The sequence below is a fragment of the Enterobacter sp. SORGH_AS_0287 genome, from assembly GCF_031453695.1.
Taxonomy (GTDB): Bacteria; Pseudomonadota; Gammaproteobacteria; order Enterobacterales; family Enterobacteriaceae; genus Enterobacter; species Enterobacter ludwigii.
Window position 1 is genome coordinate 749,730 of record NZ_JAVIZW010000001.1, and the last position, 115,343, is coordinate 865,072.

105 protein-coding genes and 18 pseudogenes (2 of these 123 cut by a window edge) are annotated in these 115,343 nt (G+C 51.4%); 99 read left to right on the forward strand and 24 right to left on the reverse strand.

Features of this window, described 5'->3' with window-relative positions:
• From QE396_RS03490 to QE396_RS03500, 3 genes are all read left to right on the forward strand, one after another.
• Positions 1-101: the final stretch of a YcgL domain-containing protein gene (locus QE396_RS03490; protein ID WP_020883434.1), read on the forward strand. Its footprint begins 175 nt before the window's first position; the window shows 101 of its 276 coding nt (coding positions 176-276); its start codon lies off the left edge, out of view; it ends in the stop codon at positions 99-101.
• Positions 102-148: 47 nt separating this feature from the next.
• A complete protein-coding gene (locus QE396_RS03495) occupies positions 149-808 on the forward strand; it encodes a fumarylacetoacetate hydrolase family protein (RefSeq protein WP_020883435.1) in 660 nt (219 codons plus the stop codon).
• Positions 809-901: 93 nt separating this feature from the next.
• A complete protein-coding gene (locus QE396_RS03500) occupies positions 902-1,345 on the forward strand; it encodes a YcgN family cysteine cluster protein (RefSeq protein WP_020883436.1) in 444 nt (147 codons plus the stop codon).
• A 27-nt stretch (positions 1,346-1,372) separates the two neighbouring features.
• On the opposite strand, the gene dsbB is transcribed toward QE396_RS03500, so the two are convergent.
• Together dsbB and nhaB are read right to left on the reverse strand one after the other, a co-directional pair.
• Complete coding sequence (gene dsbB / locus QE396_RS03505; protein WP_020883437.1) at positions 1,373-1,903, reverse strand: disulfide bond formation protein DsbB; 531 nt, start codon at positions 1,901-1,903, stop codon at positions 1,373-1,375.
• Between the two features lie 143 nt (positions 1,904-2,046).
• Positions 2,047-3,585, reverse strand: a complete 1,539-nt coding sequence (gene nhaB / locus QE396_RS03510; RefSeq protein ID WP_309949947.1) for a Na(+)/H(+) antiporter NhaB — start codon at positions 3,583-3,585, stop codon at positions 2,047-2,049.
• A gap of 201 nt (positions 3,586-3,786) precedes the next feature.
• Between nhaB and fadR the strand changes: the two genes are divergently transcribed.
• Positions 3,787-4,506 carry a fatty acid metabolism transcriptional regulator FadR gene (gene fadR, locus QE396_RS03515; RefSeq protein WP_025203875.1) on the forward strand — a complete coding sequence of 240 codons (720 nt, stop codon included), beginning with the start codon at positions 3,787-3,789 and terminating at the stop codon, positions 4,504-4,506.
• Positions 4,507-4,573: 67 nt separating this feature from the next.
• Here the strand turns inward: fadR and QE396_RS03520 are convergent, their stop codons facing one another.
• A complete protein-coding gene (locus QE396_RS03520; protein WP_020883440.1) occupies positions 4,574-6,106 on the reverse strand; it encodes a SpoVR family protein in 1,533 nt (510 codons plus the stop codon).
• Positions 6,107-6,427: 321 nt separating this feature from the next.
• Between QE396_RS03520 and QE396_RS03525 the strand changes: the two genes are divergently transcribed.
• Both QE396_RS03525 and dadX read left to right on the forward strand, forming a co-directional pair.
• Positions 6,428-7,726 (forward strand): D-amino acid dehydrogenase, encoded by a 1,299-nt coding sequence (locus QE396_RS03525; protein WP_020883441.1) that lies wholly within the window; start codon positions 6,428-6,430, stop codon positions 7,724-7,726.
• 9 nt (positions 7,727-7,735) lie between these two features.
• On the forward strand, positions 7,736-8,806 hold the full coding sequence (dadX, locus tag QE396_RS03530; protein ID WP_309949949.1) for a catabolic alanine racemase DadX: 1,071 nt from the start codon (positions 7,736-7,738) through the stop codon (positions 8,804-8,806).
• Between the two features lie 60 nt (positions 8,807-8,866).
• On the opposite strand, the pseudogene QE396_RS03535 reads toward dadX, so the two are convergent.
• Together QE396_RS03535 and ldcA are read right to left on the reverse strand one after the other, a co-directional pair.
• A pseudogene (locus tag QE396_RS03535) lies at positions 8,867-10,602 on the reverse strand (potassium/proton antiporter).
• Positions 10,603-10,698: 96 nt separating this feature from the next.
• The gene (gene ldcA / locus QE396_RS03540) at positions 10,699-11,613 is read right to left on the reverse strand and encodes a muramoyltetrapeptide carboxypeptidase (RefSeq protein WP_014170572.1); all 915 of its coding nucleotides are present in this window, start codon (positions 11,611-11,613) and stop codon (positions 10,699-10,701) included.
• A gap of 107 nt (positions 11,614-11,720) precedes the next feature.
• Here ldcA and emtA point away from each other — a divergent pair, with 107 nt between their 5' ends.
• Positions 11,721-12,332 carry a membrane-bound lytic murein transglycosylase EmtA gene (gene emtA / locus QE396_RS03545; RefSeq protein ID WP_014170571.1) on the forward strand — a complete coding sequence of 204 codons (612 nt, stop codon included), beginning with the start codon at positions 11,721-11,723 and terminating at the stop codon, positions 12,330-12,332.
• 37 nt (positions 12,333-12,369) lie between these two features.
• On the opposite strand, the gene QE396_RS03550 is transcribed toward emtA, so the two are convergent.
• On the reverse strand, positions 12,370-13,101 hold the full coding sequence (locus QE396_RS03550) for a flagellar brake protein (protein WP_020883443.1): 732 nt from the start codon (positions 13,099-13,101) through the stop codon (positions 12,370-12,372).
• 207 nt (positions 13,102-13,308) lie between these two features.
• Here QE396_RS03550 and QE396_RS03555 point away from each other — a divergent pair, with 207 nt between their 5' ends.
• Together QE396_RS03555 and QE396_RS03560 are read left to right on the forward strand one after the other, a co-directional pair.
• A complete protein-coding gene (locus QE396_RS03555; RefSeq protein WP_010432765.1) occupies positions 13,309-13,563 on the forward strand; it encodes a GlsB/YeaQ/YmgE family stress response membrane protein in 255 nt (84 codons plus the stop codon).
• A gap of 111 nt (positions 13,564-13,674) precedes the next feature.
• On the forward strand, positions 13,675-15,777 hold the full coding sequence (locus QE396_RS03560) for a TonB-dependent siderophore receptor (RefSeq protein WP_309949952.1): 2,103 nt from the start codon (positions 13,675-13,677) through the stop codon (positions 15,775-15,777).
• 72 nt (positions 15,778-15,849) lie between these two features.
• Here QE396_RS03560 and QE396_RS03565 read toward each other — a convergent pair whose 3' ends face one another.
• Positions 15,850-17,535 (reverse strand): alpha,alpha-trehalase, encoded by a 1,686-nt coding sequence (locus tag QE396_RS03565; RefSeq protein WP_020883445.1) that lies wholly within the window; start codon positions 17,533-17,535, stop codon positions 15,850-15,852.
• Positions 17,536-17,897: 362 nt separating this feature from the next.
• Positions 17,898-18,854, reverse strand: a complete 957-nt coding sequence (locus tag QE396_RS03570) for an AraC family transcriptional regulator (protein WP_020883446.1) — start codon at positions 18,852-18,854, stop codon at positions 17,898-17,900.
• Positions 18,855-18,969: 115 nt separating this feature from the next.
• On the opposite strand from QE396_RS03570, the gene QE396_RS03575 reads away from it, so the two are divergent.
• Entirely contained in the window at positions 18,970-20,157 is a 1,188-nt protein-coding gene (locus QE396_RS03575) for an MFS transporter (protein ID WP_020883447.1), read from the forward strand.
• 70 nt (positions 20,158-20,227) lie between these two features.
• On the opposite strand, the gene gap is transcribed toward QE396_RS03575, so the two are convergent.
• Together gap and QE396_RS03585 are read right to left on the reverse strand one after the other, a co-directional pair.
• The gene (gene gap / locus QE396_RS03580) at positions 20,228-21,238 is read right to left on the reverse strand and encodes a type I glyceraldehyde-3-phosphate dehydrogenase (RefSeq protein ID WP_020883448.1); all 1,011 of its coding nucleotides are present in this window, start codon (positions 21,236-21,238) and stop codon (positions 20,228-20,230) included.
• Between the two features lie 78 nt (positions 21,239-21,316).
• The gene (locus QE396_RS03585) at positions 21,317-22,297 is read right to left on the reverse strand and encodes a GlxA family transcriptional regulator (protein WP_020883449.1); all 981 of its coding nucleotides are present in this window, start codon (positions 22,295-22,297) and stop codon (positions 21,317-21,319) included.
• A 165-nt stretch (positions 22,298-22,462) separates the two neighbouring features.
• On the opposite strand from QE396_RS03585, the gene QE396_RS03590 reads away from it, so the two are divergent.
• Both QE396_RS03590 and QE396_RS03595 read left to right on the forward strand, forming a co-directional pair.
• Positions 22,463-23,434 (forward strand): fatty acid desaturase, encoded by a 972-nt coding sequence (locus QE396_RS03590; RefSeq protein WP_020883450.1) that lies wholly within the window; start codon positions 22,463-22,465, stop codon positions 23,432-23,434.
• The gene (locus QE396_RS03595) at positions 23,427-24,179 is read left to right on the forward strand and encodes a phosphate/phosphite/phosphonate ABC transporter substrate-binding protein (RefSeq protein ID WP_020883451.1); all 753 of its coding nucleotides are present in this window, start codon (positions 23,427-23,429) and stop codon (positions 24,177-24,179) included. The genes QE396_RS03590 and QE396_RS03595 overlap by 8 nt, the downstream gene beginning before the upstream one ends.
• A 12-nt stretch (positions 24,180-24,191) precedes the next feature.
• Here the strand turns inward: QE396_RS03595 and QE396_RS03600 are convergent, their stop codons facing one another.
• Positions 24,192-25,094: a LysR family transcriptional regulator gene (locus QE396_RS03600; RefSeq protein WP_020883452.1), complete on the reverse strand. Its 903-nt coding sequence runs from the start codon at positions 25,092-25,094 to the stop codon at positions 24,192-24,194.
• Between the two features lie 23 nt (positions 25,095-25,117).
• Entirely contained in the window at positions 25,118-27,406 is a 2,289-nt protein-coding gene (locus QE396_RS03605) for an FdhF/YdeP family oxidoreductase (protein ID WP_020883453.1), read from the reverse strand.
• A gap of 1,002 nt (positions 27,407-28,408) precedes the next feature.
• Between QE396_RS03605 and QE396_RS03610 the strand changes: the two genes are divergently transcribed.
• From QE396_RS03610 to QE396_RS03890, 58 genes and pseudogenes are all read left to right on the forward strand, one after another.
• Positions 28,409-28,903 (forward strand): hypothetical protein, encoded by a 495-nt coding sequence (locus QE396_RS03610; RefSeq protein WP_014170557.1) that lies wholly within the window; start codon positions 28,409-28,411, stop codon positions 28,901-28,903.
• A 23-nt stretch (positions 28,904-28,926) separates the two neighbouring features.
• Complete coding sequence (tssJ, locus tag QE396_RS03615; protein ID WP_014170556.1) at positions 28,927-29,430, forward strand: type VI secretion system lipoprotein TssJ; 504 nt, start codon at positions 28,927-28,929, stop codon at positions 29,428-29,430.
• A gap of 28 nt (positions 29,431-29,458) precedes the next feature.
• Positions 29,459-30,802 carry a type VI secretion system baseplate subunit TssK gene (tssK, locus tag QE396_RS03620; RefSeq protein WP_020883454.1) on the forward strand — a complete coding sequence of 448 codons (1,344 nt, stop codon included), beginning with the start codon at positions 29,459-29,461 and terminating at the stop codon, positions 30,800-30,802.
• Positions 30,803-30,819: 17 nt separating this feature from the next.
• The gene (locus tag QE396_RS03625; RefSeq protein ID WP_020883455.1) at positions 30,820-32,058 is read left to right on the forward strand and encodes a DotU family type VI secretion system protein; all 1,239 of its coding nucleotides are present in this window, start codon (positions 30,820-30,822) and stop codon (positions 32,056-32,058) included.
• Positions 32,059-32,060: 2 nt separating this feature from the next.
• Positions 32,061-35,681 carry a type VI secretion system membrane subunit TssM gene (gene tssM, locus QE396_RS03630; protein ID WP_020883456.1) on the forward strand — a complete coding sequence of 1,207 codons (3,621 nt, stop codon included), beginning with the start codon at positions 32,061-32,063 and terminating at the stop codon, positions 35,679-35,681.
• Between the two features lie 16 nt (positions 35,682-35,697).
• Positions 35,698-36,414, forward strand: a complete 717-nt coding sequence (gene tagF, locus QE396_RS03635) for a type VI secretion system-associated protein TagF (protein WP_020883457.1) — start codon at positions 35,698-35,700, stop codon at positions 36,412-36,414.
• 11 nt (positions 36,415-36,425) lie between these two features.
• Entirely contained in the window at positions 36,426-37,442 is a 1,017-nt protein-coding gene (tssA, locus tag QE396_RS03640) for a type VI secretion system protein TssA (protein ID WP_020883458.1), read from the forward strand.
• A 75-nt stretch (positions 37,443-37,517) separates the two neighbouring features.
• Positions 37,518-38,042 (forward strand): type VI secretion system contractile sheath small subunit, encoded by a 525-nt coding sequence (gene tssB / locus QE396_RS03645; protein WP_309949961.1) that lies wholly within the window; start codon positions 37,518-37,520, stop codon positions 38,040-38,042.
• Between the two features lie 3 nt (positions 38,043-38,045).
• Positions 38,046-39,545: a type VI secretion system contractile sheath large subunit gene (tssC, locus tag QE396_RS03650; RefSeq protein WP_014170549.1), complete on the forward strand. Its 1,500-nt coding sequence runs from the start codon at positions 38,046-38,048 to the stop codon at positions 39,543-39,545.
• Between the two features lie 65 nt (positions 39,546-39,610).
• Positions 39,611-40,117, forward strand: coding sequence for a type VI secretion system amidase effector protein Tae4 (locus tag QE396_RS03655; protein WP_020883459.1), 507 nt, complete (start codon positions 39,611-39,613; stop codon positions 40,115-40,117).
• Positions 40,114-40,539: a T6SS amidase immunity protein Tai4 family protein gene (locus QE396_RS03660; RefSeq protein WP_020883460.1), complete on the forward strand. Its 426-nt coding sequence runs from the start codon at positions 40,114-40,116 to the stop codon at positions 40,537-40,539. The genes QE396_RS03655 and QE396_RS03660 overlap by 4 nt, the downstream gene beginning before the upstream one ends.
• Before the next feature lie 180 nt (positions 40,540-40,719).
• Complete coding sequence (locus QE396_RS03665; RefSeq protein ID WP_014884229.1) at positions 40,720-41,202, forward strand: type VI secretion system tube protein Hcp; 483 nt, start codon at positions 40,720-40,722, stop codon at positions 41,200-41,202.
• A gap of 59 nt (positions 41,203-41,261) precedes the next feature.
• Positions 41,262-41,753, forward strand: a complete 492-nt coding sequence (locus tag QE396_RS03670; RefSeq protein WP_020883461.1) for a type VI secretion system amidase effector protein Tae4 — start codon at positions 41,262-41,264, stop codon at positions 41,751-41,753.
• On the forward strand, positions 41,750-42,103 hold the full coding sequence (locus QE396_RS03675; protein ID WP_020883462.1) for a T6SS amidase immunity protein Tai4 family protein: 354 nt from the start codon (positions 41,750-41,752) through the stop codon (positions 42,101-42,103). The genes QE396_RS03670 and QE396_RS03675 overlap by 4 nt, the downstream gene beginning before the upstream one ends.
• 477 nt (positions 42,104-42,580) lie before the next feature.
• On the forward strand, positions 42,581-42,973 hold the full coding sequence (locus tag QE396_RS03680; RefSeq protein WP_020883463.1) for a hypothetical protein: 393 nt from the start codon (positions 42,581-42,583) through the stop codon (positions 42,971-42,973).
• A gap of 133 nt (positions 42,974-43,106) precedes the next feature.
• Positions 43,107-44,891, forward strand: coding sequence for a type VI secretion system-associated FHA domain protein TagH (gene tagH, locus QE396_RS03685; protein ID WP_020883464.1), 1,785 nt, complete (start codon positions 43,107-43,109; stop codon positions 44,889-44,891).
• Entirely contained in the window at positions 44,888-45,685 is a 798-nt protein-coding gene (locus tag QE396_RS03690; RefSeq protein WP_014170545.1) for a PP2C family serine/threonine-protein phosphatase, read from the forward strand. Before tagH ends, QE396_RS03690 begins: the two co-directional genes overlap by 4 nt.
• Positions 45,686-45,701: 16 nt before the next feature.
• The gene (locus QE396_RS03695) at positions 45,702-46,688 is read left to right on the forward strand and encodes a hypothetical protein (RefSeq protein ID WP_020883465.1); all 987 of its coding nucleotides are present in this window, start codon (positions 45,702-45,704) and stop codon (positions 46,686-46,688) included.
• A gap of 9 nt (positions 46,689-46,697) precedes the next feature.
• Entirely contained in the window at positions 46,698-47,510 is an 813-nt protein-coding gene (locus tag QE396_RS03700) for a type VI secretion system accessory protein TagJ (protein WP_020883466.1), read from the forward strand.
• A complete protein-coding gene (tssE, locus tag QE396_RS03705) occupies positions 47,503-48,066 on the forward strand; it encodes a type VI secretion system baseplate subunit TssE (RefSeq protein WP_010432861.1) in 564 nt (187 codons plus the stop codon). Before QE396_RS03700 ends, tssE begins: the two co-directional genes overlap by 8 nt.
• A gap of 2 nt (positions 48,067-48,068) precedes the next feature.
• Entirely contained in the window at positions 48,069-49,940 is a 1,872-nt protein-coding gene (gene tssF, locus QE396_RS03710; RefSeq protein WP_020883467.1) for a type VI secretion system baseplate subunit TssF, read from the forward strand.
• Entirely contained in the window at positions 49,937-50,980 is a 1,044-nt protein-coding gene (gene tssG, locus QE396_RS03715; RefSeq protein WP_020883468.1) for a type VI secretion system baseplate subunit TssG, read from the forward strand. Before tssF ends, tssG begins: the two co-directional genes overlap by 4 nt.
• A 34-nt stretch (positions 50,981-51,014) precedes the next feature.
• A complete protein-coding gene (gene tssH / locus QE396_RS03720) occupies positions 51,015-53,630 on the forward strand; it encodes a type VI secretion system ATPase TssH (protein ID WP_020883469.1) in 2,616 nt (871 codons plus the stop codon).
• 24 nt (positions 53,631-53,654) lie between these two features.
• On the forward strand, positions 53,655-55,091 hold the full coding sequence (locus tag QE396_RS03725) for a serine/threonine-protein kinase (RefSeq protein WP_020883470.1): 1,437 nt from the start codon (positions 53,655-53,657) through the stop codon (positions 55,089-55,091).
• A gap of 36 nt (positions 55,092-55,127) precedes the next feature.
• The gene (locus QE396_RS03730) at positions 55,128-56,546 is read left to right on the forward strand and encodes a hypothetical protein (protein ID WP_020883471.1); all 1,419 of its coding nucleotides are present in this window, start codon (positions 55,128-55,130) and stop codon (positions 56,544-56,546) included.
• Between the two features lie 35 nt (positions 56,547-56,581).
• Positions 56,582-57,304: an ankyrin repeat domain-containing protein gene (locus tag QE396_RS03735; protein ID WP_198922454.1), complete on the forward strand. Its 723-nt coding sequence runs from the start codon at positions 56,582-56,584 to the stop codon at positions 57,302-57,304.
• A gap of 14 nt (positions 57,305-57,318) precedes the next feature.
• Positions 57,319-57,765 carry a hypothetical protein gene (locus QE396_RS03740; RefSeq protein ID WP_020883473.1) on the forward strand — a complete coding sequence of 149 codons (447 nt, stop codon included), beginning with the start codon at positions 57,319-57,321 and terminating at the stop codon, positions 57,763-57,765.
• 82 nt (positions 57,766-57,847) lie between these two features.
• Positions 57,848-59,776, forward strand: a complete 1,929-nt coding sequence (locus QE396_RS03745) for a type VI secretion system Vgr family protein (protein ID WP_230075021.1) — start codon at positions 57,848-57,850, stop codon at positions 59,774-59,776.
• Positions 59,777-59,787: 11 nt separating this feature from the next.
• Positions 59,788-60,258: a DcrB-related protein gene (locus QE396_RS03750; protein ID WP_020883475.1), complete on the forward strand. Its 471-nt coding sequence runs from the start codon at positions 59,788-59,790 to the stop codon at positions 60,256-60,258.
• 25 nt (positions 60,259-60,283) lie between these two features.
• Positions 60,284-61,354, forward strand: a complete 1,071-nt coding sequence (tri1, locus tag QE396_RS03755; protein WP_020883476.1) for an ADP-ribosylarginine hydrolase Tri1 — start codon at positions 60,284-60,286, stop codon at positions 61,352-61,354.
• 260 nt (positions 61,355-61,614) lie between these two features.
• Positions 61,615-61,962 carry an immunity protein Tsi6 family protein gene (locus QE396_RS03760; protein WP_020883477.1) on the forward strand — a complete coding sequence of 116 codons (348 nt, stop codon included), beginning with the start codon at positions 61,615-61,617 and terminating at the stop codon, positions 61,960-61,962.
• 16 nt (positions 61,963-61,978) lie between these two features.
• A pseudogene (locus QE396_RS03765) lies at positions 61,979-62,167 on the forward strand (ADP-ribosylglycohydrolase family protein); the annotation flags it as partial.
• Positions 62,168-62,464: 297 nt separating this feature from the next.
• Entirely contained in the window at positions 62,465-62,845 is a 381-nt protein-coding gene (locus QE396_RS03770; protein ID WP_032669863.1) for an immunity protein Tsi6 family protein, read from the forward strand.
• 35 nt (positions 62,846-62,880) lie between these two features.
• Positions 62,881-63,981, forward strand: coding sequence for an ADP-ribosylarginine hydrolase Tri1 (tri1, locus tag QE396_RS03775; RefSeq protein ID WP_032669867.1), 1,101 nt, complete (start codon positions 62,881-62,883; stop codon positions 63,979-63,981).
• A 120-nt stretch (positions 63,982-64,101) separates the two neighbouring features.
• Positions 64,102-64,551 carry a hypothetical protein gene (locus tag QE396_RS03780; RefSeq protein WP_020883479.1) on the forward strand — a complete coding sequence of 150 codons (450 nt, stop codon included), beginning with the start codon at positions 64,102-64,104 and terminating at the stop codon, positions 64,549-64,551.
• Between the two features lie 230 nt (positions 64,552-64,781).
• Entirely contained in the window at positions 64,782-65,228 is a 447-nt protein-coding gene (locus QE396_RS03785) for a hypothetical protein (protein WP_020883480.1), read from the forward strand.
• A gap of 509 nt (positions 65,229-65,737) precedes the next feature.
• Entirely contained in the window at positions 65,738-67,660 is a 1,923-nt protein-coding gene (locus QE396_RS03790) for a type VI secretion system Vgr family protein (protein WP_063934442.1), read from the forward strand.
• Entirely contained in the window at positions 67,653-68,147 is a 495-nt protein-coding gene (locus QE396_RS03795; RefSeq protein ID WP_032669708.1) for a hypothetical protein, read from the forward strand. The genes QE396_RS03790 and QE396_RS03795 overlap by 8 nt, the downstream gene beginning before the upstream one ends.
• Before the next feature lie 75 nt (positions 68,148-68,222).
• Positions 68,223-68,777, forward strand: coding sequence for a hypothetical protein (locus QE396_RS03800; RefSeq protein WP_309949984.1), 555 nt, complete (start codon positions 68,223-68,225; stop codon positions 68,775-68,777).
• Positions 68,778-68,780: 3 nt separating this feature from the next.
• Entirely contained in the window at positions 68,781-69,857 is a 1,077-nt protein-coding gene (locus tag QE396_RS03805) for a hypothetical protein (protein WP_309949986.1), read from the forward strand.
• Positions 69,858-69,933: 76 nt separating this feature from the next.
• Entirely contained in the window at positions 69,934-70,374 is a 441-nt protein-coding gene (locus QE396_RS03810) for a DcrB-related protein (RefSeq protein ID WP_020882307.1), read from the forward strand.
• Positions 70,375-70,377: 3 nt separating this feature from the next.
• Positions 70,378-74,766, forward strand: a complete 4,389-nt coding sequence (locus QE396_RS03815; RefSeq protein WP_309949989.1) for an RHS repeat-associated core domain-containing protein — start codon at positions 70,378-70,380, stop codon at positions 74,764-74,766.
• The gene (locus QE396_RS03820) at positions 74,766-75,110 is read left to right on the forward strand and encodes a hypothetical protein (RefSeq protein ID WP_309949991.1); all 345 of its coding nucleotides are present in this window, start codon (positions 74,766-74,768) and stop codon (positions 75,108-75,110) included. The genes QE396_RS03815 and QE396_RS03820 overlap by 1 nt, the downstream gene beginning before the upstream one ends.
• 71 nt (positions 75,111-75,181) lie before the next feature.
• On the forward strand, positions 75,182-75,766 hold the full coding sequence (locus tag QE396_RS03825; protein ID WP_309949994.1) for a hypothetical protein: 585 nt from the start codon (positions 75,182-75,184) through the stop codon (positions 75,764-75,766).
• Between the two features lie 760 nt (positions 75,767-76,526).
• Entirely contained in the window at positions 76,527-77,009 is a 483-nt protein-coding gene (locus QE396_RS03830; protein ID WP_032669712.1) for a hypothetical protein, read from the forward strand.
• Positions 77,010-77,465: 456 nt separating this feature from the next.
• Positions 77,466-78,413, forward strand: a pseudogene (locus QE396_RS03835) (RHS repeat-associated core domain-containing protein); the annotation flags it as partial.
• Positions 78,376-78,717, forward strand: a complete 342-nt coding sequence (locus tag QE396_RS03840; protein WP_309952688.1) for a hypothetical protein — start codon at positions 78,376-78,378, stop codon at positions 78,715-78,717. The pseudogene QE396_RS03835 and the gene QE396_RS03840, both read left to right, overlap by 38 nt.
• 103 nt (positions 78,718-78,820) lie before the next feature.
• Entirely contained in the window at positions 78,821-79,480 is a 660-nt protein-coding gene (locus tag QE396_RS03845) for an Imm43 family immunity protein (RefSeq protein ID WP_020882312.1), read from the forward strand.
• A gap of 143 nt (positions 79,481-79,623) precedes the next feature.
• Positions 79,624-80,190, forward strand: a complete 567-nt coding sequence (locus QE396_RS03850) for a hypothetical protein (protein WP_254353517.1) — start codon at positions 79,624-79,626, stop codon at positions 80,188-80,190.
• Between the two features lie 125 nt (positions 80,191-80,315).
• On the forward strand, positions 80,316-80,741 hold the full coding sequence (locus QE396_RS03855; protein WP_032669715.1) for a hypothetical protein: 426 nt from the start codon (positions 80,316-80,318) through the stop codon (positions 80,739-80,741).
• 88 nt (positions 80,742-80,829) lie between these two features.
• Positions 80,830-81,312 (forward strand): SMI1/KNR4 family protein, encoded by a 483-nt coding sequence (locus tag QE396_RS03860; protein WP_020882314.1) that lies wholly within the window; start codon positions 80,830-80,832, stop codon positions 81,310-81,312.
• An 841-nt stretch (positions 81,313-82,153) separates the two neighbouring features.
• Complete coding sequence (locus QE396_RS03865; RefSeq protein WP_071605442.1) at positions 82,154-82,519, forward strand: hypothetical protein; 366 nt, start codon at positions 82,154-82,156, stop codon at positions 82,517-82,519.
• Positions 82,520-82,777: 258 nt separating this feature from the next.
• Positions 82,778-83,221: a DUF6386 family protein gene (locus tag QE396_RS03870; RefSeq protein WP_020882315.1), complete on the forward strand. Its 444-nt coding sequence runs from the start codon at positions 82,778-82,780 to the stop codon at positions 83,219-83,221.
• A 159-nt stretch (positions 83,222-83,380) separates the two neighbouring features.
• Positions 83,381-84,164: pseudogene (locus QE396_RS03875) on the forward strand (RHS repeat domain-containing protein); the annotation flags it as partial.
• Positions 84,165-84,188: 24 nt separating this feature from the next.
• Positions 84,189-84,644, forward strand: a complete 456-nt coding sequence (locus tag QE396_RS03880; protein ID WP_071605443.1) for a TNT domain-containing protein — start codon at positions 84,189-84,191, stop codon at positions 84,642-84,644.
• A gap of 5 nt (positions 84,645-84,649) precedes the next feature.
• Entirely contained in the window at positions 84,650-85,027 is a 378-nt protein-coding gene (locus tag QE396_RS03885; RefSeq protein ID WP_020882317.1) for a hypothetical protein, read from the forward strand.
• A 203-nt stretch (positions 85,028-85,230) separates the two neighbouring features.
• Complete coding sequence (locus QE396_RS23470; RefSeq protein WP_324279609.1) at positions 85,231-85,377, forward strand: HNH endonuclease signature motif containing protein; 147 nt, start codon at positions 85,231-85,233, stop codon at positions 85,375-85,377.
• Between the two features lie 8 nt (positions 85,378-85,385).
• Positions 85,386-85,583, forward strand: coding sequence for a bacteriocin immunity protein (locus QE396_RS03890; protein ID WP_020882318.1), 198 nt, complete (start codon positions 85,386-85,388; stop codon positions 85,581-85,583).
• Between the two features lie 70 nt (positions 85,584-85,653).
• Here the strand turns inward: QE396_RS03890 and QE396_RS03895 are convergent.
• Positions 85,654-85,774 (reverse strand): annotated as a pseudogene (locus tag QE396_RS03895) (DUF933 domain-containing protein); the annotation flags it as partial.
• A 3-nt stretch (positions 85,775-85,777) separates the two neighbouring features.
• Here QE396_RS03895 and QE396_RS03900 point away from each other — a divergent pair.
• The 4 genes and pseudogenes from QE396_RS03900 to QE396_RS03915 all read left to right on the forward strand — a co-directional run.
• Positions 85,778-86,557, forward strand: a pseudogene (locus tag QE396_RS03900) (RHS repeat domain-containing protein); the annotation flags it as partial.
• A gap of 139 nt (positions 86,558-86,696) precedes the next feature.
• Complete coding sequence (locus QE396_RS03905) at positions 86,697-87,002, forward strand: hypothetical protein (protein WP_126488231.1); 306 nt, start codon at positions 86,697-86,699, stop codon at positions 87,000-87,002.
• Positions 87,003-87,010: 8 nt separating this feature from the next.
• Entirely contained in the window at positions 87,011-87,529 is a 519-nt protein-coding gene (locus tag QE396_RS03910) for a hypothetical protein (protein ID WP_020882321.1), read from the forward strand.
• Positions 87,530-87,923: 394 nt separating this feature from the next.
• Positions 87,924-88,215: pseudogene (locus tag QE396_RS03915) on the forward strand (YciI family protein).
• A gap of 13 nt (positions 88,216-88,228) precedes the next feature.
• On the opposite strand, the pseudogene QE396_RS23475 reads toward QE396_RS03915, so the two are convergent.
• Positions 88,229-88,328 (reverse strand): annotated as a pseudogene (locus tag QE396_RS23475) (DUF933 domain-containing protein); the annotation flags it as partial.
• On the opposite strand from QE396_RS23475, the pseudogene QE396_RS03920 reads away from it, so the two are divergent.
• Positions 88,325-89,204 (forward strand): annotated as a pseudogene (locus QE396_RS03920) (RHS repeat domain-containing protein); the annotation flags it as partial. The pseudogenes QE396_RS23475 and QE396_RS03920 overlap by 4 nt on opposite strands.
• Before the next feature lie 402 nt (positions 89,205-89,606).
• Positions 89,607-90,353: a macro domain-containing protein gene (locus QE396_RS03925; RefSeq protein ID WP_020882326.1), complete on the forward strand. Its 747-nt coding sequence runs from the start codon at positions 89,607-89,609 to the stop codon at positions 90,351-90,353.
• A 511-nt stretch (positions 90,354-90,864) separates the two neighbouring features.
• Here the strand turns inward: QE396_RS03925 and QE396_RS23480 are convergent.
• A pseudogene (locus QE396_RS23480) lies at positions 90,865-90,969 on the reverse strand (hypothetical protein); the annotation flags it as partial.
• A 111-nt stretch (positions 90,970-91,080) separates the two neighbouring features.
• Here QE396_RS23480 and QE396_RS03930 point away from each other — a divergent pair.
• The 7 genes and pseudogenes from QE396_RS03930 to QE396_RS03960 all read left to right on the forward strand — a co-directional run.
• Positions 91,081-91,523, forward strand: a pseudogene (locus tag QE396_RS03930) (RHS repeat-associated core domain-containing protein); the annotation flags it as partial.
• A 350-nt stretch (positions 91,524-91,873) separates the two neighbouring features.
• A complete protein-coding gene (locus QE396_RS03935) occupies positions 91,874-92,230 on the forward strand; it encodes a hypothetical protein (RefSeq protein WP_020882329.1) in 357 nt (118 codons plus the stop codon).
• A gap of 107 nt (positions 92,231-92,337) precedes the next feature.
• Positions 92,338-93,144: pseudogene (locus tag QE396_RS03940) on the forward strand (RHS repeat domain-containing protein); the annotation flags it as partial.
• 369 nt (positions 93,145-93,513) lie between these two features.
• Positions 93,514-93,984 carry an Imm26 family immunity protein gene (locus QE396_RS03945; RefSeq protein ID WP_020882331.1) on the forward strand — a complete coding sequence of 157 codons (471 nt, stop codon included), beginning with the start codon at positions 93,514-93,516 and terminating at the stop codon, positions 93,982-93,984.
• A 165-nt stretch (positions 93,985-94,149) separates the two neighbouring features.
• A pseudogene (locus tag QE396_RS03950) lies at positions 94,150-94,566 on the forward strand (DUF6386 family protein).
• Positions 94,567-94,852: 286 nt separating this feature from the next.
• Entirely contained in the window at positions 94,853-95,209 is a 357-nt protein-coding gene (locus QE396_RS03955; RefSeq protein ID WP_007949666.1) for a hypothetical protein, read from the forward strand.
• A gap of 222 nt (positions 95,210-95,431) precedes the next feature.
• Positions 95,432-95,725, forward strand: a complete 294-nt coding sequence (locus QE396_RS03960; protein ID WP_020882332.1) for a YciI family protein — start codon at positions 95,432-95,434, stop codon at positions 95,723-95,725.
• Positions 95,726-95,744: 19 nt separating this feature from the next.
• Here the strand turns inward: QE396_RS03960 and QE396_RS03965 are convergent.
• Positions 95,745-95,828 (reverse strand): annotated as a pseudogene (locus QE396_RS03965) (DUF933 domain-containing protein); the annotation flags it as partial.
• Here QE396_RS03965 and QE396_RS03970 point away from each other — a divergent pair.
• The 3 genes and pseudogenes from QE396_RS03970 to comJ all read left to right on the forward strand — a co-directional run.
• Positions 95,824-96,711, forward strand: a pseudogene (locus QE396_RS03970) (RHS repeat-associated core domain-containing protein); the annotation flags it as partial. The pseudogenes QE396_RS03965 and QE396_RS03970 overlap by 5 nt on opposite strands.
• A 50-nt stretch (positions 96,712-96,761) precedes the next feature.
• The gene (locus tag QE396_RS03975) at positions 96,762-97,193 is read left to right on the forward strand and encodes an immunity 26/phosphotriesterase HocA family protein (RefSeq protein WP_020882334.1); all 432 of its coding nucleotides are present in this window, start codon (positions 96,762-96,764) and stop codon (positions 97,191-97,193) included.
• 141 nt (positions 97,194-97,334) lie between these two features.
• A complete protein-coding gene (gene comJ, locus QE396_RS03980) occupies positions 97,335-97,817 on the forward strand; it encodes a competence protein ComJ (RefSeq protein ID WP_020882335.1) in 483 nt (160 codons plus the stop codon).
• A gap of 75 nt (positions 97,818-97,892) precedes the next feature.
• On the opposite strand, the pseudogene QE396_RS03985 reads toward comJ, so the two are convergent.
• Positions 97,893-98,315: pseudogene (locus QE396_RS03985) on the reverse strand (DUF933 domain-containing protein); the annotation flags it as partial.
• Between QE396_RS03985 and QE396_RS03990 the strand changes: the two are divergent.
• The 5 genes and pseudogenes from QE396_RS03990 to QE396_RS04010 form a co-directional block, all read left to right on the forward strand.
• Positions 98,305-99,475: pseudogene (locus QE396_RS03990) on the forward strand (RHS repeat domain-containing protein); the annotation flags it as partial. The pseudogenes QE396_RS03985 and QE396_RS03990 overlap by 11 nt on opposite strands.
• Positions 99,472-99,954, forward strand: coding sequence for a hypothetical protein (locus tag QE396_RS03995; protein ID WP_020882338.1), 483 nt, complete (start codon positions 99,472-99,474; stop codon positions 99,952-99,954). The pseudogene QE396_RS03990 and the gene QE396_RS03995, both read left to right, overlap by 4 nt.
• A gap of 125 nt (positions 99,955-100,079) precedes the next feature.
• The gene (locus tag QE396_RS04000; RefSeq protein ID WP_230391328.1) at positions 100,080-100,436 is read left to right on the forward strand and encodes a hypothetical protein; all 357 of its coding nucleotides are present in this window, start codon (positions 100,080-100,082) and stop codon (positions 100,434-100,436) included.
• A 16-nt stretch (positions 100,437-100,452) separates the two neighbouring features.
• Positions 100,453-100,653 carry a hypothetical protein gene (locus tag QE396_RS04005; protein WP_020882339.1) on the forward strand — a complete coding sequence of 67 codons (201 nt, stop codon included), beginning with the start codon at positions 100,453-100,455 and terminating at the stop codon, positions 100,651-100,653.
• 269 nt (positions 100,654-100,922) lie between these two features.
• A pseudogene (locus tag QE396_RS04010) lies at positions 100,923-101,215 on the forward strand (YciI family protein).
• A gap of 55 nt (positions 101,216-101,270) precedes the next feature.
• On the opposite strand, the gene ychF reads toward QE396_RS04010, so the two are convergent.
• Positions 101,271-102,365, reverse strand: a complete 1,095-nt coding sequence (gene ychF / locus QE396_RS04015) for a redox-regulated ATPase YchF (protein ID WP_023312134.1) — start codon at positions 102,363-102,365, stop codon at positions 101,271-101,273.
• A 126-nt stretch (positions 102,366-102,491) separates the two neighbouring features.
• Positions 102,492-103,076 carry an aminoacyl-tRNA hydrolase gene (gene pth, locus QE396_RS04020; RefSeq protein ID WP_006175913.1) on the reverse strand — a complete coding sequence of 195 codons (585 nt, stop codon included), beginning with the start codon at positions 103,074-103,076 and terminating at the stop codon, positions 102,492-102,494.
• 274 nt (positions 103,077-103,350) lie between these two features.
• Between pth and ychH the strand changes: the two genes are divergently transcribed.
• On the forward strand, positions 103,351-103,626 hold the full coding sequence (ychH, locus tag QE396_RS04025; protein WP_014170506.1) for a stress-induced protein YchH: 276 nt from the start codon (positions 103,351-103,353) through the stop codon (positions 103,624-103,626).
• Positions 103,627-103,749: 123 nt separating this feature from the next.
• A complete protein-coding gene (locus QE396_RS04030; RefSeq protein ID WP_047366384.1) occupies positions 103,750-104,808 on the forward strand; it encodes a MerR family transcriptional regulator in 1,059 nt (352 codons plus the stop codon).
• Here QE396_RS04030 and dauA read toward each other — a convergent pair.
• The 4 genes from dauA to lolB form a co-directional block, all read right to left on the reverse strand.
• Entirely contained in the window at positions 104,794-106,473 is a 1,680-nt protein-coding gene (gene dauA, locus QE396_RS04035; RefSeq protein WP_020882342.1) for a C4-dicarboxylic acid transporter DauA, read from the reverse strand. The two genes, QE396_RS04030 and dauA, sit on opposite strands and share 15 nt — an antisense overlap.
• A gap of 125 nt (positions 106,474-106,598) precedes the next feature.
• Complete coding sequence (prs, locus tag QE396_RS04040; RefSeq protein WP_003856663.1) at positions 106,599-107,546, reverse strand: ribose-phosphate diphosphokinase; 948 nt, start codon at positions 107,544-107,546, stop codon at positions 106,599-106,601.
• Positions 107,547-107,672: 126 nt separating this feature from the next.
• Complete coding sequence (gene ispE, locus QE396_RS04045; protein ID WP_020882343.1) at positions 107,673-108,542, reverse strand: 4-(cytidine 5'-diphospho)-2-C-methyl-D-erythritol kinase; 870 nt, start codon at positions 108,540-108,542, stop codon at positions 107,673-107,675.
• Positions 108,539-109,150 carry a lipoprotein insertase outer membrane protein LolB gene (gene lolB, locus QE396_RS04050; RefSeq protein WP_020882344.1) on the reverse strand — a complete coding sequence of 204 codons (612 nt, stop codon included), beginning with the start codon at positions 109,148-109,150 and terminating at the stop codon, positions 108,539-108,541. Before lolB ends, ispE begins: the two co-directional genes overlap by 4 nt.
• Before the next feature lie 201 nt (positions 109,151-109,351).
• Here lolB and hemA point away from each other — a divergent pair, with 201 nt between their 5' ends.
• Genes hemA through kdsA form a run of 6 tightly spaced genes read left to right on the forward strand, consistent with a single transcriptional unit; the run spans position 109,352 to position 114,655 of the window.
• On the forward strand, positions 109,352-110,608 hold the full coding sequence (gene hemA / locus QE396_RS04055; RefSeq protein WP_020882345.1) for a glutamyl-tRNA reductase: 1,257 nt from the start codon (positions 109,352-109,354) through the stop codon (positions 110,606-110,608).
• Between the two features lie 41 nt (positions 110,609-110,649).
• Complete coding sequence (gene prfA, locus QE396_RS04060) at positions 110,650-111,732, forward strand: peptide chain release factor 1 (protein WP_020882346.1); 1,083 nt, start codon at positions 110,650-110,652, stop codon at positions 111,730-111,732.
• Positions 111,732-112,562, forward strand: a complete 831-nt coding sequence (prmC, locus tag QE396_RS04065) for a peptide chain release factor N(5)-glutamine methyltransferase (RefSeq protein ID WP_020882347.1) — start codon at positions 111,732-111,734, stop codon at positions 112,560-112,562. The genes prfA and prmC overlap by 1 nt, the downstream gene beginning before the upstream one ends.
• Complete coding sequence (gene sirB2, locus QE396_RS04070; RefSeq protein WP_020882348.1) at positions 112,559-112,951, forward strand: invasion regulator SirB2; 393 nt, start codon at positions 112,559-112,561, stop codon at positions 112,949-112,951. The genes prmC and sirB2 overlap by 4 nt, the downstream gene beginning before the upstream one ends.
• Positions 112,952-112,954: 3 nt before the next feature.
• Complete coding sequence (sirB1, locus tag QE396_RS04075) at positions 112,955-113,764, forward strand: invasion regulator SirB1 (protein ID WP_014170496.1); 810 nt, start codon at positions 112,955-112,957, stop codon at positions 113,762-113,764.
• Positions 113,765-113,800: 36 nt separating this feature from the next.
• Positions 113,801-114,655 (forward strand): 3-deoxy-8-phosphooctulonate synthase, encoded by an 855-nt coding sequence (kdsA, locus tag QE396_RS04080; protein ID WP_014170494.1) that lies wholly within the window; start codon positions 113,801-113,803, stop codon positions 114,653-114,655.
• Positions 114,656-114,748: 93 nt separating this feature from the next.
• On the opposite strand, the gene chaA is transcribed toward kdsA, so the two are convergent.
• Positions 114,749-115,343 carry the 3' portion of a sodium-potassium/proton antiporter ChaA gene (gene chaA / locus QE396_RS04085; protein ID WP_020882349.1) on the reverse strand. The gene runs 500 nt beyond the window's last position, so the window shows 595 of its 1,095 coding nt (coding positions 501-1,095); the start codon falls outside the window, past its right edge; its stop codon occupies positions 114,749-114,751.

The following is a 115,343-nucleotide window of genomic DNA, read 5'->3' on the forward strand; positions in this document are numbered from 1 at the left end:
AAGTGAAAACCGCATTAGCGGAGCAAGGCTATTATTTACAGCTCCCGCCACCACCCGAGAATTTATTAAAACAGCATCTTGAGGTGAACGGGAAAAAATAGTCCCGGCTGTTTTCGGGGTTAACACATCAACCGTTTAGGGGTCGTACATGTATCAACATCATAACTGGCAAGGTGCATTACTGGATTATCCCGTCAGCAAAGTGGTCTGCGTAGGCAGTAACTATGCCAAACATATTCAGGAGATGGGCAGCGCGACGCCAGACGAGCCGGTCCTGTTCATCAAGCCAGAAACCGCGCTGTGCGACATTCGCCAGCCGCTGGCGCTGCCGCAGGGGTTGGGGTCGGTGCATCATGAAGTGGAGCTGGCCGTGCTGATTGGCGCGACGCTGCGTCAGGCCTCCGAAGAGCATGTGCAAAAGGCGATTGCCGGATACGGTGTCGCGCTCGACCTGACCCTGCGTGATGTTCAGGGCAAAATGAAGAAAGCGGGGCAGCCGTGGGAAAAGGCCAAAGGGTTTGATAACGCTTGCCCGATCTCCGGTTTTATTCCGGTAAGTGAATTTACCGACGATCCGCAGAACACCCCGCTCAGCCTGAAGGTTAACGGCGAGATCCGCCAGCAGGGCACCACGGCAGATATGATCCATAAAATTGTGCCGCTGATTGCCTACATGAGCCGCTTCTTTACCCTGAAACCGGGCGATGTGATCCTCACCGGTACGCCAGAAGGTGTCGGCCCGCTGCAGGCCGGTGACGAACTGGACGTCAGTTTTAACGGCCTGTCACTGAAAACTCGCGTGCTGTAAAAGCATCTTGCCGCCTGAAGAGGGCGGCAAAACTTGCAACAACGTGCCAGACTCGTTATAAGGTGCGCTCTCTTTTGACGTGTGGACATCCTGATGAACAACATTCCTTTCTGGCAAAGCAAAACTCTCGACCAAATGACAGACGTGGAGTGGGAATCGTTGTGTGACGGTTGCGGGCAGTGCTGCCTGCATAAACTGATGGATGAAGATTCGGACGAAATCTATTTCACCAACGTTGCCTGCAAGCAGCTGAACATCAAAACCTGCCAGTGTCGCAACTATGAGCGTCGCTTCGAGTACGAGCCGGATTGCATCAAGCTTACCCGTGAGAACCTGCCCACCTTCGAATGGCTGCCCCATACCTGCGCCTATCGTCTGCTGGCGGAAGGCAAAGACCTGCCAAAATGGCACCCGCTGCTGACGGGCTCCAAAGCGGCGATGCACGGTGAACGCATCTCTGTGCGTCATATTGCGGTGAAAGAGTCAGAGGTACAGGACTGGGAAGATCACATCATGAATCATCCCAACCGTGGATAAGAAAAAACCCGCCGAAGCGGGTTTTTTTTACCTGCCAAACAGGTCGCGTTTCTTGGGTTTGAACGGTTGTGCGATGAGCACCAGCAGCGCCACAATGAAGTAGGCCACAAAAATCCCCACCAGCCACTGCGGCATCTCAAGGCTCAGGAATTCCCACTGGCGCACTGAGCAGTCACCGGAAGCAACAAACACCTGCGGCAGCCACTTATCAAGCGGCAGCCAGCTCGGGAAGCGGGCGGCGAAATCGCAGGTCATAAAGGGGGACGGATGCAGTTGCATCATGGTGTGCTGCCAGGAGAGCTCAATACCTTTCCAGGCGCTGTACAGCCAAATGGCAATTGCGGCATAGCGTAACGGCGATTTAGGGGCAATCGCGCCCACCAGACCCGCACCCATAATGCCGAACAATGCACAGCGTTCGTAAATACAGAGTACGCAAGGCTGAAGTCCCATCACATGCTGGAACCACAGCGCGACCATTTCCAGCGCAAAGGCGGTCAGGGCCATTAACAACCACGCTCCGCGACCGCGAGAGCACTGGTTTAAAAATCTCAACATAATCATTTCCCTGGAACATGCTTAGAAAGCGCAGTGTAAACGAATTCGTTTTTCGCGCCACCTGTACCTGACGAAATAAAACGTAATTGGATGTTTATCGTGCGAAAAGGTAAACGGGCAGTAAGCTGCCCGATATATCAGGTTTACTGCGTGGCAAGTATACCCGCTTGTATCAACCATTGCGTACAGGGAATAAGGGTAATTTTGACGCAAAGCAATCCTACAAGCGTGAGCACCAGCGTATAGGGAAGCGCCATCCAGACCATTCGCCCATAAGAAAGACGTATGAGTGGAGCCAGCGCAGAGGTCAGCAGGAACAGGAACGCTGCCTGACCGTTGGGCGTCGCCACCGACGGCAGGTTGGTCCCGGTGTTAATTGCCACCGCCAGCAGTTCGAACTGTCCGGCGCTGATGACGCCTTGCTCCATGGCCGTTTTGGCCTCGTTGATATAGACCGTGCCAACAAACACGTTATCCGAGATAGACGACAGTAGCCCGTTAAACAGATAAAACAGCGAAAGCTGAGCATCCGGTGCCGCCTGCAAGACAAAGGTAATGATCGGCGCGAAAAGCTTCTGGTCGATGAGCACCGCGACGACCGCAAAAAAGACGGCCAGCAGGGCGGTAAAGGGCAGGGCTTCCGTAAAGGCTTTGCCAATCGCATGCTCATCCGTCACGCCGGTAAAACTGGTGGCGAGAATAATCACCGACAGGCCAATTAAACCGACTTCGGCAAGATGAAACGCCAGCGCGGCGATAAGCCAGACGCCAATGACGCCCTGTGCAATAAGACGCAGCGTCTCCTGCCGTGTCCGCTGGCTACGGCTTTGTTGGTCGAATTTCTGCAGCTCCTGACGCACGGGCGCCGGAATATGCGCACCATAGCCAAAGAGGCTGAATTTCTCCACCACCACACAGGTCGCCAGACCGCACACCAGAACCGGTATGCTCACCGGTGCCATTCGCAGGAAGAAATCACCGAAATGCCAGCCCGCAGCTTTAGCAATAATCAGATTTTGCGGTTCACCCACCATCGTCATCACGCCGCCCAGGGCGGTCCCGACGCCGGCATGCATCATCAGGCTGCGCAGGAAGGCGCGGAACTGTTCCAGCACCTCGCGGTGGTCATTATCGACCTGGCTGTCATCAAGCAGGTCATCGCCGGGACGTGAAGAGGCCACCCGGTGATAAATACCATAAAACCCGACCGCGACGCTTATCACCACGGCGACCACCGTCAGCGCATCCAGGAAGGCCGAAAGAAATGCTGCAGCCACGCAGAAAGCCAGCGACAAAAGCGTTTTTGAAGGAATGCTCAGCAGCAGGCGGGTAAAAATAAACAGCAGCAGCTGTTTCATAAAGTAGATGCCGGCCACCATAAACATCAGCAGCAGAAGCACTTCAAGGTTTGAGGCCAGTTCTGCTTTTACATGCTCGGCGCTGGTCATCCCAATGACAACCGCTTCAATGGCCAGCAAACCGCCAGGCAGCAGGGGATAGCACTTCAGCGCCATGGCCAGGGTGAAGATAAACTCCGCGACCAGCAGCCACCCGGCAATAAACGGGTGCACAATAAAGATGAGAGGATTAACAACCAGGAACACCAGAAGTATCAGCTTGTACCAGTCGGGAGACTGGCCTAAAAAATTGCGCCATAACGCGCGCCCAAAAGAAATTTCCACGACAGACGTTCTTCCCCGTGAAGTAAAACAAAACATCAGTATACGCAAAAATCACGGCCTGGAGGGGGATTCGGCTGCAATGTAAATTTCATAAAAATGAAACGGCGATCCCTCTTTTCTCTCACTGCTGCGCTATCTGCCTCTGCGAGCCTCTGGTATGATGAGTGCAATTTGCTAAAGCTGTGTAATGGAAATCTCACTATGGTCATTAAGGCGCAGAGCCCGGCGGGTTTCGCGGAAGAGTACATCATTGAAAGCATCTGGAATAATCGTTTCCCTGCAGGGTCCATTCTTCCGGCTGAACGCGAACTCTCTGAACTGATTGGCGTCACTCGCACCACGCTTCGGGAAGTGCTCCAGCGACTGGCGCGTGATGGGTGGTTGACGATTCAGCATGGCAAGCCAACAAAAGTAAACAATTTCTGGGAAACCTCCGGGCTGAATATTCTTGAAACGCTGGCGCGCCTCGATCATGAAAGCGTGCCGCAGCTGATTGATAATCTGCTCTCCGTGCGTACCAATATCGCCACCATCTTTATTCGTACGGCTTTCCGTCAGCACCCGGAAGATGCGCTCCAGGTTCTGGCCAGTGCCAACCAGGTGGAAGATCATGCGGATGCGTTTGCTACCCTCGATTACAACATCTTCCGCGGCCTGGCGTTTGCCTCCGGTAACCCGATTTACGGCCTCATCCTTAACGGCATGAAAGGGCTCTATACCCGTATCGGTCGTCACTACTTTGCCAATCCGGAAGCCCGCAGTCTGGCGCTGGGCTTTTACCACAAGCTGAGCGAGCTCTGCTCCACCGGTCAGCACGATCAGGTGTATGAAACCGTGCGCCGCTACGGCCGCGACTCCGGTGAAATCTGGCACCGGATGCAAAAAACGCTGCCGGGTGATCTGGCCATCCAGACCCGCTAAAAGAAAAAACCTCTCAGCTGAGAGGTTTTTTTTCGCCCTGACGCGGGCGTTTCGGTTCAGGCCGGCACTACAGCGTATTCATCCGCGTCGGGCAGCGCTCCAGCAGCTCCACGCTACCGTCTTCATTCTGCTGCTCCAGCAGCACGTCAAAGCCCCACAGACGATGCACATGCTTCAGCACCTCTTTACGCCCTTTATCCAGCGGGGCACGGTTGTGCGGGATGTAGCGCAGCGTCAGAGAGCGGTCACCGCGCAGATCTACATTCCATACCTGAATATTGGGTTCAAGATTGCTCAGGTTGTACTGGGAAGAGAGGCGAGAGCGGATCTCCCGGTATCCCTCTTCGTTATGAATCGCTGAAATTTCCAGGAAGTTGTTACGGTCATCATCCAGCACGGTGAAGAAGCGGAAATCGCGCATGATCTTCGGCGACATAAACTGGCTAATAAAGCTCTCATCCTTGAAATCGCGCATCGCAAAATGCAGCGTTTCCAGCCAGTCCGAACCGGCAATATCCGGGAACCAGTATTTGTCCTCTTCCGTTGGCGACTGGCAGATACGTTTGATGTCCTGGAACATCGCAAAGCCGAGGGCATACGGGTTAATGCCGCTGTACCACGGGCTGTTGTAAGGCGGCTGGAACACCACGTTGGTATGACTGTGGAGGAATTCCATCATAAACCGTTCGGTGACTTTCCCCTCGTCATACAGATGGTTGAGGATGGTGTAATGCCAGAATGTCGCCCAGCCTTCGTTCATCACCTGCGTCTGTTTTTGCGGATAGAAGTACTGGCTGACCTTACGCACAATGCGCAGGATCTCACGCTGCCATGACTCCAGCAGCGGTGCGTTCTTCTCCATAAAGTAGAGCAGGTTTTCCTGTGGCTCAGACGGGTAGCGGCGCGCCTCAGCGACAGCTTTCTCTTCTTCACGCTTAGGCAAGGTGCGCCACAGCATATTCACCTGGCTTTGCAGATACTCCTCGCGGCTTTTCTGCCGGGCTTTCTCCTCCTGCAGGGAAATTTTCTGCGGCCGTTTGTAGCGGTCTACGCCGTAGTTCATCAGGGCATGGCAGGAGTCGAGCAGTTTCTCCACTTCATCGACGCCGTAGCGCTCTTCGCAGTCGGTAATGTATTTACGGGCGAAGATCAGGTAATCGACGATCGAGCTGGCGTCCGTCCAGCTGCGGAAAAGATAGTTATTCTTGAAGAAAGAGTTGTGCCCGTAGCAGGCATGCGCCATCACCAGCGCCTGCATGGTAATGGTGTTCTCTTCCATCAGGTAAGCGATACACGGGTTGGAGTTGATGACGATTTCATACGCCAGCCCCTGCTGGCCGTGTTTATACAGCCGTTCCGTTTCAATAAATTTTTTACCAAACGACCAGTGCGGATAATTGATCGGCATCCCGACGCTGGAATAGGCATCCATCATCTGTTCGGAGGTTATGACTTCAATCTGGTGAGGATAGGTATCCAGGCGATAGAGTTTTGCTACCCGGTCGATTTCAGCGAGGTAGACATCCAGCAACTCAAAGGTCCAGTCGGGTCCATCGCTGAGACGTGTGTTGTCCTTGTTCAGGGAATCAATAGTAGCCATTAGCGCGCCCTCGTTGTGGGTGCTCTCTCTGTCTGGAGAGCCTCCTTTCAAGCATAGATCAACGTGTTAAAAAGCGTGCTGGAGCAGAAATTTTTTCTTTACGATTTCCCGTTTTCAATACGGTAAAAAAAGCGGTTCACGCAGAGTTTTATGCTGGTTAAAAATAACGCGCAGCAGGAGATCCCAAATAAGTCCTTTCCCCGCCAGTAGGGGAAGATGTGAGATAAGTCACCATAAAAAAGTCGTATGTTGAATAATATTTTCAACTAGGTTATCAATCTGTAATTAGAAGATTGTTCTTTTGCACATTATGGAGTGGCTATGCGTGTTGTCATACTGGGAAGTGGTGTGGTTGGCGTAACCAGCGCCTGGTATTTAAGTCAGGCGGGGCATGACGTTACCGTTATCGATCGTGAGCCAGGCCCTGCGCTGGAAACCAGCGCGGCGAATGCCGGGCAAATCTCTCCGGGCTATGCGGCACCGTGGGCGGCTCCCGGTGTGCCACTGAAGGCGATTAAATGGATGTTCCAGCGCCATGCGCCGCTGGCCATTAGCCTCGACGGCACGCAGTTCCAGCTTAAGTGGATGTGGCAGATGCTGCGCAACTGCGACACCCGCCATTACATGGAAAACAAAGGGCGTATGGTGCGTCTGGCGGAATACAGCCGTGACTGCCTGAAAACCTTGCGCGCCACCACCGGCATTGAGTACGAAGGCCGTCAGGGCGGTACGCTGCAGCTGTTCCGCACGGCGCAACAGTACGAAAACGCCACCCGCGATATCGCCGTGCTGGAAGATGCCGGTGTTCCGTATCAACTCCTCGAGGCCAGTCAGCTGGGACAGGTTGAACCGGCGCTGGCGGAGGTGTCCCACAAACTGACGGGCGGCCTGCGTTTACCCAACGATGAAACCGGCGACTGTCAGCTCTTTACCCAGCGTCTGGCGCAGATGTGCGAGCAGGCAGGGGTAACATTCCGCTTTAACACGCCCGTCGATAAATTGCTGTCGGAAGGCGGTAATATTTACGGCGTGAAGTGCGGCGAAGAGGTGATCAAAGCGGATGCCTACGTCATGGCCTTTGGCTCTTACTCTACCGCCATGCTGAAGGGCATTCTGGACATTCCGGTCTATCCGCTGAAGGGGTACTCCCTGACCATCCCGGTGAAAGAGGACAGCGGTGCACCCGTCTCCACCATTCTGGATGAAACCTATAAAATCGCCATTACCCGTTTTGACAACCGTATCCGCGTAGGCGGCATGGCGGAGATTGTCGGCTTCAACACCGAGCTGCTGCAGCCGCGTCGTGAAACGCTGGAGATGGTCGTGGGCGATCTCTTCCCGCGCGGCGGTTTTGTCGAGCAGGCCACGTTCTGGACCGGTCTGCGTCCAATGACGCCAGACGGCACGCCGATTGTGGGCCGCACCCCGTTCAAAAACCTGTGGACGAATACCGGACACGGCACCCTCGGCTGGACAATGGCCTGTGGCTCAGGTCAGCTGTTGAGCGACTTGATTTCCGGGCGCACCCCGGCAATTCCGTTTGACGATTTAAGTGCCGCGCGCTATCAATCTGGGTTCACCCCCTCGCGTCCACAGCACCTGCACGGCGCGCATAACTAAGGAGTTGTCATGTCCCGTCCTGTTCTGGCTCAGCTGGACTTGCAGGCCCTGAAGGATAACCTGCAGATTGTTCGCCGTGCTGCGCCAGGTTCACGCGTCTGGTCGGTGGTGAAAGCGAACGCCTACGGCCACGGTATTGACCGCATCTGGAGCGCGCTCAGCGCGACCGACGGTTTTGCGTTACTGAATCTGGAAGAGGCCATTTTGCTGCGCGAGCGTGGCTGGAAAGGCCCTATCTTATTGCTGGAAGGGTTCTTCCATGCCGACGATCTGCCGTTGCTGGATAAGTACCGGCTGACCACCAGCATTCACAGCAACTGGCAGGTTAAAGCCCTGCAGGACGCCAGACTGCATGCCCCGCTCGACATTTATCTCAAGGTGAACAGCGGCATGAACCGCCTGGGCTTCCTGCCCGAGCGGGTACATACGGTATGGCAACAGCTGCGCGGCATCAGGAATGTGGGCGAAATGACGCTGATGGCGCACTTTGCCGACGCGGAAAAACCCGATGGCATCGCCGAGGCGATGGTGCGGATTGAGCAGGCGGCTGAAGGTCTGGCGTGTTCGCGCTCGCTCTCTAACTCGGCGGCCACGCTGTGGCACCCGGAGGCGCACTACAGCTGGGTACGTCCGGGGATCATTCTGTACGGCGCGTCACCGTCAGGGCAGTGGCAGGATATTGCTAACAGCGGCCTGAAACCAGTGATGACTCTGCGCAGCGAAATCATCGGCGTACAAACGCTGAAGGCCGGTTCCACGGTGGGCTACGGCAGCCGTTACCGGGCGACAGGCGAACAGCGAATTGGCATTGTGGCGGGAGGCTATGCCGACGGCTATCCGCGTATCGCTCCGACCGGCACGCCGGTGTGGGTGGATGGCGTGCGTACGGGTACCGTGGGGACGGTCTCAATGGATATGCTGGCGGTAGACCTCACACCGTGCCCGCAGGCGGGGATTGGTTCACCGGTTGAGCTGTGGGGAAATGAAATTAAAATTGACGATGTGGCCGCTGCTGCAGGGACCGTTGGCTATGAGCTGATGTGCGCTCTGGCGCCGCGCGTACCGGTTGTGACGGTGTAACTATGCGATGTGCCGGGGGGCGATAACGCCTTCCCCGGCCAGTAAGACATGCCACCTAAACTACTCTGATTCTTCTTCCATCGGTCTTACGCCGACTTTGCGTACCGCGTTATCTTCTTTCTCGGCCACCGTCCAGATCATCCCGGCAAACTCGACCTGGTCACCAACAACGGGTGCTGCGCCAAGCAGTTGCTGGATAATTTCCCCCAGCGTTTGCTGCTTATCGCGATACTCCAGCCCTTCATCCAGACCGTAAATCAAGGCAACATCTGCAAATTTGGCGCTCGCTTCCAGAATAAAATCGCCGAAGAAACGCTGATCCAGCGCCACCGGTGGCGACTGGCTGAACAATTTACCCAGTGCGGGCAGGTCGCGCTCGCGGCCAATCACGCACAAAATATCCCCTTCACGCAGACGAGTGCTGCCGGTAGGGTGAAGCAGAACATTGTCGCGGAACAACGCGGCAATCCGCGTTTCGGCGGGCATATGCAGATCGCGCAGCGACGCGCCCACGCACCATTTGTCTTCGCTAAGCTGATACACAAACTGTTCCCACGGGTTTTCCGGATGAATATCCAGCCCGACGCGGGAGACGGGCCAGCCAACGGGGGGGATCACCACTTTTGCCTTTTTCGCCGCCCAGCCGAGTGACGTGCCCTGGAACAGGAGTGAAATCAAAACAACGAAGAATGCGACGTTGAAGAACAGTCGGGCGTTATCCAGGCCCGCCATCATCGGGAACACGGCAAGGATAATCGGCACCGCGCCGCGCGCAAACCCACCCAACTGATAAAGATACGCTCGCGCAGGTTAAAGCCGCGAAACGGCAGCAGGCCTGCAAACACCGACAGTGGACGGGCGAAGAAGATCATCCACGCCGACAGCATCAGCGCCGGCACGGCGATAGGTAGCAGGTCTGAAGGGGTAACCAGCAGGCCAAGCACCAGGAACATGCCAATCTGCGCCAGCCAGGCCAGTCCGTCGAAGTTCTGCAAAATGGCGTGACGGTTGCGAATAGGGCGGTTACCCATCAGGAAGCCGCAGAGGTAGACGGCAAGAATGCCGCTGCCATCCAGCGCGGTGGTGACGGCAAAAATCAGAATGCCGCCGCTCAGCGCCAGCAGAGGGTAAAGCCCGGCGGGAAGTGAAATCCGGTTGATCATCTGCTGCAGCAGATAGCCGCCGCCGAGGCCAAGAATAATCCCCAGACCAAACTGCTGCAGGATATGCCAGGCAAACATCCAGCTCAGCCCGCTTTCGTGCTGCTGGATCATCTCAATCAGCGTGATGGTGAGAAACACCGCCATGGGATCGTTACTGCCGGATTCAATCTCAAGCGTGGAGCCAACACGTTCGTTAAGCCCTTTACCGCCAAGCAGGGAAAAGACCGCCGCCGCATCGGTTGAACCGACAATAGCGCCAATCAGCAAGCCTTCCATGATATTGAGATGGAACAGCCAGGCGGCCATCATCCCGGTCAGGCCGGATGTGATTAATACGCCTACGGTCGCCAGCGACAGCGCCGGCCCTAAGGCGACGCGGAACGAGCTCGCCTGAGTGCGCATCCCGCCGTCCAGCAGGATCACTGCCAGCGCGAGGTTACTCACCATGTAGGCGAAAGGGTAGTTATCGAAAGGAATACCGCCGATGCCATCGATGCCAGCCAGCATGCCGATAGCAAGGAAAATAACGAGAATAGGTATGCCAAGACGCGATGAAAATGAACTTAATAATATACTACAGGTTACAAGCACAGAACCCAGAATGAAAAGGCTGATTATCGCTGCGGCATCCAATGTTGTCTTACTCCCACCTCAATGTTAACGCTGTTACTAAAACCCTAACATATTAACCACGGCAACAGCGTTTTATTAAGGGGTTTAACGGCTTTTTTATGCCTTTATGACCGGATGACCGCTTATTGTTAACCGACTGCCTGAATCATCATGTATCAGGGACGCATGTGCCCCCAGCGCAAGGGTTACGGTTTGTTGCTCATGGCCAAAATCCAGACCGGTGATAACCGGGATATCAAGACGGGAACGGATGAAATCAACCATCGTTTCAAGGGAGTAACCGGCGTCGTAATCATTGGGTGCCGCACCGCTAAAACTGCCCAGCACGATTGCTGACTGACGTTCAAGGATCCCGGCATGATAAAGCTGCAATAACATGCGCTCGACGCGGAACGGATGTTCGTTAATATCTTCCAGCACCAGAATGCCGTCTTCGATGTCCGGCAGCCACGGCGTACCGATGAGCGAGACCAGCATTGCCAGGTTACCCCCCCAGAGTTGGCCTTCACAGGCCCAGTGCGGCCCCTGGCCTTGCCACGTTATGCTGTAGGTTGGGTTTCGCAGGGCGCGCCAGAAATGCTCAAGGGTAAATGCATCGAGCGCCGGCGCACCAAAATTTCCGGCCAGCATCGGGCCGCTGAAGGTTATGACGTTATGCAGCGCCAGCAGCCCAAGCTGGATCACCGTGAAGTCGCTGTGGCCGCATATCAGCAGCGGGTCCTGCTGTTGACGCTGTGCCAGACCTTGCCAGTCAATGCTCTCCAGTAACCGGCTCGCACCATAGCCCCCCCGCACCGCAAGCACGATCCGATCCTCACCCTTCAGGTTCACCAGGCTGTTGATATCATTCAGTCTCTGGGCCTCGGTTCCGGCAAAACGCTGCTGGCGGCGAGGGATAATCGTCTGATTTTCTACCTGGTGGCCGAAGCCCAGTAAGCGCTGAACGCCCCGTTGTGCCGCGTCCTGATTGATGCAGTAGCCCGACGGTGCGATAAGATGAAACTGAGACATGGCAATTCCTTGCTGAATGAGAAACTAATTGTCTATATCATGCCGCTTATACGCTGCCCGCTTCAAGGGGCGGCGCACTGCGATGACCGGCTATAAGGATAGATGACGTGAAATTGAGATGGTTTGCTTTTTTGATTGTGTTGCTTGCGGGCTGTAGTTCCAGACATGACTATCAAAATCCGCCCTGGAACCCGGAAGTGCCGGTGAAACGGGCCATGCAGTGGATGCCGATCAGCGAGCAAGCCGGGAAGGCATGGGGCGTCAGTCCGCGTCTTATCACCGCGATCATTGCCGTTGAATCCGGCGGTAATCCCACGCTTGTCAGCAAATCAAACGCAGTGGGGCTGATGCAGCTCAAAGCGTCTACCGCAGGTAAAGAGGTCTACCGCTACATGGGCTGGAGCGGTCAGCCGTCGACCAGTGAGCTGAAGAACCCGGAGCGTAATATCTCCATGGGGACAGCCTATCTCAGCATTCTGGAGCATGGCGTACTGAAGGGCATCGACGACCCGGAAGTGATGCAATACGCGCTGGTGGTCTCTTACGTCAACGGGGCCGGGGCGCTGTTGCGAACCTTCTCCTCTGACCGTAAAGAGGCGATAGAAGAGATTAACGGCATGGACAAAGATGAATTCGTTGAACATGTGGCGAAAAATCATCCGGCACCACAGGCTCCGCGTTACATCTGGAAAGTACAGAAAGCGATGGATGCCATGTAATGCCGCAGGCGGGCGGCGGTCACGCTGCCCGTTTTCCTCACAGAACTTTATTCGCACGTTCCCGTGCTTCGCGCTCCAGTGCAAAGATAATGCGCTGCAGTTCGCGCTCTGAACCGGGTCCGACGTTCAGGAAGCGGAAACTCAAACGTGGCGTGGTAATCGTTTCGTTTTTGCTGTCCACCACCTTACGCTCGCTGATGGCAATCAACTGGGCATCAAAATAAAACCGTCCCCAGCCGGCCATATCCAGTTCAATTTGCGAGAATCGCATGCCTTCGACCAGTCCGTCAGGTTTCGGCGTATCCATCAGCGCGCCCATACCGCCCAGCGACAGGTCGAAGAGGCGGAAGCGGAGCTCTTTTTTGTCCGGCATTTTAGCCTTACAAAAATAGGCAGGGTGAAGGGGGGCGCTGATGCGGAAATATTCCCGGCGCTGCACAAACCACAGGTTGGCAGGCAGCGGTGTGACAAACGCGGGAAGACCCTGGTATTCGCTCATTTCGAGGCGCGGGAGCACAAATTCCACTTTTGCACCGTGGGTCTCTGCCATCACCGCGAGTTTCTCTGCTTTCAGTGCGGCGCGGTTTTCATACTCCTGACTGCCCAGATCGATAACCAGTCGCTCCTGCGAGACGTCGAGGATCTTGCTGATGAACTGATTGTTTGACCAGCTGATGCGCAGCGGCACTTCACCTTTTTGCAGGTCACGCAATACCCCTAATACAGCCAGCGGATTTTGCTTGAGGAACTGCTCACTGTAATTACTCACGCCGGATGGCTCCTTGATAGATGACAGACTGTCTTTGCGTTATCGGCACTGCACAATGAAACTTAATACAAACCGATGAGTTTTTTTTCAGATTGCAGAGAAGATAAGTCGGTGAGATGAAATTAGTTTTCCAGGGATGACCTATACTTAAGTTACCTGCGCAGAAGGTTTTCTGCGCATGCATTAAACCTGCAAGAGGGCATCGCTATGGGTATTATCGCCTGGATTATCTTTGGTCTAATTGCTGGAGCTATCGCTAAACTTATCATGCCGGGAAATGATGGCGGCGGCTTCATACTGACGTGTGTGCTCGGTGTCGTGGGGGCGGTTGTAGGCGGCTGGCTGGCGACGATGTTTGGCTTTGGTGGCAGCATCAGCGGTTTTGACCTGCACAGTTTCCTGGTGGCTGTCGTGGGTGCCATTGTGGTGCTGGGCATTTTCAGGTTACTGCGACGGGCATAACTTCACTAAAACGGCTCTCAAGGAGGGCCGTTTTTTTACGTGCATATTGATTTGCTAATCGAAATGATAATAATTGTCGTTCCTGATTACACTTAATCACAAGACGACTTTATGAACCCCTCTCGTTTCACGTTATGCGCGTTGGCAGGAGCCGTGACGCTGGCATTGCAGGTACAGGCGTTTGCCGAAGAATCAACCATCGTAGTCACGGGCTCAGAGCAGGGCAGTGTACTGCCCGACTGGACGAACAGCGCAACCAAATCAGCCGTTGCCGAGAGTAAAACCCCGCAGGTGATCAATACCCTGTCGGCACAGGAAATTGATAAACGTCACGCGAACTCCGTGAATGAGATCCTGCGCTATGCACCGGGTGTGTCGACCGAGGTGCGCGGAAACACCTCCTACATGAGTGAATATAAAATTCGCGGATTTACCGTCGATCAGGAGTTCTACAACGGGCTGCAGTTACCCTATAACGTTACCGGCAATACCAAAGCCCGCATCGATCCGCTGTTGGTTGAAAGCGTTGATATTCTCAAAGGTCCCTCATCGGTACTGTACGGCGGAGCCTCGCCGGGTGGGCTGGTGAATATTCAGAGTAAAAAACCGCAACAAGCCGCCCGGACCGAACTGGGTTTTAACACCGGCAACCGTAACCTGAAAGAGGGGTATCTGGATTCGACCGGGCAAATTGCCGATAGCGACTGGAACTACCGTCTGCTGGGGAAAGCGACGGAGAGTGACGATCAGCCGCACACCTCCCGGTATGAAAACTACCTGGTTGCGCCGTCTGTCACCTGGCAACCGGACAACAAAACGCGCCTCACCCTTGATGCGCTGGCGCAAAACTCCCCAAGCCTGACGCCGTCTAACCCGCTGCCGCTCGCCTGGCTGCGTTCGAAATATGCGGGCAAGCGGGATTATGCTGGCGACGAATGGAGCGGGTTTAAACAGCGCCAGTGGATGCTGGGTTACAGCTTTGAACATGAGTTTGACAGCGGCTGGGGCTTTAACCAGAAGGCACGCTATTTTGACATCGATACCCACCAGCGCAGTATTTATGCAACCGGGCCGGGCAGTGAAGTCAATCAGCTTAACCGCTTTGCCTACACCACAGATGAAGATCTCCGGAGCTTCAACATTGATAATCAGGTGACCAAAACCGTTGCGCTGGGTGAGTGGAAACACCATCTGCTGGCCGGGTTTGACTACCAGAAGCTGAATTCCCACTTCCACTACCGCTATGCCTCGACAACACCGGGGATTGATATGCGCAATCCGGACTATTCACAGGTCCATGAGGATGCGCTGGGGCTGTATACCGCGCAGAAAAACCGTCTGAGCTATCAGCAGAATGGGTATTACCTGCAGGATCAGGTGGAGTTTGGCGGCTTAAATCTGTTGGGCAGCCTGCGCTATGATGATTATCGCTCCGTCACCACCGATTATCTGCATAACGGCGACAAGGCGTGGGTATCGCAGGATCGCGTTACCAAACGACTGGGCGCGCTTTACGCCTTCGACAACGGTCTCTCTCCGTTTATCAGCTATTCAGAAGGGTTTGCCCCGGTCTCGCCGCAGGGAACCCTGACGGCGAAAGAGGTCAAGCCGACCACCAGCAAGCAGGTGGAGGGCGGGGTGAAATATCTGCTGGCAGAGTACGCCACCACCTTTACCGCCTCAGTGTTTACTATTCGCCAGAAGAATGTCGTCACCTCCGATCCCGGCTTCCTGAACTATCGTCAGACCGGCGAAGTGGAGTCTAAAGGGGCGGAGTTGTCTGTGATTGGCCGTCCGACAGACAATCTGAACCTGATTGCCAACTACGCATACACGCACGCCATCAATACGCAGGACGATAAGTATCAGGGCAAACGCCCTACGCAGGTGCCGGAAAATGCATTCAACCTGTGGGGGGATTACACCTTTGAGAATACGCCACTGAAAGGATTGATGCTGGGGGTCGGGGCGCGCTACACCGGGCCGATGGAGATTTCACCGGCGAACGACGCGGGTAAACTCGGTGGCACCACGCAGTACGATCTGGCGGCATCCTATCGGATGGGCGAAATTCTGCCTTCGCTTGAAGGGCTGACCCTGAAAGCGAGCGCGCAGAACATCACCAATAAAGAGACGTTGACCTGTTACGATGCGACCAACTGCTGGATTGGACGTGACCGAACCTATCAGTTAGGCGCGAGCTACAGCTTCTGATGCCCTGTTAAACCCCGTAAGACGGCCCATTCACCCTCTCCTGGCGGGAGAGGGTGAGGGAATGAGGCCGCTTTATTGCGCCGTACTTTTCGCCGGTGCGACATCATCGTTTGCTGCCGGCTGATTCTCCGGCACGCTGTCGCACGGTTTCTCTTTCGGACAGACCAGATCCAGCATTTTCAGCGTCACGCCGTTGCTCCAGCCGAAGCCATCCTGCAGCGGATATTCACCGCCACCGCCCCCTGTACCGGTACTCGAAACGTCATACTTCTCTACCAGCTTCTGTTCGCGGTCATAGGTATGCTGAACATTTTTCAGGAAGCGCCAGGTCACATCCATTGCCACCTTATCCTGCCCGTAATTCTGCAACCCTTCCGTCGCCACCCATTGCAGCGGTGCCCAGCCGTTAGGTGCATCCCACTGCTGGCCGCTGTTGATGGTGGTGGTGGAAATGCCGCCCGGTTTGAGCAGGCGTGACGATGCCGCTGCAGCGACCTTATCAGCGCGATCCTGCGAAGCCGCCTTCACATAGAGCGGATAAAGTGCGGCTGCCGTAAGCTGATTACGCACCTTTTTGCTCTTAAGATCGTAATCCGCGTACCAGCCCTCTTTATCATTCCACAGATGGCTCTCGATCGCTTTCTGACGCGCGGTCGCCAGCGCGTCATACTTGCTGGCAGCGGAGGTATCGCCGGATGCCTGGCTTGCCCTGGCCAGCAGTTTTTCCATCTTAAACATCAGGGCGTTAAGATCGACAGGCACAATGCTGGTGGTGCGGATCGTGCCCAGTTTTTGCGGATCGTCCATCCAGCGGGAGCTAAAGTCCCACCCCGAGGCGGCCGCTGAGCGTAAATCGCGGTAGATCTCCGTGGCCGGTCGGTTAGGATTGCTTTTAGCGGTGGTAATATCATCGAGCCAGGATTCAGGACGCGGCGTATCGCGGTCATCCCAGTAGCGGTTGAGCACTGAGCCATCGTCCAGCTTCACCACACGCTTGTTGGCTTGTCCGGCCTGCAGCGTGTCGGCACCCTCCATCCAGTAGGCGTACTCTTTCTCCATTTGCGGACGGTATTTCTTCAGCGCATCGCTGTCATGGGTCGCCAGCAACTCGACCATCAGCGCGAAGAACGGAGGCTGGGAGCGGCTCAGGTAGTAGCTGCGGTTGCCGTTAGGGATATGTCCCCAGCTGTCCAGCTCGTAAGCGAAGTTGTCCACCATATCGCTGATTTTGTCCCAGTGGCCACTCTCAGCCAGCCCTAACATGGTGAAATAACTGTCCCAGTAGTAGACCTCGCGAAAACGTCCGCCAGGCACGACATAGGGTTTAGGCAGCGGCAGAAGGGAATCCCACTTATTACTCGCTTTATCGGTGGTGCGGGTCAGTACGGGCCAGAGGTCATCAATGTGTGCACGTAAAGTTTGCCCGGCAGGCGGGACGTATTTTTCACCCTCCGCTGGCAGCGTAAAGTTCATTTCCACAAAGTGCTTCAGATCGAAGCCAGACTGAGTGCGCTGCATCCGATAATCCGCCAGAATCATCAGCGGATCGCTTTTCGGCACGGCGTCAGCAAAGGTCTTTTGATCGGGAAACAGTTTGGCACTTTGCACATCATTAAAGAGAGGACCAAGTAAAATATCGGGGGAGCTTGTCTGGGTGGTGAGTTGTTCTTCCGCATAACCCCATGTTGTCACACCGAGTAACGCGCCGCCCAAAGCCAGGTGCAAAAGAGCAGGGCGTAGTGTACGAGGTCTTATCATCGGTTCATCTCCTGTATTCGCTGAGCAGCGTTGCCGCTGTTATCAATCACCTGAAAACCTTAGACGAATATTGGCCGCTTCGCGTGTCGAATATCCCATTTTGCGCATAACCAGACAATTTACCGTCTGGTTATGCGCCGGAAGGGATTGGGAGAATTTGCTATCTTGATGAAAGATAATTCTTTTTTATGATAAATAATTATATTGCTTTTAATTTAATCAATGGGCGCAAATCATGGCGCGATAATAATATGCGCGGAATGCTCTTTTATTCCGTAATAGCGCAAGGTGCTCCCTTAGCACGCCCCATAATTAAATCGCGAGAGGCGACTGGCAAAAAATACGTATCGCTAACGCCTGGCTCAGACCTCTTCCGGGGTCTGGCTGGTCTCGCGCAATGTGCCCGGTGCATGCCCAATAATGCGCTTAAATGCCCGACTGAACGCGGCCAGTGAACCGTACCCCAGACGCAACGCGACGGTTTCAATGGGCTGATTTTCGTGGCGGATGTACTGAATGGCCAGCCGCATCCTCAGTTCGCTGAGATATTTTGCCGGTGTGGTTCCCGTGGCCGCCAGAAAACGTTCAGCAAACACGGAGCGGGAAGTGCCCGCTTCTTTCGCCAGATCCGCCACGCTCCAGTTCAGGCCTGGCTGCTGATGCATGGCGTAAATGGCCCGGCTCAAACGCGGGTCGCGCAATACCTGCACCCAGCCGGTAGCTTTGCCGCAGCCTCCTTCAACCCAGCCACGCACGATCAACGCGGCCACCACGTCGGCAAGTCGCGCGAGGATCCCGGCGAATCCGGCCTGGCGGGTCATTGATTCCCGCTCCATCGCTGCCAGCAGCGGATGAATTTCCGGCCATGTGGACATCAGCCGGCTCACCATCATCACTTCCGGCATCGCCTTGATCAGCGGCTGCATCCCGCCCAGTTCAAAATCCATGCATCCACTGAAGATGATGGTGTTCTCGCTTTCCGGACACGGCTCACAGGTGATCGCACAGACCGAACCGCAGATAGGCTCGCTGGGGAACGCACTGACCGGGGTAATGCTGGCGTGCTCGTCAGAGAGCAGGGCATGGGCGTTGCCGTTCGGGATAAAAAGGGCGTCGCCGCCATTCAGCGTGAAGGTGGCGCCACTCTCCATACGCAAAAGGGCGCTGCCGTGGCTGACAAAATGGAACTGGGCTTTGCCGGGCGCCTGGTGAAACGCCACGCCAAACGGCGCGCTGGCCTCAATCCGACGGTATTTCACGCCCGACAGGCGCATGCCGCGCAAAAGTTCGCTGATCAAATCGGGTGAATGAGCGGTCATGACGCAACTCCGGACGAATAATCAATAAGTGGAGATTATATGTCATAGATCGTCCAGGGTGAACCCTCTATGCTTTTGCGACAGTTGTCACATTTTTATAACGGGAGAACAACAGATGAATTCATGTGTCGTGGCGAGAGAGGCGGTCACGCCTGCAAAACCCGCCTGGCGAGCCGTCTACTCACTGGGGCTCGGCGTATTCGGCCTGATCACAGCAGAATTCCTGCCCGCCAGTTTGCTGACGCCGATGGCCGCGAGTCTGGGGGTGTCCGAGGGGATGGCCGGACAAGCGGTGACGGCCACTGCGCTGGTGGCGCTGGTCACCGGGTTGCTCATCACGCCGGCCACCAAAAATATCGACCGTCGCTGGGTATTGATGTTCTTCTCGGTGCTGCAGATCATCTCCAGCCTGCTGGTGGCCTTTGCGCCCACGCTGCACGTCCTGCTGATGGGCCGGCTGTTGCTGGGTGTGGCGATCGGGGGATTCTGGGCGATGTCGACCGCCACGGCGATGCGCCTGGTGCCCGCCGATAAAGTGCCGAAAGCGCTGGCGGTGATCTTCTCCAGCGTCTCGATTGCGACGGTGGTGGCGGCGCCGCTGGGAAGCTATCTGGGTAGCCTGATTGGCTGGCGTAACGTCTTTATTCTCTGCATTCTGCCGAGCATGCTGGCGCTGCTGTGGCAGCTCTGGGTACTGCCGTCCATGAAGCCGGAAAGCAGCGGTAGCCTGAGTACGCTGTTCCGCGTGCTGCGTCGTCCGGGGATGATTGGCGGCATGCTGGCGACCATTCTTATCTTCAGCGGCCACTTTGCCTTCTTTACCTACCTGCGTCCGTTCCTTGAAACGGTGGGGCAGGCGAGCGTGGAGAGCATCTCGCTGATCCTGCTGGGCTTTGGGATTGCCAACTTCATCGGCACCTCCGTCGCCGGGCATCTGCTGGCGCGTAATCTGCGCCTGACGCTGGCACTGGTACCGTTCGCGATGGGCATGCTTGCTCTCACCATGGTGGCGTTTGGTCATCTGGCGATGCTGGACGGGTTACTGGTCGCGCTGTGGGGCTTTGCGTTTGGTCTGGTACCGGTGGGCTGGTCAACGTGGCTTGCCACCACCGTGCCGGATGAAGCCGAAAGTGCGGGTGGTCTGCTGGTGGCCTCTATCCAGCTGGCGATAAGCGCCGGTGCGGCAGTGGGCGGGGCGGTATTCGATCTCAACGGTGCCAGCGGCGTCTTCGCGGGCAGCGGTTTCCTGCTGGTGACGGCCATGGTAATTGTGTTTATGGGCGTGAAAGTCAAAGCAGAGTGACGAGCGCATGCCCGGTCAGCGAAAGGCTACCGGGCAGCGACACCCACTCAGAGTGGGTGCAGGGGGAAGGTTACAACCCTTTCTTATCCATCAGCACCGCCAGATCCACCAGACGGTTTGAGAATCCCCATTCGTTGTCATACCACGCCAGGATCTTCACCATTTTGCCGCCAATCACGAGGGTGGAGAGCCCGTCGATAATTGACGAGCGCGGGTCGCCCTGATAATCACTGGAAACCAGCGGTTCATCGCTGTAACCCAGAATGCCTTTCAGGGGGCCACTGGCAGCGGCTTTCCGGAAGGCGTCATTCACCTCCTCGGCGGTAACGTTACGGCTCAGGGTTACCGTCAAATCCACAATCGACACCACCGGAACCGGCACGCGCAGGGAATACCCGGTCAGTTTACCGTCAAGTGAGGGGATCACTTTCCCCAGCGCTTTCGCCGCACCGCTGGAGTAAGGCACAATCGACAGCGCTGCCGCACGTGCACCGCGCAGATCCTTCTCTGGCTGATCGTGCAGTGCCTGACTGTTGGTATAAGCGTGCGTGGTGTTCATCAGGCCATGCTCAATACCGAACTGCTGATGCAAAACCTGAGCGGCGGGGGCCAGACCATTGGTCGTACAACTGCCGTTACTCACTACGTAATGCTGAGCCGGATCGTACTGTTCATGGTTGACGCCCATGACCACCGTCAGGTCATCGTTTTTGCCAGGGGCGGAGATGATGACGCGCTTAGCCCCACCGTGCGTGATATGCACGGCTGCTTTTTCCCGCTCCGTAAAGAAGCCAGTGGCTTCAATAACCACGTCAACGCCGGCGTCACGCCACGCGATATTCGCCGGATCGCGTTCGCTAAAGACGACGATCCGCTGGCCATCGACCTGCAGCGCACCGTCCGCGGCTTCAACGGGAGCCGGCAGCGTGCCGAGAAGGGAATCATGTTTGAGCAGATGGGCGAGGGTTTTGCTGTCCGTCAGATCGTTAATTGCCACAATCTGCACATCCGGGTTACCCAGCGCCGCGCGCAGGAAATTACGTCCGATACGGCCGAAACCGTTAATACCGACCTTAACCATAATGCACTCCTTATCTCTGTTGTCTGGCGTCACTGTAGGCGTCAGGCCGGATGGCGTAAACGACAAAAAAGGATCACATTATGCCATTTTGCGACAGTGGAAGCGCTGACGATACTCGCCAGGCGTGAGGTGGAGTTGTTTCTCAAAGACGCGACGCAAATTGATGCTGCTGCCAAACCCGCTCTGCTCAGCAATGCGTTCGAGAGGGTAGCTAGTCTGTTCAAGCAGTTGCCGGGCGGCGGCAAGGCGTGCTTCGGTGACATAACGCGCCGGAGAGGCGCCCGTTTCACGGGTGAACACGCGGGTGAAATTGCGCGGGCTCATCGCCGCTTTTTGCGCCAGATTTTCCACGCACAGGTCAGCGGTCAGGTTCTCCAGGATCCAGGTTTGCAGGTCGCTTATCGGGCCGGAGGTGCCGGGCTGCTGAAGATTATAGCGACTGAACTGCAGCTGCCCGCCGGGGCGGCGCAGATACATCACCATATCCTGCGCCACCTCGCGAGCGAGGGTAAAACCGTAATCGTCTTCCACCAGCGCCAGGGTCAAATCAAACCCGGAGCTAACCCCACCGGAGGTCCAGATGGGACCGTCCTGAATATACAGCGGGCCACCTTCCACATGGATGGCCGGGTACTGGGTTTGCAGGGTCTCCAGCAGCCGCCAGTGGGTGGTCGCCCGGCGTCCATCAAGCAGGCCAGTCTGGGCCAGCAGTATCGCGCCGCCGCAAATGGAGGCTATCCGCCGCGCGTGTGGCGCAGCCAGGTGCAGCCAGTCCACCACCGCCGTGCTCTCCTGCTCGTTCATTCCGCGGCCGGTGATAATAATCGTATCAAGCGGTTCACGCGGATCCAGCTCCGGCAGGCGATAATCCGCCAGCAGATTGAGGCCGGACTGGCCGTGGATCACCTGGTGAGGCTGGGTGGTGGCGATGATAATGCGGTAACAGGGATGGGCTAGGCCTTCCGGATGCAGCCGGTTCGCCTGCATCAGAATGTCTGCGATACCGGCGGCTTCAAACAGCATGCCGCCGTCAGGGACAATAATCAGGATCTTCTTCATGTCCTGAAAAGTACCTTTATTGCAAAATAAGTCAAGCTGCGAACGAGAGGGAGATCTCGCGCTGCCCGCGTTTCTGGCAAAGCAAAGCGATATAAGTTCTTTGTTATTTCAGGCGTTTTCCCCGATCGTCAGGGCATTCTCTCTGGCGAAACGGCGTCTGAAGGCATGGGTAAACAAAGCTCCCTCTATTTACATCCGCAACAACGCGATCAAATTCACCACCTCGCCTCGGGGTTTTTGTGGCGAAGCGAACTGCCCACGTGGATCGTCATCATCACCCTTTACAGTGGCTGGTTTGCCACGCTGGCGTACTGGAAAACGCTGGGATTGCTGCCCGCTACGCTGCTGCTCATCGGATTTACCACCTGGTATATGTCACTCCAGCATGAACTGATCCACGGCCATCCCACGCGCTTTGCCTGGCTTAACGCGCTGTTTGGCACGCTTCCGCTGGCGGTGTGGTATCCGTATGGTCTGTACCGGGACTCTCATCTTGCCCATCATCGCCACGATAGCCTGACGATCCCGGTGGATGACCCGGAGTCGTACTATTTTACCGAGGAGAGCTGGGCACGCTTTTCGCCCTGGCACAAGCGCGTGATCCATGCACGAAATACCTTCTGCGGCCGGCTGTTGCTGGCACCGCTGCTGGATATTCTGCAGACCCTGGCCAGCGCCGTGACGGTGTTTCGCCATCTTCACCTGCGCGCAATGGCAATGTGGCTCGTCCACGCGTCGCTGCTGGCAGCGCTGTTTGCCTGGATGATGCACAACGGTTTCTCGCCCGTCTGGTTTGTGCTGGCGGTAAGTTATCCGGCGCTGGCGCTGACTAAAGTGCGCTCCTTTTATGAACATCGCGCGGCGGATGATCCGCTGGCGCGTTCTGTCATCAACGAAGCAGGGCTGTTCTGGCGGGTGCTGTTTTTAAATCTTAACTACCATTCAGTCCATCACGATTTACCGGGTGTTCCGTGGTATGGGCTAAAAAGCGTCTATCTGCAAAACCGGGCGGCGTACCAGAAGCGTAACCATGGTTTTGTGGTCAGGGGTTATAGTGAATGGATGCGACAGTTTTGGGGGCGGGCGGTCAACGTCACCGCTCACCCAGGGCGTCAACACGAGGGAAGTCATGAGTAACCCGCTGGCGTTTCCGATGTATGCCATCAATCGCGCCGACACCGATGCCCTCTGGCGAGCGATACAGCACCTGCTTGCCGAACGCGGCGTGCCGGTGAGCGAAGGCGTACCCGATGATTCTCTGCTGGCCCACTGGCAGCAGCCCGGGCTTGTCCTCAGCCAGACCTGCGGCTACCCGCTGATGACGCAATTGCCGGACGTACAGGTCGTGGGCTGTTTTCACTACCAGGCGCCGGGCTGCGAAGCGTTTTATTACCGTAGCCTTCTGGTGACGCGCGCCCAGAAGCGCACCCGGACACTGGCTGATTTTCGCGGCCGATGGGCGGTATGCAATTCTGCGGATTCGCAGTCCGGTTATCACGCCCTGCGAAAAAAAGTGGCACCACTTGCACCCGATGGCCATTATTTTGCCCGGACGACCTTTAGCGGCAGCCATCGCCAGTCGCTGATTGATCTAAAAGAGGGTAAGGGCGATATCGCCGCTATCGACTGCGTGACGTACGCGCTACTGCAGCGTCATGAACCGGCGTTGCTCGACGGGCTGGCGGCGATCGACAGTACTCCCCTGACACCCGGGTTACCGCTGATTACCGCGCACAACACATCCCCTGAAACGCTTAACGCTCTCCGTGATGCGCTGAACACGCTGGTGAATGCCCCACAATACCGGGACGTTTGCAAGGCGGTGCTGATCGGCGGGTTCAGTGTGGTGACGCGTCAGTCTTATTCGGTATTGCTCGACTGACGCGTTATCACCTCACTCAATGCCGTTGTTCTCTGCAAGATAAAGCGCCTGCGCGTCGGTGAAACAGCGCAGTGCCAGTGAGGAGACGGGGGCTTGTCGACGCATGATCAGGCCGATAGGGGCTTCGATGTTCGAGTCGGTTATGGGGGTTATCCGGAAGTGGCTGTTCAGGTTCTCTAGCCCGTTGTTCAGCGGCATCACGGCACAGCACACGCCGCTTTGTACCGCCTGAATGATCTGGAACGTGGAATCGCTTTCAAAGACAGACTCGGGATTAATGCCGGCAGATTTAAAGCTCACCTCCATATGCTCGCGATAATGCATCCCCTTGGTCAGAAACCCCAGCGGAAATGCCATCAGTTCCTGCCAGGTCAGCGTCTCCTGATCCAGCTGGAAGTGGCGGATATCGTGCAGCAATCCCATTTCGGTTTTTGGCAGCTGGATAATGTCAAACGGACGGGTGTCGATACTGTTCAGGTAGCAAATCCCCAGTTCAAGCTGATTCCGGCTGACGCCGTCGGCAATTTGTTGCGAGGACATTGAGTAGAGGCTGTAGGTCAGCTCCGGGTATTTTTGCGTCAGCTGGCGGATAAAGATCATCGGATCCACGCTGGCCAGCGGCACCATTCCCAGACGCAATTCACCCACCACTTGCCCTTTGCACAGCGAGGCTTCGGCCTGCAGGCCGTCGTGAGCGGCCAGCACCGCGCGCGCCCATGCCAGAATGCGTTCGCCTTCGGGCGTAAAGCCTTCAAAACGTTGCCCGCGAGTAATCAGCACCAGCCCCAGCTCCTCTTCCAGGCTGCGAATACGCATGGAGAGGGTCGGCTGGGTGATGTTGCACTGCGAGGCTGCTTTACCAAAATGCCGGGTCTGATCGAGTGCGATTAAGTACTTTAGCTGTTTTATATCCATCGTATTTCTCTGCGTTGAAAGCCTTACAGCATGCGGATCTCTTTCGAACGCAGGATGAGGCGGACCGGAACCGATTTATAAGACGGCGTACCGCTGTCCTTATCCAGATAATCAAGCGGAACCAGTACGTTGGCCTCCGGGTAGTAGGCTCCGACGGAACCCGGCGCAATGCTGTAGGCCACAACGGTAATGTCTTCCAGACGCTGAACGCTCCCCGGCAGGGCGGTTTCGATATCCACGCGATCGCCATGCTCCAGGCCTGACTGCGCCATATCGTCTTCATTCATAAACAGCACATCGCGACGGCCAAAGACGCCGCGGTAGCGGTCATCAAGGGCGTAAATGGTGGTGTTGTACTGGTCGTGGCTGCGCAGCGTGATCAGGCGCAGCACATTATCGCCTTCACCACTGGCGTTCTCATTGACGCCGTCGAAAACCGAAAACATCGCTTTGCCCGTCGCCGTTGGCCAGATACGTTCTGTGGGCGGCAGAGGCATGCGAAAACCACCAGGAATGCGGATCCGTTCATTGTAATTCTCGAAGCCCGGAATGGTCTGCTCAATCAGGTTGCGGATACGGTCATAATCCTCAACCAGCGTCATCCAGTCCACGCGGGTCTCCCGCAGGGTGGCTTGCGCCATTCCGGCGACAATGGCCGGCTCAGCCCGCAGGCGCGGAGAGGCGGGTTTCAGCTTACCGGAAGAGGCATGCACCATCGACATAGAGTCCTCCACGGTAATGGACTGGCGTCCGGTGGCCTGGACATCCAGCTCGGTACGACCGAGGCACGGCAAAATAAAGGTCTCTTTCCCCACCAGCAAATGGGTGCGGTTGAGCTTGGTACCGATGTGCACGCTCAAATCCAGCGTATTCATTGCCGGAAAACCGTTCTCGTGATCGGGCATCGCCACCGCAAAATTTCCCCCCAGACAGATCAGCGCTTTTGCACGTCCGTCGATCATGGCCTGCGTTGCCTGCACCGCATCATGGCCGTGGTGGGCAGGAGGCTCAAAACCGAATACCTCCTTCAGGCGGTTGAGAAATGCCGGTGTCGGTTTCTCGCTTATACCCACGGTGCGGTTACCCTGAACGTTCGAGTGGCCGCGCAGGGGGCATATCCCCGCGCCGGGTTTGCCAATGTTACCGCGCAGCAGCAACAGATCAGCGATCAGGCGGACATTCGCGGTGCCTTTATTATGCTGGGTGATGCCCATCCCGTAGGTGATGATGGTGGCATTCGATTTTGCGTAGGCCTCGGCCACGGATTTGAGCGCTGCCCGGCTCAACCCGGACTCACGCTCAATGGCCTCCCAGTCGGTTTGCGCAATGTCCGCAGCAAACGCCTCAACGCCCTGGGTGTGTTCAGCAATAAAGGCGCGATCGAGCACGTTTCCGCGTTCGTTCTCCATCTCCAGCAGGTGTTTTGCGATCCCTTTTAACGCAGCGGCATCGCCCCCGGCTTTCACCTGGAAATAGGTGGAGGCGATATCGGTAGAGCTGTAGGTTGCCATCTCAATAACGCTTTGCGGATCCGCGAAACGTTCCAGCGCGCGCTCGCGCAGGGGATTAAAAACGATAATCGGTACGTTGCGGCGAGCCAGCTCATGCAGCGTGCCCATCATCCGCGGATGGTTGGTCCCAGGGTTATGACCAATGGCGATAACCAGCTCCGTTTTATCGAAGTCATCAAGTGAGACGGTCCCTTTCCCGATACCAATGGAACGGGGTAAACCGACGCTGGTGGCTTCATGGCACATATTCGAGCAGTCGGGGAAGTTATTGGTACCGTACTCGCGGGCGAACAGCTGGAACAGATACGCTGCTTCGTTCGAGGCTCTGCCGGAGGTATAAAATTCGACCTGGTCAGGCTCAAGACCGCGCAGCACCTCACCGATACGCTGGAAAGCGTCGTCCCATTCCACTGGCTGGAAGGTATCACTTGCCCGGTCATAGCGCAGGGGATGGGTGAGACGACCGTAACCTTCCAGCTCAAAATCAGATTTAGCCAGCAGCGAGGACACGCTGTTTTTGGCGAGAAAATCCGTGGTGACGCGTTTATTGGTGGCTTCCCAGGTGACGGCTTTCGCCCCGTTCTCACAGAACTGGAACGTGGATTTGTGTTCTTTATCGGGCCACGCACAGCCAGGGCAGTCAAAACCGTCAGGCTGGTTTGTGCGCAGTAGGGTTGCGGGGGCATCCAGCGTATCCATTTGGGTACGTACCGCAATGGCCGTCGCCTTTAACGCCCCCCAGCCACCGGCTGGGCCGTCATAGTGCCTGATACCGGGAACTGAGCGTCTTTTCTTATTCATACCAACTCCTGACTTGTGCGGTCATGACATCACCTGCGCCTATAAACCACCGGGTTTGCCAATAAGCGAAAACAATGATGGCGTCTGTTACCAGAGGCCAGAGCAAAGTTAAATGCATTGAATTTAATGGCGATATTTTACAGTGGCTTACATGCTAATCGGTGTAAAGTTTTAAAGAAATTATAACGAAATTTTATCATTTTTATAATAAATCTTATCTATCACTTGTTCACTCTGCGCTATGGCGAAAGCGAAGCGATGATGAAGTCAGCGTTAAATTTCAGATGAAGGTGGCTGAAGGGCAGGGCGACGAAGACCCCTGCAGGCAGGAGGAATCGGTGCAAATTAATCGTCGCTTTAACCAGGAATATGTAGCTGTGCTTAATTGTTAATAGCGGAAAATTACCAGATTAAATCCGAAAGGGAGATTAAAAGACAAACTTATTTTGAGGTGTAAAATTAACTTTTCTCAGTTTCCCTGAAACAATTTCATATATTGAGACAGGTCTGGCTGAAATTGAAAGTTATCTCGATAATGCAACAAATAATTCATATTGGATATATTTTCTTCGCCCCGCATAAAGCCAGATTCTACTAATTATGGTAGTAGCAGTAATAGGGTTATTGCGTTAATGAAAGTGATTCTCTTTTGTGGAATTTCATTTTAAATCAGATGGATATGTGATTTTGGCTTGAGGGGAATAGACGATTTTAGCTAAATCGTATTTTTTTCTCAGATTAATCCTATAATGTCTCGAGTGCTTCATTAACCATCAGTTATGAAGCGGTAAATATTGAATTGGTGGCAAGCTCATGTAAACTTGCTTACCGTTTGTCAAAATATGTCAGGAAGACGCTGGGCCTTATTCTGAAGGGCTCGTGCGGTAGCTATGCCCTTAAATAGTAACGCCCCGAAAATATACTGACTATTTTAACAATAGCACCTAAGTCAAACTTCATCCCCTTTATCTCCATCATCGAAATATCGCTACGGAAAAGCATATGAAAATGCGCGTACTGTTTTCACTTCTGTTTGTAATGGCGGTGGCGGGCTGTAAAGCGCCGCAGAAACCTGTGATCAACGACGACACGATCGTGACCAGCCAGGTCAATGGCGTCACGTTAACCCACCGTCATGCTGTTTTACCTCCAGCAGAGTTTACTCAGCTCAATGAGCCGTATCGTGCCATGTATCCGGCCTCGCTGATGAGCCGTCCTGACTTCGGCGGAAAGGTTATCCGTACCCTGGAAACCGGTAAAACGTATGTGGTCCTGGGTCAGGTTGAGCACTACTGGATGGCGCTTGCCGATGAGGGAAATGATCAGCTGATTGGCTACGTCCCGATGCGCGCAGTGATCAAAGCCGATCAGTACGAAGCGACCGTCCGTAAGCAGGCCCAGCGTGCGAAAGTGCGTAAGAAGGCAACCTGTGTTGATGTGGACGGTAACAGCAAAGCCTGCAAAGACAGTGCTAACGGTACCTGGATCCTGAACTAAACCGCGTCCCTGAGCGTATTTTTATGAATAATAAAAATTTTCATTGGTTGTGGTCCGTCTTTTACGCGGCGATTTTCGCCCTTGTCAGTGGTTGTACGTCGTCTTCACACAGCGACCCTTCCCGCTACAATCTGCAGTTTCAGGCTCATCCACAAATCAATGAATCTGCGCCGCTAAAAGTCAGAGTGCTGTTGCTGAAATCCGATGCGGATTTCATGTCCAGCGACTTCTATTCCCTGCAGAACAACGCGTCAGCCACGCTTGGCGCGAATCTGCTGAACAGCGATGTTTTCTTCCTGATGCCGGGTCAGCTCTCGAAAACCCTGAGTGGACAGAGCTCTCCCGACGCCCGCTACATTGGTGTGATGGCGGAATATCAGATGCTGGATGGCAAAAAATGGCGCGTTTCACTCCCTCTGCCTGTGCCAGGCGAAAACCATATCTACCAGTTCTGGAAATGGTCAGCGGATGAACTCCAGGCCAACGTGTTTCTCGACGTGAATGGCATCCGGGTCATCAGCCAGTAACGCGCTTCATAACAGGAATTACATCATCATGACGAAAGCAGAAAAGGTCGTCTGGACCGAAGGCATGTTCCTGCGCCCACACCATTTTCAGCGGACTGAAAGCTATCTGCTCAACCACGTTCGTGAATGGGGTGCGCTGCAGCGTTCATACCTTTGGGGCTTTCTCGACGTTGAGCTGGACGAAGCGATGCTGCGCCAGGGATGCATTGCCCTGAGCTACTGCAGCGGACTGCTGCCTGACGGAACCTTTTTCCAGGTGCGCAACGGCCGCAATGGTCCGGTGCCGCTGAAAATCCCTGACAATCTCACCAATGAAAAGGTGGTGCTCGCACTGCCGGTTCGCCGTGGAGAGAGAGAAGAGGTGATCTTCAGTGAAGAGCCGGCCTCGCTGGCGCGCTTCATCGCCTTTGAGCAAGAGGTGGAAGACGACAACGCCATGTCGGTAGGCGATGCCACCGTACAGTTTGGCCGCCTGCGTCTGACCCTGATGCTGGAAAAAGATGTAACGGCAGAGTGGACCGCTATCGGTGTGGCGTTTGTGACCGAGAAACGCAACGATAACCACGTGCGTCTCGATAGCAGCTACATTCCGCCGATGCTGAACGCCAATAACAGCCCGCAGATCTACAGCATGATTAACGATCTGCACGGCTTACTGGTACAGCGCAGCCAGCAAATTGGCGGTCGTCTGCGCCAGCCTGGTCGTTTTAATACCTCGGAACTGATTGAATTCACGCTGCTCTCACTGGTGAACCGCCATCTGGGCGAGGTTTCGCATTTAAAAACGCTTCCGCTGCTGCATCCGGAAACGCTCTGGCGCAGCTGGCTGCCGTTTGCGACCGAGCTCGCTACCTGGGCGTCTCAGCGTACCGCTGAAAGCGTGCTGCCGATTTACGATCACGACGACCTCGCGGGTTGCTTCAGCAAACTGATGATGCTGCTGCGTCAGGGGCTGTCTCTGGTGATGGAAGACCATGCCATTCAGCTGCCGCTTAACGAGCGTTCCCACGGTCTGAACATCGCGACCGTGCCGGAAACCAGCATGGTGCGTGAGTTCGGCTTCGTGCTGGCGGTCAAAGCCAACGTGCCGGGCGAACACCTGCAAACCCATTTCCCTGCCCAGATGAAAGTGGCACCGGTCTCGAAAATTCGCGATCTGGTTCAGCTGCAACTGCCTGGCATTATGCTGCGCGCCATGCCGGTCGCACCGCCGCAGATTCCCTGGCATGCTGGCTACAGCTACTTCGAGCTGGAGAAGGGGAGCGAGCTGTGGCACGAGATGGATAAGTCCGGCGCTTTCGCCCTGCATCTCGCAGGCGAGTTCCCGGGACTTGATATGGAGTTTTGGGCCATCCGTAGCCCGACTGAATAATAAAGCGAGCGCTTAATATGCAGGAACGACAGGATACCGGCAGTGATGCCGCGTTTACCGGAGCCAGTAGCAACAATCAGCTGGTGGCGGCCGCCAATCCGCTGCTCAATGCGATTCCGCAAATCCGTCATTCGGTATCACATGACGATCAGGTGGCGTTGCGCCAGCGCCTGATCGATGAGATCCGCCGGTTCGAAGTGCGCTGTCAGCAGGCCGGTCTGGCCTATGAGGTGATCGTCGGGGCACGTTACTGCCTGTGTACGGCACTTGATGAGGCCGCCGCGCTTACCCCCTGGGGCAGCAGCGGCGTCTGGTCCAGCAATGGTCTGCTGGTGACGTTTCATAACGAAACCTGGGGCGGCGAAAAGTTCTTCCAGCTGCTGGCGCGTCTGTCGCAAAACCCGCGCGAACATATTCTGCTGCTGGAGATGATCAACTACTGCCTGCTGCTCGGCTTCGAGGGGCGCTATCGGGTGCTGGATAATGGCCGCACCCAGCTTGAAACCATCAAGCAACGGCTGTGGCAGATGATTCGCGGCGTGCGTGGCAGTTACCCGCCACAGCTCTCTCCGCATCCGGAAGATCGTCCGGTACTGCGCAAGCTATGGCGACCCATGGTACCTCTGTGGGCCTGTGTGGCGCTGGCCGGGTTTATCGCCTGCCTGTTCTATATCGTGCTTAACTGGCGGCTTGGCGATAACACCAACCCGGTATTAGCAAAAATTTATCAGTCACAGCTTCCCGAAACGACTATCCAGCAACCTGCCCGCCAGCTGCCTGCGGTGCTGAACCTGCGTGGTTTCCTGAAGCCGGAAATTGAAGCCGGTCTGGTTGCGGTAAAAGATGAAGCGGACCGTAGCGTGGTGATCCTGAAAGGGGACGGCCTGTTTGCTTCCGCCTCAACCGTGGTACGTGACCGTTATGAGCCGGTAATAAACCGTATTGCACAGGCCATGAATAACGTCAGCGGTAAAATTCTGGTGGTGGGCTACAGCGACAACGTGCCAATTCGCAGCGCGCGCTTTGCCTCTAACTATGAACTGTCGCTGGAACGTGCCCGGTCAGTTCAGAAAATGCTGCAGGGAAGCCTCTCTCAACCTGAACGTGTAAAAGCGGAAGGCCGCGGCGAGATTAATCCAGTGGCACCTAACAATACGCCGGAAAACCGTGCCCGTAACCGCCGGGTGGAAATTACTCTGCTGGTGTCGCCTGAAAATACCCAGGCTGAGCTGAACGGATTGCCGCAAGGAAACTAAGGATGCTGACTACTCTTCTTTCCATTTTGACCAATCGCATTCTGTGGAGCTTCCTGGGCGTCACTGCGCTTGCGGCGGTTATCTGGATGATTGGCCCATTGTTGTCCATCGTGGACACCCGACCGCTCGAATCTGAACAGAACCGCATTATCAGTATTGCGGTGGTTTATCTGCTCTGGGCGCAGGGCCACATTCTGCCACGGCTGTACAATGCCTGGCTGAACCGCAAGCTGATGGACAAACTCAATGAGAACACCACCAGCCCGGAAGCAGCGGATCCGCAGAAGCGACTGAACAACGAGGAGCAGATCCTCGCCAGCCGTTTTGACGAAGCCGCACAGATGCTGAAAAAAGCGCACTTCAGCAAAGCGGGACAGGGTGCCCAGTGGACGCAGCGCTTTAGCACGCAATATCTGTATCAACTGCCGTGGTACGTCATCATCGGCGCGCCGGGCAGCGGTAAAACCACGGCGCTGGTCAACTCCGGACTGCAATTCCCGCTGGCCGACCGCTTCGGTAAGACCGCGCTGCGCGGGATCGGCGGCACGCGTAACTGCGACTGGTGGTTCACCAACGAGGCCGTACTGCTGGACACCGCAGGTCGCTATACCACCCAGGAGAGCGAACAGGTTCAGGACGCCGGTGAATGGCTTGAGTTTATGGGGTTACTGCGTAAGTATCGCCGTCGCCAGCCGATCAACGGTGTGATTATTACCATCAGCATTTCTGATCTGCTGACGCTCTCGCCTGAAGCGTCACGCCAGCAGGCGGTCAACCTGCGCCAGCGTCTCTCTGAGCTGCATGAGCAACTGGGTATTCGCTTCCCGGTGTATGTCATGGTGACCAAAGCTGACCTGCTTAAAGGCTTCCGTGCCTGGTTTGCCGATTACGACAAAGCGCAGCGCGACCAGATCTGGGGCTTCACGCTGCCGTGGGAGCAAACCAAACACGCTGATTACGACCTGATGGGTAACTTCCAGCAAGAATTTTCCCTCTTACAGCAGCGCCTGGATGCCGGACTGCCAGAAACCCTGCTGCAGGAGCATGACGCAAAAGCGCGCGCGGAAGCGTATCTCTTCCCGCAGGAGTTTGCCGCACTGCGTCCGCTGCTGGCTGACTACCTGAGCACGGTCTTTGCCCGCTCTAACTTTGAAACCGAATTCTCCCCGCGCGGGATCTATTTCGCCAGTGGTACCCAGGAAGGTATGCCGTTTGACCGGGTGATGGGCGAACTTAACCGTGCGCTCTCCTTGCCGGAAGGTGAAGAGGGAAATCGCTGGGACTCCGTCAGCAAAGAGGCTCCGATTCCGGGGGCGAAAGGGCAGAGCTTCTTCATCAAGAACCTGCTGCAAAACGTCATTTTCCAGGAAGCCGGCATCGCCGGGGAAAACCGCTGGTGGGAACTGCGTAACCGCGCCGTCATTTGGTCCGGCTATGCGGCGCTGCTGGCCCTGCTGGTGATCCTTGGTGGACTGTGGCTGACCAGCTATGCCAGGAACAAGGCTTATCTGGAAGAGGTGGACGCAAAGGTGCCGCTGCTGGATCAGCAGAGCAAGGCGCTGCAGAATCAGCCTCAGCGCGATCTGTTTGACCTTCTGCCCTTGCTGAATGGCCTGGTCGATCTGCCGAAAAGTGACGCGTTTGATGTTAACGATCCGCCTGTTTCACGCCGTATGGGGCTCTATCGTGGGGATGACGTCAGCGATGCATCGCAGTCTCTGTACCAGAAAGCGCTGGACCAGATGCTGCTCCCTGCCGTGGCGATGCACATTACCACCTGGCTGCGCAACGATAACGGCAGCGATGTGGAATACAGCTATGAAGCGCTGAAGGCCTACCAGATGCTCTATCAGCCGAAGCACTACGACGGCAAATTCCTGCACTCCTGGGTAATGCTCAATCTGCAGCGCAACCTGCCACAGAACGTGACTCAGGCGCAGCTTCAGCAGCTTGAATGGCACCTGACACAGCTGCTTGAGCCGAAAATTCAGGCCTCGCCGTACGCGCAGGATGAATCCCTGGTCGCGCGTGAAAGGGCGCTAATCAACCAGCAGCCACTTTCCACCCGGGTGTATGGTCGTCTGAAGCGTCTGCTGGAGCATGATGAAAACCTGAAACCGGTATCGCTCTCCGACCTGGGCGGTCCGCAGAGCGAGCTGGTGTTTTCACGCAAAAGCGGCAAGCCGGTGAGTGAAGGCGTACCGGGTCTTTATACCCCGGACGGTTACTGGAAAAGCTTCAACGGCCAGATTGACAGCGTCACCACTGCCCTGCATGAAGACGATGCGTGGGTGCTGGGGGCGACCTCAGCCCAGGAAGATAAACAGCAGATCGATAACGCCGTGCGCCAGCTCTACATGCGCGACTTTATCGCCAACTGGGATCGCTTCCTCGCCGACATTCAGCTTAATAACAGCGCCGATCTCTCCCAGCGCATCAATACCGCGCGTCTGCTCTCCGGGGCAAACTCGCCGCTGCGCCGTCTGGTGCTGAACCTGAGCCAGGTCCTGACGCTTTCACGTAATGCGCCAGCCCCGGATGATGCCGGTAAAGCGCAAGCGCAAAGCAACCGTGCCACCCGCACGCTCGAAGCGTTATTCAGTAATAATGACAATGCCCCGACGCAGGCCGCGGTGGTCACTCAGGCACCTGAACAGCTGGTAACCGATCACTATGCTCCAGTGATTGAGCTGGCGCAGCCGCTGGAGAAGGGCGGGAAGACCATCGTCTTTGATGATTTTCTCAAGCAGGTCGATGAACTTTACCGCTATCTGACTGCCGTTCAGGACGCGGCCAACAGCGGCATGCCTGCTCCGGGAGGCGAGGCGATTAGCCGTCTGCAGGCCAGTGCCGGTCGTCTGCCGGGCGGTCTGCAAACCATGTTCAGCAATATGGCGGTGGGGGCCAGCAGTGATACCCAGCGTCGCGACCTCGAAAACGTGCGTAAGCGGATTAACGTCGAAGTCGGCGGTTTCTGCCGTCAGGCAATCGCTGGCCGTTACCCGCTGGTGCGCAGCGCCAGTACGGAGGCCACGCCGGACGATCTCGCGCGCATGTTTGCGCCAGGCACCGGGCTGATGGACACCTTCTTTCGTGACAACCTGACCAATAAAGTCGATACCACGCAGGCGAACTGGCGCTTTATGCCGGGCATTGATGGAAAAACGCTGCCGGGAAGTGAAGGTCTCCTGAGACCGTTCCAGCAGGCGCAGTCCATTCGCGATGCTTTCTTTGCTAACGGTGCTACCACGCCTTCTTACAAAGTGACGGTGCGCACCGTCAGAATGGATAACACGATCCTTAACCTGACGCTGGATGTTGACGGTCAACTGCTGCGCTACAGCCACGGTCCACAGGCTGTGCAGATCATGAACTGGCCGGGGCCGGGCGGGACTAACCAGGTGCGTATGCAGCTGGGTCTGGCTAACGGCAGCACGGCTACGCTGGTGACGAACGGTTCCTGGGCGCTGAACCGCTTTTTCGATAAAGCGCGTACCAGCCCGGGGGCGGGAAGTCTGAGTCGCCAGGCGACCTTCAACGTAGACGGACATCAGGTTACGCTGGAATTTGCGCCAAACAGTATTCGTAACCCGTTCCAGCTTCCCCGTTTCTCATGCCCATAACCGCAAGGACAGCCGTATGACGAATACCCCTGCGATGAACCGCTACAGCTGGTATGGCAAACTGCCCAGCGCCGGAGATTTTTTGCAGCGTCGCTTTCCTGACACCCTGCAACGCCAGTGGTCACACTGGTTCCAGGTCGGCCTGCTGGCCTGGCAGCAGGAAGAGCAGCGCAGCGGTGAGCGCCCGTTTAACAAAGCGCCGGTCTGGAATTTTGTCGTACCGCCGATGCTGGGCAGCCAGATGATTCAGATGGGCTGCCTGCTGCCGGGACGTGACAGCGTTGGTCGACAATATCCGGTCTGCATTCAGCTCAGCTTTGCCCCCGCTGACTGGTCGTCACGTCTGCTCAGTCAGGCTGAAAGCTGGTATCAGCAGATTGGCCGTCTGGGCCTGCATGCGGTACGTAACAGTTTTTCTGCCTCACAGCTCGATGACATGCTGATGTCCATTCCGGCGCCGCAGCCCGTCGAGCCGCAAAAGCGCTCAGATATTCTCGACGTGATTGGTTATGACGAAGACGGCCAGAGCACGCTGGGCTGGCCTCAGGCAGCAGAGTGCTTTGACCCGCTTCGCCAGACCAGCTACTGGTGGACCAACCGCTGCGACGGCTACCCGCTCTACACCCATGTTCACAGCGGCAACTTCACCGGGCAGCTCTTTACGCTGCTGTTCGACCCGGCAGGTGGCGCCCGCCCGGGCCGTCACGGTCTCTATCCGCCCATGTTTGAATAAGCAGGGATCTTATGAATATCGAAGAATTTCTCGCGCCAATAAGCCCCGACAAGCCCTGCGGCGAAAACCTGGAGTATGACGCTGATTTCCAGCTCATGAATCAGGCCAGCCAGGGCAAAGCAGAGCAGCAGTTTGGCGACACCATCATTCCGGCAGAACCTGCTGACTGGAATACGGTGGAAAAATTCGCCACCAGCCTGCTGAGCCGCACCAAAGATCTGCGCGTCATGCTGGCGTTAACGCATGCATGGACACGTCGCCGCGGCCTTGCGGGCTACGCCGACGGGTTGTTACTGGTGCAGGAGGCGATCACGCGTTACTGGGAGCCGCTCTATCCGCTGCTGGAAGAGTATGGCGAAACCGACCCGTTTTACCGCATTAACGCCCTGGCCGGGCTGAGTGATAAGTCTGACCTGACCGTCGCCGTGCGTAACGCCTCGCTGCTGCGATCAAATGGCGATGAAATTTCACTTCGCGACGCTCAGGCACTGCTGGATGGCAGTAAAACCGAATGTCCGGATTATCCCGGTGGCCGTCCAAGACTGATTGACGAGCTGGCCCGCGGCGATCAGCCGGGCACGTCGGCGGTGATAGTGATTAACGAACGGCTGCTGGCCATTCGTGAGTTGCTCACCGGCCATCTTGGTGAAAGCGGCGTTCCGGAGATGGAACAGCTGCTGAAAACCGTCGGGCTGGTCGCCAGCGCCTGTCAGGTGACCGACATCAGCAAGCTGCTGCCCAACCGGGAGGCACAGGCTGAGCTCAGCGCTGAACCTCAACCGGCGGTCGCACAACCCGTTCAGCAGGTTACAGACTGGCGCAGCGTGCAGGTCACCAGCCGCGCCGATGCACAGCTGATGCTGGAGAAAGCCAAACAGTATTTTGCGCAGTACGAACCGAGCCACCCCGCACCGTTGATGATTGAACGGGTGCAGCGGCTGTCAGAACTTAACTTTATGGACATTATTCGCGACCTGGCGCCAGACGGCGTTAACCAACTGGAAAACATCTTTGGACGCCGCGAATAACGCGTCCTGGCATTATGACGACAGGCATGGAGCCTGCCGTTTCACCTTCACCGCGCATCTTTGATGGAGAACATCATGGCAATGAGTAACAGTGGGCAGAAATTCATCGCACGTAACCGTGCCCCCCGCGTGCAGATCGAGTACGACGTAGAGATCTACGGTGCAGAACGTAAAATTCAGCTGCCGTTTGTGATGGGCGTCATGGCCGATCTGGTCGGCAAACCGGTGGAAAACCTGCCGGCAGTCGACGAGCGTAAATTCCTCGAAATCGACATTGATAACTTTGACGAGCGCATGAAAGCGCTGAAACCTCGCGTGGCGTTCCAGGTGGATAACACGCTGACCGGCGAAGGTAAGCTCAACGTTGATCTGACCTTCGACAGCATGGACGATTTCCTGCCGGACGCGGTAGCCCGCAAGGTTGGGCCGTTGAACAAGCTGCTGGAAGCACGTACTCAACTTTCCAACCTGCTGACCTATATGGATGGCAAAAACGGCGCGGAAGAGCTGATCGCTAAAATTCTGCAGGATCCGACGCTGCTCAAATCTCTGAGCCAGTTGCCGAAAAATGACGAAAGTGCGAAAGGTAGCGAGGAATAATCGATGAGCAACCAGACTCAACAACACGAGCAGCAGAGTGGTCAGGCGTTCAGCCAGGATGAATTCAGCGCGCTGCTGAACAAAGAGTTCCGCCCGAAAACCGATCAGGCGCGCTCCGCGGTGGAAAGCGCGGTAAAAACGCTGGCGCAGCAGGCGCTGGAAAATACCGTTACCTTCTCCAGTGACACCTACCGCACCATTCAGAACCTGATTGCCGGTATCGACGAGCAGCTGTCTCAGCAGGTGAACCAGATTATTCACCATGAAGAGTTCCAGAAGCTGGAGAGCGCCTGGCGCGGTCTGAGCTACCTGGTGAACAACACTGAAACCGACGAGATGCTGAAGATCCGCTTTATGAGCATCTCCAAGCAGGAGCTGGGTCGTACCCTGAAACGCTTTAAGGGCGTGGGCTGGGACCAGAGCCCAATCTTCAAGAAAATCTACGAGCAGGAGTATGGTCAGTTTGGTGGCGAGCCGTTTGGCTGCATCGTCGGCGACTACTACTTCGACCACAGTCCGCAGGACGTTGAACTGCTGGGCGAGATGGCGCGTATCGGCTCGGCGGCCCACTGTCCGTTTATCACCGGTACCGCACCGGGCGTGATGCAGATGGAGTCCTGGCAGGAACTCGCGAACCCGCGCGACCTGACCAAAATCTTCCAGAACACCGAGTATGCCGCGTGGCGTTCACTGCGTGAATCCGAAGATGCACGCTACCTTGGCCTGGTGATGCCGCGCTTCCTGTCGCGCCTGCCGTACGGTATTCGCACTAACCCGGTCGACAGCTTCGATTTCGAAGAGCAGACCGATGGCGCGAACCACAACAGCTACTCCTGGGCGAACGCCGCGTATGCCATGGCTGCCAACATCAACCGCTCCTTTAAAGAGTATGGCTGGTGCACTTCAATCCGCGGCGTGGAGTCCGGCGGGGCGGTTGAAAACCTGCCATGTCACACCTTCCCGAGCGACGACGGCGGCGTGGACATGAAATGCCCGACCGAGATCGCCATCAGCGATCGTCGTGAAGCCGAGCTGGCGAAGAACGGCTTTATGCCGCTGGTTCACCGCAAAAACTCTGACTTTGCCGCCTTCATCGGCGCGCAGTCTCTGCAGAAACCGGCTGAGTACCACGACCCGGATGCGACCGCTAACGCGCGTCTGGCATCCCGTCTGCCGTACCTGTTCGCCTGCTGCCGCTTTGCCCACTACCTGAAGTGCATCGTGCGCGACAAAATTGGCTCCTTCCGTGAACGTGAAGAGATGGAACGCTGGCTGAACGACTGGGTGATGAACTATGTGGACGGCGACCCGGCTAACTCCTCACAGGAGACCAAGTCCCGTAAACCGCTGGCGGCTGCCGAAGTGCAGGTGCAGGAAATTGAAGATAACCCGGGCTACTACGCCGCGAAATTCTTCCTGCGTCCACACTACCAGCTGGAAGGTCTGACCGTTTCTCTGCGTCTGGTTTCTAAACTTCCGTCACTGAAGACGAAAGACGCGTGATGATGATTGCCGCCGGGAGGCCTTACCCGGCGCTTGCTTTATAGCATGGAAATGTGAGAGGAAATATGACCGCGAGACCTTCGTTTGTTGCTGCCTGGGCGGCGGCAACACGTATTTACGATGCAAATGATTCTATCGGCAAAGTTAAGCAAATTATCGGCGGCAAGGTTAAGCACAACTTCGAAATACCGCAAGATCAGGGTGGGTGGTCAAATAGTTGTGCCGTACGCATGAGTTATGTTCTGAACTATACCGGGCATCCCGTCCCGCGTATTGCAAATCTCACGGTATCCGGTGCTGATAATAAATGGTACTTCTATCGGGTAAAGGATGTTATTGCCTGGTTGACGCGTCAGTGGGGTAAACCTGACATGGTCGTGAGTTATCCTTCCTTACCCGTTCAACAATTAGCCAACAAAAAGGGCGTAATTCTGTTTGAGGTACAGGGCTGGAGTGACGCCGCAGGTCATGCCACATTCTGGAATGGTTTAACCTGTTCGGATCATTGTTATTTCAATGCACCGGAGACGAATTACACGACGACCAAAGCCAATTTTTGGGAGTTGCCATGAAAAAAATAATTGCCAGTCTACTGTTGCTCACCAGTTCCGCCTCTGTTTATGCAACTAACGATCCGGTGATGTTTGTCAAAAAAATGCCTTATAAGCAAGTTGTTAAAGACGTTGTTTTTTCTCGCTGTCTGGCACAAGTTTCAGATGATAAAAGCCAGTTTTCTCTGGATGCAGCCCGTAGCAGTAATGCATTACTGGAATGGGTGCCTTTCGATATTGAAAATGGCAATGACAAAATTAATGCCCTTATTGATAAATATAAAGGCGCAACCAATGCCTTTCATTCTGAGATAAAACCCGATGTCAAAGGCGTAACGTTAAACTGTCTACGTCTTTATCATAGTGACGAACTTAATAAACTTGTACCTCAATTAATTATAGGCAATCCTGACCGTACCTGGCTTCAGGATAATCCGCAGTAGTAAAGACTTCACATTCTTTCCTTTCATTCAGGGGGAATGTCAAGACTGTCAAATGACACGGGTCATTTGATATGAGGCAGAGGTAAAATATGGACGGTTTTATTCAGCCCCATGCTTTCCTGTTTGCCATATAAGTGCTTTTTCGAAAGCAATATTGTTCATCCACGAAGAGTAGATATTATGGCTATTGATATGTTTCTGAAGGTCGAGGGTGTTACGGGCGAATCTAAAGATTCTAACCACACCGGCTGGACTGATATTACCTCCTTCTCCTGGGGCGCTTCCCAGCCAGGTAATATGAGTGTTGGTGGCGGCGGCGGTGCCGGTAAAGTTAACTTTAACGATCTGCACGTTAACGCTCTGATCGACAAATCCACTACAGCAATTCTCAAACACTGCGCAAGCGGTAAGCACCTGACTAAAGTTGAACTGTCCGTGTGCAAAGCGGGTGGTCAGCAAGTTGAATATACCCGCATCACGCTCGAAGATGTGCTGGTAACTTCTGTTCAGTACACCGGTGCAGACAACGGCGACACCGTTGGTGTGACCTATGCATTCCAGGCTGCGAAAGTGAAACAGCAGTACTGGGAGCAGACCACTGCTGGTGGTAAAGGTGCTGAAAGCAGCGCTGGCTGGAACATCAAAGAAAACAAAGAAGCGTAATGATAGTGGGCCCGAAAGGGCTCACTTTTACGTGACCTTCTTAGGATGGAGAAAGAAGAATGTCTGCTATGCGTCCTGCTTTTGGTGCTGCCTGGAACAGATTCAGAGAAGTTAACGTTAATGTGGAACAGGTTGGCAAATTATTGGGTGGAAAAGTTCAGCATAATATCGATGCTGGTATTTTTAAAAATGCCTGTCCCATTCGTATGAGCTATGTTTTGAATTATTGTGGTATACCTATTCCGTCTAATAGCAAATACGCGACAGTGACCGGAAATGACAAAAAACGCTATATGTTCCGCGTTAAAGATATGATTGCATTTCTTCCTACTGTTCTGGGTCATGCAGATATGTCAGTCGCCTCTCCTACACCAGCACAATTTTCAGGCAAGCAAGGCATTATTATCTTTACCGGCCATGGGTGGCGTGACGCAACCGGACATGTAACACTCTGGAATGGAAATATTTGCTCGGATGACTGCCATTTCCTTGGATCACCCGGCAATGGTTCGTTTATTCCTACGAATGCAACATTCTGGAGCCTGAAATGAAACGTTTATTACTGCTCGCATTAGCGTTAAATGCCACCGTTGTTTATGCTCAAACATTGCCTGATGTCAGTGCTTTTACTCAACAACAAATCTTTGAAAACTGGGTGCAAAATCGTTGTATCAGTAAGATTGCGGACAGTAAGAGTTTAAAAGATGATGCAGAGGCCAGCGCTGCCGCATGGCTCGAAGCAAGCAATCTACCTGCAGAGAATTTTGAAAAAGCGGACAACATTATTGTTTCCTTACTTAAAGAGAAGGTAGGCGGTAGCGAACCGGGCCATTATCAGGTATTGAAGTGCAGCTTAATCACCAACAGCGACGCAATTCGAACGCTAAACACCCAAAAATAGAGTCATTTGGTGGTCATGTAGAAGCTGGTGGGCAAATGAATAATTTTAATATTACGTGAAGAATGACGTGAGTTCGAATATGTTCTCCACTTTATAATTTTTTTGTTCTGGTGATGAGTTTTTATATATTGATTGTCTAAACCATTCAAGTGAGGTTCCGTGAGTCTATCAGCCATTAACGCAAACTGGGTTGCTACAAAAGAAGATTCCCATAAGTATAATGGCACTCCGTCTGGTTCTGAAATAGTCTGGCTCTCTTCATATAACGAAAAGATTATTTTCACGGTGGCTTTTTTAATGTTTTAATTTTGAAAGGTATTAATTGATTCTGAGTATTAATTAACTTTGCACCCAAACGTCGCTGCAGGGCGGTTGTGATTTTATGCACCATTGGGCGCGGCACGGATAAAAGCTTCAAAATGAGTAGCTAGATTTGCCGAAGGGATTAGCAAATTGACTTGTTCGGGAGGTAAGTAAATGTCTGAATTAATGCGCTTAATCTTGCTCTCATCAATATTCTTAGGGTTGTTTATTTCTTTGGTGTTGTATATTTATTTTTATCGAAAGTACTCGCAAGAACTTACAAAAGCATTTCACCTTCTAAGTAGTAAACAGTACTTAGATATAAATGATTATCTTTTTTATAACCAGCTTGGTTTGCCTGGCTTTGCTTATCGTGTTTTTTTAATGAGAAGAATAATTGCGTGCAAGCCGATTAAGCCAGATGATAAAAAGCAAATCACCCCAGAAGCCGGAAGATGTATATTATCAGCATATCGATTCTCCTGGATTGAAACGTTTTACAAATTAACGATTTTTGTGGTGATGTTAATGTTATTGTTATTTGTGCTGGTTGCTACTGGGCGATAACTATGCCATTCCAAAGGATGTTTGTTTTTTTATAAATTACTTAAAATGTTCTTTGCCTTAACCCCCAAACGCCGCCGTTCTCGCCCCGAGAGCGGCAGCGTTTGAGCGCTAATCATACCAGCAGGAATACGCCATGCGATTCACGATTATTTCTACAAAACCCGGTCATCAGCCGCCGCAGAGCAGCTGTGATTTTTATGCCCCGGGCGGCACCATTGGGCGCGGTACGGATAACAATCTGGTATTGCCGGACAATGACCGCACCATCTCGCGTTTGCAGGCCATTGTTCACGTTGACGCCCAGGGCGAATGCCGCGTCACTAACCGTGGCAGCGTCACCCGCGTGGTATTGAATGACATTCCGCTTGAGCGCGGGCGCCAGGTTGAGCTGCAGGATGGGGACATTCTCGGTATTGATGATTACCGCATCGAAGTGACCGAACTGATTCATGATACGCAGCCAGTCAGCCGCATGGCGGCGACCATGCAGCAGCAGTCGCGTCCAGCCGCGGCCCCTGCGGCAGCCCCGCAGCCAAAGCCTGCGAGCGCCGCCCCGCGCGGGAAGGCGGAACCGACTGCTGTGCCGTCGGAAATCTGGGATAGCCTGATGCAGGAGTTCTCTATCTCCGACAGCATTTCCAGTTCTCGGGCGAAGCCGCAGCCGGCAGCGTCGCACGATCCGTTCTCCCAGCCTGTCGCACCTGAGCGTAACGCTGAAGATCCGCTGGCGATGTTCAATGACAGCGATCCGAAGCTTGAGCGTAAGAACGTGGATCCGGATACGCTGTTCAGTGACGAAGCGTTGTTCAAAAAAGAGAGCATTTTTGACGACGTCACCCCGTCTACGCTGGTGCCGCCCAATGAAGCTAAACCTGCGCGTCCTCAAGAAGAGCAGACGGATGAACTCGATCCGCTGGCACTGTTTGGCGGTAGTGCCAGCGCACCTGCTGCACGAAATGATGACCCCCTCGGGTTGATGGGCGGGGCACCGTTAACCCATCCGGATGAGATTGTCGGCGATAAGCCAGAGGCCGTCGTTGAGCCAGAACTGACGCCAGAGCCGCAAGCAGAACAGGAAGAGGACGTCCTTGCCGCTTCTCCGCTGTTTGCTCCTGAGCCGCAGGTGCCGCCGCGCGCGGAAGAAGAAGAGCCGGCGCGACCGGATTATGCCGGCTTCACCATGCCAACCCCGCAGGCCGTGGCGCGCAGTAATGCCCAGGCACCTAAAGGGCGTTTGCGTATTGACCCGGTCAAAAACGCGGCGTCGCCAGCAGCCCATAATGGCGAAAAGGGTGAAGTATTGCAGGGCGAATTACTTGAGGCGCTGCTGGAAGGGATGGGGCTCAGCGAAATGCAGCCCGTCCCGCAGTTTGACCGTGAAAATATGCGTCAGCTGGGGCAAATTCTGGGCATGTTCTCTCAGGGCACCGTGGCGCTGCTTTCTTCGCGCTCCATTCTCAAGCGCGGCGTAAAAGCCGATATGACCATGGTACTTGATGATGCCAACAACCCGTTCAAACTGTTGCCGACCGGGAAAACCGTTCTGATCCAGATGTTCGGTACGCCAATGCCGGGCTTTATGCCGCCGACAAAATCCGTGCGTGACGCGCTGATCGATCTGCAGGCGCATCAGCTGGGTATGATCTCCGGTATCCGCGCCATCATTGCCGCCATGCTGCAATCCTTCAACCCGGAACAGCTGGAAGAGCAGGCGAAGCAGAACGGGATGACCTCCCGGCTGGCGCTGCCGGGCAGCCGCAAAGCCGCACTGTGGGACTACTTTGTCCGCAGCTATGGTGAAACGGCAGGCGAGATTGAGGATGACTTCCACACCCTGTTTGGCGAAGCCTTCCTCCATGCTTATGACATGGAGGTAAATCAGTACAAAGACTCACAGAGCGGATCGGAAGAAAAATGAATATCGCAACGGCTTCTCTCTCCCGCCAGGGGACGCGCGCCAGCAACCAGGATCAGACGGGAGAAACCATAGGGGAACGTTCAGCCTGCTTTGTCGTCTGTGATGGTATCGCTGGTCTGCCGGGCGGTGAGGTGGCCGCTGAACTGGCCCGCAACAGTATTATCTCCCGTTTTGATGGCGACAAGCACCTGAACGCGCAGCATATTCGCGACTATGTGCAAACGGCGAATCGCACCATTCTCAGCGAACAGCAGGCGGTTCAGGATTATCGTCGAATGGGCACCACGCTGGTCAGTCTGTTTATCGACAGAGATTACCGGCTGGCCTACTGGGCACATGCCGGGGACAGCCGCCTGTATCTGTTTCGCCGGGGCTGGCTGTGGCATGTCACCACCGATCACAGCCTGGTTCAGCAGATGAAAGATGCAGGGCACGACACCGATAACCTCAACAGCAATCTGCTCTATCTGGCGCTGGGTATTGAAAACGGTGGGCCAGAAGCGAGCTATAGCGATGTGGTGCAGGTCGAAGACGGAGATGCATTTCTACTCTGTACAGACGGTTTCTGGCACGGCGTCAGCGAAGAACAGATGAAACAGTCGCTGCACATGGTTAACACGCCGCAAGAGTGGCTGACCTTAATGAACCAAATCATCCAAAAGAATGGCGAACAGGAGGGGAATGCTCAGGATAACTATACCGCCCTGGCGGTATGGATGGGCAACCCTCAGGACACCACTTTGCTGCATACGCTTTCTGACGCAGCACAATTTCTTCCCTGCGGAACTGATTAGACACACAAGGAACGATATGAAACTTTGGCTATCGGGTTTAGCACTTCTGGCGGTGGCGTCCACCGCGCAGGCTGAGAATTTCCGCATCGTGCAGTCTCCTGCGCAGAAGCTGGATATCTGGATTGATAACATCAAAGACAACACCCCACAGAGCTGGTGTAAGTCAGAGATTGCGCTGCGTATCGTGGCGAACGGCAACAAAGACGTCTCGGTTCTGGAGAACTTTGTCCCGCGTCTGGGCTCGCTGCTGGAACACCAGTGCAGCAAAGTCAGTAAACTGAGCTGGACGCTGAACGATCCGTCCGGGACGACGCTGGCGCAGGGGACAGCAGGCAAAGCGCAGGACTGGGCGCTGGTGGTAAAACAGCAGCAGACTGCGCCAGTGAGTACTCCGGCCAGCGGTGCGTTGCTGCCGCCGGACCAGAACGCGGAAACCCACACGGTTGCTGCCGATCGCACGCCGTGGCAGGAATTTACCCTTCAGGACGGCTGCCATCTGCGTACCTTCTGGGAAGGGGGCTCATCTGCTCCGGCGCTCTTTATTCCGGATTCAGACACCACCCGCTGCGGAAACGGGAGCTGGCTGAGTGGTCACACGGTTATCTCCCAGTCCCGTAATGGTGGACAAAAAGAGATACCGGTGACCTACATTCACGGCTTCCCGGTCATGGGACTGAATCAAAGTGCCGACCCGGAAAACGCGCTGATCACCTCCGTCAACAAAGAGCGCATGGTTTTCAGCACCTCCAACAGCGACCAGAGCTGGATGATCCTGCCTTACGACAGCAGCCTCAACGGCTGGAAAAGCAACGGCACGGTGGCCGTGGAGATTTCACGTGAGACCGCCAGCGACGATGCAAAACTGCAGGCGCGTATCGCTGCGGTGAAAAAAATCTGGGGCGCCTGGGTTACCCCTGGCACAACGCTCAATATCGTCCTGATTGACACCCTGCGCCCTCAGCTGCGCGATCCGGCAGTCGGCGCCTGGCGCGCGGCAAACTAAGGAATGGCTATGAATACGCTCTATCAACACCTGGCGGGTGAATCGCTGAGTGACGCGCTGGTGCGTCTTGAAGCTGAGATCAAAGCCCGTCCGGCCGATGCCGATCTCCGTGCCGCGTTTGTGCAATTTTTGACCCTCAGTGGTAACTGGACGCGTGCCCTGACTCAGCTGAAAAGCTGGCTGGCACTTACGCCCCAGGCTAAACCAACCGTTACCCTGCTGGAGCAGTCCATCCAGGGCGAGCTGCAGCGCGCGCAGGTGATGGCGGGGCAGGCTCGTCCTGCCATGCCTGAAACGCAGTGGCCGTGGCTTACCACGCTTGCCGCCGCGCTTAATGACGCGGGAGAGCGTGCTCAGGCGCTGCGTCTGGAAGCCCTTGAGCAGGCGCAGGCAACGGCGGGGCAAATCACGCTTGAGAATGACGAGACGCAGGCATTCGCATGGCTGATGGACGGCGATGCTCGTCTGGGGCCCGTGTGTGAAACCATCGTCAACGGCCGTTATTTCTGGCTGCCGTTTAACGCCATCGCCGAGATCCGTTTCCAGGCGCCTGCCAGCGTGACTGACCTGGTGTGGCGTCATGCGCTGGTGCGCCTGACGGACGGTACCGAACAGGTTTGCCAGATCCCGGCGCGCTATCCTTTCGCAGCGGATGCGTCTGACGCGGTTAAGCTCGCGCGCACCACCGAATGGCTGCCGCTCGACAATGACGGCACGCTGTATGAAGGCATGGGGCAGAAAGCCTGGCTTAGCGAGCAAAGCGAAAGCCCATTGCTGTCGTTGAACCTGGTGACGTTTGCTGCGGATGGAGCCCATGAGTAATCCCGCTGGCGAAGGCGATCTGCTGCGCAGCGGCTGGCAAGCCCGCAGCAAGCAGGAGAAGGTGGGGGCGCGCGATAAAATGCAGCCCTCGCTGCTGGATCGCCTCACCGATAACGATCCGGAAAAAAAACGCGAGTCCGCCAACAGTAATCTGATTACCCACGCCGCCCTGCGCCGTAACGTGCTGCGGGATCTGCAGTGGTTGTTTAACACCATCAACCATGACGCATCCGGTGACCTGAGCGCGTTGCCGCATGTGAACCGCTCGGTGGTTAATTTTGGCGTCGCGCCGCTGGCCGGGAAAAGAATGTCAGACATTGAATGGCACGACATTCAGCGCAAGCTTACCGAGGCCATCATTAACTTTGAACCGCGTATTTTGCCGCAGGGACTGCAGGTCCGCTGCGTGTCAGACACCTCGTCACTGGATCTGCACAACGTGTTGTCCATTGAGATAAAAGGGCGTCTGTGGTGTGTGCCGTACCCGCTGGAGTTTCTGTTTCGCACCGATGTCGATCTGGAAAACGGCCATTTTGAACTGAAAGATGCGGGGTGATCATGGAAAGTAAACTGCTCGAATATTACAACCGTGAACTGGCCTATCTGCGTGAAATGGGCGCTGAATTTGCCGAGCGCTATCCCAAAGTTGCGGGTCGACTGGGCATGCGCGGCATCGAAGTGGCGGATCCGTATACAGAACGCCTGATGGAGGGGTTCGCGTTCCTGACCTCCCGCGTGCAAATGAAAATGGATGCGGAGTTCCCGCGCTTCTCCCAGCGTTTGCTGGAAATGATTGCGCCAAACTATCTCGCGCCAACCCCCTCAATGGCGATTGCTGAAATCCAGCCCGACAGCACGCGTGGCGATCTGAGCAACGGTTTTAAGGTGCCGCGCGGCACCATGATGGACAGCCTGGCGCTGAAAAAGACCGGGGTCACCTGCAGCTACACCACGGCGCATGAAGTTAATCTGTTGCCGCTGAAAATCGATAAGGTCGAGCTGGGCGGTGTGCCTGCCGATCTGCCGCTGGCGCAGCTGGGCCTGAGCCAGCGGGGGATCAACAGCGCGTTACGGATCCGCATTGCCTGCGATGGCCCGCAGCATCTTGGGCATCTGGATTTTGATCGTCTGGAGTTTTTCCTTAGCGGCCCGGATATTGAAGCGCTCAAGCTGCTTGAGCTGGTCATGGAGCACCACGCCGGGATTGTCTGCCAGACCGTCAGCAAGCACCCGCAGCGACAGCTGCTCTCTGCGGATGCCTTACGACAGGAAGGGTTTGAGCCGGACCAGGCGCTGCTTCCGGACGACCTGCGCAACTTTGACGGCTATCGTCTGCTGCAGGAATACTTTGCGTTTCCGGCACGGTTCCGCTTTATCAGCCTCAGCGGTCTGGGCAAGCTTATCCAGCACTGTGAAAATGAAAAAGCGTTCGATATTTTCATCCTGCTGGATAAAAGCGATGAGCAGCTGGAGCGGGTGGTTGATGCCAGCCATCTGGCGATGCATTGCACGCCGGTGATCAACCTTTTCCCGAAAGTGGCGGCGCGGCAGAAGCTGAGCGAGAGCCAGCATGAATATCATCTGGTGGTGGATAACATCCGTCCCCTGGATTATGAAATTTATGCGGTAAACAAAATCTTCGGCAGTGCCGACGGCCAGCGTGACGATCAGACATTCCGACCTTTCTGGAGCACCTGGAGCGGTGATGCGGGCAACTATGGCGCCTATTTTTCCCTGCGCCGTGAGCAGCGAGTACTCTCTGAACATGCCCTGCGCTACGGCACCCGAACCGGTTATATCGGCTCCGAAGTCTTTGTTTCGCTGGTGGATGAACAGCATGCACCCTGGCAGGAAAATCTGCGCTATATCTCCGCGGAAGTATTGTGCACCAGCCGCGACCTGCCGCTGATGCTTCAGCAGGAGCTCGGACAGTTCATCATGGCCGATTCCATGCCGGTGAAATCCCTGACCCTGCGAAAAGGCCCAACGCCGCCGCGTCCGGCTCTGGCCGAAGGGTTTAGCACCTGGCGATTGATCAGCCAGCTGCAGATGAACTATCTCAGCCTGATGGACAGCGAAAACGAAGAGGGCGCCGCCGCCCTGCGTCAGCTGTTAGGGCTGTATGCTAACCTGGCGGAGACGCCGGTTGCGCGTCAGGTTGAGGGCGTTCGCCACTGCGTGCTGGAGCCGGTTCACCGTCGCGTCCCGGAGCCGGGTCCGGTGGTCTTTGCGCGCGGGATCGGCATTACTCTGACGGTGGATGAGCGTGCGTTTTCCGGCGCCAGCCCCTGGCTTTTCGGCAGCGTGCTGGAACGCCTGTTTGCCCGTCTGGTGTCCATCAACAGCTTTACTGAATTCACGCTGAAGAGTCAGCAGCGCGGTGAGATTGGCTACTGGGCACCGCGCATGGGGAAAAGGGCACTACTATGAGCGAAGTCGCCTCCGCGCCGCTGCGTGTCCATCGCCTGACGCCGTTGCCGGACGCTTTCTGGCGCGGCGTTCGTGAGACGCCGTGGCGCTACGATCTGTTCCAGCTATTAAGACGCATTGATGCCCAGGGCGGTGAACGTTATCCGCTGGGGCGCGCGCCGCTGCCGAAATTTGAGCCATTACGTATCGGTCAGCAGCCATCGATGAGCTTTGCGCCGTCAACCCTCGCGCAGGTGCGCCAGCGTGAAGAGAACGGGCTGCACGAGGTGTCTATCCTCAGCTTTGGTCTGTTTGGTCCAAATGGCCCGCTGCCCGTCCATATGACAGAGTACGCCCGGGAGCGTATTCATCATCATCAGGACACCAGCCTGAGCGCGTTTGCCGATCTGTTCCATCATCGCCTGACGCTGTTGTTTTACCGCGCCTGGGCTGATGCGCAGCCCGCCGTCTCTCTTGACCGCGCGGACAACAAACGCTTTGAGGGGTATCTGGCATCCTTGATCGGGATGGGCCAGCCGGGGCAGATGACCAAAGGCAGCCTGAGCGCACATGCCCGTTTTACTCATGCCGGACACCTGACTCGTCACGCCCGGGATCCGGAAGGGCTGGAGAAGATCCTGCGCAACTATTTTAACGCCCCGGTAAAACTGGTCACGAACGTGGCGCAGTGGATGCCGCTTTCGCCGCGGGAACAGGCGCAGTTGGGTGAAGGGCGTCGACTGCCGCGGATGGGAGAATCCGCTTTTCTCGGCGTTGCGGTGCGCGACGTGCAGCACAAGTTTCGTATCGAAATCGGCCCACTGAGCGCGGAAGAGTACAACCGCTTTCTGCCAGGCGAAGCGTGGGTCACTGAACTGCGCGACTGGGTACGCCAGTACGCAGGGGTAGAATTTGAATGGGAAACTCGGGTTATTCTGCGCGCCGACGCGGTGCAGGGTGCCTCGCTCGGTAGCGCCGGGCGGTTAGGTTACAACACCTGGCTGGGCCTTCAGCCTCAGCCTGTCCCACGTGGCGATCTGGTGTATCGCGCAGAGCGATAATTTTTCTAACGCATTGTTATCAACGGAACCGAACATGTCAGAAATCAGCCGTGCCGTGCTTTTCGGCAAACTGGATACGCTGTTATTTACCTCACTGGAAAGCGCCACCGCGTTCTGCAAGCTGCGCGGCAACCCCTATGTTGAACTGGTGCACTGGCTGCATCAACTGATGCAGCAGCAGGATGGCGATCTGCAACAGGTGATTCGTCATTTTGCCCTCGATGAACAGCAGCTGACGCGCGATATCGTGGCCGCACTGGATGCGCTGCCACGTGGCGCGAGTTCTGTTTCCGATCTGTCAGAACATATCGACAGCGCCGTGGAGCGCGCGTGGGTGTTTGGCTCGCTGAAGTATGGCGTCAGCCGTATTCGCGGCGGGCATTTGCTGATTGGCATCCTGAAAACCTGGAATCTGGCCAACGTGCTGAAAAGCATCTCGGCGCAGTTCAGCCGCCTTAACGTCGACGTGCTGATCGAGCAGTTTGATGCGATTTGCGCTCAGAGCAAAGAGACGCAGCAGGCGGCCGCTGCCGCGGATTCGCCAGCCGGTACGGTGCCTGCCGCACAGGGGACGCTGGCCCAGTATGGTCAGGACCTGACTGCGCGCGCCCGTGAAGGGAAGATTGACCCGGTTGTCGGGCGCGATGAAGAGATCCGCCAGATGGTCGATATTCTGATGCGCCGTCGCCAGAATAACCCGCTGCTGACCGGGGAAGCTGGCGTTGGCAAAACGGCGGTGGTGGAAGGGCTGGCGCTGCGTATCGCCGAAGGCGACGTGCCGGCACCGTTGCAGAATATTCAGCTTTGGCTGCTGGATATCGGCATGCTGCAGGCCGGCGCAGGCATGAAAGGCGAGTTCGAAGCGCGTCTACAGGCTCTAATTAATGAAGTGCAGTCCAGCGCTACGCCAGTCATTCTGTTTATCGATGAGATCCACACCCTGATTGGCGCAGGCGGCCAGCAGGGTACCGGTGATGCCGCTAACCTGTTAAAGCCGGCCCTGGCGCGCGGGCAACTGCGCACCATCGGTGCCACCACGTGGGCGGAATACAAAAAATACATCGAGAAAGACCCGGCGCTGACCCGTCGTTTCCAGACGGTACAGGTTCACGAGCCGGACGAAGCCAAAGCCATTCTGATGCTGCGCAGCACCGTGTCACCGCTGGAGACGCATCACCAGGTACTGCTTCTCGACGAAGCGGTCAGCGCGGCGGTCAAGCTTTCACATCGTTATATTCCGGCGCGTCAGTTGCCGGATAAAGCCGTTGCGCTGCTTGATACTGCCTGTGCCCGCGTGGCGGTCAGCCAGAGCGCGCCACCGGCACAGCTGGAAGATTGCCTGCGCCATCTCGCGGCCCTGGATGTGGAGATCGAGATTGCCGGACGCGAAGCGCGCGTGGGTGCCGGCGATCCGGAGCGCGTCGCAGCCTTGACCGCCGAGCGCGATACATACGAAACAAAGCGCGAAGCCCTGACCCAGCGCTGGGAAGAGGAACGTGCTCTTGTGACTGAAATCATCCGCCTGCGTGCCGCGCTGTTTGCCGCGGGTGATGACGAGACCGGCGAACTGCGCAGCACGCTTAACGCACAGCAGCAGGCGCTCAACGCTTTACAGGGCGACGAGCCGCTGCTGTTTGCGGCCGTGGATGAAAACGTGGTGGCGGCGGTGGTCTCTGACTGGACCGGTATCCCGCTGGGCCGGATGGTGAAAAACGAGATTGATGCGGTGCTCAACCTGGCTGATACCCTCAACCAGCGCGTCATCGGCCAGCGTCACGGCCTGGATCTGATTGCCCGCCGCGTGAAAACCTCGCGGGCGAAACTCGACGATCCGAACAAACCTGTTGGCGTATTTATGCTCTGTGGCCCGTCCGGCGTGGGGAAAACGGAAACCGCACTGGCGTTAGCGGAGTCGCTTTATGGTGGTGAGCAGAACGTTATCACCATCAACATGAGTGAATTCCAGGAAGCCCACACCGTTTCCACCTTAAAAGGTGCGCCTCCGGGATACGTGGGTTATGGTGAAGGCGGGGTGTTAACCGAGGCCGTTCGCCGTCGCCCGTACAGCGTGGTCTTGCTGGACGAAATTGAAAAAGCGCACCCGGATGTACATGAAATCTTCTTCCAGGTCTTCGATAAAGGCTGGATGGAAGATGGTGAGGGCCGCCATATTGATTTCCGTAACACCATCATTATTTTGACGTCCAACGTCGGCACCGATCTGATCAGCGCCATGTGTGCCGACCCGGAACTGATGCCTGAGCCTGAGGCGTTAAGCGGCGCGTTGCGTCAGCCGCTGCTGGAGGTCTTCCCGCCGGCGCTGCTGGGCCGTCTGCTGGTGGTGCCGTATTATCCACTGAGCGACGAGATGCTGGGGCAGATTGTCCGCCTGCAGCTCAAACGCATTCAGCGTCGTCTGCAAGAGAATCACAATATTATTTCCGAGTTTGATGACAGCGTGGTGGAACAAATTGTTCAGCGCTGTACCGAGGTGGAGTCTGGCGGCCGCATGGTGGACGCTATTCTGACAAACACCTTGCTGCCTCAGATGAGCCAGATATTACTTACCGCCAGCCGCAGCGATGAGCAGTACCGACGTCTGCACGTCACCTGTGAGCAGGGCGAGTTTCACTGTCAGTTTGCCGCGTAATAATCATCAAGAGAACTGTAAAAGATGACGGATAATGATAACAATCGGACTGTCCCAAACGCGCTCCCGGTCGGGTATCGCTTCAACGAGTTTGAAATTAAAGAGGTGATCGGCGGCGGCGGGTTCGGCATCGTCTATCGCGCGTGGGATCATCAGCTCGAACGCACTATCGCTATCAAAGAATTCATGCCTGCCTCGCTCGCCGTGCGCGGCGACGATATGACGCTGGTACTGCGCAGCGAACGTTTTGGCAAAGCGTTTTCCGCCGGCCTGAACAGCTTCATTCAGGAAGCCCGCCTGCTGGCGCGCTTCAACCACCCGAACCTGCTTCACGTGCTGCGTTTCTGGGTGCAAAACGATACGGCCTATATGGGAACGCTGTTCTATAGCGGTACCACGCTTTCCCGCCTGCGCGAACAAAAACCGGAGCTGATTAACGAAGCCTGGATCCGTCGTATGCTGCCCATGCTGTTCGGTGCCATTAAGACAATCCATGACGAAGGCTATCTGCACCGCGACATCTCTCTGGATAACATCCAGATTCAGGACAACGGCCTGCCGGTTCTGCTCGATTTCGGCTCAGCGCGCCGCACCATTGGTAATCTCTCTGACGAGACGGAAACCATGCTGCGCCCGGGCTTTGCGCCGATCGAGCAGTACACTGACGATAACGAAAGCGAGCAGGGCCCGTGGACGGATATTTACGCCCTCGGCGCCGTGCTGCGTACCCTGATTGTCGGCTCACCGCCGCCGGTCAGCGTGGTGCGCTCAATTCAGGACACCTGCAAACCGCTGGTGGAACTGCAGCCACAGGGCTATTCCCTCTCGCTGCTGCAGGCCATCGACCGGGCGTTGGCGTTGCACATGGAAGACCGACCGCAGTCCATCGATGAATTTGCGGCGCTGATTGAGATGCCGGTAGCGGGTATCGACGATGTACTGAGCGCGAAAAAACCGGGCACGATGCTGGTACCGGTAGAGGAAGAAGCACCGGCTTCTGCACTGGACTGGCACCGGTACAAAATCCCGGCAATGGTTGCTGCGGGCGTGCTGGTTGGCGTCGTCGCCGGAGCGATGCTGTTTAGCGGTGGCGAGCATGATGCGCCAGAGCAGGCGGCGCAGGCCCCTGCTGAGACACGCCCCGTTGAAACCGCATCGAACGCGCCGGATGTGAAACCGGAAACGGCGAAAGCCAGTGAACAGACTGCACCGACTGCGACAGCGCAACCGGCCACCCCGCCGGTGGATGCCAGCCCGGTGGCACTGATCTATATCCGTATTCTTGACGGTGAGACCCTGAAAGTGAACGGTGAGCCAAAAACACTGCGTCCGGCAAATAACGGTTATGCATCGCTCAAGCTACCTGCGGGCGAGGCCAGAATTGAACTGCAGGGCAACGGGAAAACGCGTACCCAGACGCTGGATATCGCGAAGCCTGGCACCTGGCTGGTGAATCCGTAAGTAAGGTAAGCAGGGACTGGTAACAGGACGGAGCGAATGTATAACCTCAAGTTTGTCTATCTTTTCAGCGAGAATGTCTCGCCAGCGCTTTTCGCGAAAATTATCCGCCCGTCCGTAGCCGGGCAGTGGATAATGTCAGTTCCCGACAATTCGCTGCGCTCGCTGTTTACGCGTTACGATTTGCTGCATTCCATCACCGGGGCGAATCCCTATCAGTCAGGACGCGATACCCGTAAGCTGATCGTGCAGGATCTCGATATCGGCAGGATCGTTGCCATCGACGAGAGTTTCCGTAACTGGTCATCGGTAACGGAGATATTTTATATCAATGCCGATGGCCGACTGCAGGCGGCCTCGCTTACCGGTCTGGGCTGGTATCCGGTAAGCACAATCGTCGATCGCTACGAAACCATGGTGCGAACCTACGGTGCCCGTCCTGCGCCGACGGTACTGCCGAAGCAGGTGGTGAAATCCAAAGCGGCACAGGTGCCGGATGAGGCCACGCCGGGTAAAGACGGTAAAACCTATGCTTCGCAGCTACAGCAGATGACCAAGGCGGAACGCTGGCAGGCGCGTAAGGATCTGATCGCGAAGGGTAGTAACAGCCTTTACCCGGATGCGCAGATCGCCGCTAAACGACTGGCGGCGAATAATATTGCGGTGGAGAAAGCGAAGCTTGCTGAGAATGTTTATAAGACAGTGAATCCGCTGGAGACAACGCCGGGGGTGCCAGAGGGCTGGAAGGATATAAGCAACGATGCATCGGTGCTAAAGAAGTTAGGTCTTAAAAGTAAAACACTTTATGACAAGAGTGAGGATCCTGATTTTCTGGCACGCGTCTATCAGCCTGACCCTGACGTTTTTGGTGGCGATATGAACCCTACGCTGGTGTTCAGAGGGTCGAGGCAACCAGAGTTTTTCCCCATGAAGAACATGACTGACTGGAAAAATAACGGTGCGCAGGGGCTTGGGTTGGAGTCGGATTATTACCGAAGAGCCGTAAGTATGGGCGAGCAGCTCGCCAAATCAGGTCAAAAAATAGACATTGCGGGGCACTCTCTTGGGGGAGGTTTAGCATCAGCCACCTCTATGGCAAGCGGTATGGCGGGATGGACGTTTAATGCTTCTGGCCTAAATTCCGGTACCGTCGAGAAATATGGCGGAAGCATATTGGGCAGCACGGATAACATTCAGGCTTACCGCGTCGAGGGTGAACTGCTGACCAGGACTCAGGAAGTAAATGTTTGGGAAGATTTTAAAATGGTAAAAGGGCACGTGCCAGCACTTATAGCGAAAGAAGAGATTTCTGCCATTATGCCCAATGCTGCCGGAATAGCTCACGACCTTCCTGGTGGAATGGGGAGTGCATTTGACCGACATGGAATAGATCAAGCGATAAACTGTATTGAACAACAGAAGGATGAGGATATCTCTATTATCAGGAGCCGCGCGTGAAATCACTAATTTTTGGCTGGGTAGCGCTTTGTTTAATGTTTATGGTTCAGGGGTGCAAGCAAAATATGGATTTACAACCAGATAATTACTTTAATGGTGACCAGCTCACATTAGCGCGCGCAATTGAGAATGGTGACGGCGATGAGGTGAAAAAGTTAGCTTCGAAAACTGATTTAAACAAACCTGGTAAAGAGGACATGACCCTGTTGTTTTGGGCGGTGATGAATTCACTTAACGATAAAAAAACGCCTGAACATTTAAAAATTATCACTACTCTGATTAAGGCTGGCGCAGATCCGCTGCAGCCGAGGCCGCAGGGAAAAAGTTCGCCTGCAGAATTAGTATTAAAAGCGGACAGCGACGTGTGGATAAAGGCGATGCTGGACGGCGGATTATCTCCAGATGCAAAAGACAAAACGTTTGGTGAGCCTATAATATTCGAAAGTATCGAAGCGAAAAATACCGAGACACTCAAGGCGATGCTTGACGGCGGAGCGGATATTAATATTACCGACTCACTGGGTAGTACATTGTTAGTAGCCGCGCTGGATTACCACGCTTACGATCACGTGCTCCTTTTGCTGAAACGCGGTACTGACCCTGAAATTAAGACTATCAATGGCTGGACGATGGGTAATCAACTTCAACGTTATCTGAACAGAACAGAAGAAGGCAGTGAAGAATATAAAAAACTAACTGAAATCAAAGAGACGCTTATTCAACATGGTGGTAAATGGCCGCCAGCACCAGTCAAGTAAAGGTTAGGGCGAACATGACCGCGAAAAATAAAATTTTCTATTTCTGGGGTGTTATGGATGTCATCGGGATTGTGTTTTATTCGATTGGTCCATACCATTTACTTGAGTCATGGTGGGTTTCCACCGGAGGAAATCCGGGTGTAATTATCTTTATGCTGATAGCAGGTGGCGTAAACGGAATAGTGACAGGTGCTTTTTATCTTGTTTATCTCCTCATGCCAGTTTCCTTGCTTTTTTCTGTCTGGTTTTTTTTCACGAAACATCGATATGCGGTCGGTTTTGCTCTTATACAAGAAGTGCTGCGCGTTATCATCTTCAGTTGCTCAGTGACACTTTTCCCTATGGCGATCGCTGGTTTAGGATTGAGCGTTATTTCCATTAATATTGCTTTATTTATATTATCGGAAATATTAAAGATTGGCTCTCTCATATATATAATCAAAACAGTTCGCGCTAAATAACCAATCTGACACTGCATAGTATTACCATGACACATTTAGTGCCGTGAGTCTTTGCATCGCATAAGCCATATGGAATAAAGTTATGCTCAACCGAATTACCGTTCAGCTCCCGGTGGAGGGGCTTCTGTTCTGGAAACTCACAGGTCGCGAGGCGATGTCCGAGTCGTTCGCCCTGACGCTGACCCTGCTTGGCACGGATGCGCGCATTGACCGCAGCAAACTGCTGGGTCAGCCGGTCACGGTGACCATCCCGACGCAGAGCCTGCTGACGCCCCGCTATATCAATGGAAAAATCACCCGCGTGGCGGTGAGTGCCGTCGAGCTGACGGGCACCCGCTATGCGGTGTACCAGCTGACGGTGGAGCCGGACCTGTGGCCGATGAAGCGCGACCGTAACCTGCGTATCTTCCAGGGCCAGACGGTACCGCAGATTGTGAAAACCCTGCTGGGTGAACATCAGGTTAACGTGGAGGATAAGCTCACCGGGAGCTACCGGGTGTGGGACTACTGCGTGCAGTATCAGGAGTCGAGCCTGGACTTTATCAGCCGTCTGATGGAGCTGGAGGGGATTGCATACCACTTCAGCCACGACGCCGACAAGCACACCCTGGTGCTCACCGACGCCGCCACGCAGCATCAGCCGTTCAGCGGCTATGAGGTCATTCCTTACCACCAGACGCCGTCAGGCGGCAGTACGGATGAAGAAGGCATCAGCCAGTGGGCGCTGGAGGACAGCGTCACCCCGGGGATTTACAGCCTCGATGACTACGACTTCCGCAAGCCGAACGCGTGGCTGTTCCAGGCGCAGCAGAACCCGGCGTCACCGAAACCGGGCAGTATCGACGTGTACGACTGGCCGGGACGGTTTGTTGAGACCGGGCATGCGGAGTTCTACGCCCGTATCCGTCAGGAGCGCTGGCAGGTGGAGCACCAGCAGATTCAGGCGACGGCCACGGCCGCGGGTATTGCACCGGGACACACCTTCACCCTGACTAACGCCCCGTTCTTCAGTGATAACGGTGACTATCTGGTCACGGCGGCGGGTTACCATTTTGAGGAGAACCGCTACGCGAGCGGCGAGGGGGAAACCCTTCACCGCACTGATTTCGCGGTCATCCCGGCGTCAGTGTCATACCGTCCGGCGCAGAGCACGGCGTGGCCGCGCACCTACGGCCCGCAGACGGCAAAGGTTGTGGGACCAAACGGCGAAAGTATCTGGACGGACAAATATGGCCGCGTGAAGGTGAAATTCCACTGGGACCGTCTGGCGAAGGGGGATGACACCAGCTCCTGTTGGGTGCGCGTGTCGAGCGCCTGGGCGGGTCAGGGGTACGGCGGGGTGCAAATTCCGCGGGTCGGCGATGAGGTGGTGGTGGACTTTATCAACGGTGACCCGGACCGTCCGATTATCACCGGGCGGGTGTATAACGAAGCAAGCATGCCGCCGTGGGCGCTGCCGGCTGCGGCCACGCAGATGGGCTTTATGAGCCGCACGAAGGATGGCTCCGTGGATAATGCCAATGCCCTGCGCTTTGAGGACAAGGCGGGCGCAGAGCAGGTGTGGATCCAGGCTGAGCGGAATCTGGATATTAACGTCAAAAATGACGAGTCTCACTCTACCGAAAAAAATCGTACCCAGTTTGTTGGTGAAGATGAAACCTTACGGGTAGCGAAAAACCAGAAATCAGGGATTAAAGGCGATGTGGTATGCCTGACGGGGAACAGTCGAAACGATAAGGTCGTTAATAATTTTATACTTTCCGCAGGTAATACGCTGAGACTGGAATGTGGTGAAAGCGCCATCGAGCTATCAAAAGACGGTAGCGTTCATATCATTGGTAATAACTTTAACTTTACTGCAAAACAGAATGCTCAAATTAATACGCTTTCCGGGGAGTTGCACTTAAACCCTGATGACGGACGTAATGTCATCGACCCACCAGGTGCATCCCATCAGGGTGAAATCCAGCAGGAAGTGGATGGTTTTTTTGTTTTTAATGCCAATAAATAAGAATAACCAGAATGGCCGAATATATCCTTCAGGAAGCAACACTCGCCTTGCCCGATGTATTTAAAGACAGAACCATGAATTTATTCACCATGAGTGATAACGGAGCTAGCGAGTTTACTTTTGTTGTTTCTTGTGCGACGGCAAAAAACGAAGATAAAGTCCATGATGCGGCTACCCGACTGACGCGTGAACTGGAAATTACGGTGCCCGACTTTCGTCTTGAATCCTCTCAGATGACTTCTGTTAATGGTCATCCGGCGGTAGAGCTTTTTTATCAGTTTAAAAATGATAACTCGGTCATTTTTCAGAAGCAGACGGTGATTTTACTCGCTGACCATCCTGGCGGGCAAAAGATGGTGTTGATGTTTTTTCCGGCCGGAAAATTGACTTCCTTTCAGAATTCAATGCAACAGAGACTGAAGTGCTATTTAAGCCTAATACATCGTTTGAGGTTATCAGCAGGTCAGATGAACTTGGGATAACAAATATAGAATTAAGGGTAATACCATGATCGACCTTCATACTGAAGACTCTGTAATCAATCATTATGCCGATCGCTATCGTACATACATGCCAATTAATGTCCGTAAGGCAATAAAAAATAACGGTATTGATGGTTTGAGTTCTTCACAAGCCTGGGATGAAACATTACCTTTAATTACGACTGAAGATATTTCACGTGATAAAGCACTTGGGGCGCTGGTCGGTTTGGCTGTTGGGGACGCAGTCGGCACTACTCTTGAGTTTAAGAAAAGAGACAGTGAACATGTAGCGGATATGATTGGTGGCGGACCTTTTCATTTAAAACCCGGTGAATGGACGGATGATACGTCCATGGCATTATGTCTGGCGGAAACTTATCTTTCAGAAAACAGAATGCATACCGATATACTTAGAAAATATCTCGTTAAATGGTATCTTAACGGTGATAATAGCAGTAATGGTCGGTGTTTCGATATTGGCAATACGACGCGATTTGCGCTTGAACAGTATCTGCGTATCGGGCCTTCATGGTATGGTAATACCGAGAAACACACTGCTGGTAATGCTGCGGTTATTCGTCAAGCTCCGGTGTCTATCTTTCGTCGAAAATCGCTGCGCGCGATTTACTTCGAATCCCAGGCTCAGAGTCGCGCAACTCATGGCGCGGTAGAGTCAATTAATGCATGCCAATTTCTCGGATTGGTATTACACTATTTAATTAACGGTTATAAAAAAGAAGAAGCTTTTTCCCCTCATGTTTTCCCACTATGCGCGCGTGTAATGATCATAAATGCGGGTGAGTATAAGCAAAAAACTCGCGATCAGATTCGTTCAAGTGGTTATGTAATAGATACGCTTGAGGCCGCGATGTGGTCCGTATGGAATACTGACAATTTCCATGATGCAATTCTACTGGCTGCCAATCTTGCCGATGATGCTGACAGCGTTGCGGCGACGGCAGGACAAATAGCGGGAGCATTATATGGTTATTCTGGTATTCCGTCGGAGTGGAAAAACAAACTTGTACAACACGAGCGTATCGCCAAAATGGCAGGTGAACTGTTCGATAGAGCTCCTGAGGATAATTTTTTATAATTGAATAATTCATATGGCACGGCTATTGTAGCGTGCCATTGAGTTGAAGGGAAAATGTTGGGTTAATGTGAAGTAACATGTGAGGAAAACAACTCACTTTGCCAGCATAGAAAACATACTGAATTATGCAAAAAAAGTAGAGTAGTTCGGTAATATTGCTTCCTGTACCTGGTATTTGGCTAGTTAAAAAAATATCTCTACCAGCCAAAAGGTAGGGGGGTACAGAATTTATTCAGATAAAAATATGTCTAAGAGTGCTCATGAATAAAGAAAATTATAACGAGCTGAATTATATCAATGATGCCATTGATATAATCAATAAACGATTGGAAACAAAACCTGATTTTTCACTGTATGTTATGGTGAAGTGCCAGTTGGATTATATTAAATCTGTTTTGGTTGGCGCTGAAAAAGATAAAAGTAAATTACATTCATTGAATCTTGGAGTACTTGCATCTAAAGAATTTGATACAACAGATGCCGAACTTGCTGAGCATTTATCTAATGCTAATTATATAGCTTCGCAGATGGGGAAAGGATTGAAGATCATTCTTCCTCATGAACAAGATGTGGAATATTTGAAAAGACAAAAAAGATATCGTAAGTGATAGGCAGTTTTTTTGAATTCTGCTGGCCGCCAACCTTGCCTATGACGCTGACATCGTTGCGGCGACGGTGGGGCAAATAGCTGGAGCATTATATGGTGATTCCGGTATTCCCCAGGATTGGAAAAATAAACTCGAACAACACGAACGTATCGCCACAATGGCAGGTGAACTATTCGATAGAGCACTTGAGGATAATTTCTGGTAATTGTATAAATCATATGGCGCGGCTATTATAGCGTGCCATTAAGTTGAATAGAAAATGTTGTGTTGATGCGAAGTTGGATGTGAGACGAAACAACTTACTTTTCCAGTGTTGAAATATGTCGAAATATCAAGTGGACCATATTTGATGATAGTCACTCATTAATAAAGAAAGTGATTTTTTAATTTCCCCTATTAATTCTATTATCTTCCTTTAATAAAATGTGGTGACTGATTTTATCAGACAGAAGTGGTCGGGAATAATAGGCGCGCTCTCACTCTAATAATTTGACTCAATATAATGAATGAAATAACAGCCTTGGATTATGTTGAAAAAACATTAAGTTTATCTCAAAAGAGATATGCTGAAGTTAGAAAAAGTAATCCCCAATCCCCGCTTTTGCAAATGTACGACTCTACAGTACAACAATTATTATTTCTGCGGGACCTAATCGAAGGCAAGGAAAAGGATAAGGCGAAATTATGGAAAATGACGTTCGGTATGTATGCAGCTAAGGAGTTTGATAATTCGGATGAGTTGTTTTTTGAAAGGTTGTCGGATGCCTGGTTTATTGTTGATCAAATCCGCCGAGGATTAAAGGTTAGGCTCCCGCATGAGGTTGATGCCAATTATAGAATAAAACAACAAAATCTTAAAATGAAATATCCTGATGAATTTTAGGGTTGATATTAGATATATTTTATTATGGGTGGATGGTGATTGATTTACATGCTAATTTGAATGTATTGTTAAAATATGTAGATAGATATCGTAAGTACTTACCTGTTAGTAGTCTTTCAGTCCAGCAGAAAATGCAGTATAAATATAATGATAAACTATTAGAATCATCTTTTGATTGCGATGCCCAAAAACAATGGGACTTAACACCATCATGCAACATCTCACTAGTGGAATCGCGAGATCGTGCTGTTGGTGCGCTTATTGGTCTTGCTGTTGGAGATGCCGTAGGCACTACGCTCGAATTTTTACCGCGTGACAGAGCATACGTCAAAGATATGACAGGAGGTGGGCCATTTCGACTTCGCGCAGGCGAATGGACGGATGACACATCCATGGCATTATGTCTTGCGGAAACGCTTCTTGAGAAAGGTGATGCTGATACTATATGCTTCAGGAATAAGCTTCTGGAATGGTATCAGCATGGTTATAACAGTTCAAATGGCATCTGTTTTGATATAGGTAATACAACTCGCTTTGCTTTAGAACAATATTTAACTGTTGGTCCTGGGTGGAGCGGTAATACTTCGCCAGAAACTGCAGGTAATGCTTCTATTATCAGACAAGCCCCTGTCTCAATTTTTTTTAGAAAGTCATTAAGCAAAGCGTTTTATGAAGCTAAAAAACAGAGCATCGCCACGCACGGTGCCGCGGAAGCAATAAATAGCACACAGTATTTAAGTTATTTACTTGTACATATGATTAATGGCAGCAATAAAGATTTTGTTTTTGCTCCACACGTCATGCCGCTTCAGCCACGTGTAATGATTATCAACGCGGGTGAATATAAGCAAAAAACTCGCGATCAGATTCGTTCAAGTGGTTATGTCATCGATACGCTTGAGGCCGCGATGTGGTCCGTATGGAATACGGATAATTTCAGAGATGCTATTCTGTTGGCCGCCAATCTTGCCGATGATGCTGACAGCGTTGCGGCGACGGCGGGGCAAATCGCGGGTGCGCTGTATGGTTATTCCGGTATCCCACAGGAGTGGAAAGACAAATTGGTACAACACGAACGTATCGCCAGAATGGCAGGTGAATTATTCGACAGGGCTCCTGAAGATACTTTCTTGTAATTGTTTTCATATTTGGATAGTGAGGGGTTGAGCTGGCCGTAATTTCCGCTCAGGCAGATGGCGGGATTAATGGTTATTGCTGAGTGTGTTGCCCTTTTGACAAAAGATTAAAGAGGATAAATGGGAAATATTGTAATACATTGGTTTTTCTTTATTTTCTTTATGATTTGGACACTAGCGCTTATCTGGAATGGAAAAGATTTTTTTAACAAGAAAAAGTGGCTCCTGGCGGGGATGATGTTGGTTCTGGTGTTAGTAGCCACAGTTGTCATTGGCTTTACGTTTAAATGGCTTTCTCAGTCGATGTCATTGTTTTCCATCGCAACGGCCAAACAATATTCGATCATTTTTTCTATGTCTTTTCTGTGCGTATGGGGTTTAAAGGTCACAGTTGTGCTGCTCTGTACTGTTTTCTCGGGGATTCTGAGGGGGCACAAAAGCTACAATGTGGAAAATTATGAAAAAATATCGTCTATATCACGCATCGTCGCGCCTGGCTTACTTATCGTTGCTAAAAGCTTAATTTCCCTCGGAAGCTTCCTTATGTTTTCGGGTCTTTGGTTAAAGTAAGCACAATGATTAAGGTTGCATAACGGATACCCTAGTTTCTACTGTTACCGCAACCGCGTCTCCGCTTTGCGTCATGCCCTTGACCCGACCCGATACGGATGCGTGCATCGACCACAGCAGGCAGCTCGGTTAACTGGTTACGGTGATCATCCTCACGCAACCCGCCATGGCGCCAATTGTTAGTGTGTGACTGTCATAGTCGGGCGAGCGAATAAGGAGCAGCGGATTCAATGAAGTTTCTCGGGTTTATTATTTTTTCATTGGTCGCTCTTACCTATATCTGGAATGGCAAAGATAATTTTAACAAAAAAGAATGGGTGGTTTTTTTCGTAAAATTATCTTTTATATTAGTCGGCACTTTTATTCTGGTTTTCGTGTTGATCGGATTGCGGGAAATTTTCCCCTCGATGACAAAAGAAGATGGTGAGTTGGTACTAATCGTTATTCCGCCTTCGTTTGTCACACTATTATTGGCTAAGTTTTTCGTCATTATGCTTTGCACAATATTTGAAACTATAATGCGTTTTCATCAGCGATATAACACGGAGCAAAATTATTCGATTTTGTCATCGCTGGCAAACAGATATGGCCCTGGATTGATTTTGCTGGCGAAATGCCTGGCATCATTTGGATGCATTCTTATATTCTATGGTATCTGGTTAGCCTCCGCGGCCTAAGTGAAGAGACATTATAAACACTTAGAACAACTATCCGTTTCCCATAGCCTCCGCTACCAGTAACGAAGACCTTGAGGCGAACGACTGGAAATGGCTGTACACCTTAACTGACAAGGAAATACTTCATTACCAGGTGATATTTCCCATGCGTGTTAAGCCAGCAGGTCTGACTCCACCACACATTACTGAAGTCGGCTTGACGAATGAGAGGGGGGTATCCATCTCCGGGAATAATACTGTGGACGTACTGGGGAAACTTCATCGCTGCGGAAGAGATGTGTGCTTTATACCAATGCTTTGTTTTTAGCATGGGGAAAGTATGGTGCCATGCGTAGGATGTATTTTTAATTAGTTAATTAAGTGTTCCATATTAAATGATAGGTTCCTCGACGATTTCCCCCCCAGGTGATTTTTCATCTGTCTGGTTACATGTAATAGTAAATGACTTTTTTCATTTATCCGTTTTTTTATTATCTTCTCCAGCATAAAACCATTACGGAATAAAGATTATGCTCAACCGAATTACCGTTCAGCTCCCGGTGGAGGGGCTTCTGTTCTGGAAACTGACGGGCCGCGAGGCGATGTCCGAGTCGTTCGCCCTGACGCTGACCCTGCTTGGCACGGATGCGCGCATTGACCGCAGCAAACTGCTGGGTCAGCCGGTCACGGTGACCATCCCGACGCAGAGCCTGCTGACGCCCCGCTATATCAATGGAAAAATCACCCGCGTGGCGGTGAGTGCCGTCGAGCTGACGGGCACCCGCTATGCGGTGTACCAGCTGACGGTGGAGCCGGACCTGTGGCCGATGAAGCGCGACCGTAACCTGCGTATCTTCCAGGGTCAGACGGTGCCACAGATTGTGAAAACCCTGCTGGGTGAACATCAGGTTAACGTGGAAGATAAGCTCACCGGGAGCTACCGGGTGTGGGACTACTGCGTGCAGTATCAGGAGTCGAGCCTGGACTTTATCAGCCGTCTGATGGAGCTGGAGGGGATTGCGTATCACTTCAGCCACGAGGCGGACAAGCACACGCTGGTGCTCACCGACGCCGCGACGCAGCATCAGCCGTTCAGCGGCTACGAAGTCATTCCTTACCACCAGACGCCGTCAGGCGGCAGTACGGATGAAGAGGGTATCAGCCAGTGGGCGCTGGAGGACAGCGTCACCCCGGGGATTTATAGCCTCGATGACTACGACTTCCGCAAGCCGAACGCGTGGCTGTTCCAGGCGCAGCAGAACCCGGCGTCACCGAAACCGGGCAGTATCGACGTGTACGACTGGCCGGGACGGTTTGTTGAGACCGGGCATGCGGAGTTCTACGCCCGTATCCGTCAGGAGCGCTGGCAGGTGGAGCACCAGCAGATTCAGGCGACGGCCACGGCCGCGGGTATTGCACCGGGACACACCTTCACCCTGACTAACGCCCCGTTCTTCAGTGATAACGGTGACTATCTGGTCACGGCGGCGGGTTACCATTTTGAGGAGAACCGCTACGCGAGCGGCGAGGGGGAAACCCTTCACCGCACTGATTTCGCGGTCATCCCGGCGTCGGTGTCATACCGTCCGGCGCAGAGCACGGCGTGGCCGCGTACTTACGGGCCACAGACCGCAAAAGTCGTGGGTCCAAACGGCGAAAGTATCTGGACGGATAAATATGGCCGCGTGAAGGTGAAATTCCACTGGGACCGTCTGGCGAAGGGCGATGACACCAGCTCCTGCTGGGTGCGTGTGTCGAGCGCCTGGGCGGGTCAGGGGTACGGCGGGGTGCAAATTCCGCGGGTCGGCGATGAGGTGGTGGTGGACTTTATCAACGGCGACCCGGACCGTCCGATTATCACCGGCCGGGTGTACAACGAAGCAAGCATGCCGCCGTGGGCGCTGCCGGCGGCGGCCACGCAGATGGGTTTTATGAGCCGCACGAAGGATGGCTCCGTGGATAATGCCAATGCCCTGCGCTTTGAGGACAAGGCGGGTGCAGAGCAGGTGTGGATCCAGGCTGAGCGCAACATGGACACCAGCATTAAGAACGATGAAACGCACAGCGTCGGTGGCGAGCGCAGCCATTATGTGAAGAAAAATGAGCTGCATCGGGTGGAAGCGAATCAGATCCAGGCGGTGAAAGGCGGAACAGAGATCCTGACGGGTAAAGGCAAGCTGGATGCGGCGGTGGAGCAATATGTCATTGCTTCCGGTACGAAGCTACGGCTGGTCTCTGGTGAAAGCGCAATTGAGCTGAACGCTAACGGCAAGATTAACCTCATCGGCAAAGAGTTTAATTTCTTCGTTGAAGGGGATGGTCATATCACCACCGGCGGTAAGCTGCACCTGAATACGTCTGGCACACAACCGGGCACCACGGCGCCGGGTTCCGGGCATAAAGGGGATATTGATGCGGCAGTTCAGGAGAAATTTACGACTAAAGGTGAGTAAGGTCGTAGCAGTGCTTATTGCATTATTAACGACGGGAATGGCTGAGGGAAATTCAGAGAAAAAGGATCTCTGGGCGTTCATTTCACAAATGAGCGCCTCACTCAAAACGTTATCCGTTACGAGTCTAAATGACATGCCGTTGCATTTTAACTACATGAAAAATAATGCTTATATGAACTTCTACCATGCTGATGATTTCAAGCTTTTGGAGGGTACGAGCATTACTACCATTGATTTACGAGTAAGCAAAGAAAATGATGGCATGGCTCCATTACTGAATTTTTCACCATCAGGCCAGTGCATCACACTTCAAACTGTTAAAAAGCATTACCCACAACTGACGTTAACTGATTATCCCCGAGGCCGCTCGGAGAATGAAGTGACCAGTTATACAGCACCAAAAGATATGAATGGACAAAAAGTGAGTTTCAGTTTCACCGTAAAAAAACCTGACTGTCTGAGCTCTGTTGTTATTAGCGCTGACTAAGAAAACAGCTTCCATGACTCGCGGTTTCCCACATCGGTGAGAAGCGTAATTTAGATTGAGAAAATGACGATTAACGTGAAAAAACAGACTCCGACATATCTTTTTTTTGTTCTGATGCTTACCTGTCTGTGCAGCAGTGCGGTATTGGCTCAAGTTATACCGCCCGTTCTGACAAATCACGATTTTTCTGTGCAGATAAAAAGCCAGCCTGTCGAATTGGGTGAAAGATGGACTCCTGACGTTGCGCGCAGAATTGACGTGCCAGTGGAAGGCAGTTTTACCGGTGAGGTTCCTTTTGACGGAGCTAACTATAAATTCTTCCAGCATCAAAAGTCTGGGTTAGACATTTTCAGTTCCAATCTCTGGTGGGATAAAGCGGAACGAAGCGTTGATGATTATATCGTGTCGCAGATCACGCTGATTGCTACAGATGTCGCAACGCCGCGTGGTGTCCATGTTGGTTCAACGAAAACGGACTTGAACACAGCATACGGTGACGGTCAGGTCGCAAAGGATGCCGGAGAACAATGGATTACCTATGAGTTGGGTAAAAAGGTCCTCTCTTTTGAGATCAAAGACAGTAAAATTGTTAAGATAACAATGAATTACGACAATGGAAATCCAGAGTAATTTATGAAAAGGAAATATCTGGCAGCCGTATTGCTCACCGCTTTCTTGGCAGATGCAACTGAAACTGCAACTGCGCTAGAGTTATCACAATACAATAAGCTCAATACGGTCAGTCGCATCGTTAACGATAGCGAAGTGACAGACCTCCTCAGAAAGGCCCTGGGAAGCGATTACCAGACGTTTATCAACAATTTTGATGTATTTGGTGAACCGCATTCCACGGCTGACGGAGGATTGTTGATTGAAGGCTGGCTAAAAAATCTTTATCTGGAAAACGCCTCTGCTTTGGTTATCGAACCAGATGGCAAAATCTACGCTGCCTGGGTCATACCCGAGTCTGACGTTATTCATTATCAGTCTTCTGAACATCGTCAGGATATTAACGGCGATATTAAAAAATGGGCTGCAAGATTTGGCACACTGCATTTTGAAACGATAAGCCAATCTGGTCCCGCATTTGGCGGAGTATGGTCAGGCGAGTACGCGAACGACTCGACGTTAACTCTGCGGTTAGCTGAATCAGGTGGCCGTATCTCCGGATCTTATTGCTATATTTCTCAAAGAGGAAACCGCATTGATTGCCCGGAAGATGATGAGCGTAATCTTAGCGGTACGATCGCGGGCAATCGTGCCAATGTTGAGTTCAACTCTTTGTTTGGCGGTATAGGCGGACGGGCTGTTCTGGAAATTAAGGGGAGTGAAATGGAATGGCGTTTAGTTACTCCTCCTCAAAAAGGAAATTATTATGCGCCGCAGCGTTATACGTTACATAAAGCTGCTTCGGCTCAGACAGTTGAAACCCGAAAACTCGATACTGAAAAGTTCGCTATTTCTCTGGTCAATAAATGCGGGCGTTTTACTAGTGAATGTGACCAGATGTATTATCTCGGCGTGCGCAAAAGTGATAATAGTACGATCTCCCTTAAGGGGAAAACGTTGCACGATCCTGCAGGTAAAATAATTGGTTCTACCTATAAGAATGGCGAGATCGCTTACACCGTGACTTACTCACCCGTGAAATTGGTCGTGAGCAAAGGCAGCCATGTGCTAGTTGAACAGTCAGGTCAGTGGCTTAAATAATGCATTCGTCAGCCCAAAGGCCAGCATGGATTGGCCCCTTTTATTTCTCACACTATTAATCATCCCGAGTTCACTTATGAAATACACCCTCCAGGAAGGTTCGTTTTCCCTTTTTCCTGCTGCCTGGCAGGACAACAGTATGAATATTATTCGCGATGACGAAAGCGGATTGTCCGTGGTGGTCAGCCGCGGCGGTATCCCGGATGGCAGCGACTATGAGAAAGAGTTTCACCGCCAGTGGGAACTACTACGTCCGCAGATGGGCGAGATTGCCCAAAGCGCATTCCAGGGCGTAAAGGTCGGGCCTGACGGAAAAATTAACGCGCTGGAAGTCGAGACGACCTTTGACAGTAACGGACAGCGCATTTGGCAAAAACAGCTGGCCGTACAAACGCCGGGCAAGCCGGTGTTGATGATTTTTACCCTCTCGGCGCTCAGAGCATTCACCGCAGAGGATGAGGTGCGCTGGAGCGCACTTAAGCAGAGTCTGACGCTAAACGACAACCGGAATGTGTAAGGCATGAGCGATAACAACGCGGCCCGTCAGGGCGATGAGATCATTCACTCCAGCATTTTTGCGGATATCACCAGTATTGTGGCGGAAGGTGCGGCCTATGCCGTTATCGGCGCTGCCGTGGGCGCGGCGGCAACCGTTGCTGCTCCGCTGCTGGGGGCGGGTGCCGCCGCTGCGGGCGTGGCGGCGATTGGATCCAGCTGTCTGTTAAGTGGGATCATTGGCGGCGTACTGGCAAACGTGGCAGGTATAACTGACGATATCAGCAACGCCGCCGAAGGCTTAGGCAACGCGCTGTTCCCGCCGTCGCCAGCGGGCAAAATTACCACCGGGTCTGATAACGTTCTGACGAACGCGATTCCCGCTGCACGAGCGGCCGGGACGCTGACGCCCGCCGACACACCGTCACCTGAACCACAGTCTCCGGGCAGCTTTGCCGATTATGCCGGCATGCTGCTTTCCGCCGCTGGACAGTTTGGCAGCGAGATGTGGCAGCCGAGCGTGGCGTCCGCCGCCGCAGGCACGTCGCCCCTTGAAGAGGATAAAGTGGCGTGCGAAAAGCACTCCGGGCCGCAATACCTCGCTGAGGGCTCTAAGAGCGTCTTCATTAACGGGCAGCCCGCGGTACGTGCAAAAGATCGCACCACCTGTGAAGGCACCGTTTCCGACGATGTTTCCCCGAATGTGATCATCGGCGGGGACACGCTCACGGTACGTGATATCAAGAGCGGTAAAACGCCGGGTCTGGCGCTGGGAATGATTGCGCTCTCCCTGCTGCGCGGACGTCCGGGTAAAATCCTGAAAAATATGCCCTGTGCACTGGCGGCAGCTGGCGGTGGCATGCTGGCCGATATGGCCGTTAATGCTGTGTTTGGCTCCTCGCACCCGGTACATGCTGCAACTGGCGTGAAGGTGCTGAATGATGACGATGAATTCGATTTCTCGTTGCCGGGGCGCTTCCCGCTGCGCTGGCAGCGCAGCTACAACAGCCTGACCACCCGTGAAGGGCTGTTTGGTCTGGGTTGGGCGACAACCTTTGACAGCTATCTGACGCTCGAAGAGAACAACGCGACCTGGTTCGACGAAACCGGCCGTGAGCTGAGCTTTGAGCTGCCGCCCGTCGATCGCGCGTTTTACAGCATCAGCGAAGGCATCATCATCCGCCGCAATGAGAGCGGCGACGTGGCGATTGCCGACGATGACGGCGCGGTATGGCGTCTGTATAAACCGACCCGGGCGAATCCCACCCTCCTGCGTCTGGCCTCCCTCAGCGACGAATACGGTAACGCGCTGCTGACGGAGTGGGATGAACACGGCAGGCTGGTCAATCTTCACGATGAGCCACGGGCGATTGATGTCACCCTGCGCTATGAAGATGAGCGTTTCCCGCAGCGCGCCACCTCTGCCAGCCATTTTGACGGCAACCGTACCTGGCCGCTGATGCAATGGGGTTACGATGCGCGCGGCCAGCTGGCGAGCGTGACGGATGCCTCTGGCGTAGTGACGCGCGAATACCGCTATAACGACCACGGCCTGATGGTCTGGCACCGCCTGCCGGGCGGGCTGGAGAGCGAATACCGCTGGCAAAAATTCGACCACTGGCGCGTGGTAGAAAACCGTACCAGCACCGGCGACGGCTGCCGCTTCACCTACGATTTAGCCGCCGGGCTGACGACCGTCGAGCACTACGATGGCCAGACGCGTAAGCACTACTGGAACGCGCAAAATCTGATTGTCCGCTACGTTGACGAGCGCGGTGAAAACTGGTGCTACGAGTGGGATGAAAACGAACTTCTGACCCGTCGCATCGATCCGCTCGGTAACGCCGTCACCTTCGTCTACGACGAAATGGGCAACCGGGTGCAGGAAATTGACGCCGACGGCAATACCCGCACCACCACCTGGCTGGAGCACCGCGCGCTACCGTCAGCCATCATTGAAGCCGACGGCAGTACGACCCGTTTCTGGTACGACGAACATCACGGGCTGAAGCGTGTGGTGGACCCGATGGGGCAGACAACACTGCTGCGACGGGACGAGTTTGGTCAGGTCGTTGAAGAAGTTGATGCCGCGGGAAACCGTCGCTACCAGGAGTACAACGAGGCCGGGCAGGTCATTCGTGCCACAGACTGTTCAGGACGTATAACCCGCTATACCTATCATCCGCTGGGCTGGTTAACGACTGAGATCGGCGCTGACGGCGAAGAGACGCGCTATCGCTACGATGCCGCAGGGCGTCCGGTGCAACTCGATCGACCGGAAGGCTGGACAGAGTCACTTGCATGGAACGAACGCGGCCTGCCGGTGACGCATGCGGGCGCTGATGGCAAAGAAAGTGAGTTTAAATATGACGAGGCAGGACGATTAACCGCTACGCGTAATACTCAGGGTGAAGAGGTCCGCCGCCGCTGGGACAGCCGCGGGCGACTGATTGCCCTGGAAAATGAAAACGGCGAAGCGTACCAGTTCCGCTGGGGCGCGGACTCGCTGCTGCTGGAAGAGGTGGGGCTCGATGGCGTGGCCTCACAGTATCGCTATGACGCCTGCGGGCGTACGATAGCGCGCACGTTTGCCGCCGGTCATCCGGAAGCCATCACCCATGCCTTCGCCTGGAGCGCCAGTGGCCAGCTGGTTGCCCGCACCACGCCGGAAGGGCAGACCCGTTATCACTACACACCGTCAGGTTTGCTGAGTCGTATTGGACTTCATCCGGCACTTTCCGTTGACGCCTGGAGTGCAGAGGCAGAACAGGAACTTGCCTTTGACTATGACGCCCTGGGGCGTGTCACGCGTGAAGTGGGCGAGCACGGTGAGCTGACATGGGAGTATGATGCTCTCGGCAACCGCACCTCCGTCACGCTGCCCGATGGCCGCGAGCTGAAGCAGTTTTACTACGGCAGCGGGCATCTGCTCAGCATTGCTCTCGATAAGCTGTCGGTCTCCGATTTTACCCGCGATGAACTCCACCGGGAGACCAGCCGCACTCAGGGGCTGCTGACCACCCGTAGCGAATACGATCGTCTTGGGCGACTGCATCGCCGGGACGTCTTTACCGGCAATGCCCAGCGCCCGTCGCCGCGCCGCTGGTCCCGCCGCTGGGATTACGACTACCGCAATAACCTGGTGCGGGAAGAGCGGGACGATAACCCGTTCAGCTGGTACCGCTGGCAGTACGACAGCGCCGGGCGTCTGCTCGTTCAGGACGGCACGCTGCCCGGACAGGAGCAGTGGCGCTGGGACGCTGCCGGTAACCCGCTCGAAGGATCTGCTGAGAAGGTCACGCACAACCGCCTGACGCAGCTGAACGGCATTCGCTGGCGCTATGACATCCACGGCCGCACCGTGGAGAAAGATAACGGCCAGACCCGCTGGCACTACCGCTACGACGGTGAGCACCGTCTGACGGAAGTCATCAGCCAGCCGCGGGACCGCAACAAACCGCAGACGCAGGTCAGCTTCCGCTACGATCCACTCGGGCGACGCATCAGCAAAACGCGACGCCAGATGCTGGGCGGACAGCCAACCGGCAAGCCGGTTACCACCCGGTTTGTCTGGGAAGGGTTCCGCCTGCTGCAGGAGCTGCACGGGGATGTGCCGCTGACCTACGTCTACAGCGATCAGGACAGCTACGACCCGCTGGCGCGTATTGACGGCGTTGATGCCCCGGAGATCTTCTGGTTCCACTGCCAGCCCAACGGTACGCCGGAGCGGATGACGGATATCGAAGGGCAGGTGCGCTGGGAAGGGGTGAACAGCGCCTGGGGCAAGCTGCTGCGGGAAAGCGAGACGCAAGTATCAGGATATTCTCAGAACCTGCGGATGCAGGGGCAATACCTGGACCGTGAGACGGGGCTGCACTACAATCTCTTCCGGTATTACGACCCGGACTGCGGGCGGTTTACGCAGCAGGACCCGATAGGGCTGGCGGGGGGGATAAACCTTTACCAGTATGGTGCAAATAGTTTAACCCGAATAGACCCTCTGGGATTAAAACAAGAGGAAGTTATACGCTATATGAGTAAAGATGAAGCGATTGCATCAGCTTCTGAACGCGATGGTAAAGGCGGATTGGTTCCTAATAATCGTGGTGAAAAAGCCATATGGGTTAATCATGATAGCCGACCAGGGTTTAACCCTGGAAATGAAAAGTATCGTGCCGTTATGACCGTAAATGACTCTGGGGTTGAGCTTCTTAATCAACATAGTGATATATCAAAAGTTGATTACAAAGAAACCGGGCTGAAAGATGGAGTTCTATCAAAGAGAAATGAACCTGGAGCAAGGGGCATCGGTAAAAATATCCTTTCTCGTTTTAATGATAAAATCACTTCATTCCAGATTGAAAAGAAAGATGCTAAAGGTAATTGGAAGAAATGTGGTAAGAGGATTACTTAATGATTTTTGAAATGTACCTACATAAAATTGAACACTTCACTAATGCGAGAGCAGAGATTGAAAGTTTTGGAAATTATGTCTATGTTCAAGATGAACCAGACCTTTTTCCCGTTTATTTTAAAAAAGAAAATGGGAAGTATGCAGAGTTGAGTCGTTGGCAAACTTGCTTTCCTAAGGTTATGTTACAGCGTGCATTAAAGAAGCTAGGCCTAAGTGAAGAAGGGAAATATGCATTTGAAGTTTTTCTTTCTCGATTAGGTTATCTGTTTCAAATAGATAATCGACAGCGTATAGATAAAGATATCGTTATATTATATTTTATATATATCAACTTCTTTCCTTAAAAAACAGCAAAGAAGATTACGCAATAAAAGCAAAAGACTTTTTTTTAAGGTTTTTGTGTTTTGAAATGGGCATGGATGATGACTCTTATAATTTACTATGCATTACTAATGATGGGCTCTGTATAAATACTGTTCAGCATGGCAATGTAACTGTATTATCATTGCTTGAGCAATTTTATGCACAATTTGAAAAAAAGAAAAACTTTGGAGATATTAAGGCTATAAAATACTATCAATCATCGGTATTGAATTTTTTGTTTGTTGCGAATAACGAAGATAATCACCTGTTGTTTAATGATAAAAATTGCTATCTTATCGATCCTGGCAATTTTATTAATGCATATAAAAAATCTAAAAAAATAATATATAAAGCTTTGGAGCAGTGTTTTGATAAGTATCAATCTACAAAAAATTTATTAATATCCAACTTCATTCTAATGAATTACGCTTATTATATTCTTAGAGATAATTTAGCAGATCTTAAAACATTGAGAAGACACGTTTCTTCAGATATATTTGGAAGGATAATTTCCGCTATAGTATACAGAGGTTTCTTTGTAGATGAAGAAAAAATACTGAGGTTAGTTGGTGATGAATATAAATTCGGACCTGAAGGTGAAGATCGGAAATTATTTAATTTAATATATTCGATTTAAAATGTTAATGTTCGACCACAATCGAGGGTGTTAGGATTTGAATAATGAATCCGATGTGGAACCCTCGATTCTAAAAAACCAGGTTATGGACTGTTAATAACTTTACGGTACGCATGTTGTCAATAGAACAATATGTATACCTCTTATAGTGCATTAGTGTACGCTGCTATAAAGATTACAGATTATTTTCTTAACAAAAAGTATCATATAAATTTTATTGATGTTCGGTATTTAAGGTTATGCTAACAAACCACAGACGACTTTGTGGCATTCGCTGGCGCTATGACTCCATAAACTTACCGAATGTGTTGAAAGATAACGTCCAGATTTCCTCTCAACCTCATATTCATGGTAATGAATACTGGAATGTTTATCGCGAAGTTGATGGTGCTAATGTGGTAAGTGGCAAGGACCTCATAATAAAGATTATAAAGGTATTGATAGTTACTCGAACAGAACGCTTAAAAAAGAACGATCCTCTATGCATTGCATTCAAATGGTGATCAGTTACCTGCATATACCATAACTCATACTACAGTTAGGCAATCTAAAGGTGATTCATTAGGATATCATGAGGTGTCACAAGTGACACTTAACTCAGATTTCCCTATAGGAACCAAAGTTAGGGAATATTATGTATTAAGGATATATTTGTTTCTAGGGGTTGTGCAACGGCGAATCCTCAATCCGGAAAGGGGGGGCAGTTTTACATACCTGAAGAAGCAAGAGGTAAATTAATTCCTGGTAAGATTATAGATATATGAAGAAGATGACATTTAATGTTAAAAATGGGAATGTTAAAATTGATGGTTATCCTATTGAACTTAGCTCTTTTGAAACATTCACTTCATCTGAATTTTACAAAACCCATCCGCAATTCACTAAGATAGGTAAATTTTATTTTTCGAAAAATGATATTGAATGGGAAGGGCAGAACTTTATCGTAGAGTTCAGACCAGCAATTTTCTCATTTAACCCATCTCTTTTTCTTACAAGTAAAGACGGAGATTTTTATCAATCACTCAAAGATTGGGATAAGAGGGCATCGTTAAAAAATCTAGAAGAGGAAGAAAGACGATTGACAGAATGGGTTCAAAATAAATTTTCCAGAAACAATATGGGAAAGATAAATAAGCCTCCATATGGAACAAAATGGACTTATGAATGGGGAGAGATAACAGTGCAATCAAATGAAAGATCCTTTAATTGTGGGATATATATTGGATGGGATCTTAATCTCTGATGGTAATAAATCGTACATTACATATATGAGTTATCCATTCATGTAACGGAAGTCATATTGTCCAATAGTGATATTTAAATTTATTATAGATGACTGCCTTATTTGGTATACGAGATAAAAACTCGGATTAATCCCTTTTTTCTAAATGAAATAATAATCTTCTTTGTACATCTTTTAAAAATGAGTCTAAAAAAGAGAAATGTATAATGAAATGCATAAAGAATAGTTAGATAATAATTTTGTAAAAATTGGATTTATGGCGAGATGAATTACTCACTTTCAGGATTCACTATATACACCTTAGTTGATCTTTCAATAAAAAATCAAGATATGGCGTTGGTTATTTGTAAATGCCATAAGGTAAAGAGAGTCTCAAGACACAACTGAAACTATTTAAACTTTACTCAGGAAGTTTAGTATGTCGCCATCTTTAACAGTGCAATTTTTCCATTCTGCACGCAGGGGGCGCTGACCACCCGCAACGAGTACGACTATTTTGGTCGACTGCATCGCCGGGACGTCTTTACCGGCAATGCCCAGCGTCCGGCACCACGATGCGAGTCCCGCCACTGGGATTACGACTACCGCAATAACCTGGTACGGGAAGATCGGGATGATAACCCGTTCAGCTGGTACCGCTGGCAATACGAAAGGGTCGGGCGTTTGCTTGTTCAGGACGGCACGCTACCCGGGCAGGAGCAGTGGCGCTGGGATGCTGCCGGTAAACCGCTTGAAGGTTCTGCTGAGAAGGTTACGCACAACCGCCTGACGCAGCTGAATGGTATTCGCTGGCATAATAATATCCATGCTCGCACCGTAGAGAAGGATAACGGCCAAACCCGAGGAACCGCAACAAACCGCAGACGCAGGTAAGCTTCCGCTACGATCTGCTCGGTCGCCGCATCAGCAAAATGCGACACCAGATGCTGGGCGGGCAGCCAACCGGTAAGCTTGTCACCACCCGGTTTGTCTGCGAAGGGTTCCGCCTGCTGCAGGAAGTGCACGGGGACGTGCCGCTGACCTGTGTCTACTGCGACCAGGACAGCTACGATCCGCTGGCGCGTATTGATGGCGTGGATGCACCGGAGATCTTCTGGTTCCACTGCCAGCCCAACGGTACGCCGGAGCGGATGAAGGATAGCGAAGGGCAGGTGCGCTGGGGAGGGGTGAACAGCGCCTGGGGCAAGCTGTTGCGGGAAAGCGAGACGCAGTTATCAGGATATTCTCAGAACCTGCGTATGCGGGGCAATACCCGGATCGTGAGACAGGTCTGCACTACATTCTATTCCGGTATTACGACCCGGACTGTGGGCGGTTTACGCATCAGGACCCGATAGGGCTGGCGGGGGGATAAACCTTTACCAGTATGCGCCGAATGCGCTGGGATGGGTGGATCCGTGGGGGGGTATTTAATAGCGGTATATTAGTTAAAGATAAGTCTGGCAAAGTTGGAGATCGACTCTCTGCTTACCATGTTATACCCGCTGAGGTGTGGAAAGAGAACCGATCATTCTTCAATAATATTGGCATCGGTAAAGACATGGACTCTGCATTTAATGGTATTTATTTGCCAGGCAGCGCAACAGCAATGAAACAAGATGCAGGAAAGGAATGGATGTTTTCCATAGCAGTAATCATCATAACTATAGTGGTATTGTCCGCCAGCGAATTGCTCGTGTTGAGCAACGATATAATTCTGGGATATTAGATGCTAAAGGGACGAGGATAGCTATAAGGCGGACCCAGATTGATATGAAGAATTAAATTTGGATGGGTCATATTCCCACAACAAAATGCAGGGGAATGAATTAATGTCCTATTATGTGATCATGAATGACGTTGAATCATCACTCATGCCAAGAAATTTACAGGGCACGGTTGATGAAAGATTACAGATCGATGAAAACTGCGAAATAGAAGGCTCTGCATTTTCCTTCCCTTATCGAATAACAGACGATGCATGTCCAGAACGTATTTATTTGTTGTGCAATAAAAATGTTGGGGCTTTGAAATTTGACTATTATAAAAAAGACTTTGGGCACTTGATGGACAAGTCTTTATTTTCAATTTTAGAAAATTATAAGCACAATGTTATTTTTGACCGAGATATAACACCAGTTTCGATTGGGAATGGACAAGTTCTTCGAGATGATTTTAAATATGTATATTTTCCCGGCGTGGATGTTATAGATGAAGAAAAATCTATTCTTGAAGATGATAAATTCGGAGATATCATACCTTTTAAAATTGAATTAAAGAATGATGCGATTGAATATGATATTTTTTCGTTTAGCGGCACATTATTAGGAGGGTTTATCATTATTAAAAAAGAGGTTAAGGAAGTTATTGAAAGTAAAGGCTTCCGGGGTTTGAAGCTTGTTCAACTGGAAAATGCTTTAGACGTTTTCTGTGAAGATTATTTCTACGAAATAGACTCAAATCGTAAGAGAAAGGGCAATAAACTACCTTAATATTGAATGGTGTCGTGCCATCACTGATTCTTTATTTTTCTTTTTTAATGGCGCGAAAAACTTCTTTGGATGATGAGTCCATTTTTCAACTATAGATCATAGTAGTTTTACGAGTAATCAATAATGTTAACTCTTAAAGAGGAATGATGTATATAAAAAATACTATTCAAGACTTTGTTATCAAATTCAAAACAAATGATTTAAATATGGGAGAGATAGACTTTACAGCAGAAGAAAATGAAAGTTCTCTCCCTGTGAATTTAAATGGCGAAATTCGATTTTTTTATAGCCATTTGATTTTAAATGACCATCCAACATTTTATGGTACTTTCTTTATACAAATTGTTGAGTCTCAAGATCTCAATGAAATATTATCAGGTTGGCGAGTTCAAAATGATACGGCCTGGCACGATGAGTATATAATCTTTGCTGAAAGAAATGGAGACGTTCTTTTTTGTGACACCCGAAATATAACATCTCCTGTTTATGGTAGTATTGAAAAACGAAACTTTATCATTTCCAGTTCCTTAGCTGACTTTTTGGATGTTTTTTGTTCTGCCATTGAGATAGAGCAAAGTAAATATGATGGTGATGGTACAGATGATGATTTTAATTTCAGAGAGGATTTTCTGGAAGATATCGATTTTATGCTTAAAGGCAAACTAAAGGATGTTGAGGCAAAAGGGTTTAAGCAATTCTTTTTTGGTTAACTTTTTATTTTTTAATATTAAAAATAACATTTTTTAGAGAACTTCTTTATTCAAAAGTATTTATGGCTCATGTCAGCTTTTATATTGGTTAGGAGGTTTCTTTGCGATTCACCATCAATAAACACATGAAAATCGGTTACGATAAATTTGATGAAAAAAGAGTTACATCTTTTATAGAAAAAGGAAATGAGTTTCATGATGATAAAAAATATACTGAGGCGTTAGAGCAATACCACAAAGCCTGGCAAGCTCTTCCTGAGCCGAAGCTCGAATGGGAAATTGCCAACTGGATCTGTGCATGCATATACAGCGCATATTTTGATCTGGCGGATTATGCTGAGGCAAAGAAATGGGGAGAGACGACATTACGGACATGTGGATCGGATATAGACACTGCACCCTTAATTGATCTCGGCATGGTCTGTTATGAGTTGAATCAATTTGAGGAAGCGTATAAATATTTTAACGATGCTTATAACTACGGCAAAGAGCGTGCATTTCAGGATAGACCTAGAAAATACCTTGAATTTTTTTTGCGCAAAAGAACATGAATACATCGTTATTTACCTTTTAAAGGTGGCTTGAATAAATATGTTCCATATAATTGCTTACGGAGTGTAATTACTACGTCATAATCTGATGAATAACTTCAAAAAATGTGAAAAAAAGATTGGTCGTGCAGATATTTATAAAACGGAAAGTAAATCATCTATTACCCTTCCGGATGATTTCGTATCACATTATCTGCAATTTAATGGTGGCATTCCTGAGAAAAGTTGGTGGGACGGTGATGAAGGTTTTGAGCCAGTAGAGGTAGCAGGATTTAAACCGTTTGTTTATAATACTCAGACAAATGATGATCCTAGGTCTTTAATTGACGGTTGCTATATTAGCATGTTGGATAGGGAAGTGATTCCTAGGAACCTACTTCCTTTCGCAAATGATTGGGGAGGGAATTTCTTTTGTCTGAATTTAGATAATTATTCAATTGTATATTTTGCTACAGATTCTTTTGATGAAGATTTGACTATGCAAGAGAATCATATAAAAATTCAAAGATATCTGACAAATTCATTTTCCAACTTTGTTGATGGATTGGTAACAGAAGAGAGTCTTCCTTAAAGAATAATTAATAAGTTTGCGACTTATTTAATTCTGCTGCTGTGAAGTCTATTTTTATGAAACTCTGTAGCAAGCCATAAATTTCTAGTTAAAAACTAAAAATGCAACGTATTTTCCCTTTAATTAACAATTACCATCTTTGGTCATGAATTTGTTATTTCTCAGAAATAGTAACTACCCTTTAGGACCAATTACTGTTCAAACGAAAAATAGGTTGAGAATGAAATAACCTCAAACCCTAAGCTTGAAATTAACAATCCTCAATATGGAATTCAATGGGATCATGAATGGGGAAGAATTGTTGTACAGTCTAATGAAAAAAACTTCGACTGTGGAATTTATATCGAATGGAATGTTTGACTAAATGAAATTATCAATTAATAAAATCCCCCCATTTGCTTATCACCTAACCTGTCTATTAATGGAGTTAAAGGTTTAGATAAAGTGAAAATAACAAATCGACTGAAAAAGAAGTTATTAGTCCTGGATGGCAATGACAATGATTTCATAGAGTATGGAAAGGAACTAGCATGCCCTGAATGCGAAGGTGTAATAATATATTCCATAGTAAATTCATATGGTTTTGACTCGCTCACCGAAGAGGTAAAATGCTTTCTTGTTAAGAAAATGAGAGGTGTGAAGTATTTTAGTGAAGATAATAAATATAGCTATGATGAAAGCCAATTGTATGTTTCGAAAAACACATGTCAAAACTGTTTAAAAGACTTTTCAACTGTCTTTACGTATAAAGAAGTTCAGCCAGCCCGGTACCGTGTATATCTTGTGGGGTTTTTTGAAGGTGACTTGAAACAGATCAAATATTGTAATTTTAGATTTACCTATGATTGAAAATCTCAATTGTATTAAAGAAAATGATCTGCTTGAATGGACGCATGGTGAAAGTAACGTACTGATTACTATGCCATTTTTAGACTGTGCAATGATAGATTCAACACACCAATTAGTCTTTGCGTTAAGCGAACCAAAGCCATTACCAACCGTTTTGACAATTTTCAATGCTCGGGGCGAAACACTGTTGTCGTCTGCACCTCCTGAAGGCGCTATTTTCTATTACTTAACATTCAATCTATCAAAGGAAGTGGTTGTCGTCTGTAGTTATGCAGTACAAGAGAATGGCTGGTATGATTGGTTTTATTCCTTTGATATGAAGCGTAATGCGTTAACTCGAACTGGCCCAGCGTATTAAGATCAAATGCCCTTAAAAAATGATAAGGCAAGCTGTTTCTGCGTGCTTTGAAAAGATGTTCGGCTCAGCTCCTGATCTAAGTAAGTAAAATGCTGATCATCTGTTAATTTAATTGTTGAAGATTCGCCCGTATAAAGAGTATAAATGCTGAATGAAACAATTAATAAAAGTGTCGGTAGTTCCTGGAAAATACAGGTAGAAAGGCGGGATTTCAGCTGGGGATGCCATCAGAGAAATAATATTTCAATAGGGGGTAAAATGAATAAATCCATTCATGTCCAGACGAATACTGCCACATTAGTTATTTATGATTTGATGTCATTAAAACATAGAATTGATAATGATGCAGATTGGTGGAGTCTTCCAGAAGATGAAATTGAAGAAATAAATAAAGGGAATGTATTATTTCTCAATCTTGGAGAGGATGGCACCTATAAAATTCATATAAAAAATAATGTTGACGAGTATGTTGGAGCACTATTTTTAAACGTACCTTCTGGAAAGGTTTTCATTGGGGCGGGGGAGGATGTCACGGGCGGAGATCTTGAGCCTGATGACTCAGATGCTATTTCTGGTGAGTTTATTATTTTAGAACCTGGTAGTTACAAAGTTAAATTTAAAAAGCAAGGTTCAGATGTTCTAATTTCCTTTACAAAAGCAACGTTTATTGAAAACTCATTAGAAGAGGGAGTTTATCTCTGAATGAAAATCCACGCCTTGGTGTGGATTTTTTGATTCAAAAAAAATGTTAAACAATTAGTTCATCACGTAGCCATTTTTGACAATATCATTTTTTTCCTTTTGCATGTATCTTGCTTGTTTTTTGCGCCTCGCTTACCCTTTCCCTCAATAAATTGTCAGTATACCCGCGACGAACGACTCCACCTTGAGAATCGCCGCCCCCGGGGTCTGCTTACAACCCGCAGCAAGTACGACCGTCTTGGTCGACTGCATCGCCGGGATGTATTCACTGGCAATGCGCAGCGTCCGTCGCCGCGCTGCTGGTCCCGCCGCTGGGATTATGACTACCCTAATAACATGGTACGGGAAGAGCGGGACGATAACCCGTTCAGCTGGTACCTCATCAGCCAGCCGCGGGACCACAACAAACCTCAGGCGCAGGTCAGCTTCCGCTACGATCCGCTCGGACGACGCATCAGCAAAACGCAACGCCAGATGCTGGGCGGACAGCCAACCGGCAAGCCGGTCAGCATCCGGTTTGTCTGGGAAGGGTTCCGCCTGCTGCAGGAAGTGCACGGGGACGTGCCGCTGACCTTTGTCTACAGCGGTCAGGACAGCTACGATCCGCTGGCGCGTATTGATGGCGTGGAAGCACCGGAGATCTTCTGGTTTCACTGTCAGCCGAACGGCACGCCGGAGCGGATGACGGATAGCGTAGGGCAGGTGCGCTGGGAAGGGGTGAACAGCGCCTGGGGCAAGCTGCTGCGGGAAAGCGAGACGCAGGTATCAGGATATTCTCAGAACCTGCGGATGCAGGGGCAATACCTGGACCGTGAGACAGGGCTGCACTACATCTGTTCCGGTATTACGACACGGACTGCGGGAGGTTTACGCAGCAGGACCCGATAGGGCTGGCGGGGGGATAAACCTTTACCAGTATGCGCCGAATGCGCTGGGGTGGATCCGTGGGGGGTTAGTCGGTGTCAAAATGAATGGAATGGTTTCCAATCCAAATCAAAAGGTGTTTTTCAAAACACGGACAGATGCTTCAAAAGCATATAAATTATGGAAAAACCAAGACTGGCAAAGCTTAGAATCCTTTATGGGACTTGGAGCATGGCCTCCAAATAGAGGGCTTACCAAAGCTACGCCGATAACATTGAAACCGGGAACTAAAATTGACAGATATGGTGGTCGTATCAACGATGGGACTTTCAGTGATACAGGAACTTTCGTATCTCCTGCTGGAGCATCTTTCGAAAGCCGAGCCTTGCCTTTGGATACGCTAGATAAAACATATAAAACCTACGAAGTGGTTGCTCCAGTACATGCATATGCAGGACCCGCGATACCTTGGTTTGAACAACCAGGAGGGGGAACTCAATATGCACTATCTAAATCAATAAAACAACTATTGGCTGATAAAAAAATTAGAGAGAAATAAATTTCATGAGTCTGGGAAGTTATAATTTCAAACCCAAGAGAACAATATATGATGGAAAGGATGATGATTTTTATGATTATTCAGAAAAAATATCCATACCAAAGTTAGATTGCGAGATTGTTTTCAAAAATGAAGATGCCAAACCTCTTTGGGGTATACATGATGATTTAAAAAAACAGATCTTGAAAAATATCTCTGGGATAAAGGTTAAAACATATAGCGATGATCTAAGCCCCTCCTATAAATATAACGATTTAGATATTTATGTTTATTCCGGTTTGTTTGCAGGCAATGTTTTGCATATAGTTTTAGCTGAGGGTGAAAGTCAGGCTGCCAGATATAAAATCATATTATTAGGGTTTGTATTAACTGACTGCAATTAACGCTATTTCAGCGAAATAGCATGGTGATGCAAGTTTATTCCCATCTTCTATTGTCGATAAATTACGAGGCCGGGAAGTAAAATCCTTGATGATTTTAGCGAGAACTTCTGTATAGGGGGATATTTCAATTCGCATCTTTCAAAGCAATGTTGTTCATCAAATGTTACCAGAATGCGGGGCGGAAAGCTCCAATAGCGCATGCTATGCAATGGAACGTGAAAAATAGATATTTTGTACTACACCATAGAACCCCTGCCCACCATGGAGGCGGTGTATATGATATTGATAATCTGGTAATTATTACGCCAAGATATCACCTTGACACACTAGACCGTGCTTATCCTTTTTAAGGAGTAATATGCAAAGACAAGAGCTTATTGAACTGATAAAAAAAATCCAACGTAGTGAAGGTACAGAAGAGGAAGCTGATCACAACATTGACCTACTTTGTAGAAGTGTCGCAGACCCTCAGGCAGCCAATTACATTTATTATGAAGAACTTAGCGCAGAAGAAATTGCTGATAAAATTATAAACTACAAACCAATCCAACTATAAATATTATTCTGGTGGCGCAATGAGTCCCCCATATGAAAAAAATCCATGCCAAAGCGTGGGTTTTTTCCATTCAAAACAGATCAAACGTTAACAAGATGTTCACCACGTCGCCATCTTTAACGATGTAATCTTTACCTTCAACAGGCATTCGGGCTTCCTCCTTACGCACCTTGCTGACCCTTACCCTCAATATTTTGCTTGTACAGGACAGCACGTTGCCTGGCCAGGAGCAGTGCCGCTGGGATGCTGCCGGTAACCCGCTGGAAGGTTCTGATGAGAAGGTCACGGACAACCGCCTGACGCAGCTGAACGGCATTCGCTGGCGCTATGATATCCACGGCCGCACCGTGGAGAAGGATAACGGCCAGACCCGCTGGCACTACCGCTACGACGGTGAAGATCGCCTGACGGAAGTGATTAGCCAGCCGCGGGACCGCAACAAACCGCAGACGCAGGTCAGCTTCCGCTACGATCCGCTCGGTCGCCGCATCAGCAAAACGCGACGCCAGATGATGGGCGGACAGCCAACCATCAAGCCGGTCACTACCCGGTTTGTCTGGGAAGGGGTCCGCCTGCTGCAGGAGGTGCACGGGGACGTGTCGCTGACCTGTGTCTAAAGCGATCAGGACAGCTACGACCCGCTGGCGCGCATTGATGGCGTGGATGCCCCAGAGATCTTCTGGTTCCACTATCAGCCGAACGGCACGCCGGAGCGGATGACGGATATTGAAGGGCAGGTGCGCTGGGAAGGGATGAACAGCGCCTGGGGCAAGCTGCTGCGGGAAAGTGAAACGCAGGTATCAGGATATTCCCAGAACCTGCGGATGCAGGGGCAATACCTGGATTGTGAGACAGGGCTGCACTACAAACTGTTCCGGTATTACGGCCCGGGCTGCGGACGGTTTACGCAGCAGGATCTGATAGGGCTATATGGCGGGTTAAATCTTTACAGCTATGCTCCTAATCCATTAGGTTGAATAGCTCCGCTGGGTCTATGCAAGAGAGGGGATCCCAATGCAACTGAATCTATATTTAGGGTTCAAGCGGGAATTCCACCAAATGCAAGTCGGGTCAGAATCAAATTAGATTCTGCTAATAACCCCAAAATTCAGCGTGGACCACTTAAATAGTGGAACCTTAAATATCAGTATTGGAGATAGCTCACATGCTCAGCATTTCCTTGATATTAGAGGTGGTAATGCAGAAATTGTCTCCTTTCAACTTCCTAAGTGGATGGCGGATTTCATAGAAGAAAGTGCAATACCTCAGGCCGTTTATCGTACTAATCCGTTAAATCAAGGTTGGTTAGCTCCTAAGCGTGTCGATCCGACAACGCCAGGTAGATCGTATGAATTACCATCAATGTGGGCAGAATGGCTTGAAGAAGTAGCGATTCCAGGCTCGGGGAATGTAAAATAGGTTACTATATGAATGTTAATAAAGATGATGAACTCCTTGTAATAGTGAAGAACGAAGGAAGATTTTACTGGTTCGTTGCCTTTAAAGAAATGTGGGTTTTGGACAGAGTTAGATGGGTAGACGATTTTGTGAAAAACGGGGTGGAAATTAACTTACAGGATATCCATAAAGAAAGATATGACATACCAGTAGTAAATGAAGAAAACGTACAAATATTCATTGATAACTTAATTAAAGAGGGTTATTTATACGATAAGGATGATATGTCTGTGGCGTTTTACAATAGGCTTTCAGAAAAAACAACATGGTGGGATATATATGATCTAATGCCGGATTTATTTATAGACTTTGATAGTAAGCGACTATATTCTGAATGTGTTGAGAATATGCATTATCACAAATATGTTCCTGATGGATGGTTAGGTGAACTTGTTGATTTCTGCAGTGATGGAACCTTACCTCAAGATGAAATATTCTGGATAAAAAATGAAACAGATTATAGAAGCATTGTGATCGTTAAACGGTAAAAATATACTTTCGGCATATCATTATTAGACTATGCAATGTTAGATTCAACACGTTAATTAGTCTTTGTATTAAATGAACAAAAGCCGTTACCAGCCGTTTTGACAAACTTCAATGCACTGTGTGACAAAGTATATTTATCTGCACCTCCCCAAGGGACTTTTTTATTGCTTAACATTCACTCTTCCAAGGTAAGTCATCATTGTCTGTAGTTATGCGGTAAAAAAACGGCTGGCATGATTGGTTTTTCATATGATGCATAACGTATTTTCCCAATCCGGACCCGCGTATTAAGATTAAAATACACATAAACGTTATAACAATACCGGGTGGCAAAAGAGGAGCTGCATAAACAGTTCCAACAATCGGCGTAAAAACCTAACTGAGAGGCAAAGGATGAGCACGGTTTACATAGTTATTTTAACCTATATAAAACCACTCGAAGAGATTGACGCAGCGATACCTGCTCATGTTGAGTGGCTTAAAAAAGGATACGTAGAGGGGGGGCCTGACGTCCGGTAGACGGATCCCAAGAAACGGTGGTGTCATTCTCCCTAAGTGTGAGAGTCTTGCCTCTCATGAAGAACGCTTATGCGAGGATCCTTTTCAGAGGTTAAAACTTGCGACTGCCGAAATCATTCCTTTTGAACCCAGTATGAAGACAGAACTCCTGGAAAATGTGTTTTGACCCCGTAAGGAAATCAAACGTTAAACAAGAGTTCATCACATCGCCATCTTTAACGATGTAATCTTTGCCTTCCGCACGCATCTTGCCTGCTTCTTCGCGCCTTGTTCACCTTGCTCTCAATAAGCTGTCGGTTTCAGATTTTAGCCGCGACGAACTTCACCATGGGACCAGCCGCACCCAGGGGCTGCTGACTACCCGCAGCGAGTACGACCGTCTTGGTCAACTGCATCGCCGGAACGTCTTTACCGGCAATGCCCAGCGTCCGGCACCGCGATGCGGGTATCGCCGCTGGGATTATGACTACCGTAATAACCTGATACCTGAATAGCGGGACGATAACCCGTTCAGCTGGTACCGCTGGCAGTACGACAGCGCCGAGCGTTTGCTTGTTCAGGACGGCACGCTGCCCGGCAAGGAGCAGTGGCGCTGGGATGCTGCCGGTAACTCGCTGGAAGATTCTGCTGAGAAGGTCACGCACAACAGCCTGACGCAGGTCAGCTTCCGCTACGATCCACTCGGTCGCAGCATCAGCAAAATGCGACGCCAGATGCTGGGCGGACAGCCAACCGGCAAGCCAGTCAGCACCCGGTTTGTCTGGGAAGGGTTCCGTCTGCTGCAGGAAGTGCACGGGGACGTGCCGCTGACATGTGTCTACAGCGATCAGGACAGCTAGGACCCGCTGGCGCGCATTGACGGCGTGGAAGCACCGGAGATCTTCTGTTTCCACTGTCAGCCGAACGGCACGCCGGAGCGGATGACGGATATCGAAGGGCAGGTGCGCTGGGAAGGGGTGAACAGCGTCTGGGGCAAGCTGCTGCGGGAAAGCGAGAAGCAGGTATCAGGATATTCCCAGAACCTGCGGATGCAGGGGCAATACCTGGACCGTGAGACAGGGCTACACTACAATCTGTTCCGGTATTACGACCCGGACTGCGGGCGGTTTACGCAGCAGGACACATAGGGCTAGTGGGAGGATAAACCTTTACCCGTAGGCGCCGAATGCGATTGGGTGGAGTTGACTACTTACACATTGATTCATGATACAGCCGAAGAAGAGATGAAAGATATCACGAAGAGTGGTGTAATAAGACCTTCAACAGGAGATATACTTGTCCGCTTCGAGGATGGACAATACTTCATTAATATCATACCTGAAATGATTGGCGGACTAACACTTCAAAGATATTGATGCAATTGTGAAAATGTTACTAGGCCAATTAGAAGTTGATAGATATGGTAATGCAAGAAAATTAAAAGGAATAAGCCATTTTGCCGAAATAGCTGCTATTGGCTTAGATGGTAATTGAATCACGAGAAAATACACTTTTGATCTTGTATATAAAAGATTTTGATGATTCTAAAAGAATTGTTAAAAGAGGGAGGGATTGTGGTTGGAGAAAAAATATTTTAAAGGAAACGTTGATTTTATCTCTGGGCAAGGGTGCATTCTTAGTGAATTTATAGGAGATGTCGCGACACGTCAAATAAATATTGTTGATGGTGAGTATTATGCTTCTTCCTCTTTGTTAGATAAAAACGAACAAGTAGGTTTCCTGCTTTATGATGGTAAGAAAAGCGACTTAGACTTAAGTGACTCTGAAGAGATTTCAAATGAAAAATTTGAAAGTGTCTGGATGGATTCACTCGATTCATTTAAAGAAAAAAACCGAATAAAGTATTTATCCGGAGATGCTGTAAAGTGTTTGAACAAATCCACAGTTATTGCTCACATTGTAAATAACAAAGGCAAATGGGGGAAGGGATTTGTTTTGTCTCTTTCGAAAAAATATCCAGCTTCGAAGAAAAACTATCACAACAATTTTAAAGATAATGGCGTTCCAGAATTAGGTAAGGTAGATTTTGTTATGGTTGATGATCAAAAAAGGATATTTGTTGCTAATATGTTTGCACAGGATGGGATCAAGAAAAACAACAATGATAATAATCAATATGTATGCTATGAATTCTTAGATATTTGTCTCGCAAAATTGTCTGACTTTGCGTTGATGAATCGTCTTTCAGTACAAATGCCAAGAATAGGAGCTGGCCTTGGTGGTGGTGATTGGAGTATTATAGAGTCATTAATATTAAAAAATATTTGTTATAAGATGATTGATTGTACTGTATTGACTTTATAATTTTAAGTTAAATTTAGATACGGTTTTTTAGTAAGGCTTATTTGCTGCTCTAAAATAAATGCATTATTGACATAGGCAAGGACTTTAGTATGCAAATATCTATAATAAATACTATTGAAAAGGAAACGATTTACACGATAACAAGAACTATATCGAGGCTTTGAGCAATAACAACAAGTCCAGAAAGCGCTATCTTAGCTGAAGGGTGCATTGGAACTTGCCAACTGGATATTTGTATGCATGTACAGCCCTTACTTCGATCTCGCGGAGTATGATAAGGCGAAGAAATGGGGAGAGACCACATTACGCAAACGTCGAACGAATATAGGCACTGCGCCATTGATCGACCTCGGTACGGTCCGTTACGAGTGGAATTATTCGAGGAAGCGAATAAATATTTTAACGATGCTTATGTTTATGGAAAACAGCGTGCTTTTCAGGATCGGCCTAAAAATACCTTAAGTTCTCTATGCGCAAGAGGGTATAAGATAGTTAACTTATAGAATTTACAATTTAAACAATAGGTTAACACTATGCCATCTTTAACGATGTAGTCTTTCCCTTCCGCACGAACCTCGTCTGCTTCTTTTGCACCTTGCTCTCGATTAGCGGTTAGTATACTCACGACGTACTCCACCGTGAGACCAGCCTTACGCAGGGCTGCTGACCATCCGTAGCGAGTAAGATTGGCTGACACAGCTGAATGGTATTCGCTGGCGTAAAGCTAACCGGTAAGCCCGTCACCACCCGGTTTGCTTGAGAGGGGTTCCGCCTGCTGCAGGAAGTGCGGGGAATGTGCCGTTGACCTATGTCTACAGCGATCAGGAGAGCTACGATCCGCTGGCGCGTATTGATGGCGTTGCTGACCTGAGATTTCCTGGTTCTACTGCCATCCTAACGGCATGCCGGAGCGAATGATGGATAGTGAAGGGCAGGTGCGCTGGAGAGGGGGAGACAACGCCTGGTGCAAGTTGCTGCGAAAAGGCGAGACGCAGATATCATGTTATTCCCAGGAGCTGAGTATGCAGGGGCAATACCTGTAACGTGAGACAGGACTGCACTACAATCTGTTCCGTTATTACGATCCGGACTGCGGGCGGTTTACTCAGTCGGACCCGATAGGGCTGGCGGGGGGGAAACCTTTACCAGTATGCACCGATGTGGATAGGTCATTATAGATTAAGTGTTTATGAAATTGGAAGCTATCCTTATTTGAGAGATATAGTTAATGATGGCCACACTGGACTTGATGCTCATTATTGGGTGCGAAATTTATTTTGAAAAAATATTTTTGAAGTTTATAATCTTAAACGCTGAAGAAACATATCGGCATTAATAAAAGTTTGGGAAGAGGTGTAGTTTGCATGGATTCTATAAAAAACAATTAACAACTAATTATCTGTAGGCAATTAACAACACTTTTCCGCATTGTTAATTTCTACTAATTCACTAACAAATGCTAGTCTCATTGCAATGACATTTGTTTTTAATATGGCTTGTTCTTATATCGGTAAACACATATGGTAAAGCAGGATTTAATCGATCAGTTGGATAAAATTGAACAACTAGTGCACAAATCTTTACCTGCTGAATATAAGCGATTTATGGTTGAGAATGTTAGAGACACTGACTCTTATGAGATTAAAAGAGCGAATGGTGAACATTTATATGTATTCAATTGTTTCGATTTACTTGAAAGAAATATTACATACACAATTCAAGAGGTTGAACCTGAATTTTTATTGATTGGTCAAGATGGCGATCTAGGGTATTTCCTTAATTTGTGTAGAGGTACTGATGAGGTTTATTCTTTAGAACTTGGTGCGTTAGGAAGCTTGGATATGATTAAAGAAAGTAATACTATATTTATGTTATAAGAGTTCCTGATTCAATTATGGACTACTTGTTTAATATCAATAAAAATCAACGCCAAAGCGTGCATTTCTTTTGTTCAAAACAAATTAAACGTTAAACAAGAAGTTCAGCACTTCACCATCTGAACGATATAATCCTACCCTTCGGCAAGAACCTTGTCTGCTTCTTTTGCGCCTTGCTCTCGATTAGCGGTGAGTATACTCGCGACGTACTCCACCGTGAGATCAGCCGTACGCAAGGCTTCTGACCACCCGCAGCGAGTACGATCGCATGGGCCAACTGTATAGCCGGGACGTCTTTGTCGGCAATGCCCGTCGCCAGCGCCGCTGTCATGCAGCAGATAACCCGCTCGAAGATTCTGCTAAGTAGTAGGTCGTTAATAATTGTAAGACGCAACTGAATGGCATTCGCTGGCGTAAACGCGATACCAGATGCTGGATGGCAACTGGCAAGCTAGTCACTTCCTGGTTTGCCTGGGAAGGGTTCCTCCTGCTGCAGGTGGTGCATGGGGATGTGCGGCTCACCTATGTCTATAGCGATCAGGACAGCAACGATCCGCTGGTACGAATTGACGGCGTAGATACCCCGGAGATCTTCTGGTTCCATTGCCAGCCTAACGGCATGCCCGAGCGGACGTCGGATAGCGAAGTGCAGGTGCGCTGGGAAGGGGTTAACAGCGCGTGGGGAAAGCAGTTGCGGGAAGCTGAGACGCAGGTATCACGATTTTCTCAGAACCTGCACATGCAGGGGCAATACCTGGACTGTGAGACCGGGCTGCATACAATCTGTTCCGGTATTACGATCCGGACAGCGGGCGGTTTACGCAAAAGGGGCCGATATGGCTGGTGGGGCGATAAACCTTTACCCGTATGCGCCGAATGCGCTGGGGTGGGTGGATCCTGTTGGTTTAACCGTTTGCAAAAACGGATGCCCTAAACGATCAATGAGAAACATGTCTTTTGCTGAGTGGATTAAAAGAAAAAAGTGGAAATAATACCCATGTGTATTTAAGATATAAAGATGTCAGACCTATCTATGTAGGGATCACTAAGGATGTAGATATCCGTGCTGTACAGCTTGGTGGCTTGGTGAAATGTTCGATAAAATAGTTAGAATTACTGAAGAACTGTTAAATTGCGGTCATGCGTGGATCAGAGAACCAGAAATTATTCACAATAATCCCCACTTTTAAAATTCTATCAATAGCATAAGTCCGACAAGAAAGTTATACTCGGATGCTATTATGTGTGGCGGAAATTGGCTTAAATAATAGGGTTAATGGAAAATGGTCGATAGACTTACTATAGTGCCAGCAAAAGAAAATCAAAAAAAATGGCCTAAAGAAGGCGATGTTTTTTACTTTCAGTTAAATGATGGTCGGTTAGGCTATGGCATGGTCTCTTTGGGTAAAATAGATGTCGGCCCGTTCAAGAATGCCATAGTTATATATATATATAACTATTTTACATCTTCGCTTCAAGAAGATGCTGTATTGGCAAAAGATAATTTGCTGCTGTCGCCAATTATTACTGATAATTCATGTTGGAAAAACGGTTATTTCGTAACGTTTAAAACTATCGACATGCGTGAAGTGGATGTCTTACCTCAACATTATTTTAAAAACCCTGTTAGAAATAAAATATATGATCATCATGGCGTGGAAGTAGACTCGCCGATTGAGAATATACTAATAGGTGAAGAGTCGATTCAATTCTATAAAAGCGTTGTAAAATCTATAGAAAGTATAATTAACTAATATGCAGGTCGGTGAGTAGTTTGTGTTTTTCGGTCTTTTATTTTTACCGCAGCATGTTATGATGATTAGCTTATAAAAAACATATTGTTATATTTTTGAGTGCCAGGTGGGCTTATACCTATTTTTAACCTAATCCCTTCATTTATTACTTGATAATTTATAACTATAGAAACCGATACTGCCGTATTAGTTATTTATGATTTGATGCTATTAAAGCATAGAATTAATGAGGATGTAGATTGGTGCAGTCTACCAAAAGATGAAGAAATAAAAATGCAATATGTTATCTCCAATCTTGGTGGTGACGGAACCTATAATGTCAATATTAGATACGATGTTGGTGAGTATACAGTTGCATAATTCTTAAGCTTATCTTCTGGGAAAGTTTTCATCGGGGAGGGGGAGAATGTTACGGGCGGCGCCCTTGATCCTGATGACTCCGAAGCTATGTCAGATGAGTTTATTACTTTAGAACCTGGTAATTATGAAGTTAAATATACAAAACAAGGCGCGGATGTTCTCATTTTCTTTACAAAAGCAGCGTTTACTGAAAATGCATTAGAAGAGGGTATTTATCTCTAAATACTGATAAATCACCGGCTATTAAATGGGTAGAATGGAGAACTGAATAAACTAAATATAAAAGTATTTGAGTCTGCTGATAATGAATGGGCTAAATTTGTAATTCAGGGTAGAGCCAATACACTTGCACATAGTTATGATTCTGTAAGTGAGCCAATGTTAGCAAACCCTGGTGCTGTAAAAAAAGGGGGAAAGGCTAAGCCCATAGGTTCACAGCTTGCTATTTTCTTAAATAAAGCTGCAACCGTGTTTGATCGTTACAAAGTAAAAAAAGGTGTAAAGGGCAATGAATATTATCGATGGTATCCAATTTAATGATTCAAATGAAAGTGTTGTTTTTAATTACTATAGTTGGATTGAGTTAATTAAAGCGATCATTGTTAAATATGCGAATGAAACAGAGAGTGAGGCTGAACGAATAGTATTAGCCTCTCCACTTGTTCGTTTTACGGAAAATGATTACATGTCTATTGCTTTGCGCTGTCATGAAAGTGAATATCATTGGGCAATGTTAATTGCTTATGGTGATCAATATTGGACAACAGGAGTTTCTCCAAATGAACCTGACGGATACTTCGAGTGGGAAAAGGAATACAAGGAAAAAAATAAACTGGCAGAAGAAAACTTTATTTTTAGTGATTAAGTGAAATAAAAAGCTTAAAAATAAAGAGCTTACCAGTTTGTATCGTATGTTATGGCATTATTATGGTGAAGCGTAAGATAATATCTCATAGTGATCCCTTTTAAGATTAAAATTTCCGCTAAAAATTATAACGTGATCTTATGGCATAAGAGGAACTGTTTCTTTAGGTCCAACGAACGACTTAATTATTACTTAGAGAAAAACCTAACGGAAAGGCAAAGGATGAGCACGGTTTACATAGTTATTTTGACCTTTATAAAACCACTCGAAGAGATTGACGCAGAGATACCTGCTCATGTTGAGTGGCTTAAAAAGGGATACGCAGAAGGAATTTTCCTGGCGTCCGGTAGACGGATCCCAAGAAACGATGGTGTCATTCTTGCTAAGTGTGAGAGTCTTGCCTCTCTTGAAGAGCGCTTGCGCGAAGATCCTTTTCAGAGGTTAAAGCTTGCGACTGCTGATCTCATTCCTTTTGAACCCAGCATGAAAACAGAACTCCTGGAAAATGTATTTTGACCCTGCAATAAAAAATAAATCAAACGTTAAACAAGAAGTTCATCACATCGCCATCTTTAACAATGTAATCTTTCCCTTCCGCACGCATCTTGCCTGCTTCTTCGCGCCTTGTTCATCCTGCTCTCAATAAGCTGTCGGTCTCAGATTTTAGCCGCGACGAACTTCACCGTGAGATCAGCCGCACCCAGGGGTTGCTGACCACCTGTCCGTCTTAGCCGACTGCATCGCCGCTGGGATTACGACTACCGCAATAATCTGGTGCGGGAAGAGCATGACGATAACCCGTTCAGCTGGTACCGCTGGCAATACGACAGCGCCGGGCGTTTGCTGGTTCAGGACGGTACGCTGCCTGGGCAGGTGCGCAGGGAAGCGGTGAACAGCGCCGGGGCAGGCTGCTGTGGGAAAGCGAGACGCAGGTATCAGGATATTCTCAGAACCTGCGCATGCAGGGGCAATACCTGGACCGTGAGACAGGGCTGCACTACAATCTGTTCCGGTATTACGACCCGGACTGCGGGCGGTTTACGCAGCAGGACCCGATAGGGTTAAATGGCGGGTTAAATCTTTACAGCTATGCTCCTAATCCTATAATCTGGACTGATCCTTTAGGTCTAACACCTTGTAAGGGTTTACCTTCTACACGTAGGGCTGGGGGGACAGGCAAACATTATGATCCTGTAAATGGACAAGGGTTGTATGTGCTACACGATGGAAAGAATATTATCTATGTAGGACGTGGGGATGCACCAACGCGTTTGAATAGCCATGCGAATACACCGGGTAAATCTCATTTGGAACAGCTGACCATATTTGATAATAATTTGACCAAAGCTGAAGCTAAATACTTGGAACAAAGAATTATGGATCTTAATGGTGGAGCTAAGCCAACGAATTCCTTAACAAATCTCCTCAATAAAATCAGATCGTATAGTCCTAATAACCCAAATGCTAGCACATATGATATTGCGGGTCATAGCAGTGATTGAGGTGGAAAAGTATTGAATGATGCGTTATCAATTCTGAAAGGTAATGGCTTATGAAAGTAAAATACAAAGAGGGTGACATCTTTGTCATTCCATTGAGCAATGGGAAATATGCGATTTGTCATATTGTTTTTGCTCCAAGCAAAAAATTTCAGCAAGCCATAGGGTTCTGCATATTATCAATCCAGCAGGCTGAAGAACTTATTGATGGCGATTCATTAACACCGCTAAGTTTTGAAAAGTTTGGCAAAGAGACGAAAATTATCTTTACCGGCAACCAAAATATCAGCAAGGGCGTTTGGAAAATTATTGGTCACACTGATCTTACAGAAGAAAAAAAACAATTGAAAATATTTAATTATGCTGGTGGTTTATATAATGGAGAGGACGAAACCAGGCGGTTAACTGTTGCCGAATACCCTAATTACACAACAATGGGGGTATCAGGGTTTGAGCTTGTCGATAATATCCTGACCAATATTTGAGCATCAGGGGTAGGGTGCTTCCCCTGTCAGATTTCGTATTACCGCCACTCATTAACACCTTAAAAATATCACAGGTATTTTATTTTTGATGGCCTGACCTCACATTATTGGTAGAACGATAATAAAAATCGAGGTAGTGTAATGAATGATAAAAAAATACAAATAGTTGATCTACTGATTTCACATAGTCAAATAGTGTTACGATCCCGAGACTATGACGAAAAGCTGAGTCAGTGGGGAAAGGGTAATGTTTCTCAAGGTGCTGTTCTTCACAAGGATTATGTTATATTCGATCCATTACCAGAGGACGCGTTTGGAGCAAACGTCAATATCAAAATAGAGAATGCTTTCAAATTGGATGAAAATGCTCAGCGCTGTATTGTTGTACCATTTTTCATTACGGATAAACATAAGCTGCAAATCGCTTCTGCAACTGAGAAATTCGATTTAAATATAGATGTGAATGATAAAGTTTATTCACTTTTTTATGAGATTTGTGAAGGCGATGAAATTTACTATAATTTCACTCTTGTACCGGCAAAAGAAGCTGTTGCTGCTAAGTTTTTACTAGATGACCCTTGGGGAGGAATAAAAGACCATCCTCTCAAAGAAGGTATTTTTTAAATTTAATAATATCTGGGAAATTTATATCGGAATAAAAATCCGCGCCTAAGCGTGGATTTTTTCATTCAAAACCAATCAAACGTTAAACAGGAAGTTCATCACATCGCCATCTTTAACGATGTAATCTTTCCCTTCCGCACGCATCTTGCCCGCTTCTTTCGCGCCTTGCTCATCTTTGTAGGTGATGAAGTCTTCAAACGCGATAGTCTGCGCACGAATGAAGCCTTTCTCGAAGTCGGTGTGGATCTTACCGGCTGCCTGAGGCGCAGTCGCACCGACCGGGATGGTCCACGCACGCACTTCTTTTACACCAGCGGTGAAGTAGCTTTGCAGGTTCAGCTGCTCATAGCCCGCGCGGATCACGCGGTTCAGGCCCGGCTCTTCCAGACCCTGCTCGGCCATGGACTCTTCACGGCCGGCGTCGTCCATTTCAGCGGTATCGGATTCCACCGCGGCGCAAACCGCTACCACTACAGAACCTTCACTGCTCGAAGGTTCTGCTGAGAAAGTCACGCACAACTGTCTGACGCAGCTGAACGGCATTCGCTGGCGCTATGATATCCACGGCCGCACCGTGGAGAAGGATAACGGCCAGACCCGCTGGCACTACTGCTACGACGGGGAGCATCGCCTGACGGAAGTGATTAGACAGCCGCGGGACCGCAACAAACCGCAGACGCAGGTCAGCTTCCGCTACGATCCGCTTGGGCGTCAGCTTCCGCTACGATCCGCTTGGGCGACGCATCAGCAAAACGCGACGCCAGATGCTGGGCGGACAGCCAACCGGCAAGCCGGTCACCACCCGGTTTGTCTGGGAAGGGTTCCGTCTGCTGCAGGAGGTGCACGGGGATGTGCCGCTGACCAGTGTCTACAGCGATCAGGACAGTTACGATCCGCTGGCGCGTGTCGATGGCGTTGATTCCCCGGAGATTTTCTGGTTCCACTGCCAGCCCAACGGCACGACGGAGCGGATGACGGATAGCGAAGGGCAGGTGCGCTGGGAAGGGGTGAACAGCGCCTGGGGCAAGCTGCTGCGGGAAAGCGAGACGCAGGTATCAGGATATTCTCAGAACCTGCGCATGCAGGGGCAATACCTGGACCGTGAGACAGGGCTGCACTACAATCTGTTCCGGTATTATGACCCGGACTGCGGAAGATTTACGCAGCAGGACCCGATAGGGCTGGCGGGGGGGATAAACCTTTACCAGTATGCGCCTAATGCGCTGGGGTGGGTGGATCCGTGGGGGTTGAGTCGTAAATGTAAGGATCCATCTAAAGAAGCAACGAAGTGGCAAGGCCCTGGAAATGATGATTATCCCGGTATTGATGTTTATAAGAATAGGAAGCTGAAAAAAGGTACAATTCTTTATGCTCTTTACCCGAATGGGAATCAACAACCCTCATATACTGTGACATTCCCAACAGTCAATCAATATAGAGGCTATCCTTTGGGTTATCATCAAGCGTTACAGGTGAAATTAGATCCTCGATGGCCTGTACGTACGAAATTAAGGGTTTTCTATGTAAGCGAAGACATAGATGTTGCTTACGGTAGAGCTGCAGCCAATAAGTTGTATGGAGATGGGGGAGGACTTCAGTTCTTTATCCCAGAGGAATCGAGACATCTTTTAACCCCAGGAAAGATTTTAGATATATGATAAACTTAAATTTTAATGCGAAAACGGGAAAGCTAATTTTCGATGGTCTAACTTTAGAGATTGATACTGAAGAAGGATTTTGCAACAGTAAACTTTATCACAAACTAAATACGTTTAATGCTGTAAAGAAATACATGCCTTATCACTATCTTATTGATCCGGTGTTTTTTTGCGATAAAGAATTTGAAATTAACATACGGCCAATATGTTTTGGTTTTCCTTTTATGGTTCATCTTGTCGATAAAGATAGTGAATATTATAAATCCCTAAAGGACTGGGATGCGAGAACTAATATTAACATGCTAAATAACTCAGTGAAAAGCTTGTCTGATTGGCTAAGCCTTTCTCTAAATTTAGGGGTTCCTGATATTACGAAAACAGAAATGATTAGATGGGATTATGAATGGGGCCGAATTTCTGTCTCGTATGAGACAAAGTCATTCAACCATGGTATATATATAGTTTGGAATTCAATATAATCAATAACCAAGGTTTGCCTAAATTAAGTTATTGACTAATAACATCATCTATTTACTTTTAATCTTACTTGTTATTATTGGGGTTAAAAGTTATAGAGGAAATGAAAATAACTAATCGACTTAAAATGAAGTTATTAGTCCTCGATGGCATTGACAATGATTTCATAGAGTATGGAAAGGAAATATCATGCCCTGAATGTGACGGGGTAATAGTCTACTCTATCGTAAACTCATATGAGTTTGATACGCTTACTGAAGAGGTAAAAAGCTTTTTGGTTAAGAAAATGAGAGGTGTGAAGCTTGTTAGTGAACATAAGAAATATAGCTACGACGATAGCCAATTAGATGTTTCGAAAAATACATGTTCAAAGTGTTTGAAAGATTTTTCTAGTGTATTAACGTATAAAGAAGTGCAACCAGCACGATACCGGGTATATCTTGTGGGGCTTTTTGAAGGTGATTTGAAAAAGATAAAACTTTAAAAGTTGAGGTTTACCAATGATTGAAAATCTCATTTATTTTAAAGAAAATAACCTGCTTCATTGGGCTAGTGGTGAAAGTAACAGAGTGGTTAGTATGCCATTTTTAGACCATGCAATGGTCGACTCAACACGCCAGTTAGTCTTTGCGTTAAGCGAGTCTAAGCCATTACCAACCGTTTTGACCATCTTCGATGCTCAGGGCGAAAAACTATTTTGATCTGCACCTCCTGAAGGTGCGACTTTCTATTACTTAACATTCAATCTGTCAAAGGAAGTGTTCGTTTTCTGTAGCTATCCAGCAAAACAAAATGGTTGGCATGATTGGTTTTATTCCTGGGATATGAAGCGTAACGCGTTGTCTCAATCGGGCCCTGCATATTAAGATCAAAAGCGCTAAAAAAAATGATAACTATAACCGGTGGCAAAACAGGGACTGTATCAGCAGTTCCAACAAGCGGTTTAAAAAACAGAGTTAAGAGGCAAAGGATGAGCACGGTTTACATTGTCATTTTGACCTATATAAAACCACTCGATGAAATCGACGCAGCGATACCTGCTCATGTTGAGTGGCTAAAAAAGGGGTATGCAGAGGGATTTTTCTGGCGTCCGGTAGACGGATCCTAAGAAACAGCGGTGTCATTCTCGCTAAGTGCGAGAGTCTTGCCTCTCTTGAAGAGCGCTTACGCGAGGATCCTTTTCAGAAGTTAAAGCTTGCGACTGTTGAAATCATTCCCTTTGAACCCAGCATGAAAACAGAACTCCTGGAAAATGTGTTTTAACCCCGGAATGAAAAAAATCCACGCCAAAGCGTGGATTTTTTTCATTCAAAACAAATCAAACGTTAAACAGGAAGTTCATCACATCGCCATCTTTAACGATGTAATCTTTCCCTTCCGCACGCATCTTGCCTGCTTCTTTCGCGCCTTGCTCACCCTTGTAGGTGATGAAGTCTTCAAACGCGATAGTCTGCGCACGAATAAAGCCTTTCTCGAAGTCGGTGTGGATCTTACCGGCCGCCTGAGGCGCAGTCGCACCCACAGGAATCGTCCACGCGCGCACTTCTTTCACGCCAGCGGTGAAGTAGGTCTGCAGGTTCAGCAGCTCATAGCCTGCGCGGATCACGCGGTTCAGGCCCGGCTCTTCCAGACCCAGCTCGGCCATGAACTCTTCACGGTCGGCGTCGTCCAGCTCTGCAATGTCGGATTCAACGGCAGCGCAAACCGCTACAACCACTGAACCTTCAGCCGCCGCGATTTCACGCACTTTGTCCAGGTACGGGTTGTTCTCGAAACCGTCTTCGTTAACGTTGGCGATGTACATAGTTGGCTTCAGAGTCAGGAAGCTCAGGTATTTGATCGCCGCCTTGTCTTCTTCTGTCAGGTTTTTCAGCGCGCGCAGCATGCCCGCGTTTTCCAGCTGTGGCAGACATTTTTCCAGCGCAGCCAGTTCTGCTTTCGCGTCTTTGTCGCCACCTTTGGCTTTCTTCTGCACGCGGTGAATAGCGCGTTCACAGGTGTCGAGGTCAGACAGTGCAAGCTCGGTGTTGATCACCTCGATGTCGTCAGCCGGATCCACTTTGTTGTTAACGTGGATGATGTTGTCGTTCTCGAAGCAACGGACAACGTGACCAATTGCTTCCGTTTCACGGATGTTGGTCAGGAACTGGTTACCGAGGCCTTCGCCTTTGGATGCACCTTTCACCAGGCCCGCGATGTCCACGAACTCCATGGTGGTCGGCAGAATGCGCTGCGGCTTCACGATTTCCGCGAGCTGGTCCAGACGCGGATCGGGCATTGGCACAACGCCGGTGTTCGGTTCGATGGTACAGAACGGGAAGTTCGCCGCTTCAATACCTGCTTTGGTGAGCGCGTTGAACAGGGTGGATTTGCCCACGTTTGGCAGACCGACGATACCGCATTTGAATCCCATTTCTAAATCACCTTAATATCTTGATAATCAATCCGTTAACGATAACCGATTGATGAAAAGTAAATAACTACGCCTATTATACACGTAACCCGCACCACGCGCGGTAAAAAAGCCGTATCGGGCGGATTATTGCGCTTTGAAAGCGTGTAAGCGGTTTGTCGCTTTGGTTAGGCCATCCTGCAGCCAGATTTCGGTGCAGCGCACCGCTTCGTCGACCGCTTCGTCAATCAGTTTCTGCTCAGAAACCGGCGGTTTACCTAACACAAAACCGACAACTTTGTTTTTATCGCCCGGATGGCCGATTCCCACGCGCAAACGGTGGAAATTGGGGTTATTGCCCAGCTTGCTGATAATGTCTTTCAGACCATTGTGACCGCCATGACCACCGCCCAGTTTGAATTTTGCCACACCGGGGGGCAGGTCCAGCTCATCGTGGGCCACCAGAATTTCATCCGGGTTAATGCGATAAAACGTCGCCATGGCTGCAACAGCTTTGCCGCTCAGGTTCATAAAGGTGGTGGGCACCAGCAGACGGACATCTGCGCCAGCAAGATTGATACGTGAAGTATACCCGTAGAATTTTGGTTCTTCACGCAGGGGAGCACGTAACCGTTCGGCCAGCAGATCAACGTACCAGGCACCGGCATTGTGGCGGGTCGCCGCGTACTCTGCGCCTGGGTTCGCGAGGCCGACAATCAGTTTAATCGTCACGATTCAATTCCTAATGGGTTCCAGATCTGGCGCGTAGTTTACTGTCTGACGCGCCGCTTGACAAAATTCTGCTGCCCGAACCGCGAGATATGAATAATTACTTATCTGAACAATTAGAATTTCAAGCTGTTCAATGTCTTATTTGTAAACTTTTGTCTGGGAGTTATCTGTAAATGTGATCATTCACGCAACTCATAAAAGAGCCGTTGTCTATACTTTACACACAAGGATCAGGGGCTTTTCCCCTTACAACCCAAAGTTCCGGAGGTGACATATGAAACGCAAAAACGCTTCGATACTCGGTAATGTGCTGATGGGGTTGGGACTGTTTGTGATGGTCGCTGGCGTGGGTTATTCAATTTTAAACCAATTGCCGCAGCTTGACCTTCCGCAATACTTCGCGCATGGCGCGGTATTGAGTATCTTCCTTGGTGCAGTGCTATGGCTTGCCGGTGCGCGCGTGAGTGGACATGAAGAAGTCTGCGACAAATACTGGTGGGTGCGCCATTACGATAAGCGCTGCCGCAGGGACCAGCACAAACACAGCTAACGTGCTACGACGAAAGAACACCGAAACGGCTCCTCATGGAGTCGTTTTTTTTTGCATGAAAGGTTGACCCTCACGTAACGTAAGGCTTCAGAGTGGTGCCACTGGCAAAGTAAAGGAGCAGTTATGTTGATTCAGGTGGGTGAACTCGCGAAACGTGCCGGGATCACCGTGCGAACATTGCATCACTATGAGCAAACAGGGTTGTTACTGCCTTCTGCCAGAAGTGCGGCAGGTTACCGGCTGTATAATCTGGTGGATGTGCAACGTCTGCATATGATTCAGGTGCTGGCAAAAGCCGGGCTGGAACTTGCTGAAATCAGGGATTTTCTGAAACAGGAGTCGCTGTCGTTAACCGAATTACTCGATGCGCAAATCAGTTTGCTGGATAAGCAACTGCGCAGCATGCTGACGCTGCGCGAGAGGCTGGTGGAATTGCGTACCGGGCTTACCGACGATGCGGCACCCAATCTGGAATCCTGGCTACAGACTCTGGAGTTAATGAATATGTACGAACGCTGGTTTAGCAAAGAGGAGTTACAGCAGTTGCCGTTTGCCGTACGGAAGGAGGCACTTGCGGATATCTGGTCAGGTCTGGTTGCTGAGGCAAATAGCCTGCTGAAGCATAATATCGACGTTTCGGATCCCCGTGCCAGGGATCTGGCGACGCGCTGGATGTCACGCCTGGAGCTGGATACGGCAGGTAAGCCGGAATTTCTCACCCGGCTGAACGAGATGCACAGCGTCGAGCCGCAGATGCGTGAGCAGACGGGTATTACGGCGGAAATGACTGACTATATTACGCGGGCGTTTGCCGAATCGAAGCTTGCCATCTGGGAAAAGTATCTCTCTGCAGAAGAGATGGCCTTTACCCGCGCACACTATTTTGATCGCATGATGGAATGGCCGCCACTGGTAGCGAAATTGCATCAGGCGCAGCGGGAAAACCTCGACCCGTCTTCCGGTGAGGCGCAAATGCTCGCTGAACACTGGCGTGTATTGTTCCAGTCATACGCGGGAACGAATCCTGAAACCCAGCAAAAGTTTCGCGTTGCCATGCAGCAGGAGCCGCATCTGATGAAAGGAACATGGATGACGCCTGCCGTGCTTGCATGGCTCCAGCAGGCGATAGCCGTGATGATGCAGAGACGTTTCCCTGCATCAGGGCATTCACAGATCCGCTAACGCGGCTTCACGGTTAGGATAAAAGGCCAGGCGGCCAGGGATCGGCTGCACGCCAGCGCGCGCCATGGTGCGCAGCGGCTGGAATTCGAGATTACTCACCCGCAGTTCGCAGCCTTCCGGCAGACGCGAAACGAAGCGCTGGAAGGCATCCAGACCACCCGCATCCAGCACCGGCACGGCATCCCATTTCAGCACCACAATGCGTTTGCCCACGATACGGGTTTCCAGTTCGCTGAACAGACCTTCCGCGGCAGCAAAGAACAACGGGCCAATCACACGCAGCACCAGCACATCGTCAGGTACCTCTACGTTAACCGGGGAAAGGCGCGTCATCTGCGCTATACGGCGCATAAACAGCAGGGAGGCCAGCACGATCCCGACGCTGATGGCGATAACCATATCGAACAGCACGGTCAGCGACATACAAATCAGCATCACGATGATGTCGTCTTTCGGTGCGCGACGCAGCAGATTGACCACCTTATGTGCTTCGCTCATGTTCCACGCCACCATCAGCAGCAGGGCAGCCATGGCTGAAAGCGGCAGCCAGGAGAGGAGAGGAGCGAGGACCAGCAGGGCGAGGATCACCAGCACGGAGTGGATAACTGCCGATACCGGCGACGTCGCCCCGGCACGTACGTTTGCCGCAGAGCGGGCGATGGCCGCTGTTGCCGTAATACCGCCAAAGAACGGGGCGATGATGTTGCCCAGACCCTGCCCAACCAGTTCGCTGTTGGCTTTATGCTTGGTGCCGGTCATGCCGTCCAGCACGACGGCACAGAGCAGGGATTCAATGGCCCCCAGCATCGCCATTGAGAAGGCCGCGGGCAGAAGGGCGCGCAGGGAATCCCAGCTTAAGGTGAAGCTGGAACCCGGCATATCCCATGGCAGTACCAGTTGCGGTAACAGTTGAGGAATACCGCTTCCCTGTGAACCGTCAGCCAGAACATAGTGGAACTGAGATCCAATGGTCGCGACGTGGCCACCAAAGAGATTAACGATGGCCATCACCGCACAGCCCAGCAGCAGGGCGGGCAGGTGGCCAGGCAGACGAATGCCTAAACGAGGCCAGATAATCAGCGTGCCCAGGGTAACAATCCCGATGGCGGCATCGCCCGGGTTGGCGGTGGGGAGCGCCATAAACAGCGCCCCGACTTTTTGCAGGTAATGTTCAGGGACGTGGGCTATCTGCAGGCCGAGGAAGTCCTTGATCTGCATTGTCCCGATGGTAATGCCAATCCCGGAGGTGAACCCCAGCGTCACGGAAAGGGGAATGTATTCAATCAGCCGGCCAAAACGGGCCAGACCAAACAGGATCAAAAAGACGCCGGACATCAGGGTGGCGACCAGCAGGCCTGCCAGGCCAAACTGCTGAGAAACGGGATAGAGGATCACCACAAATGCGGCTGTCGGGCCGGAAACGCTGAAGCGAGACCCGCCCGTTAGCGCAATCACAATCCCGGCGACGGCCGCCGTGTAAAGCCCATACTGCGGTGCTACGCCGCTGCCAATCGCCAGTGCCATGGCGAGCGGAATGGCGATAATCCCGACGGTGATACCGGCAATAAGGTCACGCATAAAACGTGAAGCGGTGTATTTCTCTTTCCAGCAAGCGTCGATGAGGGCGCGAAAGGGAAGAACATGTGAGGAGGTTACGTGTTTCACAATTATCTCTCATCCGTGTGCGCATCATCTGTCATGTGAATGGCAGGTGAAGGAGGCATTGATCATACAAAAAAATATCAGAGACAAAAAAACCCGCCGCAGCGGGTTTTTTCGGCCGTGTTCGATTAGTGTTCGAACATTGCTGAGATAGATTCTTCGTTGCTGATACGACGAATCGCTTCGGCCAGCATCCCGGACAGGGTCAAGGTGCGCACGTTTGGCAGCGCTTTGATCTCGTCACTCAGTGGGATGGTATCGCACACCACTACTTCGTCGATAACGGAGTTGCGGAGGTTGTTTACTGCATTGCCGGAGAAGATCGGGTGAGTCGCGTAGGCGAATACGCGCTTGGCACCACGCTCTTTCAGCGCTTCTGCTGCTTTACACAGCGTACCGCCGGTATCGATCATGTCGTCAACCAGCACGCAGTCACGGCCAGCAACGTCACCGATGATGTGCATCACCTGAGAAACGTTAGCGCGTGGACGGCGTTTGTCGATGATTGCCATGTCGGTATCGTTCAGCAGCTTAGCGATAGCTCGAGCACGTACCACGCCGCCGATGTCCGGAGAAACCACGATTGGGTTATCCAGATTCAGCTGCAGCATGTCTTCCAGCAGGATTGGGCTACCGAATACGTTATCAACCGGAACGTCGAAGAAGCCCTGGATCTGTTCTGCATGCAGGTCAACGGTCAGAACACGGTCAACGCCAACGCTGGAGAGGAAATCAGCGACAACTTTGGCAGTGATTGGCACACGCGCGGAACGGACACGACGGTCCTGACGGGCATAGCCGAAGTAAGGAATAACAGCAGTGATACGGCCTGCTGAAGCGCGACGCAGGGCGTCGACCATAACAACCAGTTCCATCAGGTTGTCATTTGTTGGAGCACAGGTGGACTGGATGATGAAAATATCACCACCGCGTACATTTTCATTGATTTGTACGCTGACTTCGCCGTCGCTAAAGCGACCTACAGCGGCGTCGCCGAGGGAAGTGTACAGGCGGTTGGCAATACGTTGTGCTAGTTCCGGGGTGGCGTTACCAGCAAAAAGCTTCATATCAGGCACGAGAAGAACCTCAGGCATGCGTCCAGTGGTGGATAGCGTTCGCCGCAAACTGTGCGGGCCAGGCGAAATGCTATCCAGGCGGTGTATTAAAGAGCGCGATGCAACGTCTGGAACAGGGTGACGTTGTCACCGAAACTCAGTCTGCGCCAGAATGGCTTGCTGTAGGGGGGAGGTGTTCATCCCACGTGCTACAAAACCATGCAGCCAAACCGGCGCTTGCTCAAGCACCTGACGAGCGGCGGATTCGGTGTCAAATTCAGCAAAGACACAGGCCCCTGTGCCAGTCAGGCGCGACGGCGCGTATTCTAACAGCCAGGAAAGCACCGCATCAACCTCGCGAAAACGTTTTCTTGCGATAACCTCGCAATCGTTGCTGAATTCACAATTTAATAACGTTTCTATTGACCGCACCGGGGTATTCCGTGGCAGGTCAGGATCGTTGAAGATGACCGGGGTCGGAATGCTGACGCCCGGGTGGGCCACCAGGTACCATTTTTCCGGCGGCTCGACCGGGGAAAGTATTTCGCCCACCCCTTCAGCAAACGCCGCATGACCGCGCACGAAGACCGGGACGTCCGCCCCCAGCGTTAAGCCTAACGCTGCCAGCTCATCCTGAGATAATCCGCAGCCCCAGAGGTGATTCAGGGCAACCAACACGGTGGCGGCATTTGATGAGCCACCGCCCAGTCCACCACCCATCGGCAGACGCTTCTCAATACGGATATCCGCGCCGCTTCCTGCCGGCAGACGACAGCTGTCCGACGCCGCTTTCATCAGCAGACGTGCAGCGCGCACAATCAGGTTATCTTCATGCGCCACACCGTTAACCGGCGTCAGCAGGCAAACCTCGCCGTCCTGACGCGGGCCAATCGCGATCGTGTCGCCGTAATCAAGGAACTGAAACAGCGTCTGCAGGGTATGGTATCCGTCAGCACGCTGTCCGGTGATGTATAAAAACAGATTCAGTTTTGCCGGAGAAGGCCAGTGGGTCATCATTTAACGATCCAGTTGTCCATTTTCAGCTTGATGCGCTGGCTGCCCTGGGTCAGTTCCATGTTGGATGGCAGGGAAGGCCTGGTGTTGCTGTCATAGGCGCTGTACACCACTTTCCAGGTTTTGCCGTTCTGGGTGTAGTTCACCTGGCTCAGACGGTACTGGTCGTCAAGCTGGTAGTCGGTCGCGTCACCCGGCAGGCCCAGGATCCACTGGCGCAGGCTGTTCAGCGGAATAGGCATTCCGGTCAGCTTGCCGATCATCTCTTCGGCGTCGGTGGCGGTATAGTGCTTGCCTTTGTTATCGGTGATCTGCGCTTCACCCGGTTTGGCAATAAGCTCCAGTTCGGTGCTGCCCAGCGGGTTTAACAGCAGCAGGCGATAGTTGTCCTGCCCGGTTTGCTGCCAGAAGAAACGCGCATACACTTTTTGTTCATCAGAGAGATAAGCGAAGGCACCACGGGTCTGGTACTGGCTCAAATTGCGGACGTCCTGCTGGTGCTGACGCCACTGCGGTGAATCAGGGCTTTTGCCCGGGCCTTTAGGTTGGGTGACGGTACATGCGGTCAGAACCAGTGCCGCCAGGGGCAGCAGGCGAATCAGTCGGGTCATAATGAGGACAAATCCTTGAGATACGTTGCAGTTATAACTGTTAATGCTAGCGTCGAAGGGTGCCACCGTCTACGTTCAAATTATCTCAAAGCATTGTATAAGCTATTACTCCGAAAGGGGGCAGTCTCTTTTATTGATCTCGCGCATCCTGTATGATGCGTTCTGCTAACCTTATTAACGCTGGTACTACTCCCGCTCAACATGACCCTATTAGCACTCGGTATTAACCACAAAACAGCCCCGGTTTCGCTGCGAGAACGCGTAACGTTTTCGCCGGATACGCTTGACCTGGCGCTGGACAGCCTGCTTGCACAGCCGATGGTGCAGGGTGGCGTGGTGCTCTCGACGTGCAACCGTACTGAACTCTACCTAAGCGTTGAAGAGCAGGACAACCTGCATGAAGCGCTGATCCGCTGGTTATGTGATTACCACAACCTCAACGAAGAAGAGCTGCGTAATAGCCTCTACTGGCATCAGGATAACGATGCAGTCAGCCATCTGATGCGTGTGGCCAGCGGCCTGGACTCGCTGGTGCTCGGCGAGCCACAAATTCTCGGTCAGGTGAAAAAGGCGTTTGCCGATTCGCAAAAAGGGCATCTGAAAGCCAGTGAACTGGAGCGTATGTTCCAGAAGTCATTCTCCGTGGCGAAGCGTGTGCGAACAGAAACCGACATTGGTGCCAGTGCGGTTTCTGTTGCTTTCGCGGCCTGTACCCTGGCCCGTCAAATCTTTGAATCCCTGTCGACCGTCACTGTGATGCTGGTCGGGGCGGGCGAAACCATCGAACTTGTGGCGCGCCATCTGCGCGAACACAACGTTAAAAAGATGATTATCGCTAACCGTACCCGCGAACGTGCACAGGTGCTGGCGGACGAGGTGGGTGCCGAGGTGGTTGCGCTGAGCGACATCGATGAGCGCCTGAAAGAGGCAGATATTATCATCAGTTCTACCGCCAGCCCGCTGCCGATTATCGGTAAAGGGATGGTCGAGCGAGCGCTGAAATCCCGCCGTAATCAACCGATGCTGCTGGTGGATATTGCCGTCCCGCGCGATGTCGAACCGGAAGTCGGTAAACTGGCGAACGCCTACCTTTACAGCGTGGACGACCTGCAAAGCATCATTTCGCATAACCTTGCCCAGCGTAAAGCGGCGGCTGTTCAGGCGGAAACCATTGTAGAGCAGGAAACAAGTGAGTTTATGGCCTGGCTGCGCGCGCAAAGCGTCAGCGAGACTATCCGTGAGTACCGCGGTCAGGCGGAGCAGGTGCGTGATGACCTGACCGCCAAAGCGCTGGCCGCCCTTCAGCAGGGCGGCGACGCAGAAGCCATTATGCAGGATCTGGCCTGGAAACTGACCAACCGCCTGATCCATGCACCAACCAAATCTCTTCAGCAGGCTGCCCGTGACGGGGATGATGAACGCCTGACTATTCTGCGCAACAGCCTCGGGCTGGAATAGCGCCCTATACCCATTTTCTATTACAAGGTGCATTTACGCCTATGAAGCCTTCTATCGTCGCTAAACTGGAAGCTCTGCACGAGCGCCATGAAGAAGTACAGGCGCTGCTCGGCGATGCCGGGACCATTGCTGACCAGGAACGTTTTCGCGCGCTCTCGCGTGAATACGCGCAGTTGAGTGATGTATCAAAATGCTTTACCGACTGGCGACAGGTCCAGGAAGATATTGAAACCGCGCAGATGATGCTCGACGACCCTGAAATGCGCGAGATGGCGCAGGAAGAGTTGCTGGACGCAAAAGCGCGTGCTGAAGAGATGGAGCAACAGTTGCAGGTGCTTCTGCTGCCAAAAGATCCGGACGATGAGCGTAACGCCTTTGTCGAAGTCCGCGCCGGGACCGGCGGTGACGAAGCGGCACTGTTTGCCGGCGATCTGTTCCGTATGTACAGCCGCTACGCCGAAGCGCGTCGCTGGCGCGTTGAGATCATGAGCGCCAACGACGGTGAACATGGCGGCTACAAAGAGGTTATCGCTAAAATCAGCGGTGACGGCGTGTACGGTCGTCTGAAGTTTGAATCCGGCGGTCATCGCGTGCAGCGCGTACCTGCCACCGAATCTCAGGGGCGAATTCACACTTCTGCCTGTACGGTTGCGGTGATGCCAGAGTTGCCTGAAGCAGAATTGCCGGACATCAACCCGGCGGACCTGCGTATCGATACCTTCCGCTCCTCCGGGGCAGGGGGTCAGCACGTTAACACCACCGATTCCGCTATCCGTATTACCCACCTGCCAACCGGCATCGTGGTGGAGTGCCAGGACGAACGTTCTCAGCACAAGAACAAAGCCAAAGCCTTATCCGTGCTGGGCGCGCGTATCCACGCGGCTGAAATGGCAAAACGTCAACAGGCGGAAGCCTCCACGCGTCGTAACCTGCTGGGCAGCGGCGATCGCAGCGACCGTAACCGTACCTATAACTTCCCGCAGGGCCGTGTTACCGACCACCGCATCAACCTGACCCTGTACCGTCTGGACGAAGTGATGGAAGGAAAGCTGGATATGCTGATTGAGCCTATCGTGCAGGAATACCAGGCCGACCAGCTGGCAGCACTGTCCGAGCAGGAATAATGGAGTTTCAGCACTGGTTACGGCAGGCCGCCAGTGAGCTTTCCGCGAGCGAAAGCCCTAAACGTGACGCCGAAATTTTGCTTGAGTTTGTGACGGGGAAAGTCCGCACTTACCTGCTGGCTTTCGGCGAGACCCAGCTGAGTGCTGAGCAGGAAGCGCAGCTCGCTACGCTGCTTGCCCGACGCAAAACCGGTGAGCCGGTGGCGCATCTGGTCGGGGAGCGTGAGTTCTGGTCACTGCCATTGTACGTCTCCCCAGCGACCCTGATCCCACGTCCGGACACCGAGTGTCTGGTGGAGCAGGCGCTGTCGCGTTTACCCGCACAAGCCTGCCGAATTCTTGATCTTGGAACCGGTACTGGCGCAATTGCCCTGGCGCTGGCAAGCGAGCGTCCGGACTGCGAGGTGACGGCGGTTGACGTGATGCCCGATGCGGTAGCGCTGGCGCAGCGTAACGTGGCGCGTCTGGGCTTCCCGAACGTCACCGTTCTGCAAAGCAGCTGGTTTAGCGCGCTGGATAACCGCACGTTCGGGATGATTGTCAGCAACCCTCCCTATATCGACGAGCATGACCCGCACCTGACGCAGGGGGACGTGCGTTTCGAACCGCTGACGGCGCTGGTCGCTGCCAACGAAGGGCTGGCGGATATTGTGCATATTGTGACAACGTCACGACAGCATTTGCTCCCCGGCGGCTGGCTGCTGGTCGAGCACGGCTGGACGCAAGGGGACGCGGTGCGTGACGTGTTCATCGCTGCAGGTTATCGTGCGGTGGAAACCTGTCGCGACTATGGCGGCAACGACCGTCTGACGCTGGGACAATGGGCATGAGTCTCTTTACCGTGCTGATCACGGCCCACCTGATAGCCGTTGCCCTGACCATCAGCTTTTTCATCGTCCGTTACGGGTGGCGTTACAGCAATAATCCGCTGATTGACGCCCGCTGGGTGCGTATTGCGCCGCACTGTATTGACACGGTGCTGTTTCTCTCAGGGGCCGGATTAATGTGGAAGACCGGCTATCTGCCATTTACTGATAAAGGCGCATGGCTGACTGAAAAGCTGTTTGGCGTTATCATCTACATCGTTTTGGGTTTTATCGCGCTTGGGCGTCGTCGTCCGCGCAGCCAGCAGACCGGTTTTATCGCCTTTCTGCTGGGGCTGGTGGTGCTGTACATCATCATTAAACTCGCCACCACAAGAATACCGTTACTGGGGTAAGTCATGAGGTCCTTAGCCGATTTCGAATTTAATAAAGTGCCGCTTTGCGATGGTATGATCCTGATTTCGGAGATGATCCGCGACGATTTTACGTCGCAATACGTCTACGAAGAGCTGGAGAATCTGGTCAGCCTGGCGCGTGAAGAGATCAATCAGGCGCGCCCGCAGGACTGGCAATTAGAGAAGCTGCTTGAGCTTTTCTACGGCGAATGGGGTTTCTGCGACACGCGTGGCGTGTATCGTCTGTCTGACGCACTATGGCTGGATCAGGTCTTGAAAAATCGTCAGGGCAGCGCGGTTGCGCTGGGTTCCATTTTGCTGTGGGTCGCGCATCGTCTGGATATTCCACTGGTGCCGGTCATTTTCCCGACGCAGATGATCCTGCGAGCGGAGTGGCTGGACGGTGAGATGTGGCTCATCAATCCGTTTAACGGCGATACGCTGGATGAGCATACGCTGGACGTCTGGTTAAAAGGCAATATCAGCCCGGTTGCCGAGCTCTTTAATGAAGATCTCGACGAGGCGGATAACGCCGAGGTGATCCGTAAACTGCTGGATACGCTGAAATCTGCGCTGATGGAAGAGCGTCAGATGGAGCTGGCATTACGTGCCAGTGAAGTGCTGCTGCAGTTTAATCCGGAAGATCCGTACGAAATCCGCGATCGCGGGCTGATTTATGCCCAGCTTGATTGCGAGCATGTGGCGCTGAACGATCTGAATTATTTCGTTGAGCAATGCCCGGAAGACCCGATCAGCGAAATGATTCGTGCGCAGATCAACGCGATCTCGCACAAACAAATTACACTGCATTAATCTTAATTCCGATTCACACCTGAATAAGGCGATCCTATGAAACAAAAAGTGGTTAGCATTGGTGATATCAACGTGGCAAACGACCTGCCGTTCGTGCTGTTTGGCGGTATGAACGTGCTGGAATCCCGTGATCTCGCGATGCGTATCTGCGAGCACTACGTGACCGTGACCCAGAAACTGGGTATCCCGTACGTGTTTAAGGCCTCTTTTGACAAAGCCAACCGTTCCTCCATTCACTCTTACCGTGGCCCGGGCCTGGAAGAGGGGATGAAAATTTTCCAGGAACTGAAACAGACCTTTGGCGTGAAAGTGATCACCGACGTGCACGAAGCTTCTCAGGCGCAGCCTGTTGCGGACGTTGTCGACGTTATCCAGCTGCCGGCGTTCCTGGCGCGTCAGACGGACCTGGTGGAAGCGATGGCGAAAACTGGCGCGGTCATCAACGTGAAGAAACCTCAGTTCGTGAGCCCTGGCCAGATGGGTAACATCGTCGATAAATTTATCGAAGGCGGCAACGATAAAGTGATCCTGTGTGACCGTGGCGCAAACTTCGGTTATGACAACCTGGTCGTTGATATGCTCGGCTTCAGCGTGATGAAGAACGTGTCCAACCAGTCTCCGGTCATCTTCGATGTGACCCATGCGCTGCAGTGCCGCGACCCGTTTGGTGCAGCTTCTGGCGGCCGCCGTGCGCAGGTCACCGAGCTGGCGCGCGCCGGTATGGCGACTGGCCTGGCCGGTCTGTTCATTGAAGCGCACCCGGACCCGGACAACGCGAAGTGCGACGGCCCGTCCGCATTGCCGCTGGCTAAACTGGAGCCGTTCCTGAAACAGATCAAAGCGATTGACGATCTGGTGAAGAGTTTCGACGAGCTGGATACCAGCCACTAATAAAAAAACCCGCTTCGGCGGGTTTTTTTTTGGCTATTCCTCTCCCGATGGAAGAGGTGTCGGGTGTGGCCTCAGAGCCTCACCGAACAACGCTTAGGCAAATATCGTCATCAGATAGGCCACAAACAGCGCCATGTGCGCCGCGCCGTTCAGCACGTTGGTGCGCCCGGTCGAGAAGGATATCTGACACAGCAGCAGTGAAGCCACCATCACAATCATCTCTGGCGCACCCAGCGCGAACTGCAGCTCGTTACCGGTCATAAAGGCAATCAGCGTCACCACCGGCACGGTGAGTGAGATAGTCGCCAGGACCGAGCCAAAGAACAGATTCATTGCGCGTTGCACCTGATTGTTCAGCACCGCCCTCAGCGCCCCCAGACCCTCAGGCGACAGGATAAGCAGCGCCACCAGGAAACCGGTAAACGCGACCGGAGCATTCAGCTCGGTTAACAGCGTCTCCAGCGGGTTGGCGTTCATTTTGGTCACGGCGATAACCGCAATCAGATGTACGATCAGCCAAACCGTATGCCACGCGCTGCTGTGAGCCGATGGCTTACCGTGATGCGGGTCGTCGCCGTCATCTTCATGTTCATAGACGAACAGGCTCTGGTGCGTTTTGGTCTGAATCAGCAGGAACACGCCGTACATAGCTGCGGAAATCAGCGCAACCAGCAGCGCCTGACCGGTT

Coding starts and splice junctions, on each gene's coding strand:
- tagF (WP_020883457.1), top strand. CDS start 35,698: ATGACGAATACCCCTGCGATGAACCGCTACAGCTGGTATGGCAAACTG.
- QE396_RS03525 (WP_020883441.1), top strand. CDS start 6,428: ATGCGTGTTGTCATACTGGGAAGTGGTGTGGTTGGCGTAACCAGCGCC.
- prfA (WP_020882346.1), top strand. CDS start 110,650: ATGAAGCCTTCTATCGTCGCTAAACTGGAAGCTCTGCACGAGCGCCAT.
- QE396_RS03995 (WP_020882338.1), top strand. CDS start 99,472: ATGATAAACTTAAATTTTAATGCGAAAACGGGAAAGCTAATTTTCGAT.
- dadX (WP_309949949.1), top strand. CDS start 7,736: ATGTCCCGTCCTGTTCTGGCTCAGCTGGACTTGCAGGCCCTGAAGGAT.
- sirB2 (WP_020882348.1), top strand. CDS start 112,559: ATGAGTCTCTTTACCGTGCTGATCACGGCCCACCTGATAGCCGTTGCC.
- QE396_RS04000 (WP_230391328.1), top strand. CDS start 100,080: ATGAAGTTATTAGTCCTCGATGGCATTGACAATGATTTCATAGAGTAT.
- QE396_RS03840 (WP_309952688.1), top strand. CDS start 78,376: ATGCGCCGAATGCGCTGGGATGGGTGGATCCGTGGGGGGGTATTTAAT.
- tssB (WP_309949961.1), top strand. CDS start 37,518: ATGGCAATGAGTAACAGTGGGCAGAAATTCATCGCACGTAACCGTGCC.
- QE396_RS03520 (WP_020883440.1), bottom strand. CDS start 6,106: ATGGCTACTATTGATTCCCTGAACAAGGACAACACACGTCTCAGCGAT.
- QE396_RS03610 (WP_014170557.1), top strand. CDS start 28,409: ATGAAAATGCGCGTACTGTTTTCACTTCTGTTTGTAATGGCGGTGGCG.
- QE396_RS03600 (WP_020883452.1), bottom strand. CDS start 25,094: ATGGATATAAAACAGCTAAAGTACTTAATCGCACTCGATCAGACCCGG.
- QE396_RS03595 (WP_020883451.1), top strand. CDS start 23,427: ATGAGTAACCCGCTGGCGTTTCCGATGTATGCCATCAATCGCGCCGAC.
- tssK (WP_020883454.1), top strand. CDS start 29,459: ATGACGAAAGCAGAAAAGGTCGTCTGGACCGAAGGCATGTTCCTGCGC.
- QE396_RS03555 (WP_010432765.1), top strand. CDS start 13,309: ATGGGTATTATCGCCTGGATTATCTTTGGTCTAATTGCTGGAGCTATC.
- QE396_RS23470 (WP_324279609.1), top strand. CDS start 85,231: ATGCAATGGAACGTGAAAAATAGATATTTTGTACTACACCATAGAACC.
- QE396_RS03625 (WP_020883455.1), top strand. CDS start 30,820: ATGCAGGAACGACAGGATACCGGCAGTGATGCCGCGTTTACCGGAGCC.
- ychF (WP_023312134.1), bottom strand. CDS start 102,365: ATGGGATTCAAATGCGGTATCGTCGGTCTGCCAAACGTGGGCAAATCC.
- QE396_RS03735 (WP_198922454.1), top strand. CDS start 56,582: ATGTTTATGGTTCAGGGGTGCAAGCAAAATATGGATTTACAACCAGAT.
- tssM (WP_020883456.1), top strand. CDS start 32,061: ATGCTGACTACTCTTCTTTCCATTTTGACCAATCGCATTCTGTGGAGC.
- QE396_RS04030 (WP_047366384.1), top strand. CDS start 103,750: ATGTTGATTCAGGTGGGTGAACTCGCGAAACGTGCCGGGATCACCGTG.
- QE396_RS03975 (WP_020882334.1), top strand. CDS start 96,762: ATGAAAGTAAAATACAAAGAGGGTGACATCTTTGTCATTCCATTGAGC.
- QE396_RS03690 (WP_014170545.1), top strand. CDS start 44,888: ATGAATATCGCAACGGCTTCTCTCTCCCGCCAGGGGACGCGCGCCAGC.
- QE396_RS03695 (WP_020883465.1), top strand. CDS start 45,702: ATGAAACTTTGGCTATCGGGTTTAGCACTTCTGGCGGTGGCGTCCACC.
- QE396_RS03790 (WP_063934442.1), top strand. CDS start 65,738: ATGCTCAACCGAATTACCGTTCAGCTCCCGGTGGAGGGGCTTCTGTTC.
- QE396_RS03730 (WP_020883471.1), top strand. CDS start 55,128: ATGTATAACCTCAAGTTTGTCTATCTTTTCAGCGAGAATGTCTCGCCA.
- QE396_RS03570 (WP_020883446.1), bottom strand. CDS start 18,854: ATGACCGCTCATTCACCCGATTTGATCAGCGAACTTTTGCGCGGCATG.
- QE396_RS03675 (WP_020883462.1), top strand. CDS start 41,750: ATGAAACGTTTATTACTGCTCGCATTAGCGTTAAATGCCACCGTTGTT.
- ldcA (WP_014170572.1), bottom strand. CDS start 11,613: ATGTCTCAGTTTCATCTTATCGCACCGTCGGGCTACTGCATCAATCAG.
- QE396_RS03665 (WP_014884229.1), top strand. CDS start 40,720: ATGGCTATTGATATGTTTCTGAAGGTCGAGGGTGTTACGGGCGAATCT.
- QE396_RS03750 (WP_020883475.1), top strand. CDS start 59,788: ATGGCCGAATATATCCTTCAGGAAGCAACACTCGCCTTGCCCGATGTA.
- QE396_RS03880 (WP_071605443.1), top strand. CDS start 84,189: ATGAATGGAATGGTTTCCAATCCAAATCAAAAGGTGTTTTTCAAAACA.
- QE396_RS03760 (WP_020883477.1), top strand. CDS start 61,615: ATGAATAAAGAAAATTATAACGAGCTGAATTATATCAATGATGCCATT.
- kdsA (WP_014170494.1), top strand. CDS start 113,801: ATGAAACAAAAAGTGGTTAGCATTGGTGATATCAACGTGGCAAACGAC.
- QE396_RS03850 (WP_254353517.1), top strand. CDS start 79,624: ATGATGTATATAAAAAATACTATTCAAGACTTTGTTATCAAATTCAAA.
- tssF (WP_020883467.1), top strand. CDS start 48,069: ATGGAAAGTAAACTGCTCGAATATTACAACCGTGAACTGGCCTATCTG.
- tssH (WP_020883469.1), top strand. CDS start 51,015: ATGTCAGAAATCAGCCGTGCCGTGCTTTTCGGCAAACTGGATACGCTG.
- sirB1 (WP_014170496.1), top strand. CDS start 112,955: ATGAGGTCCTTAGCCGATTTCGAATTTAATAAAGTGCCGCTTTGCGAT.
- QE396_RS03855 (WP_032669715.1), top strand. CDS start 80,316: ATGAAAATCGGTTACGATAAATTTGATGAAAAAAGAGTTACATCTTTT.
- QE396_RS03575 (WP_020883447.1), top strand. CDS start 18,970: ATGAATTCATGTGTCGTGGCGAGAGAGGCGGTCACGCCTGCAAAACCC.
- QE396_RS03740 (WP_020883473.1), top strand. CDS start 57,319: ATGACCGCGAAAAATAAAATTTTCTATTTCTGGGGTGTTATGGATGTC.
- QE396_RS03770 (WP_032669863.1), top strand. CDS start 62,465: ATGAATGAAATAACAGCCTTGGATTATGTTGAAAAAACATTAAGTTTA.
- tssC (WP_014170549.1), top strand. CDS start 38,046: ATGAGCAACCAGACTCAACAACACGAGCAGCAGAGTGGTCAGGCGTTC.
- QE396_RS03500 (WP_020883436.1), top strand. CDS start 902: ATGAACAACATTCCTTTCTGGCAAAGCAAAACTCTCGACCAAATGACA.
- QE396_RS03890 (WP_020882318.1), top strand. CDS start 85,386: ATGCAAAGACAAGAGCTTATTGAACTGATAAAAAAAATCCAACGTAGT.
- tagH (WP_020883464.1), top strand. CDS start 43,107: ATGCGATTCACGATTATTTCTACAAAACCCGGTCATCAGCCGCCGCAG.
- QE396_RS03585 (WP_020883449.1), bottom strand. CDS start 22,297: ATGAAGAAGATCCTGATTATTGTCCCTGACGGCGGCATGCTGTTTGAA.
- QE396_RS03820 (WP_309949991.1), top strand. CDS start 74,766: ATGATTTTTGAAATGTACCTACATAAAATTGAACACTTCACTAATGCG.
- QE396_RS03745 (WP_230075021.1), top strand. CDS start 57,848: ATGCTCAACCGAATTACCGTTCAGCTCCCGGTGGAGGGGCTTCTGTTC.
- QE396_RS03955 (WP_007949666.1), top strand. CDS start 94,853: ATGAATATTATCGATGGTATCCAATTTAATGATTCAAATGAAAGTGTT.
- QE396_RS03560 (WP_309949952.1), top strand. CDS start 13,675: ATGAACCCCTCTCGTTTCACGTTATGCGCGTTGGCAGGAGCCGTGACG.
- tri1 (WP_020883476.1), top strand. CDS start 60,284: ATGATCGACCTTCATACTGAAGACTCTGTAATCAATCATTATGCCGAT.
- QE396_RS03830 (WP_032669712.1), top strand. CDS start 76,527: ATGAAGAAGATGACATTTAATGTTAAAAATGGGAATGTTAAAATTGAT.
- QE396_RS03785 (WP_020883480.1), top strand. CDS start 64,782: ATGAAGTTTCTCGGGTTTATTATTTTTTCATTGGTCGCTCTTACCTAT.
- QE396_RS04005 (WP_020882339.1), top strand. CDS start 100,453: ATGATTGAAAATCTCATTTATTTTAAAGAAAATAACCTGCTTCATTGG.
- hemA (WP_020882345.1), top strand. CDS start 109,352: ATGACCCTATTAGCACTCGGTATTAACCACAAAACAGCCCCGGTTTCG.
- comJ (WP_020882335.1), top strand. CDS start 97,335: ATGAATGATAAAAAAATACAAATAGTTGATCTACTGATTTCACATAGT.
- ispE (WP_020882343.1), bottom strand. CDS start 108,542: ATGATGACCCACTGGCCTTCTCCGGCAAAACTGAATCTGTTTTTATAC.
- QE396_RS03670 (WP_020883461.1), top strand. CDS start 41,262: ATGTCTGCTATGCGTCCTGCTTTTGGTGCTGCCTGGAACAGATTCAGA.
- QE396_RS03945 (WP_020882331.1), top strand. CDS start 93,514: ATGGTCGATAGACTTACTATAGTGCCAGCAAAAGAAAATCAAAAAAAA.
- prmC (WP_020882347.1), top strand. CDS start 111,732: ATGGAGTTTCAGCACTGGTTACGGCAGGCCGCCAGTGAGCTTTCCGCG.
- QE396_RS03565 (WP_020883445.1), bottom strand. CDS start 17,535: ATGATAAGACCTCGTACACTACGCCCTGCTCTTTTGCACCTGGCTTTG.
- QE396_RS03870 (WP_020882315.1), top strand. CDS start 82,778: ATGAATAAATCCATTCATGTCCAGACGAATACTGCCACATTAGTTATT.
- QE396_RS03825 (WP_309949994.1), top strand. CDS start 75,182: ATGGATGATGACTCTTATAATTTACTATGCATTACTAATGATGGGCTC.
- QE396_RS03590 (WP_020883450.1), top strand. CDS start 22,463: ATGGGTAAACAAAGCTCCCTCTATTTACATCCGCAACAACGCGATCAA.
- fadR (WP_025203875.1), top strand. CDS start 3,787: ATGGTCATTAAGGCGCAGAGCCCGGCGGGTTTCGCGGAAGAGTACATC.
- dsbB (WP_020883437.1), bottom strand. CDS start 1,903: ATGTTGAGATTTTTAAACCAGTGCTCTCGCGGTCGCGGAGCGTGGTTG.
- QE396_RS03780 (WP_020883479.1), top strand. CDS start 64,102: ATGGGAAATATTGTAATACATTGGTTTTTCTTTATTTTCTTTATGATT.
- QE396_RS03885 (WP_020882317.1), top strand. CDS start 84,650: ATGAGTCTGGGAAGTTATAATTTCAAACCCAAGAGAACAATATATGAT.
- QE396_RS03700 (WP_020883466.1), top strand. CDS start 46,698: ATGAATACGCTCTATCAACACCTGGCGGGTGAATCGCTGAGTGACGCG.
- QE396_RS03845 (WP_020882312.1), top strand. CDS start 78,821: ATGTCCTATTATGTGATCATGAATGACGTTGAATCATCACTCATGCCA.
- QE396_RS03680 (WP_020883463.1), top strand. CDS start 42,581: ATGTCTGAATTAATGCGCTTAATCTTGCTCTCATCAATATTCTTAGGG.
- QE396_RS03660 (WP_020883460.1), top strand. CDS start 40,114: ATGAAAAAAATAATTGCCAGTCTACTGTTGCTCACCAGTTCCGCCTCT.
- QE396_RS03725 (WP_020883470.1), top strand. CDS start 53,655: ATGACGGATAATGATAACAATCGGACTGTCCCAAACGCGCTCCCGGTC.
- QE396_RS03815 (WP_309949989.1), top strand. CDS start 70,378: ATGAGCGATAACAACGCGGCCCGTCAGGGCGATGAGATCATTCACTCC.
- gap (WP_020883448.1), bottom strand. CDS start 21,238: ATGGTTAAGGTCGGTATTAACGGTTTCGGCCGTATCGGACGTAATTTC.
- tssG (WP_020883468.1), top strand. CDS start 49,937: ATGAGCGAAGTCGCCTCCGCGCCGCTGCGTGTCCATCGCCTGACGCCG.
- QE396_RS03935 (WP_020882329.1), top strand. CDS start 91,874: ATGGTAAAGCAGGATTTAATCGATCAGTTGGATAAAATTGAACAACTA.
- QE396_RS03605 (WP_020883453.1), bottom strand. CDS start 27,406: ATGAATAAGAAAAGACGCTCAGTTCCCGGTATCAGGCACTATGACGGC.
- QE396_RS03960 (WP_020882332.1), top strand. CDS start 95,432: ATGAGCACGGTTTACATAGTTATTTTGACCTTTATAAAACCACTCGAA.
- QE396_RS03805 (WP_309949986.1), top strand. CDS start 68,781: ATGAAAAGGAAATATCTGGCAGCCGTATTGCTCACCGCTTTCTTGGCA.
- tssA (WP_020883458.1), top strand. CDS start 36,426: ATGAATATCGAAGAATTTCTCGCGCCAATAAGCCCCGACAAGCCCTGC.
- QE396_RS03810 (WP_020882307.1), top strand. CDS start 69,934: ATGAAATACACCCTCCAGGAAGGTTCGTTTTCCCTTTTTCCTGCTGCC.
- QE396_RS03495 (WP_020883435.1), top strand. CDS start 149: ATGTATCAACATCATAACTGGCAAGGTGCATTACTGGATTATCCCGTC.
- ychH (WP_014170506.1), top strand. CDS start 103,351: ATGAAACGCAAAAACGCTTCGATACTCGGTAATGTGCTGATGGGGTTG.
- QE396_RS03655 (WP_020883459.1), top strand. CDS start 39,611: ATGACCGCGAGACCTTCGTTTGTTGCTGCCTGGGCGGCGGCAACACGT.
- QE396_RS03860 (WP_020882314.1), top strand. CDS start 80,830: ATGAATAACTTCAAAAAATGTGAAAAAAAGATTGGTCGTGCAGATATT.
- lolB (WP_020882344.1), bottom strand. CDS start 109,150: ATGACCCGACTGATTCGCCTGCTGCCCCTGGCGGCACTGGTTCTGACC.
- QE396_RS03910 (WP_020882321.1), top strand. CDS start 87,011: ATGAATGTTAATAAAGATGATGAACTCCTTGTAATAGTGAAGAACGAA.
- tssJ (WP_014170556.1), top strand. CDS start 28,927: ATGAATAATAAAAATTTTCATTGGTTGTGGTCCGTCTTTTACGCGGCG.
- QE396_RS03865 (WP_071605442.1), top strand. CDS start 82,154: ATGATTGAAAATCTCAATTGTATTAAAGAAAATGATCTGCTTGAATGG.
- tssE (WP_010432861.1), top strand. CDS start 47,503: ATGAGTAATCCCGCTGGCGAAGGCGATCTGCTGCGCAGCGGCTGGCAA.